Genomic DNA, 115343 nt, shown 5'->3' on the forward strand with positions numbered 1-115343 from the left:
CGTGCCCACCGGCGGCGATGAAGGCCTCGGCATTGAGCATGGCGATTTCCTCCAGGGTTTCCAGGCAATCCACCGCGAAGCCGGGACAGACCACGTCGACGTCGCGGACGCCATCGCGCGCGAGTTGCTGCAACGTCGGCAAGGTGTAGGGCTGCAACCAGCGGTCGCGCCCGAAGCGCGACTGGTATGTCAGCAGGATGTCGTCGCGGGCAATGCCCAATGCCTCCGCGATCGCCGCGGTGCCCGCTTCGCAATGGGCGGCATAGGGATCGCCGTTGCGCACCAGTCGCTCGGGAATGCCGTGGAACGAGAACAGCAGTTGTTCGCCGCGACCGTGCTGCTGCCAATGCGCGCGAATCGAGGCCGCGATCGCTTCCACCCACCGTGGATCACGGTGATAGTCGTGCACGCACTTGAACATGATCTGCGGATGCCGCGCGCGCAGTTTCGCCACCACGTCCTCCACCGATCCCGTGGTGGTGGTGGAATATTGCGGATACAGCGGCAGCACCGCGATCTCGTCCACGCCATCGGCAATCAAGCCTTCCAGCGTCTTCGCCAGCGCCGGCTCGCCGTAGCGCATCGCCATCGCCACGCGCCACTGCGGCATTGCCGATTGCACGCGTGCCGCCAAGCGTCGGGTAAATGCCGCCAGCGGCGATCCTTCCTCCGTCCAGATCGCGGCGTACTTGTGCGCGACCACCGGACTGCGACGTGGCAGGATCACCCAGTGCAACAACGGCCACCACAGCAGGCGCGGAAGTTGCACCACGCGCGGATCCATCAGGAATTCGGACAGATAGTCACGCACGGCCTCCGCCGTGGGCGCGGCCGGCGTGCCCAGATTGACCAGCACCAGGGCGCGCTTGGACGGTTTCGACATCTGCATAGCTTAATCGCCCCCGCATCGCAGATCGTGCCCGGGTTGCGGCTACGCGCAATCGCGGCCTAGGATCGCTGATCCCCAGCATGTTCCGGTTGCCCATGTCCCGATTTGCTCCTGGCCCCTTGCTCGCGCGTCTTGTCCTGCTGCTGGCGTTGTGCGTCGCCCTGCCCGCGCTCGCCGCCGACGATCCGACCGATGCCCAGCGCACGCAACAGGCGCTGAAGGTGCTGCGCGATATCCAGGCCATCCCGGAACAGGCGATCCCCGACCGCCTGTTCGATGAAGCGCGCGGCATCCTGGTGGTGCCCGATGCGCTGAAGGTCGGTTTCGTCTTCGGCGGTCGCCGCGGCCACGGCCTGTTCTCGATGCGCAATCCCGATGGCACCTGGTCGAACCCGGTGTTCGTGCGCCTGACCGGCGGCAGCGTCGGTTTCCAGATCGGCGTGCAGAAATCCGACATCGTGATGGTGTTCCGCACCGCGCGCGGCCTCAACGACATCACCACCGGCAAGCTCACGCTCGGCGCCGGTGCCAGCGTCGCCGCCGGTCCGATCGGGCGCGATGCCGCCACCGGTACCGATGCGCAATTCAAGGCCGATATCTGGTCGTGGTCGCGCGCACGCGGCCTGTTCGCCGGTGTCGCCTTCGACGGCGCGGTGATCGCCATCGACGACGAGGCCAACCAGCGCATGTACGGTCCCGGTGCGACACCGCGGATGATCTTCGAACAACGCACGCCGAAACGCGCGCCCAATGTGCTGGTCGATTTCCGCGACACGCTGGAGGAAGCCGGCGCCACTGCCCACAATCGCCGCCTGGTCCAGCGCGAGAAAGGCGCCGACATCGATCGCGCAGTGGAAGCCGCCGAACGTGGCGCAACCACGCCGGCCGCGACGACGACAGCTGCAACATCCGATACGACATCCAGCGCGCCTGAACAGGCGAGCGGTCAACCCGAGCCGGAGCCCGGCGTTACCACGGAAGCACTGCCCGCCCCCGCCGCGCCAGCGAAAAAGAAGTCCGGCAAGCCCTGAGGCGCTGCGGTATCCTCACATCTGGTATTGAACGAATGGAAATCTTGCCATGAGTACTTGGCACTGGATCATCGTCCTCATCGTCGTGCTGCTGGTGTTCGGCACCAAGCGCCTGACCAGTGGCGCCCGCGATGTCGGCAAGGCGATCAACGAGTTCAAGAAAGGCATGCACACCGATGACGACGAGAAGAAGCCGCAGCAGAGCCTGAGCGACGACTCGCAGCGCAACGATGGCGCCGCCGCGCAGCCGAGCAAGCAGGACGATCAAGCGCCGCGCTGATCGCCATCACGGAACCACGCCGCCATGTTCGAACTCGGCTTCGGCAAACTGCTGGTCATCGGCATCATCGCGCTGATCGTGCTCGGGCCGGAACGCTTGCCGAAAGCGGCGCGATTCGCCGGGCTGTGGGTCCGTCGCGTGCGCGCCTACTGGTTCAACATGCGCGCCGAACTGGAACGCGAACTCGCTGCCGAAGACCTGCGCAAGCACGTCGACAGCGCCAAGCAGGCGGTACATGATGTCGGCGCCGAACTGCGCGCACCCCTGCCAGTGATTACGGGGGAGACGACGCCGAAGCCCACGAATAGCGACAGTGGCACTATGACACCCGATCGTCCCCACGACGGCGGATAGTCCAGCACGATGAGCATGCTCGATGATCCGGAATCGCTGGTCGGGGGACTGATCCCGCACCTGCTCGAATTGCGCATGCGCATCCTGCGCGCGCTGATCGGCATTGGCGTACTGCTGGCGGTCGCGTTGCCGTTCGCCAACCAGCTCTATGGCTGGCTGGCGCAACCACTGCTGAAAACATTGCCCGCCGGCGGACAATTGATCGCCACCGGCGTCGCGTCACCGTTCGTCACCCCGGTCAAGCTGTCGCTGGTCCTCGCGGTGATGGCAGCGATGCCGTGGGTGCTTTACCAGGCCTGGGCGTTCGTCGCGCCCGGGCTGTACCAGCGCGAACGCAAGATCGCCATCCCGCTGCTGGTGTCGGCGGTGTTGCTGTTCTACATCGGCTGCGCCTTCGCGTATTTCGGCGTGCTGCCGGCGACGTTCAAGTTCCTTGCGCACACCACGCCACCGGGCGTGGCGCGCATGACCGACATCAATGCCTATCTCGATTTCGTGCTGGTGATCTTTTTCGCCTTCGGCCTCAGCTTCGAGCTGCCGGTGGCGCTGGTGATCGCGGTGCTGATGGGCGTGGTGACGCCGAAACAATTGCGCGAGTGGCGCGGCTATGCGGTCGTCGCGATCTTCATCGTCGCCGCCATCATCACCCCGCCCGACATCGTCTCGCAGTTGATGCTGGCGATCCCGATGTGCCTGCTCTATGAAGCCGGCATCCTCGCTGCAGGCCTGCTCAAACCGAATACCGCGCCGGCATGAGGCCGCCGCCACTGCGCAATCCGCACTGGCAACGGCGCTGCGCCGCCTTCCTGATCGATTTCACCGCCCTCACTCCGCTGTCGCTGCTGTTGACGGCCCCTTGGTGGCGCGCCGACCTGCGTGCAGCCGCTGCCACGATCGACACCCTGCGTTCGGCGATGAACGGCGCAATGGCGAACACGCCATCCATCGATGCCGACGCCAGCGCCCTCTATGCGCGCCTGCTCTCCGATCCCGTCTTGCACGCGGCAGTGACGACCCTCGCGTACCGCATCACCGATGCCGTGCTGGTGGTGACAGCGGCCTATGCCGTGCTTTCGGCAGCGTGGAATCTGCCGGGCGAACAATCGTCATGGCAGGGCTCGCCCGGCAAGCACCTGCTCGGCCTGCGCGTGGTCGATGCTTCGGGGTATCGCGCGACCTTCTGGCAACTGTTGTTGCGACAACTCGCGGCGGGGCTGTCGTGGCTCAGCCTCAACCTCGGCCATCTGCTCGCGCTGTTGCCGCCGTTCCGCAGCCTGCACGATCGCATCGCCGACACCGACGTGGTGACAAACCGTGACACCAGCCCGTTGCCACCGTGGGCACGCGCCCTGCTGGCGATCGCGACACTGGCCGTAATCCTGTTGCCGATCCTTGCGGCGGTGTGGCTGGCGCTGCGCCTGACCACGCCGTGACGGTTATTCGGCGGCTTTCCGCGTCAGGAACGGCTTGAAACCGCCCCAGAACATCCGCTTGCCATCGAACGGCATGTCTCCCGGCGCCATCGCCGCAAGCAGGGGGTCGGACATGATCTTTCCCATCGCCTTATCGCGCGCCTTGCGCGAGGCGAATGTCACGATGCCGACCACCACGGTTTCGCCGGGCGCGAGTTTCACCGCCTGCGGAAACGAGGTGACCTTGCCGGGCTCGACGTCATCGGCCACGTTTTCGGAATAGCTCAACGCACCATGCTTGATCCACACCGGCGCGCACTTGCGGCTGAATTTCTTGTATTCGTCCAGCTTGGCTTCGGGAACCGGAATCACGAACACATCGACATACATCGCTGCTCTCCTTTCATCAAGGCGCATCGCCATGCATCGCGATGCGCGGGGTGACGATCATTGCTTCGCGTTCATCTCGCAATTGACCATCCACGGGACGCCGAACTGGTCGACGCACATGCCGAAGCCTTCGGCCCAGAAGGTCTTCTCGAACGGCATGGTGACCTGGCCGTTTTTCGACAACGCCGCGAACAGCCGCTGGCCATCCGCCACATCCTTCGCACCGATGGACAGCGAACATCCCTGGATCGCCTTGCGCTGTTCCGCCGGCATGTCCGCGCCCATCAGGATGCTGCCGTCGGGAAATTGCAGGGTGGCATGCATGATGGCGTCGCCCATGCCCGGCGCCTGATCCGCCATCGGCGTCTCGCCCCAGGTCATCAGGAACAGCAGTTTCGCGCCGAGTTCCTGCTGGTAGAAATCGAACGCCTGCCTGCAGTCGCCCTTGAAACTGAGATATGGATTCATCGTCGTCTCCTGCCTGTCGGGAGGCCGATTGTGCGCCTCCCTGGTGACGAATGGCGGACGAAACGCCGCGACTCATTTCATCGAGTGCAGGCCGAACAGATTGCCTTCGGTGTCGTGGCACAACGCGATCGCGCCGTATTCACCGATGGAGAACTTGGGCTTGAAGATCTTGCCGCCGGCCGCCTCGACGCGCGCCGCTTCGATCGCGCAATCCTCCGAGCCGAAATACGCCAGGGTGCCGCCCATGCCGGAAGGCACGCCTTCCATCTTGACCAAGGCGCCACCGCTGCCGGGCGCTTCCATCTGCGCCGGGAAGAACAGCATTTCCATCTGCATGTCGGCGGGAACCGGGTGGTCCTCCAGCTTGATCGCCAGGACCGTTTCATAGAACTTGCGCGCACGCGCCATGTCCTGCACGTAGATTTCCGACCACACGAACGGGTTGTGTTGCATCACGGTCCTCCTCGGGGCTGTCACGGCGACAGCATCATGTTTATCGCAATCACATGACGTTATGACGGGATGTTATGATTGTCAACATGAAGCGTCGTTTCTGTCCCATCCCCCGCCCGCAGGGCTATCACCACGGCGATCTGCGCCGCGCGTTGCTTATGGCTGCACGTCAATTGGTGGATCAGGGCGGCACTTCCGCACTCACCTTGCGCGCTGCGGCGCAGCATGCCGGCGTGAGTCCGGCGGCGCCCTATCGCCACTTCGAGGATCGCGATGCGTTGCTCGCCGCAGTGCTGGCCGAGGGCTTCCGTGAACTCGCCAGCACCACCGAAGCCGCCCGTGTCGCCGCGACCACACCGATCGACAGCTACCTCGCCGTCGGCCGCGCCTATCTGCAATTCGCCGCTGGTCACCCGCAGCTCTACAGCCTGATGTTCGGCCCTGAGTGCAACAAGCTGCAGCATCCCGACCTGCTCGACGCCGGACAGGAAGCGTTCGCCGTGGTGTTGCGCACCGCGCGCGAATGCGTCGAAGCCGGGATGGCCGGAACCCATAGCGCCGATGATGTCGCGCTGGCCGGCTGGTCGGTGGTGCATGGTCTGGCATCACTGCAGGGCGATGGCGTACTCGGGCGCATCACCCAGCGGCCGTTGCCCGACGTCGCGCAGGCCTTGTTCACGATATTGGTGAATGGCGTCGCGCCACGGTAGTTAAATCGTGCCGTGGTTCTTGCCCTGCCATGGCCGATACCATTCGCGGATGCGCACCATGTCGGCGACGGGATCATCGCTGGTCCACAACAACGGGCCAATGCCGATCACCTTGTCGGGATAGTGGAAATACGCGAACAGCACCGGCACCTCGGCGGCGTGCGCGATCTTCCAGAATCCGCTCTTCCATTCCCGCACCTGCTTGCGCGTGCCTTCCGGCGCGACTCCCAGCCAGAACTGGTCGGCGCTGCGGATGCGTCCGGCGATCTGCTCAATGAATCCACCCGGCGCCCGGCGATCGATCGGGATGACGCCGAGGCGACGCAGGATCGGGCCCATCGGCCACCAGAACAATTCCTTCTTGCCGATGATGCGGATGTCGAGGCCGAGCGCCATCTTCGCCGCGAATCCCCACACGCCATCCCAGTTGGACGAATGCGGCGCGCCGATCAGCACCAGTTTCGGCACATCGGGAAATGCACCGACCATGCGCCAACCGCCGAGGTGCAACAACGTGCGGCCGAACCAGCGCGAGAACCGGCTGTTGCGCACCCATGGCGCGTGCGGCGGCAACGGCAGGAGTCGCCCGTCGGTTGCCGGCGTCGGCGGGTGTTGCACAGGCGCTTCATTCATTCGTTCGTTCAATCCCAATCCTTGCCGGTGCGACCGCGCTTGATTTCGCTGCGACCACGCTTCGATTCCAGGCGGCGTTCCTTCGATCCGCGGGTCGGACGCGTCGCCTTGCGCGGTTTCGGCACGTGCATGCCGTGCGCGATGAACACCATCAGGCGGTCGCGCGCATCCTGGCGATTGCGATCCTGGGTGCGAAAGCGTTGCGCCTGGATCACGATCACGCCGTCGCCGGTGACGCGGCGATCGCGGCGGGCCAGCAGGCGTTCGCGCACGGCCTCGTCCAGCGTCGGCGATTGCGCGATGTCGAAGCGCAGCTCGACCGCGGTGGCGACCTTGTTGATGTTTTGCCCGCCCGCACCCGACGCTCGCACGAAGCGCTCGACCAGTTCGGATTCGGGAATGGTGATGTCGTCCATGGTTCGAAGTCTAAATGGGAACCCCTGTCGCGCCGATGTTCACATAGCACAATGCCAGTTGAGCGCCCCGCCCCGCGATCTTGACGCGATCCACGCGCGCTTCCGAGCATACTGGGTTCGAGATGTCGCCTTGAAGCAAGGATCGCCACGCCATGAATCGCATCGCCCTCGCAGCCGCCTTGACCCTCGTCTGGTCCGGCGCCCATGCCGCCGGCACGGATCCCGTTGTGCAACATCCGGCGAACGCTGCGCCGGCATCCGGCCAGGACCTACCTTCCGCCGCAGACGCCACGAATGCCATGCACCAGGCCACCGCCGAGCTGCAGAAAGCGCAACCGCAGGTGCAGGAAGCGATGCGCCAGATGCCGAAGATGATGAAGCAGATGCAACCGGCGATGCAGGCGATGGCCAAGGAGATGCCGGCGATGATGCGCGCGATGGCGCCGATGATGCGCACCATGGCCGACACCATGCCGAAAATGATGGAGGCGATGCAGCCGGCGATGGAATCGATGGCACGCGAGATGGAACCGGCGATGCGTGATTTTGGCAAGGACTTCGGCCGCGAGATGCAACGCACGCCCGCGCCGACCAAGCCCTGATCATCGAGCCCTGATCAAACGGTCCAGTCGAACAAGGCCAGCGCCCGCGCGAATTCCGCATCGGGCGGCGCAGTGATTGCGAGTCGTTCGCCGCTGTATGGATGGGTGAATGACAAGCGTTCCGCGTGCAGCAGCATCCGATGGATGCCGAGCATGCGGAACTGGCGATTGTGGCGGCCGTCGCCATGGCTGGTATCGCCGATCAGGTGATGCGACAGGTGCTTGAGGTGGCGACGGATCTGGCGGAAACGGCCGGTCTCCGGGCTCGCGCGCAGCAATGCATAGCGTGAGGTCGGGAATCCCGCCGAGGGAACTTCGAGTTCGCCGGTCGCCAAGCGCCGAAAGCACGTGCGCGCCGGTTTCTTCACCGGCTTGCCGGGGCCGCCATCCAGCGGATGATCGACGATGAAGTCGTCGTCCGCCGGCCAGCCGCGACACACTGCGAGATAGTCCTTCTCGGCATCGCCCGCCATCCACGCCTTGCCCAGCGCCGATGCGGTGTCGCGATCGAAGGCCAGCAGCAGGCAACCACTGGTGGCGCGATCGAGGCGGTGGATGAGGAAGATGTCGCGGCCGAATTGTTCGCGCAGGCGGTCGGCGAGGAAATCGGTTTCGCCGCGCGCCAGTGCGCTGTCGTGCAGCATCAGGCCGACGGGCTTGTCGACGACGGCGAAGCGTTCATCGAGATGAAGTGGGGGGATCGGTGTCGACATGGCGATAGTGTCGTCGATCGCAGTTCCATCCGGCTATGATCACGCCACCAATCTGGGGAGGTTCCATGCTCACTGTTCGTACTCTTGCCTGGGCCTGTGCCCTGGCACTCGTTCCGTTCGCGTCCGTCGCGCACGCTGATGGCATCGCGTTGCCCAAGGGCGTCACCGCCGGCAGCTGCGTCGAAGGCATCTGTGAGTACCGGCTCGCCAACGGCCTGCAGGTGCTGCTGTTTCCCGATGCCAGCAAGCCGACCGTCACTGTCAACGTGACCTACCACGTCGGCTCCGCCAACGAGAACTACGGCGAAACCGGCATGGCCCATCTGCTGGAACACATGGTGTTCAAGGGCACGCCCGACCACAAGGACATTCCGGGCGGACTGCGCAAGCTCGGCGCGGCGTACAACGGCCAGACCAGTCTCGACCGCACCAACTATTTCGCAAGCTTCCCGGCCAACGATGCCTCGCTGGAATGGATGCTGGCCATGGAAGCAGATCGCATGGTCAATTCCTTCGTCGCGAAGAAGGACCTCGACAGCGAGATGACCGTGGTACGCAATGAAATGGAAAGCAGGGAGAACGATCCGGGCAGCGTCTTCATGCAACGCATGCAATCGGCGAGCTTCCAATGGCACAACTACGGCCATAGCACCATTGGAAACCGTTCGGACGTCGAGAACGTGCCGATCGCCAACCTGCAGGCGTTCTACCGCGCCTGGTACCAGCCGGACAATGCCACCCTGATCATGGCGGGCCGCTTCGATCCATCAAAAACACTGACGCTCATCAATGCCGACTTCGGCAAGATCAAGCGCCCGACGCGGACCCTGCCGACTTCCTACACCCTGGAACCCGTGCAGGACGGCGAGCGCGAAATCACCGTGCGCCGCAGCGGCGACGTTCGCCTGGTCGGCCTCAACTACCATATGCCGGCCGCGACCCATCCCGACACCGCGGCCTTGACCGTACTCGCCAACATTCTCGCCGACGTCCCCGGCGGCCGCCTGTACAAGTTGATGGTGAACACCAAGCTGGCGGCCTTCACTTCCACGGTCAACGCTGTCCAGCACGATCCATCGCGCTTCACCCTGCTTGCTGTAGTTCCCAAGGACGGTGACCCGGCCAAGACCGAAGCCGAGCTGCTGAAACAGGCGGAATCGATCGCGGCCGTGCCCGTCACCGCACAGGAACTGGCCGATGCCAAGCAGCGGTTCGCCAACTCGTACGAACTTGCGTTCAACAATCCCAACGCAATCGGATTGGCGCTGAGCGAATCGATCGCCGCCGGCGACTGGCGCCTGTGGTTCGTGCAACGTGACGCCATCGCCAGGGTCACGCTCGCCGACGTCAATCGCGTCGCTGCGAAATACCTGATCCAAAGTAATCGCACGCTGGCGCGCTTCATTCCCACCGACAACGCCGTGCGCGCCGATACCGGCGGCGCCCCTTCTGTCGCGTCGCTGGTCGATGGCTACAAGGGCCATGCCGCCGTCGCCGCCGGCGAAACATTCGACCCGACGCCGCAGAATATCGCCGCACGCACCGAAATCATCACCATCGGCGATGGCCTGAAGGTTTCGCTGCTGCCGAAGAAAACCCGCGGCGGTACCGTGGTCGTCAGCGCCAGTTTCCACTTCAATGACGTGAACGCGCTCAAGTCCGTGCCACGGGTCGTGCCCGACATGACCGGCGCCATGCTGATGCGCGGCAGCAAGACGATGACGCGCGAACAGATCGACAAGCGTTTCGAAGCGCTCAAGACATCCGCCGGCGTGGCCGGCAGCGGGCAAGGCGCCTCGATCGGCCTGCAGACCCGACGCGGCGAACTGGTCGATGCGCTGACGCTGGCGGCCGACATTCTCCACAACCCGGTGTTCCCCGAAAGCGAATTCGAGCAAATCCGATTGCAGTCCGAAACCAATCTCGAAGCTGCTCGCAAGGAGCCGGGCACCCTCACCGGACAAGCACTGGCGGCACATTTCGATCCGTGGCCAGTCGACCACCCGCTCCACCACCGTACGCTCGATGAATCGTTGGCCGACTTGAAGGCCGTCAAGCTCGACGATGTGCGCCGCTTCCATCAGCAGTACTACGGCACCAGCCAGGGTGAAATCGCGATCGTCGGCGATTTCGATCCGGCCACGATCAAGCCGTTGCTGCAGAAGTTGTTCGCCGACTGGAAGCCCCGTGTCACTTTCGAGCCTATCTCCACCCACTACAAGGATGTGGCCAGCGAGCATCGCAATTTCGAAACGCCGGACAAGTCGAACGCCGTGTTTGTCGCCCATGTCAACTTGCCATTGAACGACGACGATCCCGATCTTGCGGCACTGGAGGCGGCCAATCAGATCTTCGGTGGCGGCGGCGGACTGAAATCGCGACTCGCCGATCGCGTGCGCCAGAAGGACGGCCTGAGTTACACCATCGGCAGTGGGTTGAATGCCGACATGAGCCGCGATGGCAAGGATGACGCTGGCAGTTTCAGCATACAGGCGATCGCCGCACCGCAAAATATCGCGAAAGTGGAAGCAGATGTGCGCGAAGAACTGGATCGTTTGATTCGCGACGGCGTGACTGCCGAAGAACTGGCCGACACGGTATCTGGCTTGCTGACGCAACGCGAACAGGGCCGCGCCAGCGATGGCAGCGTCGCCGCCATGCTCAACAGCGACCAGCGCTACGACCGCAAGATGCTGCGTCGCGCGGAGTTCGACGCGAAGCTCAAGGCACTCACGGTCGCCGACGTCAACGCCGCCATCCGCAAACACTTCAAGCCGATGACGGCGATGAGCGTGTATGTCGCTGGCGATTTTGCCAACGCAGCGAAGAAGGCCGCGCCGGCACCGACATCATCGCCGTGATGCCGTGACCACGATGCGGGAGGCAGCGCTGTCTCCCGCATTGGATCGCGGGAAAAGTCAGCCGCGTCCGCGCGGCCACCCCGCCAGCAACGCCCACAATCCGCCCAACCCGGCGATCCACGCCGAGGCCGGAATGCCGAACAGGCGCGGCCCGCCCGATTCCAGTGCGTACAGCACCGCCGCGACGATCAGCAGGCCGGTACCGAGGATCGCCGAGACCATGCGCCGCTGCATGCCGTGCAGATCGTTGGAGAGACGGCGCAGGTCCTCCGACTGCATGTGCAGTTCATGGCGACCTTCCACCTGCTGTTTGAGCCAGGCATGCACCAGTTCGGGCATTTCCGGCGCGCGCGTGACCAGTTCCGGCAACTGTTTGGCGAAGGTCTTGAGCAGCCGCTTCGGGCTGTAGCGTTCGACCAGGATGCGTTCCAGTACCGGCTTGGCGACGGCCCAGATGTCGATGTCGGGATCGAGTTGGCGACCGATGCCCTCGATGTTCAGCAACGTCTTCTGCAGCAGGATCAGCTGCGGCTGCAACGTGAGTTCGTAACGCTGGGCGACGCGGAACAATTTCGCCAACACTTCCGCCAGCGAGATCTGCGACAGCGGGCGGGTGAAGTATGGCTCGCACACCGAACGCGCCGCGGCTTCCAGCTCGTCGATGCGCAGGTGCGCGGGCATCCAGCCGGCATCGACGTGGAGTTCGGCGATGCGACGGTAATCGCGATTGAAGATCGCCATGAAGTTCTCGGCGAGGTAGTACTGGTCCTCGCGCGAGAGCTGGCCCATGATGCCGAAATCAAGCGCGATGAAGCGTGGATTGACGCGGCGCGCGGGATCGACATCGACCCAGATATTGCCGGCGTGGGCATCGGCGTGGAAGAAGTTGTCGCGGAACACCTGTTCGTAGAACACGCGCACGCCCTTGGCAGCGAGCGCCTTGCGATCGATGCCGGCGGCGTCGAGCGCGGCGATGTCGTCGGAGGGAATGCCGGTGACGCGCTCCATCGTCATCGCGCGCGGACCGGTGTGGCTCCAGATCGGTTCCGGCACGTAGAGATCGTCGGAATCGAGCCAGTTGCGACGCAGCACCGACGCGTTCGCGGCTTCGCGTTGCAGGTCGAGTTCGGCGGTGAGCGTGTTCTCGATCTCGGCGACGATCTCGCGCGGACGAATCTTGTCGGCGCTGGGGTGCGTGCGCTCGACCACGCCCGCCAGCGATTTCAGCAAGGCGATGTCGTCGCGGATTTCCGCATCGATGTCCGGACGCAACACCTTCACCACCACATCGCGACCATCGTGCAGCGTCGCGGCGTGGACCTGCGCGATGCTCGCCGATGCCAGTGGCGTGATGTCGAAATCGGCGAACAGCACGTCGATCGGCTGGCCCAGTGTCTGCTCGATGATCGCGCGTGCCTGGTGGCCGTCGAATGGCTTGACGCGATCCTGCAGCAAGGTCAGTTCGTCGGCGATGTCCTGCGGGATCAGGTCGCGTCGCGTCGACAGGATCTGCCCGAACTTGACGAAGATCGGCCCGAGTTCCTGCAGGGCGAGACGCAGGCGTGCACCGCGTGGCAACACGGCGATTTCCGCCGATGCACGCGGCACGAACGGACGCGCAAGTTTCAGCCAGCGTTCGGCGGGGGTGTCGTCCAGCAACGAATCGAGGCGGTAGCGCAACAGCACGCGCCCGATCCGCCATGCCCGTCCGGCTCCGAAATTCATCCGGCACTCCGCAGCCGGGCGACACGAGCGGCGAGGCGATCACCGGCATCGCGCAGGCGATCGACATCATCGTGGAAGGCATCGAGTTCGGCCGCGCTGACCACATCGCGCGATTCCTCGGTGACGTATTCCGCCGCCGATTTCGCCACGTCCTGCGCAGCGATGCGCGCGCGCTTCAACGCGAAGGCCACGCCATTGGCGATCTGGGTGCCGAGCACATCACCGAACACCGCCGCGAACGGGCGCCCCCAATCGGGATCGAAACGTTCCGCCATCCGCTGCAGGCGACGCGCGACCTCGGCATCGCCCTCGATGCGCATCGAACCGACCGGCGGCCCGGCATCGCGCTGGGACGCGTTGCCCAGGAGACCCGGCAGGCGACCGAGCAATCCCGCCAGCGTGCTGCGCACCGAGAGATCGGCGCGATCGGCGTCCGGCACCGGGCCGACACGCAGGCGATCGCCCTCCACCTTCAGTTGCAATGCCAGCGGCGGCGATTCCAGCGTCAGCGCCACGGTGCGCCCGTCCAGTGCCGGCAACGCGGCGCGGGTGTCTTCATCGAGCAACAGGGCGCGGTTGAGCGCGGCCTCCAGCGCCTTGCCGGCTGGCACTTTCCAGTTGAATGGCAGATTGAAGGGCGCGTCGCTCATGCCTGCATTGTAGAGGCGGCGCGACAACATCGCCTCACGCACCGGCGCGCCAGTGCGCGGCGACGCGGGCCAGGCCTTCGTCCATGCCGACACGTGGCACGTAGCCGAAATCGCGGCGTGCCGGCTCCATGCTGTACCAATGCGGCGTCACCAGTTGTTCGGCGAGGAAGCGCGTCATCGGCGGTTCACCACTTCGATGCAGCACTGGCCACAGGGTTTCCATCGTCGCGCCGATGCCGTAGGCCAGCGCGAACGGAATGTGGCGATGCACTTGCGGCGCACCGGCGGCACGCAGCAGGTCGTTGACGATGCGCTCCATCGCGCGCGGCTCGCCATTGCTGATGAAGTAGGCCTTGCCGGCACCGGCCGCACCGATGTGCAGGTGATCGAAAGCATCGAAATGCGCCTGCGCGGCGTTGTCGACATAGGTGGTATCGACGAGATTCCTGCCGTCACCCACCAGCGCGAGACGACCGGCACGCGCACGTTCCACCAGGCGCGGCAGCAACTGGTTGTCGCCGACGCCCCAGATCAGGCGCGGACGCAAGGCGATGGTCGCCAGCGTCGCGTCGTTCGCCGCCAGCACTTCGCGTTCGGCGATCAGCTTGGTCGCCGCATACGGCGCTTTCAAGTGTTCGCCATAGGGCACGTCGTCCGCGGTGCCGCCTTCCACCGGGTGCGTCGCGCGATGGGTAACGCTCGGCGTCGAGGTGTAGACGAGGCGAGTGATGCCATGCGCGCGGCAGGCCGCGATCACGTTGCGCGTCCCCAAGACATTGGGACGGAAATAACTGTCGTAGCTGCCCCAGGCGCCGGCCTTGGCAGCGTTGTGGAAGATCGCATCGCAACCTTGCGCGGCGGCGAGCAACGCAGTGGGATCGGCGAGATCGCCCTGCATCTGCTCGACGCCAAGCACGTCGAGTTCGGGGTAGTGACCACGATTGAAACTGCGCACGCGATGGCCGCGCTCGACCAGTCCGCGACACAGTGCTTGCCCGAGGAAGCCGCCGCCGCCGGTTACCAGGATGTTCATTGCGATTTCGCTCCATCGGATGCCTGCGTCATCGCCCAACGCGCCAATGCCTCGCGACCGATCTTGGCGTTGTGACGGATATCGACAGGGAACGATCGCGGATAGTGCAGGAAGCCTGCGACCTTGGCGGCGTGCACGCTGCCATCAGCGAGATGCCGCAATTCTTCGGCAATGCGCGGCCACTGCTCCGCTGCGATGCCCTCTTTCAATTCCACGCACAGCAGCGGGCGTTGCTGCCCTGCTTCGCCAACGCCGACCAGCGCACTGCGCGCAACGTCAGGGTGGGTGTTGAACACCGGTTCGACCTGTTCGGTGCACAAGGTGGTGACGTCATCCACCACCACCCGCTGCGATTTTCGGCCACAGAACCACAGGCGGCCTTCGCGATCGAAATAGCCGAGATCGCCCATGCGATGGACGATGCGTTCGCTGCCATCGGGCAAACGTTCGCGGATCTTCGCCAGTTTCGTTTGCGCATCACGGTTGTAGTAACTGTCGGTGGCGCTCGGGCCGGCAACGGTGATCTCGCCGACGATGCCCTGCGCCACTTCGCGCGCATCACTCCAATCCGCGATCGCGACATCGCTGATCGCGATGATGCGCACCTCGTTCGGCGGCACCGGACGCCCGACGCAAGTGCCGCTGCCGGCTTCGGTGCGCGCGCGCAAGGTCAGCAGTTCGCGCCCCTCGATCACCGCCACCGGCAGGCATTCGGTCGCGCCATAGGGCGTCCAGAATTTCGCGTCTGCGGGCAGCAATTCCAGCAGTTTCGCCACCACGTCGGGTGGCACCGGCGCGCCGGCGCTGGTGGCGATGCGGATGCCCGGCAGCGCTTCGCCATGCTCGGCCAGCACCCGCATCAACGCCGGCGAACCGAACAACTGCGTCACCCCGAAGCGCTGCATCGCCGCGTGCAACTTGCGTGGATTGGCGCGCGCAGGACGCGTCGGGTCCATGTCGGGAATGATCGACGTCAGGCCAAGCGCGGGATCGAACAACGCGAATGGCGGGAACGTCGGCAGATCGACGCCGCCCGTTTCCATCCCGAAGGCATTGCGCAACAATTCGATCTGCGCACCGAAGTGCCGGCCGCGATACACCACGCCCTTGGGCACGCCGGTCGATCCGCTGGTGAACAGGATCGCCGCCATCGCCTCGGGATCGGTCGGCACGAATGTTTGCGGATGCGTCATGCCGTCGTGCTCGACCGCGGCCAACGTCGCATCGGCCAGCAGCGCGCGCGACCCGGTGGTGATGCGCACCCGTGCCGATCGCGCCCAGCCCAGCAGCTTGCGCGCCAGCATCGCCAGCGGAATACCGATGAACGCCTGCGCCTGCGCTTCGTCGAGGCATTGCCGCAACGCTTTCCTCGAAATCCCGGGATCGACCAGCACCGGCACCGCGCCGGAACGGAACAGCGCGAACATCAACAGGAAGAATTCCGGGGTCGGTCGCACCATCACCACCGTGCGCGAACCAGAGACAATCCCGCGCCGCGCCAGTCCCGACGCAATCGCACGACTGCGCGCATCGAGTTCGCCATAGGTCAGGGCGATGGAATAGTCGCCGCGCGGGCCGGGGCAACGCATTGCCACCGTGTCAGGGCGTTCGCGGGCCATGCGTTCGAGCGTGGTGGTCAGGGCAGCGGTCACGGCGATATTGTCGCCCACTCCCGCCGCACAATGAATTGCCGGGCGCCCTAAAGCGGATTCGCGTCCAGGAACGCGCGCACCATCGGCACCAGTTCCTCGTGTTTGTCTTCCAACACGTAGTGCCCGGCATCGTCGTATGCCTGCACTTCCGCATTCGGCAATGCGGCGCGGAAACCGGCGAGGAAATGGCGATCGAAGACGAAATCGCGCAAGCCCCAGGCGATGAACGCCGGACGATTCGCATACATCGGCAATTGTTCCGCGGCGGCCTGCAGCAACGGCCAGGCGCGATCATCTGCGCCCAGCGGAATGTCCTGCATGAAGCGCAACGTCGAGATCGCATTGGCCCAGCCGTCATACACGCCGGAATAGGCGCGTTTCACTTCGGGCGACAACTTGCGCACGGTGCCAAATGCCGCCGCGCCACGCGCAAACAGGTTGAAGCGACGAATCGCCCAGCCACCCAGCCGCGAATCGCGGCCCAGCGCCAATCGCTTCGGGAAACGCTTGGCCTGCGGCAACGGGAACGACGCGGTATTGGTGATGACGAGACGACGCACCCGCGACGGATCGCGCAATGCCCAACCGAAACCGATCATTCCACCCCAGTCGTGCACCGCCAGCGTCACCGGCCCGTCGATGCCGAGATGCTTCAGCAACGCGTCGAGATCATCGATGCGCGATTTCAGCGTGTAGTCGTAGTGCGGCGACGCAGCGGCAGCATCGTCCGGTCGATCGCTCAGGCCCATGCCGACATGGTCGGGCACGATGCAGCGGTACCTGTCCGACAGCCCGGACACGAGATGACGCCAGTAGAAACTCCACGACGGATTGCCGTGCAGCATCACGATCACTTCGCCGTCGCGCGGACCTTCATCGAGATACGACATCGCAATGCCGGGCCGCACGTCGAAGCGGCCGGGCGCGAATGGATAGTCGGGGAAGGATTGCGCGGTTGCCACGGACGGAACGCGGCTTACGCCTTCTTCACGAATTCCGACTTCAGGCGCATCGCGCCGAAGCCATCGATCTTGCAGTCGATGTTGTGGCCATCGGCACCATCGACCAGGCGAATGCCCTTGACGCGCGTGCCGACCTTGAGCGCGTTCGATGCGCCCTTGACCTTGAGATCCTTGATGACGGTGACGCTGTCGCCATCGGCCAGCCGGTTGCCGACCGCGTCGCGCACTTCAATCACATCGTCAGCCGCAGCGCTTTCGCCCGGCGTCCATTCGTGGCCGCATTCCGGGCACACCAGGTGCGCACCGTCGGCATAGCTGTACGCCGAGGCGCATTGCGGGCATGGCGGCACTGCGGAATCGCTCATCGCGAACTCACCACACCACTTCGGCCATGGTGCAGTTCAAGCCGGAACCGATGCCGAGCAGCGCGATGCGATCGCCCTTCTTCAAGCGACCCAGCTCCTTCAGCTTGCTCAACACGATCGGCACGCTGGCCGGACCGATGTTGCCGTGATCGTTGAAGATGGTCATGACCTTCTTCGGGTCGATGCCGAAAGCCTTGATGAAGGCCTGCGTGTGCGGACGGCTCACCTGGTGGATCACGAACTGGTCGAGCTCTTCCACCGCCCAGCCCAGCGCGATCTTGGCGGCGATGAAGGTCTTCTGCGCCAGCTTCATGCCTTCGATCAGCAGCATGCGGGTGTCGGTGACCATGCGGTCGAGATTGCCGCGGCACAGCGTGTTCCACTCGGTTGCGGAACGGGTCACGCCACCCTTGTAGCGCGGTGCATCCGGCGCCAGCGCGCTGCGCGCCATCACCATCGCCACCGCACCGCAGCCCAGCGTCAACGCGGCGAGTTCGTCGCGGAATTCCTGTTCGGTGATGCCCGGGGCGTTCATGCGCTCGATGGTCTTTTCGTAGACCAGGTTGGCGGTTTCGCCATCCACCACCAGTGCGTAGTCGATCTCGTCGCGCTCGATCATCCGTGCGGCAATGTCCATGCCGTTGATGAAGGCGAGGCAGGCGTTGGCGACGTCGAAGGTCTGGCAGTTCTCGGAGACGCCAAGATTGCCGCAGACGATGCTGGAGGTGGACGGTTCCAGATAGTCGCGGCTGACCGAGGTGTTGACCAGCAAGCCGATCTTGTCGGCCTCGATGCCGGCGTCCAGCAACGCCTTGCGTGCGGCCAGCGTGGCGGCATCCGAAGCCTGCATGTCGGCATCCCACAGGCGACGCGTATGCACGCCAGCGACGTCGTTGAGCACGTCGGTCTTGATGCCAAGCCGTTCCAGAACAGGCTGGAGACGAATGTTGATTTCGTCCGACGTCAGCGTGTGTGGCGCATCGATATGGGCGAGGCCGGCGATGGCGACGTTCTTGAACAACATGGGGCGCGCAACCTGAACAGGAGCAAGCCGCATAGAATAGCGCGTTTTTCGCCCTCCCCGGGCAAATGTCACCCTGCGCTTCAGCGCGTGCAACGCCAGACTTCGAAGCTTTGACTGCCGTCGGCGCTGGGCGCTTCCCGCGGGCTGACGGTGTTGGCGCCGATCTTGGCCGCCTCCTGGCGCGCCAGCGTTTCCAGTTCGTCCTTCACCCGCAGCTGGTTGCGCTTGACCATGGCGAAGCCGCTGGTGACCGAGACTTCCACCCGCCCTGCGGGGGCGCAGCCGGTCGGCGCCGCAGCGACCACCTGGACGCGTTCGGCTTCCGGGGTCATCGGGGCGAGGGAGCAGCCGGCCAGCACGAGGGCAGCGGCGATCGAGGTCAGTGCGAAACGATGCATGGCCCGAGTCTAGCCCACGGATGATGAGCACGCGCTGGCCGAATGTGTGGCCAGCGCGTGCCCTGAGTCTTACTTCTTGCCAACCGCCGCCTTGCCACCAGCATCGATCACCGTGACTTCGCCGAGGTTGAGCGCACGCACCGGCGCCTCGATCTTCGACAGATCACCCACCACCACCCACGTCAGCGCGTTGGGATCGATGGTCTTGATCGCTTCCGCGACCTGCGCCGGCGTCAGGTTGGCGATCTGCGCGTTGCGCACCTGGATCCAGTTGTCGGGACGGCCGTAACGCACGATCCCGGTCATGGTGCCGAGCACCGCACCCGCGGTTTCATACGCGCCGGGCTGGCCCCGCAGTTCGTTGTTCACCACCTTGGTGACCTCGTCCTGCGATGCCGGATGCTTGCCGGTGGCGTACTCGCTGATCTCGCGGCGCGCTTCCGCGATCGACTCGGCGGTTTTGTCGATCTGCACCGGCGCCATCGCCAGCCACGGCCGCTGGCCCTGCGCGTCCACCGTCATGCTGCGCGCACCGTACGACCAGTGCTTGGCCTCGCGCAGGTTCATGTTGAGGCGCGAGGAGAACACGCCACCAAGGATGTCGTTGGCCATCGACAACTTCACCGCGCCGGCATCGCGGGTCGATGGCACCAGTTCGGCGGCGATGATGTTGGCCTGCACCGCGCCCGGCTGGTCGATCAGGAACACCCGCGGCTTCGACGGCAACGCCACTGTCGGCAGGTTCACTGCCTTCGGCGCGACACCGTCGCCCTTCCAGTCGCCGAGATGGCGATTGAGCACCGGCAACAGCTTGGCCATCGTGGTGTCACCAACGACGACCAGCGTCGCGCCTTCCGGACGCACCCAGGCGCGGCGGTAGGCGTCGAGGTCATCGCGCGAAATCGTCGCCACCGAGGCTTCGGTGCCCGAGCCGGTCAACGGCATCGCATAGGGATGGCCTTCGCCGTACAGCAGCGGCGGCAGCACGCGCAGCGCCGATGTGGTCGGCTGCGCCTTTTCCTGGCGGATGCCGGCGATGCGCGTCGCCTTGACGCGATCGATATCGGACGGGTTGAACGTCGGCTTGCGCAGCATGTCGGCGAACAGATCGACCGAAGCATCGAGGTTGCTGGTCAGCGCCGACAGCGTGGCCGATGAACCGTCGAGGCCCGCACTCGAGCCCAACTGTGCACCCAGCGCTTCCGCCGCCGACTTGAACGTCAACGCATCGCGCGTGCCCGCGCCTTCGCGCAACATGCCCATCGCGAACGACGCCGCACCGAGCTTGCCGCCGCTGTCGCTGGAATAGCCGCCGTTGAACAGGTAGTTCATCTGCACCACGGGAATCTCGTGGCGTTCGGCGAGGATCACCGTGGTGCCGTTGTCGAGCGTGCCGCGCTGCATCGTCGGGAAGGTCAGCGTCGGGAAACTGTCGACCTTGGGCACGCCGGTCTTGCGGTCGACGTCGCTGGCGATGGTCTTGTACTTCGGATCGACCTTCGGCACCACGAACGGCGCCGGCTTCACCGTCGGATCTTCCGCCAGCGCCTTGCGCGCGCCCGGCTCGATCACGAAGACGTGGCTCGGCTTCTTCAGCCAGGCATTGGCGGCCTTGGCGACATCGGCCGCGCTCGCACCCTGCACATTGGCGATGCTGGTGCGGAAACAACCAGGATTGCCGGTGTAGATGGTGCACGATGCCAGCGCATCGGCCTTGCCGCCGAAACCGCCGATGCGCTCGATGCCGCGAATGAACCCGGCGGTGAAGGTGGTGCGTGCGCGCGACATTTCATCGGCGTTCGGGCCTTCACGCAAGAGCTTTTGCAATTCCTCGTCGATCACCGCTTCGACTTTCTTCGGATCGACGCCCTGCTTCACCATCGCGGTAACGATGAAATTGCCGCTGAGTTGTGACGCATCATTCGACACGCTCACCGAATCCACCAACTTGTCCTGGTAGACGAGGCGGCGATCGAGGCGCGAACTGGCGCTGCCACCCAGCACCTGTGCGAACAGATCGAGCATGTCGGAATCGCGCGTGCCCGTTTGCGCCACGTTCCACACCCGCATCATCCGCACCTGCGGCACCTTGTCCTGCAATACGGTGCGCCCACTTTCCTTCAGCGGCGCCGGATCGGGCTTCACCACCGCCATGGTCGGCGACGCCGGAATATCACCGAAATAGCGCGCGACCTTCTGCTTCGCGGTGGCGAGATCGATGTCGCCGGCCAGCACCAGCACCGCGTTGTTGGGGCCGTACCAGGTGCGGAACCAGGTCTTGACGTCATCGAGGCTGGCGGCGTCGAGATCGCTCATCGAACCGATCACGGTGTGGTGGTAGGGATGTCCCTTCGGGTACATCGTCTTCGTCATCACGTTCCACACCTGGCCATAGGGCTGGTTCTCGCCCTGGCGCTTTTCGTTCTGGACCACGCCGCGTTGTTCGTCGAGCACGCCTTGGTCGATCGCACCGAGCAGGTGGCCCATGCGATCGGATTCCATCCACAACGCCATGTCGAGCGCGGTGGTCGGCACGTTCTCGAAATAGTTGGTGCGATCGGTATTGGTGGTGCCGTTCTGGCCGGTCGCGCCAGCCTGTTCGAACGGCGGGAAGTAGTCGCCCGGATGGTTTTCCGAACCGTTGAACATCAGGTGTTCGAACAGATGCGCGAATCCGGTGCGTCCAGCCGGCTCGTTGAGGCTGCCGACGTGATACCAGATGTTGACCGCCACGATCGGCGCCTTGTGATCCTCGTGCACGATCACCCGCAAGCCGTTGGGCAAGGTGAACTGCTGATAGGGAATATCGACTGCGGGCGCGTTGTTCTTCGCGGCGAACGCGGTCGTGGGCGCAACACTGCAGGTAATTGCGGCGATGGCAAGTGCAAGTACGGCGTGGCGGTTCTTCAAACGCATCGGGTTCCTCCCCTTGGTGACAGAACCTGCAAGCCTAAGCGTTCATCGCAGCGAATACACTGCCCGAAGGTCATTCCCCGGCCAATCCTTGCTGAATCGCTGAAGACATTCCCGTGTTGCACGTCATCCTTCATCAACCCGAAATCCCGCCCAACACCGGCAACGTGATTCGCCTGTGCGCCAACACCGGCGCGCGATTGCATCTGGTGGAACCACTGGGGTTTTCCATCGACGATCGCCAACTCAGGCGTGCCGGACTCGACTACCACGAGTACGCCGAGATGCGCGTCCATGCTTCGCTGGAGGCGGCACTGGCGACGATCGGCCCGACCCGGGTGTTCGCCCTCACCACCCGCGGCCACCTGCGCCACGATCAGGTCGAATGGCAGGCCGGCGACACCCTGCTGTTCGGTTCCGAGACCGCCGGATTGCCGGACGCCGTTATGAAAACGATTTCAGACGAACGGCGCATTCGGCTACCGATGCGGCCGGAAAATCGCAGCTTGAACCTCTCGAATGCGGTGGCTGTCACGGTTTTCGAGGCGTGGCGACAGCTCGGCTTCGCCGGCGCAACATGACCAGGCACGCCAATTGGTGAACTGCTGGGTTTACATTCAGGCAAAGTCGATATTTCACCGTCATAATCCATCCCGCAGCACGGATGACTCCCCTCATCGTCTGCACGACGCGTCTCACCCCCTCCCCGGGACGCGTCCCCAAGGCCCGGGCAACCCCCGGGCCTTGCCTTTTTCAGGCCCGGGAAAACAGCGTGGCCGGGTATTCCGGCTTTTGATCGCGCGCCAGCAGGCGGCGCATGCCTTCGGCGGGCGAATAGTCGCCGTGCAGCACATCGCGGACGCCACGACTGATCGGCAGGTCGATGCCGTGGCGATCCGCCAGCCGCATCACTTCGTCGGCGGTCTGGATCGATTCCACCACCTGACCGATGGCCCTCACCGCTTCCTCGATCGATTGGCCGCGCCCGAGCGCCAGGCCCAGCCGGCGGTTGCGCGAGAGGTCGCCGGTGCAGGTCAGCACCAGATCGCCGAGCCCGGCGAGGCCCATCAGGGTTTCCGGTTGCGCGCCCATGGCCGCGGACAAGCGCAGCATTTCGTTGAGACCGCGGGTAATCAAGCCGGCGCGCGCGTTCAAGCCGAGCTCCATGCCATCGGCGACGCCGGTGGCGACCGCCAGCACGTTCTTCATCGCGCCACCCAATTCGGCGCCGACCATGTCTTCGCCGGTATAGGCGCGGAAATCGGGGCCGTGGAGGATGTCGGCAACACGCTGGCCGAAGGCCGGCGTATCGGAATGGACGGTCAGCGCGGTGGGCAGACCAAGCGCGACTTCCTTGGCGAACGATGGTCCGGTGACCACCGCCAGCGGTACGTCGTCACCGAGCAGATCGGCGGCGACTTCATGCAGGAAACGGCCAGAACCGGGCTCGAAGCCCTTGGTTGCCCATGCCAGCCCGGTGCCCGGGCGGCGATGCGGCGCGATCAGCGCCACCGTTTCCGCGAAGGCGTGCGATGGCACCACCACCAGCAACAGATCGGCGCTGGCGACTGCGGCGGCGAGCCCGGTCGTCGCACGCAGGGTGTCCGGCAAGGCGATGCCGGGCAGGTAACGCGGGTTTTCGTGGCGATGCTGGATCGCCTCGATTGCCACAGGGTCGCGGCCCCACAGCAAGGTGTCCTCGCCGTGGCGCGCGATCAATGCGGCGAGCGCGGTGCCCCAGGAGCCCGCGCCCAACACCACCACCGAAGTGGCTACTTCAGCCGTCATCGGCTCAGGAAGCCTTGATTAGGCGTTCCCGGCCGTCTCCGTGCCGGATTCCAGCGCGGTACCTTCGCCCTGGGTGGCACGCTGGCGCAGGCCTTCGGCATACAGCGCGTCGAAGTTGATCGGCTGCAGGTAGAACGGCGGGAAGCCGCCACCATTGATCAATTCGCTGATCGCCTGGCGCGCGTACGGATAGAGGATGCTAGGGCAATGCGAACCAAGCATGGCGTCGAGGCTGGCGGCGTCGAAACCGCTGAGGCCGAACACGCCGGCCTGCTGCACTTCGGCGAGGTAGGCGGTCTTGCCATTCAGCGTGCAGGTCAGGGTCACGCCCAGCACCACTTCATAGGCATTCTCGGCCACCTGGCCAACGCGCTGGTTGAGGTTCATCTGCAGGTCCGGCTGGCCCTGTTCGCTGAACACGACCGGAGCATTCGGAGCCTCGAACGAGACGTCGCGGGTGTAGATCTTTTCGACGCTGAAGGTCGCGCCCTGCTCTTCGGCAGCGGCCGGCGCGATGGCGCCGTTGGTGGTCTCATCGGACATGGAATGCTCCAGTAACTGTTTCGAATTGGGAATCGCCGATTATCGCACGAAGGTGCGACCCACCTTGGATGGGTGCGCCCTGCCCTGAAATCAACGGCCCTTGACCAACGGCAGGTCAGCGCCGAGCCAGCCGCCGATGCCGCCATCAAGCACATAAACCTTCTCGAATCCGGCCTTGGCCAACCGCGCAGCGGCGCCGCCGGCGGTTTGCCCGGTCTTGCACACCAGCACCACCGGCAGCGATTTCGCGCCGGACAGCTGCTTGTTCTCGGCATCGAACTGGCTCATTTGTACGTTGCGCGATCCGGCGATGTGGCCGGCCTGGAAATCGTTGATCGGGCGCAGGTCGATCACTAGCGCGTTGTCATGGTTGATCAGTCCGGTCAATTGCGCCGGCTTCAGCGTCTTCCAGCCCTGCATCAGGCGCATCACCTCGGTGACCACGAGTGCCACGGTAATGCCGGCCAGGGCCAGCGACATCATCAGGTTGCGGCCGGCGAATGCGATCAGGTCTTGCAGGGTCACGGGAAATCCGGGTTGCGCGAGCGGATGGCGATTATGCCGCAGCGGGATCGCGGGCAGGTTTATTGGCCGTTCCAGAAATCCGGCAACCCCGAGGTCACCCACCAGGTTTTGGCGGCGGCATCGTAGTGCCAGGTCTCGCGATACGTCACCGTGCGCGCGGCCATGGTGTTGCGATTGGCGATCCCGATCTCGATAGTCCGCATGGCCTCGTCGGGGTCACCACCGGTGCTGTCCAGCACCTGGTAGGACGTCACCTGCAGCTGCTTGTAGCGCTCCAGTTCGAGGTCGGTGAGCGGGTGCGCGGCGCGCCATGCCGGGTCCTGCTGCGCCCACGCGCCGCGGATATCGCCCCAACGCATCGTCGCGGAATAGGCGTACTGGGCCTTGTCCAGCGCGTTCGCCTTGGCGCGCGTGCCGGCACCGGCGCAGGCGGTGGCCAACAAGCCGAGCAACAACAGCAGGGTGCGGAGATGCTTCATCGTTCCGTCCGGCGAATGGATCGCGCCATCCTACTCCGGCCCGATTTCATCGGGCACGACCGCGACGTAGCGCGAATCCATGCTGGTGGCAACGCGACCATCACCACGACGCACGTCCGCCAGCACCTGGAAGGAGACGCGGCGACCCTGCGCGAGTTCGTTCAATACGACATCGGCGTCGATCGCCTCGGCGAACACGGCGCGGGCATCGAGGTCGTCGTACAGCGGGGCGCGATATTTCACCAGCGAATCGGCGACGTAGACCTCGGCCTTGATGCCGCGGCGTTCCAGCCATGCGGTGACCAGCCCCCAACCGGCCAGTGTCATCAGCGACACCAGGCTGCCGCCGAAGGCACAGCCCTTGTCGTTGATGTTGGCGGCAAGCGGCGCTTGCAGGCAGCAGCGCGTGTCATCGAGTTCGGCGAGACGCGGTTGCAACGCGGCGACCGGTGGCATGGCGTGCAGCAGCGTTTCGATGCGGGCGGGAAGATCGGTCTCGGGCATGGTGTGCGATTCTTGGTGGATGAGGACGCGGCGCGAACGCGAATGGTATGCGATCTCCCTGCGGCCACAGGGACAGCATCGGGCATTGCGTGATGCGGTGGCGCGCGCCGGCGGTCATTTGCTGGCGATGTCGCCATTGCGGATCGTGGCGATGGCGGATGCGCAGACGCGTTCGCGCTTGGTTGATGCGCTGGAATGTCCGATGTGCGTTTTCACCAGTCCGAACGCAGTGGTCTGCGCGGCGCGATTGCAGGCGTTGGCGACGACGCATGCGATTGCCGTGGGATCAGGCACGGCGACGTCGCTGCATCGGCGTGGGGTGATCAATGTTGCCGCGCCGAAGCGCATGGATAGTGAGGGCGTGCTTGATCTTCCGATGTTGCGCGATGTCTCCGGCCAGCGCATTGGCCTGGTGAGCGGCGCGGGCGGGCGCGGATTGATCGAGCGGACGTTGCACGAACGTGGCGCGGATGTGCTGCGTGCGGATGTTTATCGCCGTGATATGGCGGATTTTTCGCCGGCGGTGTTGCGAAAGTTCGACGCGATGCCTGCGGATGCGGTTCTGTTCGTGACCAGTGCGGAGGCGCTGGATGCGGCGCTTGGACAGCTGGATCCGTCGCGACGTTCGCGGATGATTTCACTACCGGTTGTGACCGCCAGCGAGCGCTTGCGCGATGTGTGTGCGCAGAAAGGATTCCGCGAAACCCGTGTTGCGGCATCGGCGCGGCCGCAGGATCTGGTCAGGGCCGCGCACCGTACGCCCATTCGTTGAACAGCGCGGACAGATCACGGCCACTGGCGAGTTCCATCGCCTGCTGCAGATCGCGGGTCTGCACTGACGCATTCATGTGCGCGCGGGTGTAGTCACGGATCGCCTGCCAAAATGCCTTCTCGCCCAATTCGCCGCGCAGGACGTGGAGGAAGTACGCGCCCTTCTGGTACACCACTGCGCGATCGTCGCCACTCGGCTTGTTCCAATCCGGGAAAACCAATGGCTTGTCGGCGCCCTTCGCGCGCAAGGCATCGATCCGTTCGCGCCAACCATTCACGGCTTCGACATAGGCGGCTTCGCCATCATGATGCTGCAGATACGCCGCCGTCATGAAGGTGGCCATGCCTTCGTTCAACCAGAACTCGTTCCAATCGCGGCACGTCACCGCATTGCCCCACCACTGGTGCGCGGTTTCGTGCGCGATCAGGCCGACCGTGCGTTTGCCGTTCGCGGCATCGTCGACATATGCGTCCGACAACAACGATAGGCCCGCCAGCTCCTGTCCAATGGTGTCGACAACGACGGCCTGCGAATAACGCCGATGCGGATAGGGAACGCCTGCCTTCTCGGCAAAGAACGACAACACGTCGGCGGTTGCAGCAAACACGGTGCGCGCGCGTTGCGCATGCGCGGCATCTGCGAGCAGATCGAGTGCAACACCGTTTTCCGGCAACGCCGCGCGCTCGAGATCTCCGGCCACGAAACCGTAGACGTAGCTCGGCATCGGCGTGGTCAAGCGCCAGCGCCGCACATCATGGTCACGATCGAGGTGGTGAATCAGCACCGCATCGCCGGTGCCCACGGCCCGCCAACTATTCGGCAGCACGACCGAGAGATCGAGTGTCGCGCGCTGCGATGGCGCATCCACCGCCACCATCCACTGACTGGTCGAGAAGATCGTGTAGATCTCCCCCGCTTCCGGGTGGAATTCCAGCCCGAACTTCGGCATGCCGTGATAGCGAATCTGCAATGACAGCCGCCGCTGCACCGGCTGTTCCACGCCGAGATCGACGATCAACCGCTTGTCTTCGCGCCGGAATTGCAGCGCGCGCCCACGCAGGCGAATCTCGTCGACCTGCAAGGCGCCGGCATCGAACGCGATCTCGCGGCCGTTCGCCAGCAAATCCAGATCGATCCGCTCCTCGCCACGCACGCTGCGTGTCGCCAGCTCCGGTTGGAGCAGCAGTTGATAGTGACGGACGTCAAACGGGACCGATGCCGTTCCGACTGCCAGCGCAAACGCCAGCATCTCAGCGCTCCAGTATCGCCACCACGCCCATGCCACCCGCCGTGCAGATGCTGATCAGGCAACGGCCACCGCCGCGTTGTTCCAGCTCCTTCGCGGCAGTGGCGACGATGCGTGCGCCAGTCGCCGCGAACGGATGACCCGCCGCCAATGACGAACCATTCGGATTGATCTTCGCTGGATCGATCGCGCCCAGCGCACCCGGCAGGCCGAGGCGATTGCGACAGTAGTCGTCGCTTTCCCACGCCTTCAGCGTGCACAACACCTGCGCCGCGAATGCCTCGTGGATCTCGTAGAAATCGAAATCCTGCAGCGTCAGGCCATTGCGCGCCAGCATCTGCGGCACCGCGATGGTCGGCGCCATCAGCAGGCCTTCGCCACCGACGAAATCGACCGCGGCAACCTGGGCATCACGCAGATACGCCAGCGGTTGCAGGCCATGCGCGTGCGCCCATTCTTCGCTGGAAAGCAGGCAAGCGGACGCGCCATCGGTCAGCGGCGTCGAATTGCCGGCGGTCAGCGTGCCCTTGCCGGAGGCCTTGTCGAACGCCGGCTTCAGCGTCGCCAGTTTCTCCACCGTGCTGTCGGGACGCAGGATGTTGTCGCGCTTGACGCCACGGAATTCGACGACGAGATCATCGAAGAAACCGCGGTCATAGGCCGCCGCCAATTTGTGATGCGATGCGGCCGCCAGCTCATCCTGCGCCGCGCGCGGGATCTGCCATTCCTTGGCCATGTCTTCGCAATGCTGGCCCATGCTCTTGCCGGTGCGTGGTTCGGCCACGCCGGGGAAATCCGGCTTCAACCAGCGAAAGGAAAAGCCCTTGAACGCGCGCAGCTTGCCCATCGTGGTCTTGGCGGCCGCCGCTTTCAGCAACGCGCTGCGCAACGGCTTGCTGTAGACGATCGGCACATCGGAAGTGGTGTCGCTGCCGCCACCAATGCCGGACTCGATCTGCCCGACGGCGATCTTGTTGGCGATGGTAATGATCGAATCCAGCGACGTGCCGCAGGCACGCTGCAGGGTGATCCCTGGCGTCAACGGCGACAGGCCGGACGACAGCACCGCCTCGCGACCCAGGTTCCAGTCCGACGAATGCTTGATCACCGCACCCATCGCGACTTCGCCCAGCACTTCGCCCTGAAGGTGGAATTTCTCGACCACCGCGCCGAGCGCGCGGATCGACAGGTCGAGGTTGCCAACGCCGACATAGGCGGTGTTCTGGCGGCAGAACGGGATGCGCGCGCCGCCGAGCACGGCGACCGGTTTGGCAAATGGCATGGAGGACTCCTGGTCGGCGCCGGGCGCCTGCGATACTGGTGCAGTCTAGCCGCCCGCCCCGCGCGAGCAAACCCCACCGTATGGAGACACCAAATATGGGTGCGATGAGCGCGTCCGAATCGCACCTTCCCGGCGTGATCGCGCTGGAGCTGTCGCCCGAAGGCGCGCCCCCACGCGCCGCGATCGACACTGCCAGCGCCGCGCGGTTGCTCGAACATCTCGCCAATGATCTCGCGCTACTGGCGCCGGGACTCGACAAGCTCGACCTCACCCTCGCCGGCGCCCATTTCGATGTCGCCGAAGCCCTGCGTCCAGGCTGGCCGTTGCATCGTCGCCTCGACGAGCTGCGCGCACGCGCGCCCGGTCAATCGACGCGCAGCGATGCGCGACTGATCGCCTTCGGTGCCGATGCCAACGGCGACATTCCGCCGCCATTGCAAAGCGATCCGGCGCTGGCCGGCGCTTCGTTGCGCGTACTGCCATTTCTTGTCAGTGGCGATGAAGCAGCCATCGCCGCCATCGGCGACGTCCTCGAAACCGAGTTGCTCGACCGCGGCATGGCCAGCGCGGCGACGGCGTTGCTGGCGCAGGAAGCGTTCGCGACGCGCATCGAACACATGCGCTATCTCACCGTGCACGATCTGCTGGCGATGACGTCGATGCAGTACGGCCACATGGGCCTTGACCCGTTGTGGCCGATTCTCGAAGCCGCATTGCTCGCACCCGGCGAGGACGTCATGCTCGATGCGCCACCGGAGCCGCTGCTGCGACTGCACGATGGCGAAGTTTCGATCACCCTGTTTTCGCCGCAGGAATGGGGGCGCCGATACGCTGCAGGCGAACAAGACCACGATCGCCTGCAGCGGCACATGAGCCAATTCGAAGCACGCCAGCGTCAATTCGCCGCCGTGCTGGAAGCACATGGAATTCCGGTCGTGTACGACTACCTGCCGGGCGCTGCGCTTGCTTCGTGATCACTTGGGCGGCGGTACCGGTGCCGGAGTTGGCGCCGATGTCGGTGCGGGAGCAGGCGCTGGTTCTGATGCAGGTGGAGGTGCAGGCGGCGTCATCGTGTCCGAACTTGGCGTTGGACTTGAGGTCGTGGAACTGTCCTTCGAACCCGTACTGGCGCAACCTCCCAACACTGCAACCAATGACAGGATTGCTGGAATCGCGATCGCTCGCATCATTCACCTCTCGAACTGTTGATGGTGACGACAGTTTGCATTCGCGCGTGAAACGTTTCATTTACACACGAGAAACGTTTCATTAAGCGCCATTCATCACGCAGTGCGATTGCGCGAAATGACAATGCATTCGCTTTCCGCGCATCTGTCTACTGCTTGATCACGCCGCAAGCAATGCGCTTCCCGGCGTTGCCTGCCGGCTGCGAGGTGTAATCGTCGGGATCGGCGTGCACCACCAGCGCGCGATTCATCACGTCGTTGGGCTGGCCGCTGCCGAGACTCACTCCGGCGAAATACGCATCCACCATGGCATTGCCGTTGGCATCGGCGTGCAGGTTCATCTGATCGCCAAGATGATGCGGTGAAGCGCCGACCTTGCCATGCGGTTGCGTGGTCGGATTGAAATGGCCGCCGGCACTGGTGGCATCGCTGGCGCTGCAATCGCCCTTCTCGTGGATATGGAAGCCGTGATCGCTATTCGGCGCGAGGCCGCTGATCGTTCCGCTGACATGAACGCCATCACCCATGGGGCGCAGTTGCAACGTGCCGCCGACCTGGCTGCCGGAACGCGCTTGCAACATCGCGTGCGCGGTGTTGGCGTCGGACTTCGACATGCCGCCGCTCGCACACGCGGTCAACGCAATGGCGATGAGGGAAACAACCGGAATTCGAATCATGACGATCTCCCGATGGTTGGAACTTGCAAGCATGCGCCTTCGTGCATGGCGCTGCATGCAGGGCCATTCATTTGGGCGAATGGCGCCTGCGCGACGATCCCAACTTGCGTGTCACCGTGTTGCGGCCGAGACCGAGCAGATCGGCGGCCTGTCCGCGATGACCTTCGGTGGCATCAAGCGCGGCCTGTAGCAATACCGCATCGAAACGCGCCCGGGCTTGTGCGTGGAGATCGTTCACGTCCTCGCTCGCGAGCTGCGTTTTCGCCCATGTCGCGAGCGCGTTCTCCCACCCGTCGGCGGAAACATGCGTGCGCGCCGCCGCCAATTGCAGGTCGTCGACGCCGATTCGCGCATCCGGCGCCATCGCCGCCAGCCGCCAGCACAGGTTTTCCAGTTCGCGAACATTGCCGGGCCAGTCGTGCGCCTGCAATTTCTGCAGCGCCGCGCGGGTGAACTGCTTGGTGGCGATCCCCAAGCGCTGCGCTGCGCGTTGCAGGAAACCTTCGGCCAGCCGCGGAATGTCGTCGCGACGTTCGCGCAACGGAGGGATCGCCAGGCGCACCACGTCGAGACGATGCAACAGGTCGGCGCGGAATTTTCCCTGCGTCACCAGTTGTTCCAGCGGCTGGTGGGTCGCGGCGATGATGCGCACATCAACGCGAATCAACTCGCGGCCACCGACGCGAAAGAATTCGCCTTCGGCGAGCACGCGCAGCAGGCGCGTCTGCAACGACGCTGGCATGTCGCCGATTTCATCGAGGAACAACGTGCCGCCATCGGCCTGTTCGAAGCGGCCGACATGGCGCCGCGCCGCGCCGGTGAAGGCGCCGACTTCATGACCGAACAATTCGGATTCCAGCAATTCGGCGGGAATCGCCGCGGTATTGAGCGCCACGAACGGACGCGCGGCACGCGGCGATTCCAGGTGGATGGCGCGCGCCACCAGTTCCTTGCCGGTGCCGGTTTCGCCGGTGATCAATACGCTCAGCGGCGCCTGCGCGACCCGGCCGATGTTGCGGAACAGCGCCTGCATCGCCGCGGTGTCGCCGATCAATAACGGTGCTTCCTGCGTCGCGATCGCGACTTCGACATCAACGTCAGCCGGCTTTTCCAGCACGCGCGCCGCCAGTGCAACGGCATCATCGAGATCGAACGGTTTCGACAGGAATTCGTAGGCGCCACCACGGAACGCACCCGCGGTCGAGGCGACATCGGTGTATGCCGACATCACCACCACCGGCAATTCCGGATGCGCGCGCTTGATGCGTTCCAGCAACTTCAGGCCATCGTCGCCCGGCATGCGCACGTCGGTGAACAGCAATGCGGGGGGAGGTGCCGCTGCGTTCAACGCTGCCCACGCCGATGCGGCATCGGCGAAATCGCGGACCGCGTGGCCGGCCTCGCGCAAGGCGGTGACCAGCACGAAACGCACCGATGCGTCGTCATCCACCACCCACAATTCAGGCTGCATCATCCGTCTCCTCCTGCACCGGCAGCATCAGGGTGAACACGGTGTGCCCCGGCCGCGAGCGATAACTCACGGTGCCGCGATGTTCGCGTGCAACCTGTTGCGCCAACGCGAGGCCAAGCCCACTGCCATCGGCGCGACCGCTGACCAGCGGCAGGAACACTTGTTCCGCAAGCTCCGGCGGCACGCCCGGGCCGTCATCGACGATATCGAAACGCAAGGCCAGCGCCACCTGTTCGGCACCGATGCGCGCGCCGTGTTCCGCGCGCGTACGCAGGGTGATGTTGTTGGCGCCGGCCTCGATCGCGTTGCGTACCAGGTTCCACGCCGCCTGGCTGAGGCGATCTTCGTCGCCGAGCAATTCGGGCAGGCTGGGATCGTAGTCGCGACCGATGCGTACCGCCCAACCGGCATCGCTTTCGGCCAGCCGCAACACGCGTTCGAGCACCGCGTGCACGTTCACCGCTGCGTGCGGTTGTTGCGGTCGCGGCGACATCAAGCGTTCCAGCAATGCGGTGAGGCGTTCGACTTCCGACTGGATGATCTGGCTGAGTTCCTGCGTGCCGGCATCGCCACGGCGGGCGATCAACTGCGCCGCGCCCTTGATCCCCGCCAGCGGATTGCGCAATTCGTGCGCGAGTCCTTTCAGTGCCGCCGCAACCGCCGCCGGCAGGGCATCGCCATCGCGCTGCGCGAATTCGTCGACCGGATGCACTTCCAGCAACCAGCCGCCAGCGAGCGGCGACAACCACAGGTCGGCGAAACGCGGCTCACCAACACCGGGCACCTGCATCGGCACACGGCGGAGGCGACGCGGTGCGCCCTCCTCCCCCTCCTCGTTCAATGCCGAGGACAACACATCACCACCCGCTTCCAGCGACACCAGCGGCAAGCCGAGCGGACGGCGCGCGCCCACCCCCAGCCAGCGCGCGAACGCGGGATTGCAACCGGCAATGCGCCCGCCGCCATCGGTCCAGGCCAGGGGCGTGGTCAGCAGGGTAGAGCTTGGCTCGGTTGTGGGCGCGGATTCGTTCATTGCACCGAGTGTGCATCATTTTGGTGCAAACGACGCGTCACCCCGCCCGAATTCGACCGCAAGACCCGCGACGCGCGACACTTGCTGCGGAAGCAGACTGCGCACCATGGACATGACCCCAGCGATGCACCGAGACGCCCTTGCCGCCGCCACGCTGCGCGATCCGCGCTGGCTCGACGTGCAAGCCCACAACGCCAGCGCCGACGGCCGCTTCTGGTTCGGTGTCGCCACCACCGGCGTATTCTGCCGCCCGGGTTGCGGTGCACGCACGCCGCGCCCGGAGAACGTGCGCTTCTTCACCAGCATCGACGCGGCAAAGTCGGCGGGATTCCGCGCCTGCAAGCGTTGCCGGCCGGAAGGATTATCGGACGCCCAAGCCAACCGCGTGCTGGTCGAAGCCGCCTGCCAGCGCATCGACGCCGCCGAACGCGAACCGACGCTGGCCGAACTCTCCGCCGACGCCGACATGAGCCCATTCCATTTCCAGCGCATGTTCAAGGCGGTGCTCGGCATCAGTCCGAAACAGTACGCGACAACGCGCCGTCAGCAGCGGGTTCGTGATGGATTGAACGGCGGCCGCGACGTCACCACCGCGCTGCACGATGCCGGCTTCGGTTCGGCCTCGCGCTTCCACGCCGAAGCGAAGTCGCAGCTGGGAATGACCGCGCAGCGTTATCGCGATGGCGGCGTCGGCGAACGCATCCGCTACGCGCTCGGCGACAGCTCGCTCGGCCGCGTCCTGATTGCCGAAACCGACCGCGGCCTGTGCACCATCCTGTTTGGTGATGACGACGATGAGCTGGTCGCCGATCTCCACGCGCGCTTCGCCCGCGCCGAATGCATTTCCGACGATGCCGCACTGGCCACGCATCTCGCCGATGTGATCGCGCTGGTGGACGATCCCGCGCACGCGGTCGATCTTCCGCTCGACATCCGTGGCACCGCGTTCCAGCAGAAAGTGTGGGCGGAATTGCGGCGTATTCCCGCCGGTGAAACCGTCAGTTATTCCGAACTGGCGACGCGCGTCGGCGTGCCCGATGCGGCACGCGCGATCGCCGGTGCCTGCGCCGCGAATCCGCTGGCGGTGGCGATTCCATGCCATCGCGTGGTGCGCGCCGATGGTGCGTTGTCGGGCTATCGCTGGGGCGTGCAGCGCAAGGAAATACTGTTGCAGCGCGAAGGCGCGCGATCGCCGCGCGACTGAATCAACCGCCCGACTTGCTCAACGCATAGAGGATGCGCAGGTCTTCCGGCTGGAACTCCGGCGCGAGGTCCTTGCCGTCGTCACGACCGCGGTAATGCATGCGGAACGCGCGCAATGCCGCGGCCTTGTCGCGGATGTCGTAGCCGACCAGGCGCATCGCGATCCAGCCATCGAAGCCGGCCGGTGGATCGACCAGTTCGCCTTGCGGCCACTGCCCGTAACCGGCATCGGCGAGGCGTTTCCACGGGAACTGCGGGCCGGGATCGGTCTTGCGGGTCGGCGCCAGGTCCTGATGGCCGATCACATGCGACTTCGGGATGTGCAGGCGCGTGGTGAGATCGCCCAGCAGCTTCAACAGCGAATCGATCTGCGCATCGGTGAACGGCTCGCTGCCGTTGTTGTCGATCTCGATGCCGATCGAGGCATCGTTGAGGTCGGTGACGCCAGCCCACTGGCCGGAGCCCGCCTGCCATGCACGCAGTTGATCGGGGACCAGCTGGTAGATGCGGCCGTCCTTGCCCAACAGGTAGTGCGCGCTGACCGGATGCGCGGCATGCGGATCGCTCAGCGTGTCGAGGCTTTCCTTGACCGATCCCTGCTCGGTGTAATGCACCACGATGTACTGAGCGTTGCGCTGGTTGTAGTTGGGTGATTTCACGAACGTCGCCAGCGGATTGCGCGCCGGCTGCGTCACGCAGGCGGTCAACGCGAGTGCAAGCGAGGCGATCAGGAGTGCCGGGGCTTTTGATATCTGGCGCATGACCGAATCATGCCACGGCCGCGTCGTCCAGTCGCAACTGCCAGTAGCCGACATCGATCCAGCGCCCGAATTTCCAGCCGACTTCGCGGAACGCGCCCACTGGCGTGAAGCCGAGCCCTTCGTGCAACGCGACGCTCACCGCGTTCGGCAACGACACGCCACCGATCACCGCGTGGATGCCGAGTGCGCGCAGGCGCTCGATCAACACCGCATACAAGCGCTTGCCCAATCCGCGACCACAGGCGGCATCGGCAAGATAGATTGAACTCTCGACCGTGCGTGCGTAGGCCGCGCGCGCCTTCCACCGGCCGGCGTAGGCATAGCCGATGACGACACCATCCTCTTGCGCCACCAGCCACGGCAGGCCGAGCGACTGGACCTGTGCGATGCGTCGCGCCATCTCCTCCGCCGCGACGTCTTCCAGCTCGAAGGTGACGATGGTGTCGCGCACGTGCGCGTTGTAGATCGCAGCGATGATCGTCGCATCGCCATCGACCGCGTCGCGGATGGCTGCTTCCGCGCCCATCACAGTTCGTATGCGGATTCGCCGTGGCTGCTGATGTCGAGTCCTTCGCGCTCGTGGTCGTGCGCCACGCGCAGGCCGGAGAGCTTCTTGATCGCCACCAGCAACAACAACGACACCCCGCCCGACCACGCGATGGTGATCACCACGCCCAGCGTCTGCACGCCCATTTGATGCGGCATCGAATACGTCGCCGCGCCAGTGCCGCCCAACCACGGCGCGGTGAACACGCCGGTCAGCAACGCGCCGACGATGCCGCAGACGCCGTGGATGCCGAACACGTCGAGCGAGTCGTCCGCACGCAGATGGCGCTTCAATGCATTCACACCCCAGAACCCGGCCACGCCACTGGCGGCGCCGATCAGCAAGGCGCCACCGATGCCGACGGTGCCGCATGCCGGCGTGATGCCGACCAGGCCTGACACTGCACCCGAAACCGCACCGAGCATCGAAGGCCGCCCGCGCAGCACTGCTTCGACCACGCTCCACGCCAACACTGCTGCAGCCGGCGCGATCATGGTGTTGATGAAGGCGAGCGCCGCGACGCCGTTGGCTTCCAGCGCCGAACCGGCATTGAAGCCGTACCAGCCGACCCACGCCAGCGCAGCGCCGGCATAGGTGAAGGGAAGATTGTGTGGAGACAGGCGTTCGCGTCCCAGTCCGATACGCGGGCCGGTCAGCCACGCCGCCACCAACCCGGCGACACCGGCGTTGATGTGCACCACCGTGCCACCGGCGAAGTCGAGCGCGCCCTTGCCGAGCAGATAACCGTTCGACGCCCACACCATGTGCGCGATCGGCAGATAGGCCAGGGTGAACCACAACGCGGTGAACACCAGCATCGCGCCGAAGCGCATGCGTTCGGCGACCGCGCCAACGACCAGCGCACAGCTGATCGCGGCGAACGCACCCTGGAACGCCACGAAGGTGAGTTCCGGAATCTGCACGCCCTTGGTGAAGGTGTCAGCGCCGGTATCGACGCCGATTCCGGCAAGCATGAGTTTGCCGAACCCGCCAATCACCGCATCGCCGCCGGCGAACGCCAGCGAGTAGCCGTAGATCACCCACAACACCAATGCGACGCAGGCCACCACCAGCACCTGCGTCAACACCGACAACACGTTCTTCGATCGCACCAGGCCGCCATAGAACAGCGCCAATCCCGGCGCGATCATCAGCATCACCAGCAACGTGCACAGCATCATCCACGCGCTGTCGGCCTTGGCGATCATCGGCGTCAGATCGTGTAGTACATCTGGTATTCGAGCGGATGCGTCGCCGCGCGGAAGCTGGTGACTTCCTTCATCTTCAACGCGATGTAGGCGTCGATGAAGTCATCCGTGAAGACGCCACCGGCCTTGAGGAACTCGCGATCGGTGTCGAGCGCTTCCAGTGCCTGATCGAGCGAATGGCAGACGGTCGGGATGTTCTTCTCTTCTTCCGGCGGCAGGTCGTAGAGATCCTTGTCGCTGGGCGAGCCCGGATCGATCTTGTTCTTGATGCCGTCGAGGCCGGCCATCATCAGCGCGGCGAAGGTCAGGTAGCCGGTGTTCATCGGATCGGGGAAGCGGATCTCGATGCGACGCGCCTTCGGATTCGCCACATACGGAATGCGGCACGAAGCCGAACGGTTCGACGCCGAATACGCCAGCATCACCGGCGCTTCGAAGCCCGGCACCAGGCGCTTGTACGAGTTGGTGGTCGAGTTGGCGAACGCATTGATCGCACGCGCGTGCTTGAAGATGCCGCCGATGTACCACAGCGCCATCTGCGACAGGCCGCCGTAACCGTCACCAGTGAACAGGTTCTGACCGCCCTTGGCCAGCGACTGATGCACGTGCATGCCGCTGCCGTTGTCGCCGACGATCGGCTTGGGCATGAAGGTCACGGTCTTGCCGTAACGATGCGCGACGTTCTTGAGGATGTACTTCATCGTCAACAGGTCGTCCGCTTTCTTGGTCAGCGTGTCGAAACGCGTACCGATTTCGCACTGGCCGGCGTTGGCGACTTCGTGGTGATGCACTTCCACTTCGATGCCGGCCTGCTGCAACGTCTTGCACATTTCGGCGCGGATGTCGTGCAACGAATCCAGCGGAGCCACCGGGAAGTAACCGCCCTTCACCATCGGGCGATAGCCGCTGTTGCCGCCTTCATAGGCGCGGCCGGAATTCCAGTGCGCTTCTTCCGAATCGACTTCGTAGAAGACGTGGCCCATGTCGTTGGCGAAACGCACCGAATCGAAGATGAAGAATTCCGGCTCGGGACCGAAGAACGCGGTATCGGCAATCCCGCTGGCCTTGAGATAGGCCTCGGCGCGCTTGGCGACGCCACGCGGATCGCGGCCATAGGCCTGCATGGTGGTGGGATCGAGGATGTCGCAGGTCAGGATCAGCGTCGGATCGGCGGTGAACGGATCGATCAGCGCGGTCGACGGATCGGGCAGCAACACCATGTCGGAGTTCTGGATGCCGCGCCAGCCGCTGATCGAGCTGCCGTCGAACATCTTGCCGTCTTCGAACAGCGTCGCATCGACCACGCTGGCCGGGAAGGTGACGTGGTGCTGCACGCCGCGCATGTCGGCGAAGCGCAGGTCGACCCACTCGACCTTGTGATCCTTGATGAGTTTTTCGACGTGTTCGAGCGACATGGCAGCTTCCGATGAAAGGATGGATAACCGATCTATCGCAAGTCGCGTGCCAACCCGAATTTGGTACCAACCGTTTGATTTTATTGGTGTCGGCCCGGGAAACCTGCTTAATTTGCACCAATTCAGATATTTAAATTCACCGTATTGGTGCAGTAAAGTAGTCATGTCGAGCAGTCGCATGTGCAACTGGCAAGTGCTGATCGCATCCCCCTTCCCGAGCTATCCTCCGCCATCCCCCAAAGTAATGAGTGCCTGCCGATGCTTGCAACGCTGTCTGCCATGCCCGATTCACTGCAGGCGATCCTGCTCGGCATCATCGAAGGCATCACCGAATTCCTGCCGGTCTCCAGTACCGGGCACCTGCTGATCGCCGAACACTGGCTGGGCGCGCGCAGCGAACTGTTCAATATCGCGATCCAGGCCGGCGCGATCCTCGCGGTGGTCTTCATCTATTGGCGCAAGCTGTGGGCACTGGCGCTGGCCTTCGTTGGCCGCCGCGACATGATCGATCCCGATACCGGCGCGCTCCTTCTGGTCGGTGATGCCCGCGCCTATGTCATGAAACTGCTCGGCGCGTTCGCGGTGACCGCGGTCGGCGGCCTGCTGGTGAAGAAGTTCGGTTGGGAATTGCCCAAGGAAACCCACCCGATCGCTTGGGCCTTCATCATCGGCGCGGTGTGGATGGTCGCGGCGGAATGGTTGTCGGCGAAACAGGCGCAGCGGATCGGCCAACGCACGCAGGTCTCCTGGTTGACTGCGATCCTGGTGGGCGTGGCGCAACTTGTCGCCGGCGTGTTCCCGGGCACTTCACGCTCAGCCGCAACGATTTTCATCGCGCTGATCACCGGTACCACCTCGCGCGTGGCGGCGACCGAATTCGCGTTCCTGGCCGGCATCCCGACCATGTTCGCGGCGACCGCCTATGACCTGCTGAAAGTGTTCAAGAGTGGCGAGGCCGTGCACGAGAATTGGTCGGCGCTGGGTATCGCCTTCGTGGTGTCGATGATCACCGCCTTCATCGCAGTGAAATGGCTGCTGCGCTATATCCAGAGCCATCGCTTCACGGCGTTCGCGATCTATCGCGTGGTATTGGGCGTGGCACTGTTGCTGTTGTTGCCTGCCACTGCCTGACCGCACGCAAGGAGACATGCCATGGGACTGTCCCGCATCGCACCTTCCCTGCTGGCATGCGTCTTGGTTGCTTGCGCCGGCACCGGGTCGTCCGACAAGTCGCAATCAACAATCGCGCCGGGCGCATCATCGCAAACCAGCACAGGCGCGCAAACCGGTGCTGCCATGCAATTGCCGCGTTATCACTGGAAACTGCAGGATGCGCGCGCAAGCAGTGGCGGACGCATCGATGCGTTGTTCGCGCGCGTCGACAAGCCGGTGACGCTGGATTTCCATGATGGGCAGGTCAACGTGCGCAATGCCTGCAACGGCATCGGCGGCAGTTACACGGTGGACGGCGGCGCGATCACGTTCGGTCCGATGATGGGGACGATGATGGCCTGCGCCGATTCCAAGCTGACGGTGCTGGACGGCGCCATCACCACGCGCTTCAGCGGCAAGGCAGCGTTCGTGCTCGGCACCGGTGATGCGCCCTCGCTCAAGCTCACGCTGGCGAACGGCGATGTGCTGACATTGGTCGGCGAGGAAACCGCAGAGACGAAATATGGCGGCCCCGGCAAACAGGTGTTCCTCGAAATCGCGCCGCAACGTGTCGCCTGCAATCATCCGTTGATCCCGAACCACCAGTGCCTCAACGTGCGCGAGCTCGTTTACGGCACCAATGGGGTGAAGTCATCGCGTGGGCAGTGGCATCCGCTGTACGAGGGCATCGAGGGTTACGATTTCCAGGCCGGAACGCGCAATGTGTTGCGCCTGAAGGAATTCCAGCGCAAGAACGTGCCGGCCGATGCTTCGTCGACGGTGTATGTGCTGGATATGGTGGTGGAGTCGGAAGTGGCGGCGAGCGGGAAGAAAGACTGATTCAGCGTGTCATGCCGTCATCCCGAGCGCAGTGAGGGATCGGCTTTCTCGCGCCCGGCGTGCGCCCGCTTGGGTGTCCCTATTGCCGCGGCCGTGAATACGTCCATGTAGGCTCAGCCGCCGCATCCATGCGGCGGAATGGTCGGCCATAGGGACACACCGCGCAGGGGTCTGCTGCCCACGCCAGCCAGCGCGTGCGAGCTTTACGCGTGCAGCCGATACGTCCCGTAAATCGCCGCTTCGTCCAGCACATGGCCGTGCATCGCGCGAAACACGTCCGCTGCAGTGAACTTCGCAGGAACATCCAGCTTCGCCACATCGAGCGCGAACAGCCGGAAGAAATAACGATGCATGCGCAGATCGTTCGGTGGCGGATACGGGCCGTCGTAGCCGTGATATTCGCCGCGCATGCCATTGGTGTCGCCCGCGAACCAGCCGGTGTAATCGTTCAGGCCATCGCGCGCGCCTGCGACTTCACGCGATCGCTTGCCACCCTTCGTCACGCCATCACTGACACTGCCGGCCGCGATGTCGCGCGTGCTGGCGGGAATGTCCACCTCGACCCAGTGGACGAAATCGCCACGCGGATGATCGACCGGGATTTCCACGCCCTCCTTGCCCGCCAGTGAGGCATCGGTCGGCGCGTCGACATCGATGTACAGCAACGCGAACGACTTCGTGCCTTCCGGTGCGTCGCTCCACGCCAGGTGCGGATTGCGGTTGCCGCCGAATCCCCTCGGCGCGCCCAGTGCGAATTCCGCGGGAATGGCACGGCGATGTTCGAAACTGCTGCTGCCGAGTTTCATCTTGCATCTCCTTCAGGGGTGGTGATGCGCTGGACGACCCAGCGTTCGGCATAGCCATGCATGGCCCAGTCCTCGATGAAGCCGCAATGGCCACCCGCCGCCGCCAATTCCAGCCGCACGTTTGGCTGTTGCGCGAGCATATCGAATCCGGCCCACGACACCACCGGATCGTCTTCCGCCATCAACACGTCCACGCGCACGCCGCAGTCGGCGAGCGCCGCGACGTCGACACGGTAGGCCTCGAAATAGGCGTCGATCGAACCGTAGCCGGTGTGCTGTTCCACCATCCATGCCGTCAGCGCGCGCAACGGCAGGCGCAGGATGGCGTCGGCGAAGCCGTGGCGCTGGGGGAACAGCTCGCGCTTGCGCCGCAGCGAATGACGCCATTCGCGTTCGAAGTGACGAATGTACGGCCACCATCCCGCCTCCATCGCGTCCATGGTGCGCGCGGGGTCGAGCGGTGGACACACCGCGAGCACCTGCGTGATCGGCAACCCGGCAGCGCGCGCATGCAGCGCGGTGCGCAACGCGAAATTTCCGCCAAGTGAGAAGCCCGCCACTACCAACTGCGGTGGCGACCAGCGCGCGACGGCATCAGTCGCGGCGTTCAACACATCCTCGATGCGCCCGGAATGGAACATCTCTTCGTTGAGGTGGTAGGTGTCGCCATGGTCGCGGAAATTCAGCCGCAGCACCGGCCAGCCGGCGTCGAGCAGGGCCGCCGCGCTCAGGCGCATGTAGTTGGATTCGGCGCTGCCTTCCCAGCCGTGCAACAGCAGCACCAGCGCATCGGATCGCGGCACCCGTGGACGACTGAGGACACCGTGCAGGCGCGCACCGCCACCGGCATCCAGCAGTACGCCCTGGTGGACGGCATCGCGACGCGCGAGTTCGCGACGGGCGAGACGGCCGCGTCGAATCCCGGTGCCAAGCACGCTCTGGAGATGGCGATTGCGCAGTCCAAACGCCGGCCGGAAGGGACTGGCGATCCGGCTCACGTTCCGTGCAGCGCGGCGGCGATGCGTTCGCGCGCGAGTTCGGCGATGCGACGACGACCTTCGGCTTCACCGGGCAGGATCGGCGCCAGATACACCACGTCGACGACACGCGCCGGCTCCCCCAGCAAACGCCAGAAGTTCTGCGCGAAATTCTCGCGCTTGCGGAAGGCGACGATGGTTTGCGCCTCCCCGCCATGGCCGTAGCGCAATGCCACCGGCTGCACCGCCACATTCGCCTCCACCGAGGCATAGAACAGGCGTGCGTGGAACGGTCCGAGTTCGCGACCGTCGCGGGTGCCGCCTTCCGGGAAGGCGCCGACGGAATGGCCTTCGCGCAGGCGTTCCACCATCTGCTGCAGCACGTCGCCCAGCGATTCCTGGCTGCCGCGCTGGTGGAAGATGGTCTGGCCGCGCTTCGCCATCCAGCCGACCAGCGGCCAACCGGCGATTTCGCGCTTGGCGACGAAGCCCATCATCCGCGTGCTGTGCAACACCACGATGTCGGTCCAGCCGACGTGGTTGGCGACGAACAGCACCGGATCCGGCAATTGGGTGCCACTGGCGCGCACGTCCAACCCGTAGATGCGCATCAGCCAGCGCGACCACCAGCGCACGACGCGATGGTCGATGCGGCGGCCGGCGATCTCCCATTCGCCCCACGGCGACACCATCAGCAGCATGGTGACCGGAAGATCGACCAATGCATGCCAGAGCAGCAGGGGGATGCGCCAGCTGTAACGCAGCGCGCGGCGGAACGGTGAATTCATTCGTACAAGATTAACGACCATGCCCGCCGTGTGCGAGGGCGCCTCCTCCAATCTTCATGATCCTGTACGAAAAAGCGGGCGCGATTGCTCGCGCCCGCCCGCTTCCCGACATTCCCTGTCGTGTCGCTCCCTCAGCGGAGCTTCGGCCGGACAAAGTCGCATCCTGCGACCCCTCCCGAGTCCGGCCGTCGCCCTCATGGACAACTCCCCGCTCTCTTCCAATAACGGATTCCGATGGCAAAACCCGACACCGGGCTTGCCGGCGCCCGTGCCGGGACGCAGAATCGAGGGCATGACGCAGTCCGAACCCCCAGCTGGCTTCCGGGAAGGGCTGCTCGCGGGGGGAGGCTCGGGATGGCCGGAGGTATACGCGGCAGCCTATGAGGATCTGAAGCGGGCGGCCCACCTGCAACTGCGCCGGTCTGCCCGCGCCTTCGACACCACCGCACTGGTCAACGAGACCTTCCTGAAGCTGTCCAGCTCCGGCTCGCTCAAGCCCGAGGACCGCCGCCAACTGCTGGCACTGTCGGCACGGGCAATGCGCAATGTCCTGGTGGACGAGGTTCGCCGCCTCCACGCCGGCAAACGCGATGGTGGCGAGCAGATCACCCTGGTCACGCAAATGGGCGGACCGGATCCGGCGTTCGACGTGCTGGAAGTCGACGAGCTGCTCGGCACCCTGGCCGATGCCGATCCGCGTGCCGCCGCCGTGGTCGAACTGCGCTGCTTCGGTGGTTACAACGAGGACGAGATCGCCGATTTGCTGGAAGTCACCAGCCGCACCGTGCAGCGTGACTGGCGCAAGGCCCGCGCGTTCCTGGTCGCGCAACTCGGACAGGGATGAGTCGCGCCGAATGAAGCAGGACGCGACCCGGCTGCAACGCGCCCTCACCTTGTTCGAAGCGGTGGTCGATCTGCCGGCCGGCGAACGCCTGCGCCAGCTCGATGACGCCTGCACCAACGATCCCGAACTGCGCACGGCGGTGGAATCGCTGCTGATCGCCGATCGCACCGCCGACAGCCTGCCCACCGAACCGGCGGCTTGGCTGGAAGAGGCGCGGTCATTGCCGGCGGACGCCAACGAAGACATCTCGGGATTGCGCTTCGGGCCGTGGCAGGCGACTGGCGTGCTCGGGCGCGGTGGCATGGGCGCGGTGTATCGCGTCGAACGTGCCGACGGCGCCTACCAGCAATCGGCGGCACTCAAGCGCATCCGCATGGGTCTGGATTCAAGCGAGGCGCAACTGCGTTTCCTGCGCGAACGCCAGATCCTGGCGACGCTGCGCCATCCCAACATCGCGCGCCTGATCGATGGCGGCGTGGCCGGCGAAACGCCGTACTTCGCTATGGAACTGGTGGAGGGCGAACGCATCGATCATTGGTGCGATGAACGTGCACTGTCGTTGCGCGAACGCGTGCGCCTGTTCCTGCAAGTGCTGGACGCGGTAAGCGAAGCGCATCGCAACCTGGTGGTGCATCGCGACCTCAAGCCGTCCAACGTGCTGGTCGATGCCGGCGGCCAGGCGCATCTGCTCGACTTCGGCATCGCGCAACTGCTGGAGGAGGATGCCGAAGCGACACAGACGCACCATCGTGCGTTCACGCCCGACTTCGCATCGCCGGAACAATTGCGCGGCGAGCCGGTGACGACGGCATCGGACATCTACCAGCTCGGGGTGATGCTGTACCAGCTGGCCTGCGGGCGCCATCCGTTCGGCATCGAGCCCGGCACGCCCTGGCATCGCAAATTGGCGATGCTGGAAAAATCGCCGATGCTGCCGTCGCGGGCAGTGGATGGAGACGGCGCGAACCAACGCGGGACGACGTCGAGCGTCTTGTCGCGGCAGATCCACGGTGATCTCGACGCCGTTCTGCTGCACGCCATCGCGCGGTCACCCACCGCGCGCTATCCCACCGTCGATGCCTTCCGCAACGATTTGAACGCCTGGCTGGATGGTCGCAGCGTGCAGGCGCGTCGCCCGAGTCGCCGCGAATGGATCTGGCGCATGATCCGTCGCAATCGCATCGCCTTCGCCGCCGCTGCCGCGGTCATCGCCGCGCTGGTGCTTGGCCTCGGCGTGGCACTGTGGGAAGCGCGCCAGGCGCACCTCAGCGAAGCCGTCGCCGTGCAACAACGCGCCTTGGCCGAACGCAACTCGCGTGAATCCGCCGCCATCCAGGAAACCTTCGAACGCATGCTGATGCACGCGATGGCGGTGGACGGCGGCCGCAAGACCAGCGTGCGCGAAATGACCGACGGCGCCATCCGCAGCATCGACACCAAATCGGGGCGCGGTGATGCCGCGCGCATTTCGTTGCTGCTCGACCTCATCCATATCTACATCGTGGCGGATCAGAAAGACGGTGCCCGCGAGATGCTGGACAAGGTGCGACCGCAGGCACTGGAGGCAGCGAAGAAGCAGCCGGTGTTCGCCTTCCGCGTCAAGGCGCTGGAAGCTGGCCTGCTAGACGACAGCGCCGCAGACAAGGTGCCGACCTATCGCGAAGCGTTTCGCATCGCCAGGCCCCTGATCGCCACAGCCGACGAATCCGAGTTCGAGAACGTCCGCAACGAGAGCGTCAATTACCTGCGCGCACTGGAAGCACAGGGGCAGTCCGCGGATCAATTCCAGCTGGCACGCGAGTACTACGACCTTACCCGCGAGCGCTACGGGACCGATAGCCCGCGTACATTGCAGATGGCGATTGCCTATGGGCGCACACTCGTCTCCAGCGGCAATCATCGTGACGCCGATCGCCTGCTGCAGGACCAGTTGAAACTGGCATCGAACCACTACGGTGCCGATGGCCAACTCGCCACCAGCATCCAGTCGATCATCGCCGCCAACGATACGTCCGTCGACGGACATTGGCCGCGGGCGGAAGCAGCGGAAAAGCAACTGCTGGACAAGTATCGCAACCCGCGCATCGATGTACTTGGCGAGCGCAAAGTCATCGCGCGGCTCTCTGTGGTGCGCCTGTTGCTGAAGCAGCGCCGCGACGACGAAGCGCGCGCCGAGCTGGCTCGCGTCGACGACGATCTCCCGCATGTTTACGGCGACGATCGCGTTCTCCTGTCGGGCAATACCTTGGTGCTCCAAGCGGAACAGGCGTGGAACGAGGGGAAGATCGCCGAATCGCAGGCGAAGGCCGATGCCGCGTTGGCGATCGCCTGGCCGCCGCTGTCGTACGACCTCGCGTCATCGCACGCCGATGCCTTGTTGCTGTCGGCGCGCGCCCGCGCCACGGGTCACCAGTGCGTGCCGGCGCTCACGCAAACCGTCGACGCGTTGAAGATCTACAACACGTTCCCGCAGCGACTGGACGACGGCATGCACTGGGCACGCGCTGCCGACATCGAGCGGATGTGCGGACAACCGGCTGCGGCCTTGACGCTGGCACGGCATGCCCACGACGACGTCAAGCGTCTGCCGGAACCCGACAGCTGGCGCACCGGCGTTGTCGAGCTCGCGCTGGCCCGGGCACTGGTGGCCGCAGGCCAGCCCGGCGGCGCACAGGCCTACCAGCGTGCGGAATCGGCCTTCGCCCGCATCGTTCCCGCCAACCACCCCAATCGCGTCGCGATCGCAAAGGAAAACAAGAGGGATGATGCCGCGTTCACCGGCGAGGCGCCGTGGTGACTGCGTTCTGATCACCAGCGACAATTCAGAACCGCCGCATTAAGCTGCGCATTCCTTTCGCTATCCGATGCCGATGCGCGCCCCTTTCGCAACCGCCCTGTTCGCCACCTTGCTGGCTGCCTGCGCCAGCACGCCCACCGATGTCGCGCCGCGCGCGGCAGTCGTCACGGTGGCGCCCGTGAAAGTAGGCATCGCGCTGGGCGGCGGGGCGGCCAAGGGCTTTGCCCACATCGGCGTGATCAAGATGCTGGAAGCCAACGGCATCATCCCGGTGGTGGTCGCCGGCACCAGCGCCGGCAGCGTGGTCGGCGCGCTGTACGCCAGCGGCATGGATGCATATGCGATGCAGGAAAAAGCCTTCGCACTCGACGAATCGCGCATCCGTGATGTCAGCCTTTTTTCCGGCGGCGTGGTGAAAGGCCAGAAATTGCAGGACTACGTGAACGATCTGGTGGGCGGACGCAGCATCGAAAAGTTGCGCAAGCCATTCGCCGCCGTGGCAACCAATCTTGCCAACGGCGAACGTACCGTGTTCGTGCGTGGCAATACCGGCCAGGCGGTGCGCGCGTCCAGTTCGATTCCGGGCGTGTTCGAGCCCGCCACCATCGGCAAGGCGCATTACGTCGATGGCGGCGTGGTCAGCCCGGTGCCGGTGGACGCGGCGCGCGAACTCGGTGCGGACTTCGTGATCGCGGTCGATATCAGCAGCAAGGCCGATGGCATCGCGTCATCCACCAGCATGCTCGGCAACGTCAACCAGAGCATCAAGATCATGGGCCAGAAACTCGGTGCGCAGGAACTCGCGCGTGCCGACATCGTGATCCGCCCCAAAGTGAACGATATCGGCGCGGCCGATTTCGAACAGAAGAACCGCGCCATCCTCGAAGGCGAGCGCGCCGCACAATCTGCGCTGCCGCAAATCAGGGCAAAGCTGGCCGCGTTGCAAAACGCGCGGCAGGCGAAGGCGCAACAAGCCGTCGATGCGCAACGCGAGGCTGAACGCAAAGTGCGTTGCGCGCAGCAGAAGGGCTGGATGGACAAGCTGCGGCGCGATCCGGATTGCCGCACGGATTGACGCCTTGCTTGTTACGCCGCCTTTACCCGTTTCGCCCGGGCCAGATGTACCAGCAACAATGAAATCGCCGCCGGGGTGACCCCGGGAATGCGCTGCGCTTGGCCGATGCTTTGCGGCTGCACGCGCTGGAGCTTTTGCAGCACTTCCGCCGACAGCCCGCGCACGGCGTCGTAATCGAATCCCTCGGGGATCGTCGCGTCCTCGTTGCGGCGCGCGCGCGCGATTTCCTCGCGCTGGCGATCGAGGTAGCCGGAATACTTGGCCTCGATCTCCACCTGTTCCGCGACTTTCGCATCGATGACGGCAGGCCCGAGTTCCGGTACCTGCATCAACTTGGCGTAATCGAGTTCAGGGCGACGCAACAGGTCGATGGCGCTGGTCTCGCGTGAGACTTCGACGCCGATATGGCGTGCGATCGCATCGCCCAGTGCATTGTTCGGTGCGGCCCAGATCGATTTCAGGCGTGCGCTTTCGCGATCGACCGCTTCGCGCTTGATGTTGAACGCAGCCCAGCGCGCGTCGTCGACCAATCCGAGTTCGCGACCGGCCGGCGTCAGTCGCGCATCGGCATTGTCCTCGCGCAATTGCAGGCGGTATTCCGCGCGCGAGGTGAACATGCGGTACGGCTCGCTGGTGCCTTGCGTGATCAGGTCATCGACCAGCACGCCGATGTAGGCTTCGTCGCGACGCGGTGACCACGCCTCCTGTTGCTGCACGAAGCGCGCCGCATTGACGCCGGCCAGCAAGCCTTGCGCCGCAGCTTCCTCGTATCCGGTGGTGCCGTTGATCTGTCCGGCGAAGAACAGCCCCGACACCGCTTTCGTTTCCAGCGACGACTTCAATCCGCGCGGATCGAAGAAATCGTATTCGATGGCGTAACCGGGCCGGGTGATGTGCGCACGTTCGAAGCCGGTGATGCTGCGCACGAGATCGAGCTGGACGTCGAACGGCAGCGAGGTGCTGATGCCGTTGGGATAGATCTCGGCGACGCCAAGGCCTTCCGGCTCGACGAAGATCTGGTGCGATGTCTTCTCGGCGAAGCGCACCACCTTGTCCTCGATCGATGGGCAGTAGCGCGGGCCGATGCCTTCGATCTGGCCGGAATACAACGGCGAGCGGTGCAACGCATCGCGGATGAGTTGGTGTGTGCGTTCGGTGGTGTGGGTGATCCAGCAACTCACCTGCACCGGATGATCGGCGGCACTGCCCATGAAGGAGAACACCGGGCGCGGATCGTCCCCGGGCTGCGCTTCCATCACCGAATAATCCAGCGTGCGGCCATCGATGCGCGGCGGCGTGCCGGTCTTCAGGCGATCGACCACGAACGCGCCTTCGCGCAACTTGTGCGCCAGCGCGGTGGCCGGCGGGTCGCCCATGCGGCCAGCGGCGTATTGCGTTTCACCGATGTGGATCTTGCCGGCGAGGAAGGTGCCGGCGGTCAGCACTACCGCGGGCGCGTCGAAACGGATACCGGTGTTGGTGATGGCACCGCGCACTGTCGCGTTCTCGATAACGAGATCGTCGACCGCGGCTTGGAACACGGTGAGGTTCGGCTGCGTCTCCACCGCATGGCGGATGAATTGGCGATACAGCGCGCGATCGGCCTGGCAACGCGTTGCGCGCACCGCCGGGCCCTTCGATGCATTGAGCGTGCGCCACTGGATGCCGGCAGCATCGGCGGCACGCGCCATCACGCCACCGAGTGCATCGATTTCCTTGACCAGATGGCCCTTGCCGATTCCGCCGATCGCGGGGTTGCAGCTCATCGCGCCGACGGTTTCGATGTTGTGGGTGAGCAGCAGCGTGCGTGCGCCGACGCGCGCCGACGCGAGCGCGGCTTCGGTGCCGGAATGTCCGCCGCCGATCACGATCACGTCGAAGTTGTGGAAGTCGCTGTTCATTTGTTTCAATCAAACGTTTCGTGTTTCAAGCGAATTGTGCGCCGATTGGCAAAACATCGCAGCTTCATCTCACGCCGCATGACCAATGCTGCCGGATGATGTTGCGCATCCGACGCAGCGTGTCACTTCCATTTCGTTGTTCATCCACGTCGCTGCGAACCGTGAACCAGGTGTCGTCATGGCGTGAAGGCACCTGCATCACATCTTTCACGCCTGCATCGGCAAATTTGAACACGATCACGAAGCGCTCACTGCGAATCGTGCAAAAACTTGAACCAGCCCGCAAAACCACAGTTCGACAATCACGCCTGCCGGCGGCTGGCATGTCGCCTGCTATGACTGTCTTTGCACCCGGGTCGGCAACGTGCGGAGCGCGGATCGGATTGGAACAGGGCCGATCGGTACGACCGGGGAAGCAAGAGGGGCTGGATGTCGGGGGACATCCAGCCCCTCACCTTTTCCGCATTGCGAATGAAGGTGCCGGCACCCGACCGAACCCGGAACAGGGGGGATCCGGAGCGGTTTGGCCGAATGCCGGCATAGCTGATAATCAGGGATGGCGCGGAGAGATTGCATCGAAGCCCCCGGCAGCGCAAGCCCCATCCGCGCGGTCAGTGTTTCGCTCCGGGGAACAGGTCGCGGAAGTTGCGCGGCGGGTTGTTGGGCCGCGGTTGCGTAGTCCCGGAGGCCGGGGGACGCGGGTGGTGGCGCGGCGGCACGATCACCGGGCCGGGCATTCCGTAGCCATACCAAGGCCCGCCGTAGCCGCGGCCGTAATACGGGCCGGGGTAACCATAGCCGTAGGCGCCATAACCATAAGGCCCCCACGGGCTGCCGTACGGAATCACGATCACCTGCCCCGAATACGATTCGGCTTCGGCGTCGCGGATGCGCGCATCGGGGTCATAGCTGCCGCCGGGTTGCAGGCTGGTGCGCGGCTGCTCGACCACGCAGCCGGCCAATGCCAGCATGGCGAGCGAACAGGCAGCGAGAGTGGAAGTTTTCATCGAATGTCCCCTGTCTTGCAGACCTGCAGGATGCGCGCCACGGCCTGACTGCACCATGGATGAGACGCCTGCCGATGGCGAAGATTCAGCTTGCCGGCCACGACGACGTGCAGCCCGCGCGATCAGGCTTTAGGCTGGCGCGATGCCCGATCCGTCCCTCCGTCTTCCCGCCATCGCCGACGTCCGCCACGCTGCCGCACGCATCGCCGGCCATGCCCATGTCACCCCGGTGCTGCGTTCCGCCACGCTCGACGCCCTCGCCGGCTGCGAACTGCTGTTCAAGTGCGAGAACCTGCAGCGCGCGGGCGCGTTCAAATTCCGCGGCGCCTGCAACGCGGTGTTTGCCCTGGAGGATGACGCCGCACGCGCCGGCGTGGTCACGCAGAGTTCCGGCAACCACGGCGCGGCGATCGCGTTGGCCTGCAAATTGCGCCGCATCCCGGCAACGGTGGTGGTGCCCGAAGGCGCACCGCAGGCCAAGCTTGATGCGATCGTCGCCTATGGCGCGCGACTGGTGCGCTGCGCCCCCGGCATGGCCGCGCGCGATGCCGCGGTGGCCGAAGTGCTGGCGCGCGACGGCGGCACGCTGATTCATCCGTTCGACAACGCCGAGGTGATCGCCGGACAGGGCACGGCAGCGCTCGAACTGTTCGGCCATGCCGGCACGCTCGACGTGCTGATGACGCCGGTCGGCGGTGGCGGCCTGCTGTCGGGATCGGCGCTGGTGGCGCGCGCGCAGGCGCAGCGCGTCGAGGTGCTGGGCGCGGAACCGCAAGGTGCGCGCGATGCCCACGACGCGCTGGAGATCGGCCATCCGATCACCGACCGCAACGCCGAGACCGTGTGCGATGGCTTGCGTGGCCATCTCGCGCAACGCACCTACGACATCCTCAAGCGCGACGTCGACGGCATCCTGCTCGCCGACGACGACGCCGTGCTGGCGGCGATGCGGCTGGTGTGGACGCGGATGAAACTGCTGGTCGAGCCATCGTCGGCGGTGCCGCTGGCCTGCGTGCTGGCGAATCCCGCGCGCTTCCGCAGGCGTCGCGTCGGTATCATCCTCAGCGGTGGCAATGTCGATCCGGCGATGGCCGGCCAATGGTTCTCCTCCCCCGATTCCGGCAATTCCCGCCCATGAGTTCGATCCCCCGCAAATTCCACTGGCGCGCATGGCACGTCCTGCTCGCGGCATCGCTGCTGGCGTTGCTGTTCCTCGGCATGCGCGGACTGTGGGATCCCGACGAGGGCCGCTACACCAATGTCGCGCTGACCATGCTCGACAGCGGCAACTGGCTGATCCCGCAACGCACCGACGGCATCGGCCACTGGACCAAGCCGCCACTCGTCTACTGGGCGATCGCGACCAGTATCGCCACCTTCGGCGCCAACACCTGGGCGGCGCGCCTGCCTTCGGCACTGGCCTATCTGTTGTGCGTGTGGCTGGTGCGACAGATTTCGGCGCGCCTGATCCCCGATCGCCGCAACGAAACGGCGCTGCTGTTCGCGACGATGTTCATGGCCGCCGGCGCATCGCAACTCATCACCACCGACTTCCTGCTCGCCGCCTGCGAAACACTGGCGGTGTGCGGTTTCGTGTGCGCGCGCTTCGGCGATCCCGCCACGTGGCAACGACGCGGATGGTGGCTGGCGATGTGGCTGGGTTTCGGCCTCGCGTTTCTCACCAAGGGTCCACCGGGATTGTTGCCGGCGCTGGCGCTGATCGCGTTCGCGTTGTGGGTACGCGAACCGGGACGCCCGCGCGACATTCCGGTACAGGTCGTCGGCGTGTTGCTGTTCGCCGTGGTGGCATTGCCGTGGTATCTGGTGGTGACGCAACGCACGCCGGGCTTGCTGCACTACTTCACCGGCAGCGAGGTGGTGGATCGCGTCGCCAGCGACGTGCACCGCCGCAATGGCGAGTGGTACGGCTGGTTGCTGGTGTACGGCCCAACGCTGTTGATCGGCGCGCTGCCGTGGACGTGGTATGTCCTGCGCTGGTTTGGATCGTTGCCGGCGTCGTTCAGGCGTTGGTGGCGCAATGCGGCAATCCGTCGCGCCGAAGCCGGCGATGTGCTGGTCGCGCTGTGGATCCTGTTGCCGCTGCTGGTGTTCTGCCTGTCACGCTCGCGCTTGCCGCTGTATGTGTTGCCGCTGTTCCCGGCGCTGGCGATCGCGGCGATGCGCATGCGTCGTGGCCCTGCACTGCCGAACTGGTGGTGGATGGTGGCGCTGGTGATCGCGATGAAGGTCGGCTCGCTGTTGATCCCGGCGACGCTCGACGTCCGCACGTTCGTCGGCGAGATCCACAAGCGCGCGGGCGACGCTCCGGTGAAGCGCGTGGTGTTCATCGACGATACCCAGCGCTATGCCTTGCATCTGTATCTGGGGCTGCCGGCGCGCATCGAGCGCGTCAGCATGGATGCCCCGCCGCAGGCGCGCTTCAATCCCGATTTCGATCGCACGGCCGCCGAGGAACTCGCTCGTTTCCGCGGCGATCCCGGCGTGTTGTGGGTGACGAAGCTGCGTCACTGGCCGCAGGTGCAGCAGTGGATGACGGATCACGGCGCGCACGCGATCCAGCTGGGCGATGCGTTCGCGGAATATCCGCAGGATATTGGCAAGGACGGCACGCCGAAGCCGGATGATGCACGGGTGATGTTTCGGGTTGAGTGAGCAGAAGCATCGCACGCGCTGGCTGGCGTGGGTGGCCCACCCAATGCGCGGGACGCCGTGAATCCGTCCATGGAGGCTCGACTCGGCATCCATGCCTCGTAATGCCCGCGCATTGGGCAGACCGCCCACTTGCCGCGCGCGTGTTGTGACTTCATCGCAGCGACGAAATGCTCCCCGCCCGGCAGCGCCTGCGCGGTGGGTCCCTATGGCCGACCATTCCGCGCCATGGATGGCGCGGCTGAGCCTACATGGACGTACTTGCGGCGTGTCGGCAATAGGGACACCCAAGCGGGTGCACGCCGGGCGCGAGAAAGCTGATCCCTCTCTATGTTCGGGATGACGATGGCAGCCAGCGCGTGCCTCGAACGCTGCAGGCGCCAAGCCGGGCGCGTGCGAGAGTCTCAACGCCGCCGAATCGGGATGCGGCTGAGTGGCACCGACGCCAGTTCCCCACCGGCATCGCGAATCGGCGTGCCCGGCTCTGGCCCCCACGCCTGCGCATAGACCGCCTCCCACGTCAGCGGAAAACGGCCTTCGCCATCTCGCGGGTATGCAGCATCGGCAGCAGCGAAACGCGCACGGCCGCTGAGACTGTGGCGCCGCGCGTGCAACGCATTGGTCGCGCCCATCGCCTTGAGCCCGCGCAACACACTGGTGAAATCCGGCAGCGTTTCCACCAGCAAATCGCGATCGAGCACCGGCTCGCGGAATCCCGCGGCGACCAGCGCATCGCCGAACCCGGCGATATCGATGAAAGGACTGACGTGCGGCACTTCGTCGGCCTGTTCGAACGCCGTGCGCAATTCGTACAACGTGTCCGGGCCGAACGTCGCGCACAACAGCAGCCCGCCCGGCTTCAGCACGCGGCGGAATCCAGCGAAGGCAGCCGGCAGATCATCGATCCACTGCAGCGCGAGATTGCAGAACAGCACATCGATGCTGGCATCGGCGAGCGGCAGCGCGCGCAGATCGGCGCAGACGCGATCGACCGGCTTGCGACGCAGCCACTGGCCACGCGTGTTGGGTAGCGCGGCCTGCAACATCGGCAACGCGGCATCGATGGCGATCACGCGCGCGTCGGGTATCTGCTTGCGGAACCACGCCGCCGCATGCGCCGGACCGCAACCGAGATCGACGATGACCTGCGGCTTGGCATCGCCATGACGGAGCGCGTAATGATCGAACGATTCCAGCAATCGCGATTCGATTTCACGCTGCAAGGCCGAAGCCTCTTCATATCCCTGCGCTGCACGCCCGAAAGCGTGGCGCACCTGGCGCGCGTCGAACAGATCGTTCACTGCGGCAATCGCCCAAGCGCTGCCGCGACCGCATCGGCGTGGGTGAGGAAGGGCGCGTGGCCGGCGTGATCCACCACGTCGATGCTGGCGTTCGGGGTGAGTTCGACCGACGCCTGCATCGCACGCGGATCAACCAGGCGATCGCGTCGCCCGCCGATCCACAAACTCGGCATCATCAGCGCCGGCAAGCCCGGCCGCAGATCACTGGTCTCCAGCAATTCCAGCCCATCCGCCAATACCGACGTCGCCGGCTCGCCGCGCGCGAACAGTTCATCGCGCAAATGACGCAGCTCTTCCTTGGCGTGTTCGGAACCGAAGGCTTCCAGCGCGAGGAAACGATCGAGCGTGCCGCGCCAATCGTTGCGCAATCCTTCGGCGAAATCGCGGAAGATCTCCGGCGACATGCCCCAGCGCCAGTCGTCCTTGCGCACGAAGCACGGCGTCGCGCACAACATCACCAGCGCGCGCACCGGAATTGCGTGTTGCGCGGCATGCAACGCGATCAAGCCGCCCAGCGACCAGCCGCACCACGTGGCGTCGACGGGCACCTGTTCGGCAATCGCCGCGGCGCACGTTTCGAGTCGCAACGGCACTTCGCTGTCGCGCGAGCCGCCATGCCCCGGCAGATCGACGACATGCAGGGTGTAATGATCACGCAGGCGCTCCACCAGCGGTGCGAACACGCCGCCGTGCATCGCCCAGCCGTGCAACAGCACCAGATCGGGGCCATGCCCGATGCGATCGATGAACAGGCTCATCGCACCGATACGCGCTCGCGCACACGCACCAGCGCCTTCACCAAGGCATCGACATCGTCCGCCGTGTGCAGCGCCGACAGCGTGACGCGCAGGCGCGAACCGTTGTCGGGCACCGTCGGCGGCCGGATCGCCGTCACCCAGAATCCTTCTTCTTCCAGCGCCGCCGACATCGCCAGCGCCGTGCGTTCGTCGCCACAAGGGACTGGCTGGATCGGTGTCGTGCTTTCCGGCAACTCGAAATCGAATTGCTGCATGCGTTCGCGGATTTGCGCGATCAGCGCGCGCAATTTCTCGCGGCGCCATTCATCGCGACGTGCCAGCTTCACCGCTTCCAGCGATGCCATCGCCAACGCCGGTGGCGGCGCAGTGGAATAGATGAATCCGCGCGCGCTTTGCACGAGGTGTTCGATCATGTCCGCTTCACCCACCACCACGGCGCCATGCCCGCCCAGCGCCTTGCCGAGCGTGACCAGTTGCAGCGGCACTTCGCCGGTGCCGAGCCTGGCCGCGGCGACGCAGCCACGTCCTTCTTCGCCGACCACGCCGACACCGTGGGCATCATCGACATACAAGGTCGCGTGCTGCACGCGTGCGATCAACGCCAGTTGCTTCAGCGGCGCGATATCGCCATCCATGCTGAAGACGCCATCGGTGGCGACCATCGCCGCACCATCGGCATTCGATCGCAACTGCCGCAACGCACCTTCGGGATCGCCATGCGGATAACGCCGCAGCATCGCGCCCGACAAGCGCGCGCCATCGATCAGGCTGGCATGGTCGAGGCGATCCTGCACCACGATGTCGCCTTCACCGAGGAAGGCTTGCAGTACCGCGAGGTTCGCCACGTAGCCGCTGTCGAACAGCAATGCGCGCGGATAGCCCAGCCACTCGGCGACCGCATGTTCCAGTGCCTCGTGGGCGGCATGGCGACCGCAGACCAGCGCCGAGCCGGTGCTGCCGAAGCCATGCCGGGCGGCGCCATCCTGCAACGCCGAACCCACCGAAAACTGCTGCGACAGGCCGAGATAATCGTTGCCGCAGAAATTGAGCAACCAGCGACCATCGACTTCGCTGCGTGCGCCATCGCGGCGGGTGACGGTGCGCAGCATGCGGACGCGATGTTGCGTCTCGCGCTGCGCGCGCTCGTCGGCGACGCGCTGCCGGAACGATGGCCGTGCCATGTCAGGCCGCGTGCTGGATGGTTATGCCGGCGTGCACGGTGTCGCTGCACGACGTCGTTTCCGCGCTTGCCAACTGCATTGGCCGCAAGCCGAGACGTTCGAACAACTTCATGTCGTGATCGACGTCGGGATTGCCGGTAGTCAGCAGTTTTTCGCCGTGGAAGATCGAATTGGCGCCAGCGAGGAAGCACAGCGCCTGCAATTCGTCGCCCATGGTTTCGCGACCGGCCGACAGGCGCACCATCGACTGCGGCATCAGCAGGCGGGCGACGGCGATCGTGCGCACGAACTCGAACGGATCGAGCTCGGCCACCGTGTTTTTCTCGGCCAATGGCGTGCCGGCGACCTGCACCAGGCGGTTGATCGGCACCGAATCCGGATGCGCCGGCAGATTCGCCAGCGTGCGCAGCAGGCCCGCGCGTTGTGCGCGCGATTCGCCCATGCCGACGATACCGCCGCAGCAGGTCTTCATCCCGGCATCGCGCACGTGGGTGAGCGTGTCGAGGCGATCCTGGTAATCGCGGGTAGTGATGATGTCGCCGTAGAAATCCGGCGCGGTATCGAGGTTGTGGTTGTAGTAGTCGAGACCGGCGCCCTTCAGCGCATCGGCCTGCGGCGCGCTCAACATGCCGAGGGTGGCGCAGGTTTCGAGGCCGAGCGCCTTTACCCCGCGGATCATCTCGGCGACTTTCGGGATATCGCGATCCTTGGGCGAACGCCAGGCCGCGCCCATGCAGAAGCGCGAGGCACCGGCCGCCTTGGCCGCGCGCGCGCGTTCCAGCACGTCGTCGGTGTCCATCAGCTTGGTCGCCTCGACGCCGGTGTGGTAGCGCTGCGCCTGCGGGCAATAGCTGCAATCCTCGGGGCAGCCGCCGGTCTTCACCGACAGCAGCGTGCTGATCTGGACCTCGGCGGGATCGAAATGGCGGGCGTGGGCGGTGGCCGCGCGCTGGACCAGTGCGGTGAACGGCAACGCGAACAGGGCCTCGACCTCGGACTGGCTCCAGTCGTGGCGCAGGGTGGGTGCGGGTCCGAGATCAGGCATGGGATTTCCGGAGAAGCATCGAGAAGACGAACAGTCTGGAAATCGGCGGCCGCGCTGTCAACCGCAAGGCGGTTTCGAAAGTTGACTGTCGCGTCATCGGGTACGTCCCGACAAGGATGCCGCGCCGCACCAAGCGGCTCCGGAATCGCGCGCTAGACTCTCATCGATATGCGTATTCTGATCGTGGAAGACAACCAGCCATTGGCGGAATGGCTGGCGCGCGGGCTGCGCCAAAGCCGCTACATCGTCGATTGCCTCCACGATGGCGCCCAGGCCGATCATGTCCTCAGCCTCGAAACCTACGATCTGGTGGTGCTCGACCTCGGCTTGCCGCGGCTGGGCGGGCAGGACGTGCTGCGGCGCTTGCGCGCGCGCGGCAACGACGTCCCCGTGATCATCCTGACCGCCAACAATTCGCTGGAAGGTCGAATCGGCGGACTCGACATCGGCGCCGACGATTACCTCGCCAAACCGTTCGAGATGGTCGAACTGGAAGCGCGCATGCGCGCCCTGCTCCGCCGCAGTACCGGGAAAAAGAATCCGACCCTCGCCTGCGGCACCCTGACCTACGACAGCAATACCCAGGCGTTTTCCATCGCCGGGCAAGACCTCGAGCTGACGCCGCGCGAGCACGCCGTGCTGGTGGCGCTGGTGATGCAGGCGGGGAAAACCGTCAGCAAGCGCACGCTGGCGACCACGCTGGCGACGCTGGATGGCGAGGTCTCGATCGACGCCATCGAAATCTACGTGCACCGCCTGCGCAGGAAGATCGAGGCCAGTGACGCCATGATCGCGACCCTGCGCGGCCTCGGCTATCTGTTGCGGCAACGCGATGCGGGCTAGGAGCCTGTACGCGCAGCTGATGCTGTGGCTGCTCGCTCCGCTCGCGGTGATCGTCGCACTGGACCTGTGGGCGACCTATGCCTCGGTGAAGGACACCGCACGGCTGATCCAGGAACGCACCCTGCTCAGTTCCGCGCGCACCATTGCCGAACAGGTCGGCTACGAGGACGACGAATTGGTCGCGCCGATCCCGCCGGCAGCGCTGGAAATGCTCGATGCCGGCTACGGCGACCACGTCTGGTACCGGGTCGCGCTCGACGACGGCGAGACGATCGCGGGCAGCAGCGACTTGCCGCTTCCGGCACGCGCGATCACGGCGGAACAGTCGCGCAACTACAACGTCGTGATGTCGAATGAACAAACGTATGCCGTCGCGTTCGCGCAACCGCTGCTCGGCGCCGGGCCACCGCGCACCGTGATGGTGGTGGTGGCGCAGACCCTGCACGAGCGCGACGCCTTGATCGCGCGGCTATGGCCGCACGCGATCCGCAACCAAGTGTTGATGCTGCTGCTCGGGGCGCTGTTGATCTGGATCGGGCTGCAACGCGGCATCGCCCCGATCAAGGCTTTGGGCAAGGCGATCCACGACCACGATCATTCCGCGCTGGATCCGGTCGAACCCGGCGATATCCCCGCCGAACTGCATCCGCTGATCACCACGCTCAACGAATACATCGCCCGCCTGCGCCTGCACCTGGAAGCGCACAGCCGCTTCATCTCCGATGCCTCGCACCAGTTGCGCACGCCGCTGGCGGTGATGAACACGCAGGTGAGTTACGGCCTGCGCGCCGCGAATCCCGCCGCCAAGGACGAAACGCTGGCCGCCCTGCGCGATTCCCTGCGCAGCAACATCCGCCTGGTCAACCAGTTGCTCTCGTACACCGAGGCCGAAGGCAGCACCCGGCTGCTCAGCGACACACCCTGCGATCTCGCCCAGATCGCGCGCCACGTCGTCGAGGATCTCGCCCTGCTCGCGCAGTCGAAGGAGATCGACTTCGGGCTGGAAAGCAACGGCCAGCCGCATCTGACCGGCATCGCCGAACATGCGGCGCAGGTCCTGATCGCAAACCTGGTCGACAATGCGTTGCGCTACACCCAGGTCGGCGGCCGCGTCACCGTCAGCCTGGGCCAGGACGACAACTACCAGTGGTTGGACGTCGATGACAACGGCCCGGGGATTCCGCCCGAGCAACGCGAGCGGGTGTTCGAGCGTTTCGTGCGCCTCGACGACAAGGAAATCGACGGCTGCGGGCTGGGGCTGGCCATCGTCCGCGAAATCGCCGGCGCCTGCGGCGCGCGCATCGCGTTGAGTGAAGGTGCCAACGCACGCGGCTTGCGCGTGCGCGTGCGTTTCGATCGCTTCGCCTGACCCGCGATCAGTGCGTCGCCTCGGTGAACTGCGGCGGACGCCACTTCAGCAAGGCGTTCTCGATCCGCGTCAGGATGAATTCGGCGAGCAGCGCCATCACCGCGAGCACGATCATCGCGGCGAACACGCCGGCGGAATTGAACGCGCCCTGCGCCGTCGAGATCAGCAGGCCGACGCCCTGGCGCGAGCCGAGGAATTCGCCGACCACCGCGCCGACCAGCGCGAAACCGAAGCTGACGTGGAGACTGGCAAGGATCCAGCTCATCGCCGATGGAATCACCACCTTGCGGGTGATCTGGCGCTTCGATGCACCAAGGATATGCGCGTTGGCGATCAGGTTGCGGTCGGCCTCGCGCACGCCCTGGAAGGCGTTGGCGAACACCACGAAGAACACCATCACCACCGCCAGCGCGACCTTGGACGCCATGCCCAAGCCCAGCGCGATGATGAAGATCGAACCGAGCACCACGCGCGGGATCGAGTTGGCGACCTTGATGTAGACACTGAAAACGTCGGCGAGCATGCGGTTGCGACCGAGCGCGATGCCGCAGATCACCCCGAGCACGGCGCCGATCACGAAGCCGATGATGGTTTCTTCCATCGTCACCAGTACCTGCTCCCACAACGGGCCCTGCGAGGTGCCTTCGGTGACCCACGTCCAGATCTGCTTGGCGATCTCCGACGGACTCGAGAAGAAGAACGGATCGATCAGCGGCTTCGCTTCCGCGCCGGTCTTGATCATCGTGCCCAACTCCCAGCCGCCGAGCACGACGACCAGCACCAGGATCCGCAGCGCGTACACGGTGTACCAGCGGCGCTTGATCTTCTGCTTCGCGATCGCTTCGAGGCGCTGGATTTCGGCTTCGGTGTTGGAGGAAGTCATTGCGGGTTCCGGGATGCTGGATGGTGAAATGGCGGTCATCGGTTCAGATCTGCACTTCGCTGGCAAGATCGCGCCAGATCCGCCGCGACAGGTCGAGGAATTCCGGCGTGTAGCGCACCTCCTCGACTACGCGCGGGCGCGGCAGGTCGATGGTGTAGGTGCTCTTGACCGTGCCCGGGCCCTTGGTCAGCACGAAGACGCGATCGGCGAGCACGATCGCCTCGTCGATGTCGTGCGTCACGAAGACCACGGCTGCGCCATTGCTCGACCACAGGTCGAGCAACTCGTTCTGCATCAACGCGCGGGTCTGCACGTCGAGCGCGGAGAACGGTTCGTCCATCAGGATGATGCTGGGATTGTTGATGAAGGTCTGGGCCAGCGCGACACGCTTGCGCATGCCGCCGCTCAACTGGTGCGGATAGTGCGATTCGAAGCCGCTGAGGCCGACGCGGCGCACCCATTCGCGCGCGCTGTCGTAGGCCACGGCCTTGTCGATGCCACGGAACAGCGGACCGGCGGCGACATTGTCGAGCACGTTCTGCCAGGGAAACACGGCGTCGGACTGGAACACGAAGCCGATGCGTGGATCGATGCCGTGGACGGGCGTGCCATCGATGCGGACTTCACCGGCGGTGGGCGGCGCGAGGCCGGTGATCATGCCCAGCGTCGTCGACTTGCCGCAACCGGTCGGTCCGACGATGGCGCAGAACTCGCCGGGCTGCACCTGCATGTTGAAGTCGCGCAAGGCAGGAATGATCCTGCCTTCCGGGCTGACGAAGCGCCGGGTGACGTTGTCGAGTTCGATTGCAGGGACGTTGCTGGTATTCATCAGCGCGCGGCTTTCACGAACCGGGTCGTGTAGGTCTTCGAGAGATCGATGTTCTTGCTGCGGATCGCAGTGTTGAACCCGCGCAGGACCTGCAGCACGGTTTCCGGGCCGCCCGCCGGCATCACGCCGTCCGGGGTGAACATCGACTTTTCCGCCGCCAGCGCCTTGATGTAGGCCGCCTTGTCGCCGGCGTAGTAATCCGCCGGCAACTTCGCGGCGACTTCGGCGGCGCTGTGGGTATTGATGAACTTCATCGTCTTGACGAAGGCATTCGCCAGTTTCTGCACTTCCGCCGGATGTGCGTTCACCCACGACGTCGACATGTAGAGCGACGCCGCCGGATACAGGCCGCCCAGTTCCTTCTTGGTCGATTCCGGCGTGCGCAGATCGACCAGCACGCGTGCCACGTTGGTCAGCTGCAGGCGCGAGATGGTCGGCTCGGTTGTCATGCCGGCATCGATGCGGCCCTGCATCATCGCCGCGATGAAGGTGGTGCCGGCACCGACCGGCAGCACCGAGAACTGCGAGGACTTCACGCCGTTCTTCGCCGCCAGATACTGGGTGAGGAAGTTGGTGGACGAACCCAGTCCGGTGACACCGATCGTGCGGCCCTTGAAGTCGGCGGGCGAACGCATCGCCCCGGCCAGCTTGGTGGACACGAGGATCACTTCGCCCGGCGCCTGGCTGAACTGCACCACCGACATCGCCGCCTTGCCCTTGGCCTGCAGATCGATGGTGTGGTCATAGAAACCGACCACGCCCTGCACTGCGCCAGCGAGCATCTGGTTTTCGGCATTGACGCCGGCCTGTTCGCTTTGCAGTTCGACGTTCAGCCCCTGCTCCCTGAAATAGCCCAGGTTCTCGGTCAGCTTGGCGGGAAGGTAGATCTGCTTTTCGATACCGCCAACCATGATCGTGATCTTGTCGGCGGCGTGGGCGCACAGCGGCAGCGCTGCGGCCAGCAGGGTCATGCTCAGGCGCTTGGCAAAAGTGTTCATCAGTTTTCTCCGGAATGGGTGTCGGGCTGCGGCTTCGGGATCAGAAGCGCAGGCGCATGCCGCCGCCGACTTCGACCGTGCCATGGTAGCCACTGGTCAGCGGATCGTTGTAGCCGCCGCGCGTCTTCATGTAGTCGCTGAAGACATAGAAGTCGACGCGCTTGTCCACCTTGTAGATCACCGTGGCGGCATAGGCATCGCGGTTGCCGGCGCCGGTCCGGATCACACCCGAGGTGTCCTTGAACGCGGCCAGCGTGTAACCCGAACTGGTGTATCCGGCGTTCTTGGCCTTTGCGCCTTCCCAGCTCAGGTAGTAGTTGAACTTGCTGGTTTCGGGCTGATACGACGCCGACAGCGTGTAGTTGTCGTCCTTGCGCTTGCCTGCTGCATTGGCCGCGCCCTGTTCGGCCTCGTAATGGTAGTAGCCGGCGTTGATGCGGAAGCCGGCGCCGAAGCGGACATTGCCACCAACGGTCCAGGTCGAATGAGTCAGCATCGCGATCTTCGACTGGTTGTATTCGCCAGCCACGGTCCAGTTCGAGCCGTTGTAGGCCAGCGCCAGGGCCTCGGCCGCGCCGTACGAGAACTTGGACGGCCCGGTCAGCTTGTTGTCGTCGACGTTGTAGCCACCGATCTCGTAAGCCGCGCCACCGACCAGGTTGCCGAACGTGCGCTTCCACACGATGGCGCCGTTGTAGCGGGTGCCGTTGGCACCGCCAAGGTAGTAGATGCCGTTCTTCGAGACATTGGTGTTCGACCAGCCGCCTTCGGTCAACTCGACCTGCGGCTTGGCGAACGGGATTCCGTAGACTTCGGCGAAATCGCGGCCAAGGGTGTTCTGGCGGCCCAGGGTGACGCGGCCGAGGGTCTTGCTTTCCACGCCGATCCACGCATCGCGATTGAACAGCACGTTGTCGGTGTCCAGCGAACCGTCGCGCAGCAGGTATTCGCTTTCCAGCTTGTAGATGGCGTTCATCGTGCCGTCGTCGAAGCCCAGCTTGTGCTTGCCCTGGATGCCCCAGCGGCTGCCGCTGAGATAGCCGGTCGTCATGTCGCGCAAGGTATTGCCTTGCGTGTTGGCATTGGTGCGCGAACGCAGGGTCATGTCGAGGAGGCCGTACAACTTGACCTCATCCTTGTCGTTCTGGACGCTGAGGCCTTCGCCCAACTTGAGCTTGGGTTCCTTTTTCTTCTCCGCGGCGTCGTTCTCGGTGACGGCGCGCTGCACGTCGACGGTGGCATTGAGCTTGCTTTCCAGCGCTTCCAGACGCTCCTGCTGCTCGGCGGCGACTTGTTTCTGCGCTTCCAGCGCGGCCTTGAGATCGGCGATCTGCTGGCTTTCCTGTTGCGCTTGCGGCTGCGCTTGCGCGGGCTGCGACGACTTCTGCGGATGATGCTTCCTGGTTTTTGCGAACGCGGGGCTGGTCACCATGGCGCCCGCAACGAGGGCGGTCAGGATGGCCAGGCGCAGGGGCGATGCTTTCATGTTGCTCTCCGAAGGCGGCGTGCTGCCGCGCGTTGATTCGGAGCGAGACTAGGAGAGGAAAACCTACGGACCGCTTTCTGCGCAGCGACTTTCGATTGTGCATTGCCGCAATACCGGGGCGTCTTGTTGCACTGCTTCTGCGCATTCATTCCCGCCGCGATACGCGGACAACACCGACAGCGCGTGTGGGAATTTCCCGAGTGCGCGAACACGCATCGTTCGCCACGCTGATGCCATGTCGAGCACGACCCATCAACATGCCATTCCGGAAATCGCCTGGCCGTTGCGGCGCGGCGGTTGGCGCAGCGCGGTCGACGCCGCGATCGATGCCTTGTATCCGCGCCGTTGCCTGGTCTGCGATGGCGCTGGCCAACCGGGACTCGACCTGTGTCCGCTGTGCGAGGCCGAACTGCCGTGGTTGCCACCGGCGTGCCCGCGCTGCGCATTGCCGTCGATGTTCGGTCTTCCCTGCGAACGCTGCAGCGGCCGCAGCTCGCCGATCCAGCGCACGCGTGCCGCCTTCGTCTACAACGCACCGATCGATCGCCTGCTGCCGCGATTGAAGTTCCATGACGACCTGTGCGCGGGACGCTTGGCCTCATCGCTGATGTTGCGCGTGCTGCAAAACGCCGATCGCCCGGACGCCGTCATCGCCATTCCGTTGCATCGCAAACGCCTGCGCAAGCGTGGCTACAACCAGGCGCTGGAACTCGCCAAACCGATCGCGCAGGCGCTTGACCTGCCGCTGCGTGGTGATCTGTTGCATCGACGCGAATACACCGAGGCGCAGTCGAGCCTCGACAAGGAGGCACGCGCCCTCAACATGCAGGATGTATTCGTCGGCTTGCATGGGAAACGCGAAGTGCCACGGCACGTGACCTTGGTCGACGACGTGATGACCACCGGCGCCACGCTGGAAGCCGCCGCCATTGCGCTCAAGGCGGTCGGCGTGCAGCGCGTCGATGCCTGGGTCTGCGCGCGGGTGCCTTAAAGCGCGAAATCCGTTGCGATGCCCGCGAAGATCGCCAATCCCACCCAGTTGTTGTGGCGGAACGCGCGCAAGCAGCCGTCGCGATCGCGATCCTTTGCCATGCGGAATTCCCACACCACCAACAGCGCCGCCACCGCCAGCCCACCCCAGTAGTACATGCCGCGATGGGCGTCGTGGCCAACCAGCGCCAGTGTCGCGAACATGCAGGCATACAACACGCCCTGCGCGACCAGATCGGCATCGCCGAACAGGATCGCGGTGGATTTCGCACCCATGCGGATGTCGTCGTCGCGATCGACCATCGCATACCAGGTGTCGTAGGCGGTCGACCACAGGATGTTGGCGATGTAGAGCAGCCACGCCAGTTTCGGCACGCCGCCGGTGATCGCCGCGAACGCCATCGGGATACCCCAGCCGAAGGCCATGCCGAGATACACCTGCGGGAAATACGTGTAGCGCTTCAGATAGGGATAACTCGCGGCCAGCACCACGCCGACCACGCTCATCATGATGGTCAGCGTGTTCTGCGTGAGCACCAGCGCGAACGCCACCAGCATCAATCCTGCGAACAGGATCAGCGCCTCGCGTCCGCTCACTTCGCCGGTCGCCAACGGTCGCTCGCGGGTGCGCTCGACCGATCCATCCAGCCAACGGTCGGCATAGTCGTTGATCACGCAACCGGCCGCGCGCGTCAGCCATACGCCCAGCGTGAAGACCACGAGTGTTTTCCACGCCGGCATCCCGTTCGCGGCGAACCACAGGCCCCACCACGTCGGCCACAGCAGCAGCAGCCAGCCGACCGGCTTGTCGGCACGCATCAACCGCAGGTACAGGCGCAGCTTGCGCCGCCACTGCGGTTCGGTCGGTTGTTGCCAGGCTTCGGGGATCTGCACGGATGACATGCGCATAGCCTAGCAGCGCGCGATCACATCAGTGTCGCCACCATGCGGCCGGAATCGCCGCCGCCTGCTGGCCTTCACGACCCACCTGCAAGCGCAGTTCGCGATCGCCACCGCCCTGGAAATAGCGCAATTCGAAGGTGTGCAACCCGCGCGCGAGGCCGATGTCGCCACTGGTGGTGCCGGGCGATTGCGGCCCGTCGCGATCGACCACCAGCGCGTCATCGATGTAGACGCGCGCCCCGTCATCCGACGCCAGCACGAAGTGGTAGATGCCGTCATCAGGAACATCGGCATAACCGCGATAGCGCAGGCCGAACTGTTCGGCGCGCGCGTCGGCGGGAATCGCGATGGCGTCGGCAACATCGCTGCGTTTCGGTGTCGCTGCCAGCAATGCGTCGGTGCGCGCAACGCCGACTTCGTAGTAATCGCGTTGCAACCCGGGTGCGAGCGCCGCAGCAGGAGCCGGACGCGCCGCATGCAGGGTGGTGAAACTGAAGCGCGCACGCTGCGTCGGGCCGAGGCGGCCATCCGGCAGCAGCAGACGCGCGGCAACCTGCACAGGCGTGTCACCCAGCGTCAGTTGCAGTGGCGTTTCATAGCGTGGCGATGCCGCATCCGGTGCACTGCCATCCAGGGTGTAGACGATGCGGGCGTCCGGCAACAGCGAACCCAGCGGCAACATCAGATGCGGATCGAGCGAGGCACGATCGCCATCCAGCCCCTGCACTTCCGGAATGCGATAACTCACGTGCAGGCGATCGAGCTCGGCGAGCTGCGCCGGCAACCGCTGCACGAAGCCGTTCCAGTCGCGCGCGCCCTTCGGCGACCACAGCACTTCCGCCAGCGCCAGACTGCGCGGGAACAACATGTACTGCTGCGTCTGCGGTGTCTTCAGGTATTCGGTCCACAGATTGCCCTGGCCGCCGATGATGTGTGCCGCCTGCTCTGCGCTCAGGCCATCGGGCACCGGCTCGAAATCGTAGACCTTGTGCAGCGGCAGATTGCCGCCGATGCAGCGCGGTTCGTCAGGCGAGCGCGACTGGCAATAATCGAGATAGACATAACTGGTCGGTGACATCACCACGTCATGGCCAAGACGTGCGGCCTCAATGCCACCCTGCATGCCGCGCCACGACATCACCGTCGCCGTCTGCGACGCACCGCCTTCGAGGATTTCGTCCCAACCAATGATCCTGCGGCCATGCGCACGCACGAATGCTTCGATGCGACGCAGGAACCAGCCTTGCAGCGCGTGCTCATCCTTCAAGCCCTCACGCTTGATGATGTCCTGCGCCAGCGCGCTCTGTTTCCAGCGCGTGATCGGTGCCTCGTCGCCACCGACATGGATGACCGCCGACGGGAACACTTCCATCACTTCCGTGAGTACGCCTTCGACGAACTGGAAGGTCTGTTCACTCGGGCAGAGGATGTCGTCGGCCACGCCCCAGGTGGTCATCACTTCGAACGGACCCGGCGTGCACGCGAGTTCCGGGTAGGCCGCCAGCGCCGCCACCATGTGGCCGGGCATGTCGATTTCCGGGATCACCTCGATGTATCGTGCGCGCGCATAGGCGACGATCTCGCGTGCCTGCGCCTGCGTGTAATAGCCGCCGTAGGGAATGCCATCGCGTACCTTCGCGCCCTGGTTGGCATTGCCGACCAGTGTCTCCTTGCGCATCGACGAAATCGTCGCCAGCTTCGGATAGCGCTTGATCTCCAGGCGCCAGCCCTGGTCATCGCTGATGTGCCAATGGAAGGTGTTGAATTTGTAGCGCGCCATCACGTCGAGTTGCTGCTTGATCGCTGCCAGCGGCTGCATGTGGCGCGCGGAATCGAGCATCAGCCCGCGATAGCGGAAGCGCGGCTGGTCGGCGATGTGCAGCGCGGGGATGCCCGCGCGCGCATCACTGTCCGGCGTGGCGATCTGGCGCAGCGTCTGCAAGCCGTAGAACAATCCGGCATCGTTCGCGGCACGGATCACGATGCCGCGCTTCGTCACCTGCAAGGTATAGGACTCGGGATCGCTGCCGGCAGCGGGCGCGAGCACGAGGCGCAGATCGGCCGGCGCATGTGTGGTCGCGCGGCCCACAGGACGATGCCAGGCCTCGCGCAGCACGTCGCTCGCGAGCGCAGTGATGGCGCGACGATCGCCGAGCCTTCCTTCCACCGAGACATGCAGCGTCTTGCCGGGATGGAAGTTGCCGGCGTCCATCGTCAACGAAGCCGGCATCGGAATCAGGGCTGGCACATCGGCTGCGGCAGCGTGCGCGGTCGTCGCGGCAAGCCCGACAGCAAGCAACATGGAAAACGGAATACGAAGATCAAGCTTCATGGCGACAAGTCCCTGCACGGCAAAAAAAAGGGGTCGGGACACCATGGTGCCCGACCCCGGACCGGATCACGAGGATCAGAAGTGGTAAACGATTTCCGCAGACAGTTCGCGGCCCACCGGATCATCGACGCAGTAGGCGAAGTCGCCACACCACTTGTCCTGATAGATCTTGTTGAGCAGGTTGGCCCCGTAGAAGTTGATCTTGAGATTATCGTTGAACTGATACCCCAGGCTGCCGTTGAAGTAGCGACGCGCCGGACGATGTTCCTTGTGGGTGGCGGTCCACTGGCCATAGGTCGGGCTGGCAGGCGAGGACAAGTCCTGGCAATACGTGCCCGAGCTCGGGATGTAGCCATCGGCAAACGGCATGCAACCACCATAGCGATTGTCGCGGCCGCCCGCCTTCTGGTACATCGCCAGCGTCGCGTTCCAGCGTTGGTAGTTCCAGTTGACGTTGCCCGTGAACTTGTAGGTCGTCTGGTATGCGCGTGAATTCTCCAGCTGATCGGTCGGGAACTGGCGCGTCTCGTAGGTGATCTGGTTGGTCAGCGCCGCGCCGAGTCGGAAGGTGCCGATCCGCGTCTTGGGCAACGCGTAGTTCAGGTGGATGTCGAGCCCGCGGACATGGGTATCGGCACGATTGATCGGCTGGACATTGATCTGGGTGATGTTGCCGGCGAGGCTGCCGCCAGGCACGACCGGCGCACGGATGATGCGCTTGGCCACGTCTGCGCAATAGGTGGCGCTGGGCGGCGAGGCACGGGTGCTGCCATCCGGCGTCCAGTGGTACTTGCAGTACGCATCATCCAGCAACAACTGGTCTTCGCTGATGTCGTCGATCAGGTTCTTGATCTTGATATCCCAGAGATCGACGCTGACCGAAAAGTTCTTGAACGCGTCCCAGACGAAACCGTAGGACAGCGACGTGCCGGTTTCATAGCGCAGGTCGGGCGAGCCCGAGCGCGAGATCACGATGTTGCTCGCCTTGTAGGTGTCGAATATGCATTGGCGATTCGGCCAGCCATCCAGATAGCACCAGTTGAGATCGGTCATGCTCTTGAGCCCGGTGCTCGGCTGCCGATAGATGAAGTTCATGTCCGGCGCGCGGAAGCTGGTGCCATAAGTGCCGCGGAACAGCAGCGTGCTGGTGGGACGGAACTCCAGGCCCATCTGGTAGGTCAGCTTGCCGGCATTCTGCGTCGCCTGGTACTTGTCGTAACGGGTCGCCAGATCGGCGGTCAACATCTTCAGCAACGGGACCTTGAACTCAAGCGCTGCGCCGTAATGACTGCGGGTGCCACCACCCTGCTGGATATTGCCGAACGGGGTGTACCAGCCATCCGGATCGTTGCTCAGCGTCTTCGGATCAGGCGTCAGGTGGTAGCCCTGCTTGCCGTATTCGAGCGTGCTGGCAAAACCGATCGGACCCGCCCAACCCTTGAACAGATCGCCACTCATCGTGACCTGTGCCTGGTTGAGGAAGGAAATCGCCTTGTTGTCGCCACGCTTGCTGAACGGCGCGGTATCGGATGCCGGCACCGGATTCCACAACTTGTTGTAGTCGGGCTGGTAGATGGGATTGCCGTTGGCGGCGGTACCCAGCTGCGGCCCCATATAGTAGTCCTGCATCAGGCCCTGGTTGAGGGTCGGAAAGCTTTCGTGGTCCGAATACACGGCACGACCGACCGACGCTTCCCAGTCGTAGCGGTCGGCAATGCGGCCCCGCAGGCCGGCACTGAGATCGATCGACGTTTCGCGGGAAATGGTCAGGACGTTCTTTTCGCCGCCCAGTTCACCCGGCGACTGGTACTTCAGGAAGCTGCGATCGCCACCGGCGCCGTTGTTGGCACGCGGATCCCAATAGACGGGGCTGCCGAAGCCATCGAGGAAGGTGTTGAACTGACCCGAAGTCTTCCACACGCCGACCGAGGCCCAAGCCTCCAGCTTGTCGTTGACCTCATAGGTGCCGTACAGATAGCCGGAATCATTCTTGCTGCCGGTCTTCAGCGACCAGTTCTGGAACACGCGCTGCGCGCAGTACTGGCCGCCGTTGGATGCGGTTCCCGTGTTGCGATCGTAGGCGAGGCGACTGGCGAGGTAGTAGAGACTGCCGTACTGGTCGCAGGCCCCCGCCGGTGGCGCGATATAGGTGCGTCCGGTCGGATTTGCCGGCGCATCGCGGTCGCGCAGGTACAAGCCAGCGGACGGCGTCAACGCACCGACGCCGAAATGACGCTGGCCCGGACCCCAGTCCTGATATGGCACGTCGTCTTCGGAGTCCATGAAGGGACGATCCTTGGCCAGCAGCTGGCCGCGATAGAAATGCTGCAGGTCGTAGGTCAGGTTCCATTTCTTGCCGCTGAGTCCGCCGGATGCCTCGAGGTCGAGGTTCCTGAAACCGCCCCGCGTGGCTTCGCCCCATTTGGCGCGCAGCGTCTGGCCCTGGGCGCTCTTCTTGAGGATGACATTGACCACGCCACCCATCGCATCCGAGCCATAGATCGCCGAAGCGCTACCCGTCAGCACTTCGATGCGATCGACGATGCCGGTCGGGATGTTGTTGAAATTGGCAACGTTGCCCTTGCCGCCGTAGGGCAACGGATAGTCGGCGACGCGGCGGCCGTTGATCAGCAACAGGCTGCGCCCGGGGCCGAGGTTGCGCAGGTTGAGCGGCTTGACGTTGACCGCGGACTGGCCCCAGTCGTAATCGTTCTGCACGTTGCCGACCGCTTCGGTCAGGCTGCGCACCGCTTCATACACGGTCGAAAAGCCTTCTTTCTTCAGCTGTTCGCCGGTCAACACGGTCACCGGCGCCGGGCCTTCCGCCTGCGAACGCTTGATGCGCGACCCCGTCACCACGACGGCATCGAGCTGGTTCTTGTCTTTTTCGCTTTTGTCTTTCTGCGCCTGGTCCGCTGGCGTGGCCTGCCCGTCCGGCTGCGTCTGCTGCGCATGGGCGTCAACGAGCGGGTACATCGCCAGCAGCAATGCGCCACTCAGCGCCGTGCACCGAAACACCTTGGAACGAGTCATGACCATTTCTCCGATTGCTGGATGTATTGCGGCATTGGGCTGTAGCGGACATCGGACCGACTGCGCTCCCTCCGTTGGAAGGTCGCGAGCACTTCGGTTTAATGGTCCAGCCATTTGGAACGTTCCAATTGATGCCGTAGAACATGTCGCAGCGCAACTTCTGAGTGTCTGGCAGATTTCTGAATGCGGCGTTCATTTCCATTCCGGAGTCGATGCACACCTGATCGCTTTCTGAAAATCACAGCAACTAATTGTTTTTTAATGATTTGTTCGCACGTGTGCAACATTCGAAAGATCTGCTACTTCATTCTTTTGTTTGTTGCGCTGCAGCATTTATCCGCCGCGATCTCCCTGCCTCGGCCCGCGCTGGGCGCCTTCCTGCAGGTTGATGCGCACCACAGGCCTAGGCTTCCTGCATCCACGCCGTCGCGCTAGGATTGGTCCAACCAATCGCGACAGCTCTCCCATGGCATGTATTTCCCGGCTCCATTGGCATCCCCTGTTCGCCGCACTGTTGGCGATCGCCACGCTCGCGCCACTCACCGCTGCTGCGGAGAATCCCGCACCAGCACCGCCAGTGGAAACGGCCGCGCACAAGGCCGAACGTATGCAGTGGTTCGCCGATGCCAAGCTCGGCATCTTCATCCACTGGGGCATCTACGCCGTCAATGGCATCGACGAGTCGTGGTCGTTCTTCAACGGCAAGATTTCCCATGCCGATTACATGAAGCAACTCGCAGGCTTCAGCGCCAGCAACTACAACGCGCAAGCCTGGGCCGATGCGATCAAGCGCAGCGGCGCGCGCTATGCGGTGCTGACCACGCGCCATCACGATGGCGTGGCGTTGTGGGATTCGAAGCAGGGCATCAACGTGGTGCGCGAGTCGCCGGCCAAACGCGACCTGGTGGGGCCGTTCGTCAAAGCCTTGCGCAAGGATGATCTCAAGGTCGGGCTGTACTACTCGCTGCCGGATTGGTCGTACAGCGATTACGACGTGTTCACCCGCAAGGAGAAGCGCTACGACAGCAAGCAGGATCCGGCGCGCTGGCAACGTTATCTCGATTACTACCAGGGACAGATCGCCGACCTGCAGCATCGCTACAATCCCGACCTGGTGTGGTTCGACGGTGATTGGGAACATTCCGCCAGCGAATGGCAGTCGCCGAAGCTGCGTGCCGACATGCGTGCGCGCAACCCGCACATCATCATCAATTCGCGCCTCAACGAATACGGCGATTACGCCACGCCGGAACTTGGCCTGCCGGTGTTGAAGCCCGCGCAACCGTATTGGGAACTGTGCCTGACGATGAACAAGTCGTGGGGCTACCAGCCACGCGACAACGACTACAAGACGCCGAACCAGGTGCTGCAGATCTTCGTGCAGACGATCGCGATGGGCGGCAACCTGCTGCTCGACATCGGACCGAAACCCGATGGCAGCATCGATCCACGCCAGACCGACATCCTCGCCGCACTCGGGCGCTGGACCGGCAAGCACGCCGAAGCGATCTACGGCAGCCACGCCGGCATCGGCCTCGATCATTACGCAGGCGCGAGCACGCTGTCGAAGGATCGCAAGACGATCTACCTGTTCCTGACCGGACAACCCAACGGCGACGTGCTGGTGAAGGGACTGGTGAACAAGGTGGTGCGCGCCCGCGTGATTGGCGGTGGCCAGGCGGTCGCGACGAAAGTGGTCGGCAAGTACGACTGGTCGAAACAACCGGGCCTGCTGTTCCTGACGGTTCCGCGCGCCGCGATCGATCGCGACATCACCGTGATCGCGCTGGAACTCGACGCGCCGGTGAAGTTGTACGAGGAAGAATCCAAACCCATCGAGAGCAACGGATGAAGACCATGCGCAGATTGTTGTTCGCCGCGTTGGCGCTGGCATGCACGGCACCCGTGGTGCATGCCGAAGACACTGGCCCCTACGTCGCCGAAACCGACCCTGCGGTGCTGCGCAAGCTTGAGCGCTGGGAAGACTGGAAGTTCGGTTTCATGATGCACTGGGGCGCGTACAGCCAGTGGGGGGTGGTCGAATCGTGGTCGCTCTGTTCGGAAGACGTCGACTGGTGCGGCCCGCCGAAGCACAACAAGTTCACCGAAAAGTACGCCAACGATTACGTCGGCTACGTCAAGGCATATGAAAAGCTGCCGACCACCTTCAATCCGGTGAAGTTCGATCCTGACCGCTGGGCGGGTATCGCGAAAGATGCCGGGATGAAGTACGTGGTGTTCACCACCAAGCACCACGATGGCTTCTCGATGTTCGACACCAGGCAAACCAATTACCGCATCACCGCCGCCAACGTGCCTTTCCATTCCAATCCGCGCGCCAACGTGGCGAAGGAAGTGTTCAGCGCGTTCCGCAAGCAGGGCTTCGGCATCGGCGCCTATTTCTCCAAGGCCGACTGGCACAGCCAGGATTACTGGTGGCCGCGCTTCGCCACACCCAACCGTTATACCAATTACGACACGCGCAAATACCCGCAACGCTGGCAGGACTTCGTCAAGTTCACCCATGCCCAGATCGGCGAACTGACCAATGGCGACTATGGACCGATCGACATCCTGTGGCTGGATGCCGGCTGGGTGCGCCCGGCGCGTGCCGACGATAACAAGGACATCACCGACATCGGCGCCTTCCGGCCCGGCCCCGAGGACATCGACATGCCCGGCTTGGCGAAGATCGCACGCCACAATCAGCCGGGATTGATCATCGTCGATCGCGCGGTCGGCGGCCGTTACGAGAATTACCGCACGCCCGAGCAGCAGGTGCCGGACAAGCCGCTGTCGTATCCGTGGGAAACCTGCATGACGCTGGGTGATTCGTGGTCGTTCGCGCCGCACGATCATTACAAGAGTGCGCACAAGGTCGTGCATCTGCTCGCCGATGTCGTCGCCAAGGGCGGCAACTTCCTGCTCAACGTCGGTCCCGATGGCAATGGCGAATTGCCGCCGGAAGCAGTGGAGCGTTTGCATCAGGTCGGCCAGTGGATGCGCGTCAATGGCGAAGCGATCTACGCCAGCCGCGCGATCGCGCCGTACAGCAGCGGCAAGTTCCGCTACACGCGCCTGCGCGACGGCACGGTGTATGCGATCTATCTACCGGATGACAACGAACAACAGTTGCCGGCACAGTTGAAGATCCCCGGGCCGGCGCCGGCACGCGGCGCCCAGGTCCGGTTGCTCGGCAGCGATGCCGCATTGGCATGGACACGCGAGGGCGACGCCACGATCGTCACCATCGCGGACGCGGTGCGATCGACATCCAAAGGCGCGTATGCGTGGGTATTCCGCCTGCCCGGTGCCGCAGCGAAATCGGACGGCAAACGATGACACGCATTCCAGCCTTCCTCGCTACAGTCGCGATCTCCGTGGTGGCATCGACTGCATTCGCTGGCGATGTGCCGGCACGCTTCAGCGATGGCCACGACGATCCGCGCACCGCCTATCCCGCACTCAGTCACGATGGCAAAGGCAAAGGCGATAGCGCCTGCACCGTCGATGTGCTGCAACACGGCTTCGCCAGCTTCGATCCCGCCCGCGCCACGCTGGATGCGTCGCGTCAGTGTCCCGGGCCGTGGTCGAAAGTGGTGCTGGTGCTCGACGGCAAGGTCAAGGGCCGCCAATACGATCGCATCGGCGATATCGAGGTCGGCGGCGTCACCGTGCTGCGTACCAGCACCCCGGAACCGTCGCAGCAAGGCATCGGCTGGCGCGTCGAAAAGGACGTGAGCGCCTATGCGCCGCTGTTCGCGGCATCGCAGCCGGTGGAGATGCATCTCGGCAACGTCATCAATGCCACCTATACCGGTGTCTTCGAGGTGCGCGTCGCCTTGAAGTTCTATCCGGTCACGGCGGATCAACGTGCAATCGCCAGCGCCGACGCGGTGGTGCCCCTCGACCATCTGCACGAGGATGGCCGCGATACTGTTGGCGATTTCGTGTTGCCCGGCAACGCCGAACGCCTGGTCGCCGAGGTCTACGCCACCGGATCCGGCGGTGGCTGCGAGGAATTCTGGTATTACGCGACGCCGGCGAAGAAGGACTATTTCTGTCGCGCCGAACAGGGGCCGTATCGCGAAGTGCAGGTGTTGCTCGATGGCAAGCTGGCCGGCATCGCCGCGCCCTATCCGCACATCTACACCGGCGGCTGGAGCAATCCCTATCTCTGGTACGCGATCCCGGCGCCACGCGCATTCGACATCCATCCGATCCGCTACGAGCTGACGCCCTTCATCGGCCTCGTCAACGACGGCAAACCGCACACGCTGCGCCTGCAAGTGGCCGGCCTCAGCGAAGGTCGCGAAGGCTGGAAGCTGCTGCCGAACCTGCATGTCTGGCGCGACGCCGGCAGCGCACGCGTGCGTGGCGAACTGATGGCAGTGGATCCCGGCAAGGTCACGCTCGACAACACCATGGGCGATGACAGCGGCGGGAACGTGCAGACCTTGCAATCGCGTTGGCAGCATCGGTTCGCCGCACGTGGTCGCGTGTTTACTTCGCATGGGGTGATCGAAACCACGGCGGAACGTGAGATCGATGGCCGCGTGGGGCATCGCTGGACGAAAATCGAGGACGGCGACGATCGCCTCGATGCCGATTGGCGCGATCGCGACACCATCGTCCGCACCCGTGGCGGCAACAAAAATATCGACACCAATGACCAGCGTTTCGGTCTTGTCGGCAGCGTCGGCACGCGCGATGTCGGCGACCAACCGCGCCTGACTTCAACGATCGTCATCCACGACGATACCGATCGCACATCGACGCAGGGATCGAAAAAGCGTTGGCAACGCAGCCGCGATCTTTTCGAGGGCAGCGCCAGCTATTTCACCAAGCTCAAGCGCGACCAGCGTGAAGCCACCGCCAGTTCACGCCAGATCTATCGCGTGGAGGGCAACGACGGCCAGTGCTTCCAACGCGAACTTGCCAGCCGCAACGGACGATTCGTCGCGGACAAAAGCGCAAACTGCAAGGAAACACGATGACGGACCAACCATGAGCCACTCGGGAATCTCGCGGCGCGGTTTCCTCGGCACCTTGGGTGCGGGCGGACTCGCTGCCGCATTGCCACTTGGCGCGAAAAACATCGCAACGCCGGGAATGCGGCCGCGCCCAAGCCTCTCGCAACTGGCATGGCAGCGCGAGGAACTGACGATGTTCGTGCACTTCGGCATGAATACCTTCAGCGACCGCGAATGGGGCGACGGCCGCGAATCGCCATCCGCATTCGCGCTTTCGAAGCTGGACGCACGGCAATGGGCGCGCGCGGCGAAGCAAGCCGGTTTCGGCAGCATGATCCTCACCGCGAAGCACCACGACGGCTTCTGCCTGTGGCCGACGGCGACCACGCGCCATTCGGTGGCGGCAAGCCCGTGGCGCGATGGCCACGGCGACGTGGTCCGCGAGTTCACCGATGCCTGTCGCGCCGAAGGCTTGCGCGCGGGTCTGTATCTGTCGCCGTGGGACCGCAATCATCCGACGTATGGGCAAGGTGACGCCTACAACGATATCTACATCGCTCAACTCACGGAGTTGCTGACGCACTACGGGCGGCTGTTCGAACTGTGGTTCGACGGCGCCAATGGCGAAGGCCCGGATGGCCGACACCAGCACTACGATTGGGCGCGCATCCACGCCACCGTACGCAAGCTGCAACCGGATGCGGTGATGTTTTCCGATGCTGGTCCCGATCTGCGCTGGGTCGGCAACGAACACGGCAGCGCCGGCGCAACCAACTGGAGCACGGTCGATCCCGCGCGCGTATCCGCGCCGGGCGCGAACGATCCCTGGACCACCGAGGCGCTGCAACAGGGAGATCCCGATGGCAGCGTGTGGCGACCAGCCGAAACCGATGTCTCAATCCGCCCCGGCTGGTTCTGGCATGCGAACGAATCAAGCAAGGTCCGTTCGCCCGACAACCTTTTGGAACTGTATTTCAGCTCGGTCGGACGCAACAGCAAACTGTTGTTGAACGTACCACCGAACCGCGACGGCTTGATCGATGCCGCTGATCTCGCCGTGCTGTCCGCTTTCCGCGCGCGTCGTGACGAACTGTTTGCGCACGACCTGTTGCGAGATGCCCGCACAGTGCATCGCAACGATTCCCTCGAATTCGAACTTGCCAAACCTGCGACCTTCGATGTCATCCGCCTGCAGGAAGACATCGCGCACGGACAACACGTCGCCGGCTATCGCCTGCAGGCACACGATGGTTCCGACTGGCACACCATCCACTGGGGCAACACCATCGGATATACGCGACTGGCACGGATCGCCCCGACCACTGCACAGCGCCTGCGCCTGCTGATCGATTTCGCCTACGGCAGTCCGCGCATCGCCCGCGTTGCGTTGTTCCGCGATCCGCGGACCTCAGGCATGCGCAAGCGCAGCGACGATCACGGCGACGCCTGAGCGCCGCTCACTCGACGATTTCGAACTCACCCGTCTGGCGAATATCGTCGGACGCCGATCCGATCATCACCCGGAACATCCCCGGCTCGACCACGCGTTGCATTTGGCGATTCAACAGCGCGAGATCGGCGGGCTTGAGGGTGAAATGCAGGGTCCGCGTTTCTCCCGGCGCCAACTGGACGCGCTCGAAGCCACGCAGGTTCTTCTCATAGGTGGTCACCGAGCTGACCAGATCACGGGTGTAGAGCTGCACCACTTCGTCGCCGGCACGGTTGCCGCTGTTGCGCACATCCACCGACACCTCGACATTGCTGCCGTTGCGCTGCTTGGTCGGCGTGATGCGCAGGTTGTCGTAGGCGAAGCTTGTGTAACTCAGGCCGTGGCCGAAGTTGTAGAGCGCGCCATTGACCCGCGAGCGCTCGCCTTCCCATTGCGCGTTCGGCTTGGTTGGGAAATTGAAGGGAATCTGGCCCGCCGTCTTCGGGAATGTCACCGTCAGCTTGCCGCCGGGGTTGTAATCGCCAAACAATGCGTCGGCCACCGCGGTGCCACCCTGGTTGCCCGGGAACCACGCTTCGAGGATCGCCGGCACATGCGCAGCGGCCCAGTTCACCGCGATTGGCCGCCCATTGATCAACACCAGCACCACCGGCGTGCCGGTCGCGGCCACCGCTTCCAGCAACGCTTCCTGGCGCCCGGGCAGATCGAGGCTGGTGCGGCTGCGACTTTCGCCCACCGTGCGTCGACCATCGCCGAGCACCACCACCGCGACATCCGCGCCCTTCGCCGCGCGCACAGCCTCGTCGATGCCGGCCTGTTCTTCCGCGCTCAACGGTTCCGGCAGGATCTCGATCTGCGGCCAGTTCTTGCCGGCGATCTCCACGCCTTTCGCATAACGCGCCTGCACGCCGGGCCCGAGCTTGGCGGCAATGCCTTCGCGCACGCTGATGGCATGGCCGCCGGAGGGTCCGTACTGGCGATGCGCGTAACTGGCATCGTCGGCATTGGGGCCGATCACCGCGATGCTCCGGATCGCCTTGCGCAACGGCAACGCGCCGTTCGTGTTCTTCAGCAGCACCAGGCTTTCGCGCGCCGCCCGCAACGCCAGGGCACGATCTTCCGTGGTATCGACCTTGCCGCGCGCCGCGTTGGCGTCGCCGATATAGGGGTGGTCGAACAGGCCCACCGTGAATTTCACCCGCAACACGTCGCGTACGCGCGCATCGATCACCGACATCGGCAACGCGCCTTCGCGCACCAGCGCGTGCAGCGGCGTCAGGTAGACCTCGGGCGGGGTGAACGTCGTGCGGACATTCAACCCGGCATCCACGGCCTGGCGCACGGCTTCCTTGTAGTCGCCGGCCACCGCGTGCTTGCTGTGCAGGTATTCCACCGCGTCGCTGTCGGACACCACGTAACCGTGGAAACCGAAGTCCTTGCGCAGGCGATCGGTGAGCCAGTATTTGCTGCCGGTGATCGGCACGCCGTCGTAGTCGTTGTAGGAGCTCATCACCCCGAGCAGTCCGGCTTCACGGATCGCCGCGGCGAACGACGGCAACAACACATCCTCGACTTCGCGCGGCGCCACTTGCGGATCGGTGCGGGCCTCGCCTTCGCGCGCGCCCTTGTTGGCGCTGTACACCGCGAAATGTTTGGCGGTCGACGCGATTAGATGATCGCGCTGCATGCCCTTCACCATCGCCACGCCCATCCGTGAGGCGAGGAAGGGATCCTCGCCGTACGATTCCTCGGTGCGGCCCCAGCGCTGGTCACGGACCACGTCGAGCACCGGCGCATAGACATTGGTGTAGCCGAGCGCACGCCCCTCGACCGCCATCACCCCGCCGATGCGTTCCGCCAGCGCCGGGTCCCAGGTGTTGCCGACGCCGAGTTCGGAAGGAAAATTGGTCGCGAACGCCGAGGCCACGCCACGCAATCCTTCGTTGGTGAAATCGGCGGGAACGCCCAGCCGCGTCTGCTCGATGAAGAAGCGTTGCACCTGGTCCATCGCCCAGGCGTGCTTGTCGAAATCGAGCGCGTACTGCGACTTCGAACCATCGCCGTGCTCGCTGCCGTCACCGAAAGCGTTGAGGTGCTCGTCGATGTTGGCGATGCCGTCCTTCCACGGTTGCTGTTTCCAGAGCGCGGTCGGCAGTTCGTCGTCGAGCACGCGACCGTAACCGTACAACGTCACCATCTGCGCGGTCTTCTCGTCCGGCGTCATCCGCGAGAGGAGATCGTCGATGCGGGCGTCGATCGGCGCGGACGGATCCTCGTATACATCCTTGCGGCCATTCTTGTTGAGGTCGATCCAGCCTTGGTGGTAGATGCCGGGCATTGGCGCAAAGGCGACCGGGCCGGGCGTCTGCGCCGAAGCGCTCGCCACGCAGGCCAGGGCGAGGCCGACCAGACCCGATGCGCGCGGGAACTTGGATGTCATCTGCGATCTCCAGTCCGGGACTGCCGCCCGGCGATGGCGGTCACGATAGCATCGGTCCAGCCAATCGGCCCGCCGAACGCCATTTTCATCCGATTCGGGCTACTATCCGGCAATTGGTTGGACCATTAAGGACGCGAGATGCGACTCAAGGGCAAACGGGCACTGGTCACTGCGGCCGGACAAGGCATCGGTCGGGCGACGGCGCTGGCGTTCGTACGCGAGGGCGCGCAGGTGATCGCCGCCGACATCAATGAAGAGGCACTGGCGGCGCTGGCCGCAGAAGCAGGACCGGCGCTGACGCCGCTGCATCTCGACGTCACCAACCTTGCAGCCATCGCCGAACTCGGACGACACCACGACACTGCCGGCAGCGCGCTCGACGTGCTGTACAACGGCGCCGGGTTCGTCCACAGCGGCAGCATCCTCGACGCCACCGAGCAGGAATGGAACTTCGCCTGGAAGCTCAATGTCGATGCGATGTTCCACCTGATCCGTGCATTGCTGCCGGGCATGCTCGCGCGCGGCAGCGGTGCGATCATCAACGTCGCGTCGGTGGCATCCAGCATCAAGGGCGTGCCCAATCGTTTCATCTACGGCACCACCAAAGCCGCGGTGATCGGCTTGACCAAAGCCGTGGCGGCGGATTTCGTCGGTCGCGGCATCCGCTGCAACGCGATCTGCCCGGGCACGGTGGAATCGCCGTCGCTACAGCAACGCATCGCCGAACAGGCGCAGACGCAGGGCAATACCAACGATGCGGTGCACGCCGCGTTCGTCGCCCGCCAGCCAATGGGACGCCTCGGCACGCCGGAGGAAATCGCCGCGCTGGCGGTCCATCTCGCCAGCGACGAATCGGCCTTCACCACCGGCACCACCCACGTGATCGACGGCGGCTGGATCAACTGAGGACACCGCGATGAAACTCCTGCGCCACGGCCAGAAAGGCCGGGAAAAACCCGCCCTGCTCGATCGCGATGGTCGCATTCGTGATCTTTCCGCCCACATCGACGACATCGCCGGCGATGTGTTGACGCCTGAGGGACTGCAACGATTGCGCGCGCTCGATGCCGATGCATTGCCTGCGGTCGAAGGCACGCCACGCATCGGCGCCTGTGTCGGCGCCATCGGCAAGTTCGTGTGCATCGGCCTGAACTACGCCGACCATGCCGCCGAAACCGGCGCGCAGCCGCCGAAGGAACCGGTGATCTTCAACAAGTGGACCAGCGCGGTGTGCGGTCCGAATGATGATGTCGAGATCCCGCGCGGTTCGCACAAGACCGATTGGGAAGTGGAGCTCGGCGTGGTGATCGGGCGCGGTGGCCGCTACATCGACGAAGCCGATGCGATGTCGCACGTTGCCGGTTACTGCGTGATCAACGATGTCTCCGAGCGCGAATTCCAACTGGAAGGCACCGGCACCTGGGACAAGGGCAAGGGCTGCGATACCTTCGGACCGATCGGTCCGTGGCTGGTCACCGCCGATGAAGTTCTCGATCCGCACGCGCTCGGCCTGTGGCTGGAGGTCGATGGCCATCGCTACCAAAACGGCAACACGCGCACGATGATCTTCCGCGTCCCGCTCCTGATCAGTTACCTCAGCCGCTTCATGAGCCTGCAACCGGGCGACGTGATTTCCACCGGCACGCCGCCGGGTGTCGGCCTTGGGCAGAAACCGCAACCGATTTACCTGCGCACCGGACAAACGATGCGACTCGGCATCGACGGACTCGGTGAGCAACAGCAAAAGGTGGTGCAGGCATGAGCGCATCCGTGCGCATCACCGGCATGCGGGTGGAAGACCTGCGCTTCCCGACCTCGCAGCAACTCGACGGATCGGATGCGATGAATCCCGATCCCGACTATTCCGCCGCCTACGTGGTGCTGGAAACCTCGCGCGACGGACTGGAAGGCCACGGCCTGACCTTCACCATCGGTCGCGGCAACGAGATCTGTTGCGCGGCGATCGAAGCGATGCGGCATCTGGTGGTCGGGCTCGAACTCGACTGGATCAGCGAAGACATGGGGCGTTTCTGGCGTCACGTCACCGGCGACAGCCAGTTGCGCTGGATCGGTCCCGACAAAGGCGCGATGCATCTCGCCACCGGCGCGGTGGTCAACGCGGTGTGGGATCTGTGGGCCAAGGCGGAAGGCAAGCCGTTGTGGCGACTGGTCGCGGAGATGACGCCGGAACAACTGGTGCGCTGCATCGACTTCCGCTATCTCACCGATGCGATCACGCCGGACGAAGCGCTGGCATTGCTGCGGGAACGCGAGGGCGGCAAGGCCGAACGCATCGCCACGCTCGAACGCGAAGGCTATCCCTGCTACACCACCTCGGCGGGCTGGCTCGGCTATTCCGACGAGAAATTGCGGCGGTTGTGCCAGCAAGCGATCGACGCCGGTTTCGATCACGTCAAGCTCAAGGTCGGGCGCGATCTCGACGACGACATCCGCCGCGTGCGCATCGCCCGCGAAGTGATCGGCCCGGATCGCAAATTGATGATCGACGCCAACCAGATCTGGGAAGTCGGCCAGGCCATCGACTGGGTCAACGCGCTGGCGTTCGCCTCGCCATGGTTCATCGAGGAACCGACCAGTCCCGATGACATCGCCGGCCACCGCACGATTCGCGAGGGCGTGGCGCCCGTACAGGTGGCGACCGGCGAGATGTGCCAGAACCGCATCCTCTTCAAGCAGTTCATCGCCGGCGGTGCGATCGACGTGGTGCAGATCGATGCCTGCCGCGTCGGCGGCGTCAACGAAGTGCTGGCGATCCTGCTGCTGGCGGCCAAGTACGGCCTGCCGGTGTGTCCGCATGCCGGTGGCGTCGGCCTGTGCGAATACGTGCAGCATCTGGCGATGATCGATTACGTCTGCATCGCCGGCAGCCGCGAGGGCCGCGTGGTGGAATACGTCGATCACCTGCACGAACATTTCGTCGATCCCTGCGTCATCCGCGACGCCGCCTACATGCCGCCGACCGCACCGGGGTTTTCGATCACGATGAAAACGGAGACACTGCGCGCGTATCGTCATCCCTCGACGACGGCCCGCTGACCGCATGATCTTTCGCCCGTCCCTCGCGTTCGCTGCCTGCCTGCTGTTGGCCACGTCCGCGACGGCGGTACCAGCGGTGCAGCATCAGGAGCATGAAACGGAAGCCACCCGCATCGCGCGCTGGCAGCAACTTGGCTACGGCATGTTCGTGCACTGGGGCCTGTATTCGGAACTGGGCGGCGTGTGGCAGGGCAAACCGGTCAGCAAGGGCTATTCGGAACAGATCCAGGGTTGGGCGAACATTCCCAGCGACGATTACCTGAAGGTCGCCGCGCGTTTCGCCGCGCCGAAGTTCGACGCCGATGCCATCTGCAAACTGGCGAAGGACGGTGGCGCGCGTTACATCGTGGTGACCAGCAAACACCATGACGGTTTCGCGATGTTCGACACCAAGTCGACCGACTACAACATCGTCAAGCAGACGCCGTTTGGCAAGGATCCGCTCAAGTTGCTGTCGACCGCCTGCCGCAGGATCGGCGTTGGTTTCGGCGTGTATTTCTCTCTGGTCGACTGGCACGCCGGCCACGCGCCCGAGGTGCAACACAACAGCAACCCGATCCCGCCGGCGATGGAACCGTTGATCGAACAACAGCTCACCGAGCTGATGTCGAACTACGGCCCGATCCGCGAAGTATGGTTCGACATGTCGGCACCGACAGCGGAACAGAGCCGTCGTTTCGCCGCGATCGTGCGCAAGCTGCAACCGCAGGCGGCGATCAACGGCCGCATCTGGAACAACCGTGGCGATTTCGTCACCCTCGGCGACAACGAATTGCCACCAGCGACGATGCAGCCACCGTTCGAAGTGCCGGCATCGATCTACCACGCCACCTGGGGCTACCGCAGCTGGCAGCAGCGCGACGACTTGCAGGGCAAGATCCGCGAACTGGCGACGGGACTGGTGCAGACGCGCGCGGCCGGTGGCAATTACCTGCTCAACATCGGGCCGATGGGCGATGGCAGCGTGGTGCCGTTCGAAGCCGACGTGTTGCACGGCATTGGCGCATGGCTGCAGCGCTATCCCGGCCTGCTCGATGCACGTCCCAGTGGTTTGCCGCGGCAGCCGTGGGGTGCGACCTTGTTGCGCGGAAACACGCTGTACCTCGCCGTCCATGAGTGGCACGCCGGAGCGTTGCGCATTTCCGGCCTGGCCAACGATCCCATCGCCGTTCGCGTAGATGGTGGCGATGCTGCGCTGCACTGGCATCGCGACGGCAACGATGTGGTGATCGAACTGCCCGCGGCCACGCCCGACGTCTTGTTGCCGGTGCTGCGCGTCACCTTGTCCACACCGTTGCGCGCGATCCCGGCCAACATCGCGACGGCGAATGGCGATGGCGTCTACCGTCTCGGCAAGAACGACTGGCGCACCAGCACCAGCTATACCTTCGGCAGCGGCTATCTGACGCAAGCCGAGTCGCGGGTGTCGTTGGCTGCCAACATTGCATCGCCGCGCCCGCAACGGGTGGCACTACGCTTCATCGCTGCGCATGCGCGCAACGATCGCATCTACCACATCACCATCGCCGGACGTGCGCTGGACATCGCAGGCAGCGAACTCGCCACGCGCGCGCTGGATCCATTCGTGCTGCCGGCATCGCCGGCGACCAACATCGACATCCGCCTCGCCCATTCCGCGTATCCGGCCGAGGACCTCGGCCTGTCGTTCGATGCGCTCGAATTGCGGCCGGTTGCGGGCACGCCACGATGACGCGCATCGACGCCCACCAGCATTTCTGGCGCTATGACACGCAGGCCTATCCGTGGATCGATGCCGGGATGGCCGCCTTGCGCGGCGATCGCCTGCCCGTTGAACTGAAGCCGCTGCTCGACGCCGATGGCATCGATGGCTGCATCGCGGTGCAGGCGCGCGCCGATGAAACCGAAAACGCCTTCCTGCTTGATCTCGCCACCGCCCATCCGTGGATCGTCGCGGTGGTCGGATGGCTTGATCTGTTCGCGGAGAACGTCGAATCGCGACTCGAGCACTGGCGGCAACATGCGAAATTTCGCGGCGTGCGCCATCTGCTGCAGGACGATGCCGATGTCGCCGCCACCATCGCCGATGCGCGTTTCGCTCGCGGCGTGGTTGCAGTGCAGCGCAACGGACTGGTCTACGACGTGCTGGTGCGCGGACCACGACAACTGACGCCGGCAGTCGCACTGTGTGCACGCCACGATCGTCATTGGCTGGTGCTCGATCATCTCGGAAAACCCGATATCGATGGCGCGCCATCGCCGGTGTGGCGGCGCGCCATGCTCGAACTCGGGACCATGCCGCATGTGTATTGCAAGGTGTCTGGGCTGGTGACCGAAGTCGCGGGGATTCATATCGATCGCGATGCGATCCATCGCCACCTCGATGCCGCGCTGGAATGTTTCGGCGCCGAACGCCTGATGTTCGGTTCGGACTGGCCGGTGTGCCTGCTGCGCGCCGGCTACGCGGACGTCGCAGCGCTGGTCGCCGATTGGTCGCGGCAGTTGTCGCCCGATGAGCAAGCGCGATTGTGGGGCGGCAGCGCATTGCACTGCTATGGTGTGCAGGGCTGGCCCGGGAGCGCGCATGGACCTTGAATTGAGCGGCAAGGTGGTGATCGTGACCGGCGGTGGCGCCGGCATCGGTGGCGCCATCACCCTCGCACTGGCACGCGAAGGCGCGATCCCGGTGGCGTTCGGACGCAGCGCCCCCGCGGACGATTTCGTCGCGCAAGTGCGCGCGCTGCAACCGGCGTTCCGCTTCCAGCAACTCGAACTCGCCGACGCCGATGCCTGCGCACGCGCCGTGACCGCAACGCTGGACGAATTCGGAACGCTGCACGGACTGGTCAACAACGCCGGCGTCAACGATGGCGTTGGCCTCGACGCCGGGCGCGATGCCTTCGTGCAATCGCTGGAACGCAACCTCATCCACTACTACGTGATGGCGCATCTGTGCGTGGACGCGCTGAAAGCCGCGCGTGGCGCCATCGTCAACGTTTCGTCGAAGACCGCGCTCACCGGACAAGGTGGCACCAGCGGCTATTGCGCATCGAAGGGCGCGCAACTCGCGCTCACCCGCGAATGGGCGGCGTCGCTGGCCGACGACGACGTGCGCGTCAATGCGATCGTGCCCGCCGAAGTAATGACGCCGCTTTATCGCAACTGGCTGTCCACGTTCGCCGATCCCGACGCCAAGCTCGCCGACATCACCCGTCGCGTGCCGCTCGGCAAGCGCATGACCGATGCCGCGGAAATCGCCGACATGGCGCTGTTCCTGCTGTCCGCGCGCGCCTCGCACATCACCGGCCAGTGGCTGTTCGTCGATGGCGGCTACACCCATCTCGACCGCGCACTCACCTGAGGAACGACGATGCGGCATTGCCTCGCGCTCGACCTGCACGACGATCCCGCGCTGATCGCGGAATACGAACGCCATCATCGCGAAGTCTGGCCCGAAGTGCTGCAGCACTTGCGCACGCAGGGCGTCACCGAACTGGAACTCTTCCGCATCGGCACCCGCCTGGTGATGGTGATGGAGACCGACGACACGCGTTTCGACGCCGACGCCATGGCGCGCGCCGAACGCGACGATCCACGCCTGCGCGCCTGGGAGGACCTGATGTGGACTTTCCAGAAGGCCACGCCATGGACGCCGCCTGGCGTGAAGTGGACGCCGATGACTTCGATCTTCCGCCTCTCCGACGCTGTATCCGACTGATCCCCCACGGAGCCCACGCCATGCAGACCGCAATGCCGAATGGCCCCACTCCGGCGACTTCCACGGCTGCGACCAACGCGCGCCTCGCCTTCGTGCTGGTGACCAGCCTGTTCTTCCTGTGGGGCCTGTCCTACGGCCTGCTCGATGTGCTGAACAAGCACTTCCAGGAATCGCTGCACGTCAGTCGCGCGCGTTCCGGCCTGCTGCAGATGGCCTATTTCGGCGCGTATTTCCTGATGGCATTGCCGGCGGCGTGGCTGATGCAGCGACGCGGCTACAAGTTCGGCATCCTGTTCGGATTGGGATTGTTCGCGGCGGGCGCGCTGTTGTTCATCCCGGCGACTTCGCTGCTCGATTTCAACTTCTTCCTCTTCGCGCTGTTCGTGATCGCCTGCGGCGCGGCGTGTCTTGAAACCGCCGCCAATCCCTACGTCACCGTGCTCGGTGATCCCGGCGATGGCGCGCGTCGCCTCAACTTCGCGCAATCGTTCAACGGCCTCGCCTCCTTCATCGGCCCGCTGATCGGTGGCGCACTGTTCTTCAAGGGCACGCAGGGCGCACCGCAGGCTGGTTTCTCCGGCGTGCAGGGCACCTATGTGGCGATCGCGCTGGTGGTGGTCGCACTCGGCATATTGATCGCACGCACGCCGATGCCTGATGTGCGCGAAGGCGACGATGCCATCGCCACCACTGCCTCGTCATCGTTGTGGTCGAACCGCCACTTCACCGGCGCGGTGATCGCGCAGTTCTTCTACGTGGCGGCGCAAGTCGGCGTCAACGCCTATTTCATCAACTACGTCACCGAACAGGTCGGCGTGACGTCGCAGGCCGGCGCGTTCCTGTTGTCGATGCCGATGCTGAGTTTCGTGATCGGTCGCTTCGCCGGAACCGCGGTGATGGGCAGGCTCGGCGCGGTACGCATGCTGGTGTGGTACGCCATCATCAATATCGTGCTCGCGCTGGTTGTCAGCGCCGGACTGGGCTGGCTGTCAGTCGCGGCACTGGTGGCGATTTCGTTTTTCATGTCGATCATGTTCCCGACCATCTTCGCGCTCGGCGTCGAGGGACTCGGCGCGCAGACCAAGCGCGGCGCGTCGTTCATCGTGATGGCGATCGTCGGCGGCGCACTCGCCCCGCCGTTCATGGGCTGGGTGGCCGACAAGCACGGCACCCACATCGCCTATCTGGTTCCCGCCGTGTGTTTCGCGGTGGTGGCCTGGTACGGATTGTCCGTGCGCCGGCGCGCTTGAGGAGAACACCGTGGCCGCGCCGATCACCTGCAACGAAGACCTGCGCCAGTTGGCGAAACGCCGCGCACCGCGCGCGATCTTCGACTACGTCGATCGCGGCAGTTATGACGAAACTACGATCCGTGGCAACCGCGCCGCCTTCGACGCCCTGCGCTTGCGCCAGCGGGTGATGATCGACGTCGATGCGCGTTCGACCGCATCGACCATGATCGGCCAGCCGGTGACGATGCCGGTCGGGATCGCGCCGACCGGCCTCACCGGCATCATGCATCCCGACGGCGAGATCCTCGCGGCGAAAGCGGCGCAGGCTTTTGGCGTACCGTTCACCCTCAGCACGGTGTCGATCTGCTCGATCGAGGACGTGCGCGCGGCCACGCAGCGGCCGTTCTGGTTCCAGTTGTACGTGATGCGCGATCGCGATTTCGCCGCGTCATTGATCGAACGCGCGAAAGCCGCGCAATGTTCGGCGCTGATGCTCACCGCCGACTTGCAGATCCAGGGCCAGCGCCATCGCGACATCAAGAACGGGCTGGCGGTTCCACCCAAACTCACGTTGTCCAACGCACTCGACGTGATGACGAAGCCACGCTGGGCGTTCGGCATGCTCGCCACCCGTCATCGCAACTTCGGCAACCTCGCCGGCTTCATTCCCGGCGGTGGCAAGGACCTGACGACGTTGTCGCAGTGGATCGGCAGCCAGTTCGATCCGACCCTGAGCTGGAAGGATGTCGAGTGGGTACGTTCGTTGTGGCCGGGCAAGCTGATCGTCAAGGGCATCCTCGATCCCGACGACGCGCGCGCGGCGGTGGATGCCGGCGCCGACGCGGTGGTGGTCTCGAACCATGGCGGACGCCAGCTCGACGGCGCGCCGGCCTCGATTGATGCATTGCCGCAGATCCTCGACGCCATCGGCGGACGCAGCGAAGTCTGGCTCGACAGTGGCGTGTGCAGCGGCCAGGACGTGCTGAAGGCGATCGCGCTCGGTGCGCATGCGACCCTGATCGGCAAGGCCTTCCTTTACGGACTCGGCGCAATGGGCGAACGCGGCGTCACCACCGCGCTGGAACTCATCCGCAAGGAACTGGACGTGAGCATGGCGTTGACTGGAACCCGAGACATCCGCGATGTCGGTGCGCACACCTTGTGGAATCGCGACTGACGCGATTCGCGCCGATCAGCGCCGCTTGCCGCCGGAAAACACCTTGAGCACGGAATCGAGATGGCGCGCCATCGCCTTGCGCGCGGCGTCGGGATTGCGTTCGCGGATCGCCGTCACCACCGCGCCATGCTCCTTTTCGGAATGGCTGGGCATGTCGTTGCTGGTGTAGAGCTCCTGCACGCGCTGGAACATCGCGCCGTACTTGTGACCAAGCAGATGGCGGATGAACAGTGCGTAGGCGGGATTGCCGCTGGCATCAGCGATGCGGATGTGCAACAGGCGATCGCCCGGATGCGTATTCGATCCCTGGCTGTTGTCGGCGATATTGCGCTGGTACGCCTCTTCGATCCCGACGATCTGCGCCTCGGTGGCGTTGCTCGCCGCCAGCGCCGCGGTTTCCGGTTCCACCAGGCGTCGCGCCTGCAGCAACGAAAACGGCGGGAGTTCCGAATTGAAATCGGCAACGATGCCAAGTTCGGGATCGAGGATCCACGGGTTCTGGTGCATCGCGCGATCGAGCACCGAGCCGTCATCACCACGCAACGCGTCCGCCGCATCCGTCTGATCCGGCCCGACCACCACCACGCCATCGCCCACGCGCACCTTGACCATGCCGATCACTTCAAGCGCGATCAGCGCTTCGCGCAGCGACGTGCGGCTGACGCCGAACTGCTGTGACAACTCGCGTTCTGGCGGCAGGTAGGCACCGGGCGGATACTCGCCACGATCGATCATTCCCCGCAACTGATCGGCGATCTGCTGGTAGAGGCGGCGGTTCTGGATGTTCTTGACGGGCATCGTTTCGAGTATAGGTCAGCGTGGTGAAAGACACCGGAACATCGCCGCGCCGATACAACCCCGGCTTGCGCCACCATCCGGGCATGGCCGGCTGCCATCAGGCGTCTTGAGCCGAATGGCAGCCGGAACCTACCTAGCCGGCATTACTTGAACTTGAAGTTGTACTCCAGCGAGACTTCACGACCAACGTAGGTCGCACCCTGGATGGCCGGGATGAATTCGAACCCGCCGGCGTAATACGGGATTCCGCCGACCTTGTCGAAGATGTTCGACACGAACAGCGTGAGTTTGTTGCTGTCGTTGAAGCGATATCCCACCGATCCGCTGGCGGTGATCCAGGCCGGGATGTGCTTGCGATAGACCACGCAATCGGCATCACCCAGGGACGGCTGCACGCCATTGGCAAGCCGCTCGCATCCACCCCAATTGTTGGCACGCACGCCGCCCACCCGGTTCACGTAGAGCAGCGTGTCCCAGTGCCCCTTGGCCCATTCCAGCGACGCCGTCGTCTTGCTGAAAGGGTGATCGGTCCGCGTGTTGACGTAGGGATCGGTCGCCAGCGTCTGTGACTTGTACGTCAGGTTGTCCGTCCAGTCGAAGGCGAAGGTGAAAGTGCCCCAACGCGTGCTGCGGTGGTTGTACTTCACGCTTGCATCGACGCCACTGACGTAGAGCTTGGACTGGTTGATGGGGCCGGTATAGACGTCGCTGACGGCGCCATTGGCCCCGCGCGCGACATCGGCGATCGCCTGCTGGCAATACGCCGACCCGGGAGCGTGCGCGGTGTATGTCCCGCCACCGACGACCTTGCCGGTGCGGCAACCGGCCTCGTCGGTGAGGAGCGTATCGCTGCCGACATTGTCGATCGAGTTGTCGATGCCCATGTACCAATAGTCGGCCGATACGGACAGGCCCTTGGCCCACGGCAGATCCCAGACGACCCCATAGGTCCACGACTTTCCGGTCTCGGGCAACAGATGGGGGCCACCCGCCGCATGCAGGGTGTAATAGGTACTGTGCTGCGTCGCCGCGCACACCGGATCGTTGTTGACGATGCACTGGTAGGGATCGGAGTAGATGCCGACCGTGTAGGAGTTGCCGTTCTTGTAGATGTACTGCATGTCCGGCGCATGGAAATTGGTGCCGTAGGTGCCGCGCAACAACAGGCCGTCATACGGACGCCATTCGAATGACGTGCCCCAGGTCCGCGCGAATTTCGTCGCGCTGGCATCGTCGTAATGATCGATGCGACCCGACAGCCCCCAGTTCAATGTCCGCAGCAACGGAATCCGGAATTCGGCGCCGGCCGAGTAGCGCGTGCGCGTACCGCCGCCGGTGTTGTAGTCCTGGAAGGGATCGCCGAACGTGGTGGTATTGCCGCGCGCGTCGGGAATCAGCTTGTAGCCCTGGCGATTGGCCTCGAGCACGCCTGCGAATCCGACCGGTCCTGCCCAGGTGTGGAACAGGTCGCCATTGATGTTGAACTCGGCCTGGTTCATCCACGAATACGACGCATTGACGCCCTGCACGCCGAAGCTGGCGTACTGGAACGGCGTGATCGGATTCCAGAAACGGTTGCTGTTGAGCGCGTAGATCGCGTTGCCGGTCGCCTGATCGGTACCAAGCTGTGGCCCGAAGAAGAAATCGAACATGCCCTGCTCGTTCAAGCCGGTGTAGTGCTCCTTGACGATGTACTTGGAATGCCCGAGGTTCAGGTCCCAGTTGAAGCGATCGTTGAACACGCTGCCCTTCAGGCCGAAGTGGATATCCCAGTTCTTCTCGCGGTCGTAGGTGTTGCCATAATTCCCCAGCTCCGCCGGCGTGAGCTGGCGGAAATAGTTGTTGATCACCTTGCCGGTGGTCTGGTCGAGGAACCCGTTGGGCAGTCCGCCCATCGGATACAGGAACGGCAATTCGGTATTGGAAATGCCGACCGTGCTCCAGTAACCGACGGTGGCATAGGCGGTCAGTTTCTTGTTGATGTCGTAATTGGCAGAGACATAGAAATTCTTGTCGGTGCGGCTGGGCGACAGCACCCAGTTTTCGAAGACCGCGCGCTGCGCGCAATACGTGCCGTTATTCGTGACTTGGCTCGGATCCGGCGTGTGGCCATTGAGCGCCATCGTCCTGGCGTCGTAGGGATAGAAATGGCTGCCGAACGCTCCACAGGATCCTGCCGGCGGCGTGATGTTGACACCGTTGTTGTCCTGCAATTGCAGTCCGGGATACGACGGATAGCCGAATGCCCGCGCGTTGTAATCCCACGCGCCGTAACCCGCATCGGAATCGGACTGCGTGTATGGGCGGTCGCGTCCGAACAACCCGCTGCGATGACTCAGCTGGACGTTGTAGACCACGCTCCAGTTGTCGCGCGCACGGCCCCCGGTGTAATTCAGATCAGAAAGCTGGCGACCACCGCGCGTCGAACTGCCGGCGCGGATCTTGAAGTCATCGCCTTCGAAATGGTCCTTGAGGATGATGTTGAGAACGCCGGCGACCGCATCCGAACCATAGATCGAGGACGCGCCCGAGGCGAGGACCTCGATCCGGTCGATCATGCCGGTGGGGATGTTGTTGAGGTTCTGGAAATTGGTCTTGCCTGCCGCCGGCTGCGGATAATCGTCAACGCGATGGCCGTTGACCAGCAGCAACGAACGACCCGAACCCATGTTGCGCAAGTTGAGCTGGCGCGCGTTCACCGACGTACTGCCCCAGGTGGGCGGGGACTCGGCGACCCCGGTCTGGGTCAACGAATTGGCCAGCTCATACACACTGGTGAAACCCTGCTTCTTGATCTCTTCGCCGGAGATGACCGTGACGGGCGCGGCGCCCTCGGCCTGCGAACGCGGAATGCGCGACCCGGTGATCGTGACCGATCCCAGCGTGGCATCGTCTTTCTTGCTCTCGCCTGTCGGCGACGCCTGCTCCTGGGCCTGTACGGCGGTGGATGACAGCGCCAGTGCGGCCAGGAGTGCATAGGTCAACTTGCTGTATTTCGGCATCACGATGTCGCCTTTTCGCTGAATTTCGGTTCGGATGGGTATTGGACCAATGGACCAACCATTTCCAATGTCCGGGACCATATTCCAACGCCGCCGCATCAGTTTGTGATAGTCATCACATAAGTATTTGAATCGATACAAAATTAAGAAATCGTAATTTCCGGTCGAATGCACCCTACTGCCAGGAGTCGGTGATCCCCTTGCCGGACGTGGTGCCCCAATCACCGGATCCGGTCTGTGCTTCTGGCTGCTGTCCGCGACAGTGATGCACGCCGATCGACGTACATCACGCGGAGCGATCGGTGCGCCACGGCAACAATGTGCCCGCACGCTTGGCGATATCCGTGTTGAGCCATGTCTGGCACCTTTGGGATGCGTCGCACATGCATCGCGTGCGCCAAAGCAAGCCGTTACACTATGCGATCCGCTTCGCGCGGATCGTATCGGCGCCCGTAGCTCAGCCGGATAGAGTAGTGGCTTCCGAAGCCATTGGTCGGGGGTTCGAATCCCTCCGGGCGCGCCAAATCACTTCGAACAGTTTCGGTCGGGATTCCCGGCCCTCGTGCACAGCACTCGGGCGTTCGTTGCCGCGCACGCCAGTGGCGTGCAAGCGCGGCCTCTCACCCCTCCGGGCGCGCCAAATCACTTCGAACAGTTTCGGTCGGGATTCCCGGCCCTCGCGCATAGCGCTTGAGTGGCCGGGGCCGTGACCCAGCGCTCGACCCCACGGGTATCCCGGAACGACACCGTGATCGTGGTGATTTTGAGGTTGGGTGTGGCGCGAATTCGGCGAGCCCGTCGTCGGTGATCGTGCCTTGGACGTGCGTGCCACGCCGCAATGCCGCGATCTTCGCAACTGTGGCCCGACGCCGCAGCGCAGCGAACATGCTCAGTGCCGCCAGCACAGCCGCAATCACGCTGCCATGGCCAGATATCCGTCAAAGCAGACAATTCCCGACGCGATCATCGCAAGCGCCCAAATGGGATTGGTCTGCTCGGTGACGTTGCTCAGGATTCCGGCAATGACCGCTGCACCGGTCATTCCCGCGGCGAGGACGATCAGCTGTTTGGTGATCGACGCCGAATTGGCTTGGCGAGCCGCCAGGCGTTGGGCGGATGTTGGCAGTGGCTGGATACTCACGGCTGGATTCTAGCCCGCGATGCATCGTTGGCAGCATGTGGAAACAGGTGGTGATTGACGACAGCGCCATCGGGCCTTATGACACGATGACGCCGCCGATCGCCGCAGGAACCACACCAATGCGCGTCTTTCCGATCATCCACATCAGTCGATCCTGGAACGAACACACCTCCCGGACTGCAGAGTCCAGGCCGGCGCGCAGTGCCGCGGTGCTTCTCACCTGGACAATGGATCCACCTGCGATCGACGCCGGCGTGCCGGTGCCGATCATCGATGTCGTCGCGCACGTTGCCACGACATCGGGCACGGTCGCGTTCCGGTTGTTCTTTGCGGAAGACTTGCCGGCCGGCATAAAACGCGTCCCGATGGTGCGACCGCCACTGCCGGAGAGGATCTACCAGCGACTGACGCACACGTGGCCAGCCAACATCGCGATCGCCATGGATGCGCCTGGTGTCGCCGAGCTGTTTGCGCAGGATTGGCAACTGCAGGGACAAACCGCACTCGTGCTGCGCGATAGTGCGCTGACAGATGACACGCTCGAGCATCTGCGGCGCTTGCGCGATTGGCGCGGCGTCGACTTCCCTGCAGATGCGTGCCTGCTGATTGCACCGGCGGTTGATGGCGACGGCATTCTCTTCGCCGCCGCCAGCGCGCAGGAACTCGCGGGTGTCGTTTCCGCGCTCCGGCAAGCGTTCGAAGAGGCAGGCCTGACCGTCACCGACGATGCGGTGGCGGACAGCGCCTCACCTCACTGAGTCACCGGACACGCCGAGGGCGGCGCATCCTGCGGGTGCGTGCCCCAGCCATTGCGATCTGGCGTCGGCGTCAACGCGAACTGCAGCGTGCCGCCCTTGCGCAGCGCATCGACATTCATCCACACATTGCTGACCGGCTTGCCGTCGAATTTCACAGCCGCGACGGATTCCTGCGCGCCGGGTTTCGCGGTCGGTGCTTCGACGCGTAATGTGCGGCCATCGCCAAGATCGATGGTGATGCGCGGATAGCGCGGCGCGTGCAACAACACTTCGCCGGTGCCCTGCATCAACGGCGAGAAGCCGAGCGTGGTGAACAGGTACCACGCTGACATGGTGCCGAGGTCGTCGTTGCCGGTCACGCCGTTGGGCGCATTGGTGAACAGCGTCTGCGCCGCGCGCAACACGCCATCGGTCTTCCACGGTTGCCCGATCAGGCTGTAAAGACTCGGAACGTGCATGGTCGGTTCGTTGTTGGGATTGAAGCGGTATTGGCCGTAATAGGCATACGCACCGTTCACCCATGCCTTGCGTGCAGCTTGCGGATCGCCGCCGATTTCATCCCAGGCGAAGAAGGCGTCGAGGCGCTTGCCCATCTGCTCGCGTCCGCCCATCGCCTGCGCCAGTGCGGCCACATCCTGCGGCACCAGCCACTGGTATTGCCACGACGTGCCTTCATGGAAACCGTAGTGCGAACGCGGACTGTAATGGCCGTTCGGTGGGATGAACCAGTCGCCACCTTCCATCTTCGGGTGCGGAAAACCGACGAAGGACGATTCCGGTTCGGTCAGAGTCGCATCCCACAGGTTGCGCCAGTTGCCGGCACGCGTGCGCAAGGTGTTGGCGTCGTCTGGGTGGCCGAGTGATTGCGCCATCTGCGCCAGTGCGCAATCGGACAGTGCGTATTCCATCGTCGCCGAGCCGGCGTTCTGCGGATCGACGTCCATGCCCTTGGCCGGGAAGGTGCGATCGAACAGGATGAAGCCATGCGCGATGTAGTTGGCGTTGCCGGCGCGCCCTTCGCTGCGCGACGTCAGCGGCGGCACTTCCCACGCGTTCTTGCGCAACGCCGTCCACGCCGCGCCTTCCATGCCCTTCAGTGCGCCATAGCGCCACAGATCGACCAGGAACGGCGTTACCGGATCGCCGGTCATGGTGTTGGTATCGAAATTGGCGTAGCCCCAGCGCGGCAGCCAGCCGTTCTGCGCATCGATCGCCAGCAGCGTGCGACCGATGTCGCGTGCGCGTTGCGGGCGCAGCAGCGCCAGCAGCTGGTTCTGCGCACGATAGGTGTCCCACAGCGAGAAATATTCGTAATAGGTCCAGCCGTCGGCGCGATGGATCCGATCGTCGTAACCGCGATAGCGACCGTCGGCGTCGCTGCCGGTCATCGGCTGCAGGAAGGCATGGTAGAGCGCGGTGTAGAACACGCTGCGATCATCGGTTGATGCGCCATCGATGCGGATGCTCGACAGTTCCTTGTCCCACGTCTGCTGCGCCTGCATGCGCATGGCATCGAAGGTGATCGGCTTGCCATCACGCAGGCCTTCGGCCCGCAGATTGTTGCGCGCGCCTTCGATGTCGACATGCGAGATCGCGGTGGTGGCGGTCACGCTGCGACCATCCTTCAATCCGAAACTCACCCACGCGCCGTTGAACGGTTCGTATTCGCTTTCCATGCTGAAGCGCGCGCCGGCAGTGCCGCCCGCCTGCCCCCACACGCCGAACGCGGTGAACGGGCGATCGAATTCGATGCGGAACCAGGTGCTGTACTGGTGGCCGCCGCAGAAACTCAGCGTGGTGATCTTGCCTTCCACCGCGCGATCGCCAACCACGCGGACCTGGCTGCCGATCACGCGATGCTTGGCGTTCGCCTGCGCGACATTGACCAGCACATGGCCAGTATCGGCACCGGGCGCCCACGTATAGCGTTCCGATGAAGCGCGCGGCAGCGCTGTCGTTTCGATGTCGATGCCGCCGTAATCCGTGAGGCGTGCCTTGAAGTAGCCGGCCTGGTGACCGCCGGCATCGATCGTGTAGCGCGCGCCATAGTGTTTCTGGTCGAAGGACTTCGCGTCCTTGGTGTCGAACGCGCCACCGGGCGCGATCGTTCCCGTCACCGGCAACACCGACACCTGTCCGCCCTGCTCCCAGCAGCCGGCACCGGAAATGAAGGAATGGCCGATGCCGAGGATCTTGTCGTCACCGTAGCGCCAGCCGGCGTAGTGCGAACCGATCGGGCTGGCCTGGATCATCCCGAACGGCGCCGCCGCCCCGGGGAAGGTGTTGCCTTCATCCTGGGTGCCGATTAGCGTATTGACGCTCGCGGCCAGCGGCGTGCGCGTCTGCGCCGAAGCAATCATCACCGTGGAGGTCAACGCCAGACCGGCGATGAACGTTGCGAACGAATGACGCAGCGAGGAAGGACGAAAGATGGGGCGCATGGAAGCCTCGTGGGCAGGACTGAACACTTCTCGTCCGGAATGATATGCTCGATTTGAATCGATTTAAAACAGCGCCAGCATGAAATTCATCGCCCCCCGGATCGCCATCGCTCGTGCTGCGCCGCCGCATGGGGTGATCGCATGAGTGCGCGACAACGCGTCACGGTCGAGGACATCGCCCGCGCCTGCGGGCTCTCGCGTGCGACCGTCTCGCTGGTGTTGCGCAGCAGCCCGCTGGTGCACCCCGCTACCCGCCAGCGCGTTGAAGCGGAGATGAAGCGCCAGGGCTACGTTTACAACCGCGCGGCCGCCAACCTGCGCCGACGCGTCTCCAACAGCGTCGCGCTGGTGATCAATGATCTCTCCAACCCGTTCTTCGCCGAATTCGCCACCGGCGTCGACGAAGCGCTGGGCGGCAAGGACTACGTGACCCTGCTCGGTTGCAGCAACGAATCGCCGCAACGCCAGCTGCAAGTACTCAATTCGCTGATGGAACACCATCCCGCCGCGATCATCCTGTCGCCCGCGGAAAACACCGACGCACGCGACATCGACCGCGTGGTCGGCGGCACTCCGCTACTGGTGTTCAACCGCATGCTCGACCACGACAGCGATGGTGCCGATCACGACTTCCTCGGCCTCGACAACCGCGGCGGCGCCATGCAGGCAACCGCACACCTGATCGAACGTGGCCATCGCGACATCGCGTTCTTCGGCGGCCATGCCAATTCCAGCTCGTGCCAGGAGCGTCGCCAGGGCTACCACGATGCGCTGAAGAAGGCCGGGTTGCGTGCGCGCAACGAGTGGTTGATCGAATCCGCGCCGACCCGCGTCGATGCCTGTGCGCGCAGCGAAACATTGTTTGCCGGCAAGACCAAGCCAACCGCGGCCGTCTGCTACAACGACGCCGTCGCCCTCGGGCTGATGCTCGGCCTCGCCCACCACGGCCTGCGCCCGGGCATCGATTTCGCGGTGACCGGCTTCGACGACATTCCGGAAGCGGCGATGAGCATGCCCGAACTCACCACCCTCAGCACCGATCCACGCGCACGCGGTCGCCAGGCAGCACAGCTGGTGTTGCAGCGCGTCGAACAAGCCACGCCGGTGTCGCCAGCCAATATCGTGCCGGTGCGCCTGGTGGAACGCGCCAGCAGTTCCGCGCCGGCCTGATCTCCTGCCGTTCCGCTCTTCTTCCATCGACCTTGCAACCAGGACCCGTCCCGTGAGCACCATCGTCTGTTTCGGCGAAGCACTGATCGATTTTCTCGCCGCACCAATTGAAGGCGACGGCCAGGGCCGCGTATTCCGCCAGTTCGCTGGCGGCGCGCCAGCCAATGCCGCAGTCGCGATCGCACGGCTGGGTGGCACCTGCGAATTCGTCGGCATGCTTGGCAAGGACATGTTCGGCGATTTCCTGCTCGACAGCCTGCGCGCTGCCGGCGTCGGCACGCATTACGTGCGCACGACCGATCAAGCGAAAACCGCGCTGGCCTTCGTATCCCTCGATGTACGCGGCGAACGCAGTTTCAGCTTCCATCGCCCGCCTGCGGCGGACCTGTTGTTCGCGCAAGACGACTTCGACGATGACTGCTTCCGCGACCTCGGCATCTTCCACGTCTGCAGCAACAGCCTGACCGACGCGAACATCGCCGAGACCACGATCACGGGGATGAAGCGCGCCCATGCTGCCGGTGCGCTCACCAGTTTCGACGTCAACCTGCGGCCCTCCCTGTGGCCCGCTGGCAAGCCGTTGATTGATCGCATATGGCAGGCACTGGCACTGGCCGACATGGTCAAGCTGGCGCGCGAAGAACTGGAATTCCTGCAGCAGGGCAGCGCGACGGCCGACGCCACGATCGCACGTTTGTTGCACGATGCGCGCCTCGTCCTCGTCACCGATGGCGCCGCGCCGATTCGTTGGCATACGCGCAATGGCAGCGGCACGTTGCCGACGCAACAAGTGGTCGCGGTCGACACCACCGCCGCCGGCGATGCCTTCATCGGCGGATTGCTGTGCGGATTGCAGCGCGATGGCGTCAACGCCACGCGCTTCGATGGTTTCCTCGCTGATACCGCTGCACTCGAACACGCATTGCGTTATGCGGCGGCCTGCGGCGCCTTCGCAGTGACACGCCACGGTGCGTTCGCGGCATTGCCGACGCACGAAGAAGCGCTGGCGGTGCTCGCCACGATGCGACTTCCCTGAATGCGATAAAGGTGTTGCATGGCAGCATGCGTCGCGAGCGAGTGCATGTTATTAATTCGCCGTCGTGAATTTAGATCGATCCAATTTCAGCAGGGAGAAAACTGAAATGAACCTGTCGCCACGCACGCAGCACCGGAACTCGCTATCCCTCGCCATTGCCGCCGTCCTCACCGCTGCCATGGCAGCGCCGGCCATCGTCTTCGCCCAACAGGCGACAGCGCCCGCTGACAGTGCCGCGACCAGCGCGCAGGCAGACCAGAAGAAGGCCGACGAACTCGGCAAGGTCACGGTCACCGGCTACCGCTATTCGATCCAGAAGAGCCTCGACCAGAAGCGCGATGCCAACGCGATCGTCGAAGTGATCACTGCCGAAGACGTCGGCAAGTTTCCCGACAAGAACGTCGCCGATGCGCTGCAGCGCGTGCCGGGCGTCATCATTTCCCGCGATGGCGGCGAAGGCAAGAATGTCAGCGTGCGCGGCTTGGCCTCGGGCCTGACCCTGACCGAATTGAATGGCAACTATGTCGCCACGGCTGAATCGAACGGCGATCCGACGCGTTCGTTCAACTACACGTTGATGCCGTCGAACATGCTGTCCAGCGCGGAGTTGTTCAAGACCCCGGAAGCACGCCTCGACGAAGGCGGCATTGGCGGCACGGTGATCCTGCACACGCGCCGTCCGTTGAACGTCAAGTCCAACAGCGGCTTCGTCAACGTCGAAGGCGCGATGGCCGACAACCGCTCGCATGACAAGATCGATCCGTCGGTATCCGCGCAGTATTCCTGGCACGACAAGTCCGACCGCTTCGGCATCCTGATCGGCTATACCCACCAGAAACGCAGTGCGCGCACCATGGGTACCAGCACGGAAGACTACAACTGGTACGGTCGGGACGAAGGCGGCGAAGCGGTCGATGTCAATGGCAGGCCCACCCCCGGGGCGCCCCACGACTACTGGGGTGGCACGGGCTTCCATGACCAGAACGGTGGCTACTACACCCACTTCGCGATGCCGACTTCGGTCGACATGAGCATCACGAACGAACAGCGCGAGCGCAAAGGCGGCCAGCTGACCGCGCAGTTCAAGCCGACCAACGAGCTGACCGTGACGGCCAACTACTTCCGCTTCGATCTGTCGCAGAACTCGCAGACCAACACCCTGAAGATTCCGGAGTGGAGCTTGTCGCGCTTCAGCGGCGACGGCAACTGGCTCACCGGCCGCATGCTCGATGGCATGACTTTCGACCCCAGCCACACCATCGTCACCGGCGCCACCTACAGCGCACATGCCGGCATGACCTACCCCTGCAATGAAACGCAAGCCGCTGCGCTCGGATACCAGCCGGGTGGCTGGGGTTCGGATAGCTGCGCGCTTCCGACGCCGCAGATCACCGGCAGCTACAACATCCAGAAGGCGCGGTCGCAGACATTCGACCTCTCTGTCGAATGGCACCACGGTCCGTTTGATGCCGAGATCAAGGGCGGCCACACCTGGGCTGAAGGCGGCCCGTCGCTGCAGTTCACCTTGCCAATCAAGCCGCGCAAGCTGATCAGCGGCGCTGGCACGGCCACTGAAACCTGGGCGCTCGCAAACCACCTCAGCGCCTGGAGCCTGAGTGGTACGCCGTCGATGACGTTCTCGCCCGATTTGATGCAGAACCTGCAGAACGGCATCCTGGAACCCGATCTTGGCTCGACCGGATCGTCCTGGACCAAGAACAGCAACCACCAGAACTACGCGCAAGCCGATTTCACCTGGCACAGCCAGAGCAGCTGGTTGCAGTCGCTGCAGTTCGGCGCCAAGTATCGTGACGGCGGCGTGCACCGCAATACCGGCAACAACTACTGGGCGTGCCCGGGCACCGACCCCAACGATTATGCCAATCGCTTCGGGCAATCCAACAACCCCTGCCCGGCCCTTGCCAACCAGTTTCCGTCATACCTCCTGTACTCGCCGAGCAACACCAACAGCGGTGCCTTCAACACCAACCTGTTCCCGGCGATCAACTATCCGACCTACATCCAGTATCTGAATTCGACCTACGGGCAGATGCGGACCCGCAACGAACCGAACTTCGTTTACAACGTGAATGAAAAGATTTCCTCGGTTTACGCACAGGCCAACTTTTCGACGGAACGCCTGCGCGGTAACGTCGGTGTCCGCTTGGTACGCACCCAACAACAAGCCGACTCGACGGATCAGATCGATTACTACAATGCCTACTTCTGGCGCGTCAATGGCGCCTTGCAGCCTTGCAGTAGCGCACCGGCTGCCGGTGCGCCCACCGGCTCCGGTTGCCAAGGTGGTTTCACAACGTTGCCGGACGATGTCAACAACCCCGCCAGCGGACACACCCAGTCCTGGGCGGTCAGCTCGCTCAACCGCAGGTACAACGACGTCCTGCCGAGCTTCAACATTGCTTACGACATCACCAAGAACCTGGTGCTGCGTGGCGCGGCCTCCAAGGTGATCTCGCGTCCGGGTTACGGCGACATCGCCTCGCCGGGTGGCCTGAACTATTGCAGCGCGCAGTACGTCACCGACCACCAGATCATCGGTGGCGGGTGCCAACAGGGGTGGACCGGCTCCGGCAGCAACAAGAACCTGGAAGCGTACAAGGCCACCCAGTTCGATCTCGGACTTGAGTGGTACTTCCATCCGGGTTCGATCGTGGGTGCCGACCTGTTCCGCAAGAACGTCAGCAACTTCACGGTGCCGGTCGTCCAGGACGTGGCGATGTCCGTTGCTGGCCAAACCGTCACGGTGCAGAACTATTCGACCACCGCCGGCGGCCGCAACGGCGTCTCGGAAGGCATCGAGCTTTATGCTCAGCACACACTGGATTTCGGACTTGGCTTCCAGGTCAACTACACCTACAACAGGACCAACGAAGCAGCCATCACCCTCCAGGACGGCACTTCCCTCGGCAAGTCACCGCTGGTCGGCAGCGCCAAGAACCAGGCCAACTTCACCGTGTTCTACGAAACACGCAAGCTGATGCTGCGTGCGTCGTATAACCGTCGCGGCGAAGTCGTCGACGGTCTGGTCAACAAGATGAACGTCTATGAAGAACCGTATCAGCAGGTCGATCTGAATGCTGCTTACAACTTCACCGATGCGTTCAGTCTCAGCGCTTCGGTACTGAATCTGACCAGGGAAACAGCGCGCACGCACCTGGGCAACGACACCAAGGATCGTTTCTATTCCAATAGTTATTCTGGTCGCACCGCGTACCTTGGCCTGACCTACAAGTTCTGACTTTTCAGGAAACGGCGATGACGGCCAGCGACCAGCGGATCAGGAACGTCGTCGTCGTCGGGGGTGGCAGTGCCGGCTGGACGGCCGCCGCCGCGTTGGTCACGTATCTGGACACGTCGGTATCGGTGCACCTGGTGGAATCCGAAGAGATCGGCATCATCGGCGTGGGCGAATCCACCGTGCCCTTCATGAAGACATTCAATGGCCTCGTGCTGGGCATCGATGAAATCGACTTCATCCGCGAGACCCAAGCCACGTTCAAACTCGGCATCCAGTTCAACGATTGGGGCCGCATCGGCGACAGCTACGTCCATGGCTTCGGCACGATCGGCCGTTCGCTGGGGCCTCTGCCGTTTCATCAATACTGGCTGAAACTGTTCCTCGCCGGACGTGCGCCGGACATCGGCGCCTATTCGCTACCGACCAGCGCGGCTCCGTTGGACAAGTTCATGATCAGCCCGCCCGACGCGCCATCGGGCTCGCCGCTGGCGGATATCGCCTATGGCTACCAGTTCGACGCCGGTTTGTATGCGCGCTACCTGCGCAATCTCGCGGAACGCCGTGGCGTGCATCGCTCCGAAGGCAAGATCGTCGATGTCGTCCAACGCGGCGAGGACGGCTTCATCGAAGCGATCGTCATGGAAAATGGCGAGCGGGTCGAAGGCGAGTTGTTCATCGACTGCTCGGGCTTTCGCGGCCTGCTGATCGAGCAGACGTTGAAAGCCGGCTACGAGGATTGGAGCGAATGGCTGCCCTGCGATCGTGCAATGGTCGCGCCCAGCGCAAGCGCCGGCCCGCTGACGCCGTACACACGCGTGAGTGCGCGTCCGGCAGGCTGGCAATGGCGGATCCCGACCCAGCAACGCATTGGCAACGGTTACGTCTATTCCAGCAATCACATCAGTGACGATGAAGCTGCTGCGACCTTGCTGGCTACCCTCGACGGCCCCGCGCTGGCCGATCCGCGTCCGCTGCGTTTCACGCCTGGCAGGCGCAAGGAGTTCTGGCGCAGGAACGTTGTCGCCGTCGGCCTTGCCGGCGGTTTCATGGAGCCGCTGGAATCGACCGCGATTTATCTGGCGCAATCGGGTGTCCAGCGCCTGCTCGCCCTGTTTCCCGACCGCGATTGCGATCCGTTGCTGTCCGGCCGCTTCAATCGCGAATCCGCCTTCGAGCACGAACGCGTCCGCGATTTCCTTGCGCTCCACTACAACGCGACCGAACGCAACGACACGCCGTTCTGGGACCATTGCCGGACGATGGCGATTCCGGATTCCTTGCGCGAGACCATTGCCCAGTTCCGCATCGATGGTCGCTATTTCCGCAATGGCGAGGATTTCTTCGCGCTGCCGAGCTGGGTGCAGGTGATGCTGGGACAGCGCATCATTCCCGGTGGTTACCATCCGATCGTCGACAAGTTGCCAGAAGAGCGGTTGGAGCAATTCGTCGATCGTGCGCGCCAGGAAGTCGCGCGAGCGGTAAACGCGATGCCATCCCACCAAGCCTTCATCAATCACTACTGCAAGACGATACCGGCATGATGCTTCGCAAGTTCCCGCGCTTCGCTCCATCGTCGCAATGGCTGGGCATGGCGCTGGCGTTATCGCTGTCGTTATCCGCGCAGGCCAAGGGCGCCTCTGACGGCGTATCGGTGCAGCATCTCGATGGCGCATGGACGTTCCGCCTGCAACCGGCCGACACGCAAGCCGCCGCGCATCGGCCCTCCACCGCATGGCATCGCGCGACGGTGCCGGGCACGGTGCACACCGATCTCTTCGCCAGCCATCTCATTCCCGATCCCTACGCCGGCGCAGCCGAAGCCGGACTGCAATGGATCGGCCTGGCCGGCTGGGAATATCGCCGCAGCTTCGATGTCGATGCCGTGACATTGCATGCAACGCACAACGAACTGGTGTTCGCAGGGCTCGACACGCTTGCCGACGTCTGGCTCAACGACGAACGCATTCTGTCCGCTGACAACAGTTTCCGCACCTGGCGCGTACCGGTCCATGGCCGATTGAAGACGCACGGCAATGTGCTGCGCGTGGTCTTCCATTCGCCGATCGCCACCCTGCTGCCGAAGGTACAGGCGATGCCGCACAAGATCGCCGGCAACTACACCTCGCCCTATGGTGACGAGCCGAAGGACGCGATGACCGCGAATTTCGTGCGCAAGCCCGGTTACCACTACGGCTGGGACTGGGGCCCGCGCTACGTCACCGCCGGAATCTGGCAACCGGTGTCGCTGCAAAGCTGGAGTGGCGCGCGCATTGATGACCTCCAACTTCGGCAAGACAAGGTCGATGGCGAACGCGCCGAACTGACCGCGCGCGTGCGCATCGATCCCGCTGCGTCCGCGCACTACGCGATCCGCCTGTGGCAGACCGCGCCGAATGGCAACCGCACGCAGGTCGGGCAACGCGAGGTGGACGCGGCATCAGCCACCACGATCGACATTCCGCTGCAGGTGGAACATCCGCAGCGTTGGTACCCCAACGGTTATGGCGCGCAGCCGCTGTATCGCTACGAAGCCGAAGTGCTGGCCAACGGCCGCGTGCTCGATCGCGCCAGTCGTCGTACCGGCTTGCGCAGTGTCGAACTGCGCCGCGAGAAGGACGCGCACGGTCGAAGTTTCGAATTCGTGGTCAACGGCATTCCGGTGTTCGCCAAGGGCGCGAACTCCATTCCCTTCGACATGTTCGCCCCGCGACCGAGCGACGCGCAGATCCGTCGCATCCTGCAGTCCGCGCGCGACGCCAACATGAACATGTTGCGCAGCTGGGGTGGCGGGTATTACGAACGCGACGCCTTCTTCGACGCCGCCGACGAACTCGGGTTGATGGTGTGGCAGGATTTCATGTTCGGTGGCGGCATGCAGCCGGCCTACGATCCCGCCTTCCGCGCCAATGTGGTGGCGGAGGCACGTGACCAGTTGCAGCGCTTGCGCAACCATCCCAGCATCGTGTTGTGGTGTGGCAACAACGAAGAGGAAGCGGCGTGGAAATCCTGGGGTCATCGCAAGGAATTGACGGCGGCCGATCCCGCGTTCGCGAAACAGGTGTGGGACGGTTGGCTGCAACTTTTCGACCATGACCTGCGCGACGTGGTGAAACAGGAAGGTGGCGGCATCGCCTATTGGCCGAGCAGTCCCAGCGACGATCTCGCGGAAAAGGAAAACGTCGTCACCTCCGGTGACATGCATTACTGGGAAGTGTGGGGTGGCCCCGCCTATCCATACGAAAAATATCTGGAGATCACCCCGCGCTTCATGTCCGAATACGGACTGCAAGCGTGGCCAAGCCTGCGCACCATCCGCAGCTACGCTGGCAAACAACCGTTGGCGATCGACAGCCCGGTGATCACCGCGCACCAGAAATTCATGGCCGGCAAGGGCAACACGCGACTGATGCACTACATCACCATGGAATACGGCACGCCGCGCGATTTCGCCGACTTCGTTTATCTGAGCCAGGTGATGCAATCCGATGGCATCGCACTGGCGGCGTTGCATCATCGCGCCAGCCGCCCGATCACCATGGGCTCGCTGTACTGGCAACTCAACGACGTCTGGCCGGGTGCGTCGTGGTCGAGCATCGACTGGTACGGTCGCTGGAAGCCGCTGCAGTTCAACGCGCGACGCTTCTATGCGCCGGTGGCGGTGGCCGCGTTGCGACAGGACGGCCGCACCACGGTGACGCTGCTGTCGGATCGCACCGAAGCGCGCCATGGCAGCTTGCGATTGCGCGTGTTCGACATGGATGGAAAGCCGTTGCGCGATGAAACCTCCGCGGTGACGCTGCCGCCATTGAGCGCATCGGTGGCGATGACGCTGGACGATGCGCAACTGCTGCGTGGCCTCGATCCCAAGCGCACGTTCGCCGCATTCGATCTCATCGTCGCTGGCGAACCGGCTTCGCGCGGCGTGGTGTATTTCGCCCACGCCAAAGACGTCGCCTGGCCCGATCCCGGCCTGCATCACGAATGGTCGCGCGACGGCAAGACCTTGCGCCTGACCGCAACGCGCGTCGCCCGCGCCGTTTGGCTGGACTTCGGTAATCTCGACGCCACGCCATCCGACAATGCACTGACGCTACTGCCCGGAGAAACGGCGTCGCTGCACATCGATGGCCACGCGTCGCCGCAACAACTCCGCACGGCGTTGCGCATCCGCAGCTTCGCCGACGCACTGTCATCCCCCACTTCCACTCCTTCCACGCTGTGATGCCATGAATACTCCGATTCCGCCGCAACCCGACTTTCGTTCACAGGATGCCTTGCGCGAGCACATCCGCCAGACGATGGCCTTCTACCATCCGCACTGCATCGATCCCGCCGGTGGTTTCTTCCACTATTACAAGGATGACGGCACGATCTACGACCGCAGTCATCGTCATCTGGTCAGCAGCACGCGCTTCGTCTTCAACTACGCGATGGCCGCCAACGAGTTTCGCGAAGACGCAGCGCTGCGCCAGCAATACCTCGACGCCATGCACCATGGCCTACGCTATCTGCGCGAAGTGCATTTCGATCCCGTCAGCGGCGGTTACGCCTGGACGATCCGTGACGGCAAACCGGAAGACACCAGCCAGCAATGCTACGGCGCCGCCTTCGTGCTGCTCGCCTACAGTTGCGCATTGAAGGCCGGCGCGGAGGAAGCGCGCGGCTGGATGGATGAAGTCTGGCAGCTGCTGGAACGTCGTTACTGGGAAGCCGGTCCGGGCCTTTATCGCGACGAAGCAACCCGCGACTGGACCTTCTCCGACTACCGCGGACAGAACGCCAACATGCACATGTGCGAGGCGATGCTCGCCGCGTATGAAGCCAGTGGCGAACAGCGCTATCTCGATCGCGCGTTGTTGCTCGCCGACCACATGACGCGGCGCCAGGCCGACATGGCCGACGGGCTGGTGTGGGAGCACTACGACAAGGACTGGAACGTCGACTGGGATTTCCATCGCGACGATCCCAAGCATCTGTTCAAGCCCTGGGGCTACCAACCCGGTCACCAGACCGAGTGGGCGAAGTTGTTGATGAGCCTGCACACGCACCTGTCGAAAAACGGAACCGCGCCGGACTGGCTGGTGCCGAAGGCGCGCTTCCTGTTCGATGAAGCCATGCGCAAATCCTGGGACGACGAGTTCGGCGGGATGGTCTACGGGTTCGCGCCGGACAAACTGCGAGCACCCGGCGTCGAAGGCCGCTTGCTCGCCGATGGCGAAACCTTCGTCTGCGACGAGGACAAATACTTCTGGGTGCAGGCGGAATCAATCGCCACCGCGGCGCGTCTTGCCGCTGTCACTGGCGATGCCACGTACTGGCAGTGCTACGACAAGTTGTGGCAGTACGCGTGGCAGCACATGATCGATCATCGCTACGGCGCCTGGTATCGCATCCTCGATCGCGAAAACCGCAAGTACGACGACGACAAGAGTCCTGCCGGCAAGACCGACTATCACACCATGGGCGCCTGCCACGACGTGCTGTCGGTGTTGCGCGCACATCGATAAGGACAACGACCTCATGGCGATGTGTGCACGTTCGATTCTTGCGGCTGCCGTAGTAGCCATGCTCGCCACGCAGGCCAGCGGACAGACGCGCAACGCGACACGATTCGCCAGCTCGTTCGAGTCGGGCGATCCACGGCCGCAGCTGAAGACCGGCAGCGACAGCGTTTCGCTCGCCATCGGCGACGGCCCGACTGCGCCCTATGCTGCCAAGGCGCGTACCGGATACAGCGGACTGCATGCCTTGCGCTATCAGGGCCAAGGTGCTGGCGGTCGCACGCGTCTGTTCGATGTCGATATCGCCATCGATGCGGATACCGTGCTGTCGTGGCTGGTACTGCCGGAAATCGTCGATGGCAACACCGTGGCGTCGACCGGAATCGGCATCGATCTGGTGTTCGATGATGGTCGCCGCCTCTCCCAGATGCGTGCGCTCGACCAGCACGGCGCGGGCATCGACGCCAAATCGCAGGCGGCATCGAAGACGCTGTATCCACAGCAGTGGGCGCACAAGCAGGTGCGCGTGGGCGATATTGCTGCCTTGCGCGGCCATCGCATCCGCGCGATCGAACTGGAACTGCGTCCGGTCGATGGCGCAGCGGCGCAAGGCTGGATCGACGACATCGCCATCACCTTGCAACCACGCATTGCGGCGACGCATCCCTCCGACGTCGTGCTGACCACGCGCGGCACGCAATCGAACGGCACCTTCTCGCGCGGCAACAACTTCCCCGCGACAGCGCTACCACACGGTTTCAATTTCTGGACACCGGCGACCGATGCCGGCACCCTGGGCTGGCTGTATCGCTGGAACGAAAGCAACGACGCCGACAACCGTCCGCGCCTGCAGGCGCTGTCACTGAGCCATGAACCCAGTCCCTGGATGGGCGATCGCCAGACCTTCCAGGTGCTGCCGTCGCTGGCGTCGGGTGTGCCCGAAGCCGACCGCAAGAAGCGCGCGCTGTCGTTCTCGCATGACAACGAGGTCGCACGGCCGTATCTCTATGGCGTGCGCTTCGACAACGGCATCGCGGCGGAGATCGTGCCGGGCGATCACGCAGCGATCTTCCGTTTCCGTTTCCCGGCAACGGGTGGAACCACTTTGTTGTTCGACAATGTCGATGCCCGCGGCGGATTGACACTGGATGCCGCGACACAAACGCTGAGCGGCTACACCGACACCCGTAGCGGCTTGTCGAATGGCGCCGGACGCATGTTCGTCTACGCGCGCTTCGACCAACCGTGGAACAACAGTGGCAACATCGCGACTGGCCGTCCCACCGGCTACATCAACTTCAAGACGGGCGCAGGTCACGAAGTGCGGATGCGCATTGCGACCTCGTTGATCTCCGTTGAACAGGCGAAGCACAATCTCGAACTGGAAATCGGTGATGCCTCGTTCGATAGCGTCCGTGATCGCGCGCAAGCGGCGTGGGACAGCATCCTCGGTCGGGTGAAGATCGCCGGCGCCAGCGACGACCAGCGCATCACTGCCTATTCCAATCTCTATCGACTGTTCCTCTACCCCAACAGCGCGCACGAAAACACCGGAACATCCGCACATCCGCGCTGGATGCACGCCGACCAGAGCACATGGTCGAAGGACAATGCCGGCGGCGATCCGACGCAGACATCGACGCACGTGTTCCCCGGCAAGCTCTACGTCAACAACGGCTTGTGGGATACCTACCGCACCGCGTGGCCGGCCTACGCGTTATTCGCGCCGAAGCAGGCGGGCGAACTGGTGGAGGGATTCCTGCAACAGTATCGTGACGGCGGCTGGGTCGCGCGCTGGTCGTCGCCCGGTTATGCCGACCTGATGGTCGGCACCAGTTCCGATGTCGCCTTCGCCGATGCGTGGCTGAAGGGCGTGCGCGGTTTCGATCCGCGCGAGGCCTATGCCGCAGCACTGCGCAACGCGACGACGATCGCACCGACAGCGAATGTCGGGCGCAAGGGCATGGCGTCGTCACCGTATCGTGGTTACATCGATACCCGCACTGGTGAAGGCCTGTCGTGGAGCCTCGAGGGCGGCCCGAATGATTTCGGCATCGCGCAGTTGGCGGACGCGTTGGCGAAGACGTCACGCGACCCGCAGGCAGCACGCAGGTATCGCGATGAAGCAGCCTATTTCCGTGCTCGCGCACTCGACTACACGCATTTGTTCGATCCCGCGACCGGCTTCTTCCGCGGCCGCGGTGCCGACGGCAGTCGGCAACAGCCGGCAACGGCGTTCGACCCGCGCGTCTGGGGCGGCGATTACACCGAGGGGAATGCGTGGACCTATGCCTTCCCCGCGGTATACGACGGCAACGGGCTTGCCGCGTTGTATGGCGGTCGCGCGGCGCTGGGCAAGAAACTCGATGCGCTGTTCGAGACGCCGGAAACCGCGAAGCCGGAATTCTCCGGTTCCTACGGCGAAGTGATCCACGAGATGACGGAAGCCCGCGACGTGCGCATGGGCATGTACGCGCACAGCAACCAGCCATCGCACCATCTGGCATGGATGTATGCCTATGCCGGCCAGCCGTGGAAGACCCAGGCGCTGACACGCGAAATCCTGCGCCGGCTCTATCTCGGCAGCGAGATCGGCCAGGGCTATCCCGGCGACGAGGACAACGGCGAGATGTCGGCGTGGTATGTCTTTGCGATGCTCGGCCTGTATCCGTTGCGGATGGGCGCGCCGGAATACGTGATCAGTTCGCCGGCATTCGATCGTGTCGATGTGACGATGGACAATGGTCGCGTCTTGCACGTGATCGCGCATGGCAATGGGCCACGCAATGTGTACGTGCAGTCGCTGAAGGTCAACGGCAGGCCGTGGACGAAGACATGGTTGCCGCATGCTGCGATCGCCAATGGCGGCACGCTGGAATTCACCATGGGACCGCAGCCATCGCGCTGGGGCAGTGGGGAACAGGATCTTCCGCATTCGTTGACGGCGGATGGGCAAACGCCGCGCGCGTTGTGCGATGTCGCGTTGCAATCGACTTCTGCAACACTTGCGAATGGCGCTTCGGCGAAAGCGCTGGTCGATGGCGATGCGATGACCGGCACGGCGATCGACGATTCGTCGCGCGAACTGACCTTGCGCTTCGACACACCACAACGCCTCGATTTCTACACCCTGACCGCCGGCGAACATGCCCAGGCGATCACGCTGGGCTGGACGCTGCAAGGTCGCAACGCTGGTGGCGCCTGGCACGATCTCGACCGTCGCACGCAAGAACGCTTCGAATGGTCACGGCAGTTGCGCCCGTTCCGCATCGCGCATCCGCGGGCATGGCGCGAACTTCGACTGCGCTTCGATGCCGGCACGCGCTTCAATTTCGCCGAGTTGGGATTGATGCGCGCGGGTGATTGCGGCAAGTGATATCCGCGCGCTGGTAGCCCCTACTTCTCCTTGCGCCAGTTCACCGATGCGCGGTTCTCCACCGTGCTCGATTCGATCTGGATATCGAAGCCCTTGCGCAGCAGGTACTTCAGCATCAACACCTGCCCGGTGCCGAGCAGCGACACACCGTAACTGACATACATCTTCGGCGACAGATACTTGCCGACACCGAGAACGCTGCCGCCCAGCGCGCGCGACTGCATCACGCCGGCATCGTCGAGGCCGATCTTTGAGCCCAATTGCGACGCCAGCAGGCCTTCGCCCGCGCTCAGCGCCGCCGACATCGCGCTCACCTCGCTTGCGGCGTTGCTATCGAGTCCGGACAGCGAATGGCCCGTCACCAGCAGCGCCAACGCATCGTCCTGGCTGGTCATCGGATCGCTCCACACTTCCGCCTGCGGATGCGCCGCGCGTCCGGTGACGGAGATGCCGGCGGTGACATCACCAAGATCGCGTTCGGCGCGCACGTCCAGCAGCGGATTGCCGATCGAGTCGGCCGACCACACCAGGCGTCCGCGGGTGATGGCGAGATTTTGTCCATAGGCGCGATAGCGGCCGCCCACGTCCAGCGTGCCGGTGGCGAGCGTGTCGCGTCCGGGGCGCGCCCGCACGCGCAGGCTGCCACCCAGTTGTCCCTTCAATCCGAAGCCGTTGATATTGACGTTGTCGCCCAGCACCAATTTCAGGTCGAGATCGAGCGGCAGGCCGGAACTCGTGTGCTCGGGATCGACCGGATCGAGAATCACCACATCGCTCGATCGCGTCGCGCCGCCACTCAAGCGTTCCAGATCGATCGTCGCCGACGGCACGCCGACGGTGCCGGTCACCGTCAACGGCTGGCCGCCGCGAAACTTCACCAGCACATCGGGATCGGCGACCGCCTTGAGATTGCGCGTATCCGAGACGAGCACGTTGCGACCCTTGATCGCGAGCTGCAACGGCGTGTCCTGGCCGAGCCAGCCGAGCGTGCCATCGACATTGAGCGTGCCTTCGCCGGAACGCAGGCTGCCGCTGATGTGCGCGTTGCCATCGGCCTGCGCTTCCATCTTCACCGTGCCGTTGTCCACCACGAGGCCCAGCGCGGGCAGATCGGTGCGGAATTCGCTGAGCACCGCATTGCCACCGATGCGCGGCGCGGCGCGCGATCCCGCCAGCAGGATGTGGCCGGCGAGATGGCCTTGCGGTTCGACGATGTCGGGCGAGAACAATTCGATCAGGGTGAGATCGCGGGTATCGACATCAAGGCTGCCGTTGAGCGGCGCGTGTTGGTCCCAGCCAGTGGAAATATCAGCGGCGATCTTGCCGTTGCCGTTGTAGCCCGCGCTCAATTTTCCTTGCAGATGATTGGGATCGAAGGTCGCGTCGAGGACCAGGGCCTGCCACGCGAACGCGGTGGTATGACGCTGCACCGGTACGCGCACACCACCCTGCGGCGAGGTCAGGTGGACGTTGCCGCGCCAACTGCCACCAACAGGCTGCACGCCGCCGGTCAACGCGATTTCACCCTGCAGGTCCCACGGCTTGCCGTCCTTGCGTGGCGGCAGGTACGGCAACGCCAGTGCCAGCGGCAAACCCTGTCCCGTCACCTGCACGCCGCGATGCGGCCATTCCGCATTCGCGCACAGGCTGCCGCCCGCCGTGGATGCGAAACAACTTTGCGACAACGTCCAGCTGTTGCCGCGTTGCGCGAACTGCGCCGGCGTTTGCAGCTGCCACGCCGCGCCCTTCACCGGGGCCAGATGCAAGGAAGACAGCGTGCCGCGCCAGTCATTGCCCTGCTTCAGTGCATTGCCCGTCAGCGAAATATTGCCCATGCCGCCGCTGGCATTCGCGGTGAGCGCAAGATGTTCCATCGCACCGGTCGCATGTGCATCGAGGCGATCGATCGCCACGCCCGCTTCGATGCCCGTCCCGGCAACCTGCAGGTCGCCGCTGCCGTTGCGCCACGGCAAGCGTCCGCGCGCACTCAAGGTGGCGGCGCGATAGCTGCCATAACGCAATCCATTGCCGGACAGATTGGCATCGATGTCGGGGCCAGTGCGCGGCCCGCTGATCTTCAGCGTGCCTGCCAATGTGCCGGCGGCATTCGGCAGCAGGTCATCGAGGCGCAACGGATTCAATCGCGCATCGACGGCGAAGGCGCGATCGACGCGACCCTTGGCATCGATGCGACTGCCGCCCAGCGTGAGTGCGACGTCGCCGCCGAATTCCATCACGTCCTTGGCGGTGGCGGCGGTGCGCAGTTCCACCTTCGCGCGTCCGCCAATGTCGCGACCGCGCAACTTGCCGCCGAGTTGCTGCGCATCCAGCACGATGTCGATGCGGCCATCCTGGCGACTGTTGCCGGTGGTGGCGAAGCGCCCGTTCAGCGCGCCCTTCCACTCGGGCAGGAAATAGCCGGGATCGAAGCCGGCCAGCGTCGCATCGGCCTTCCAGTTCAGCGCCGGCGCCCAGGCGAAACGGCCGCGCGCATCCAGTCGTCCCTGCGGCATCGTCGCGCGCAGTCCGTTGAAGGTGACACCTTCGCCATCACCGATGCCGTCGAAGGCGAGTTGCGCGGTGTCCTTGCCGCGGACCACCACGCCGGTGCCGAGCGCATTCCACTTGCTGGTGATGCCGGAGAACTTGAAGTCCGCGCTGGCGCCGATGGCATCGCTGCCCTGCCCCCAGCGCAGGCCGCGCGCGACCACCGCGAAATCGAAACGGCCGTTGCCGTGCTGGCTGAAATCGCCGCGACCGTTGGCGTTGATGCGCCCGCCGAAGACATCGATCACCACGGGCTTCAGTTCCAGCACCTGGTTGGCGATGCTGACGCGTGATGGCTGGATTACCGCGTGCAAGTCACCGCGATCCACCCGTCCCTGCACCTGGGCATCGCCGTCCTTGCCATTGGCGACGAGATCGAGCGACAGCGGCGTCGACGGTTCCGCCGTGCCCATCAGCAAGCCGGGATCGAGATCCTGGGTGTTGGCACGCAATGCCCACAGCGGATCGCGCTCGCCATCCTTCAACGTGAGATGCGCATACAGCGGCGCCGGCACATGGCCCGACAGCGCGACATCCATGCGCGTGAGGTCGCCAATCGCCGCCAGTCCCAGCGTTGGGCGCGTGCGTCCCAGCGGTGCCGGCATCGATGCCGACGCGATGAGGTTCATGCGGTATTTGTCGGCGGGCGCGTAATCGCCTTGCACGTTGAAATCGCCACGATCGGTCAACGCGACGAGGTGATCGGCATGCAGGCGCCCTTCCTCCACTTCCAGCGCGCCGCGCACGCTGCGCACGTCGACCAGCGGCACGCCAACGCGCGTCACTGCAAGGCCGTCGATGGCGATGGCATCGAAGCGGATCGGCAACGGCGTGCCGATCTGCGGCAACGACTGCGGCCAGCGCGGCAACTCGAAGGGTTTTCCGCTTTTCGGCAGATCGAGCGT

Annotated in this window: 95 protein-coding genes, 1 tRNA gene and 1 pseudogene (2 of these 97 only partly in view); 44 read left to right on the forward strand and 53 right to left on the reverse strand. The window is 64.3% G+C overall.

Annotated elements, in window-relative coordinates; genetic code table 11:
* On the reverse strand, positions 1–883 hold the 5' portion of the coding sequence (gene hemH, locus Lysil_RS01400; RefSeq protein WP_103074913.1) for a ferrochelatase. Its footprint begins 80 nt before the window's first position; 883 of the gene's 963 nt are visible here — the first part of the coding sequence; its start codon is at positions 881–883; its stop codon lies off the left edge, out of view.
* 101 nt (positions 884–984) lie between these two features.
* Between hemH and Lysil_RS01405 the strand changes: the two genes are divergently transcribed.
* From Lysil_RS01405 to Lysil_RS01425, 5 genes are read left to right on the forward strand one after another with little or no spacing between them, the layout of a single operon-like run.
* Positions 985–1920, forward strand: coding sequence for a lipid-binding SYLF domain-containing protein (locus tag Lysil_RS01405; protein ID WP_103073796.1), 936 nt, complete (start codon positions 985–987; stop codon positions 1918–1920).
* Positions 1921–1969: 49 nt separating this feature from the next.
* A complete protein-coding gene (tatA, locus tag Lysil_RS01410) occupies positions 1970–2200 on the forward strand; it encodes a twin-arginine translocase TatA/TatE family subunit (protein WP_103073797.1) in 231 nt (76 codons plus the stop codon).
* Between the two features lie 24 nt (positions 2201–2224).
* Positions 2225–2554 carry a Sec-independent protein translocase protein TatB gene (tatB, locus tag Lysil_RS01415; protein WP_103073798.1) on the forward strand — a complete coding sequence of 110 codons (330 nt, stop codon included), beginning with the start codon at positions 2225–2227 and terminating at the stop codon, positions 2552–2554.
* A 9-nt stretch (positions 2555–2563) separates the two neighbouring features.
* Positions 2564–3310 carry a twin-arginine translocase subunit TatC gene (gene tatC, locus Lysil_RS01420; RefSeq protein ID WP_103073799.1) on the forward strand — a complete coding sequence of 249 codons (747 nt, stop codon included), beginning with the start codon at positions 2564–2566 and terminating at the stop codon, positions 3308–3310.
* The gene (locus tag Lysil_RS01425) at positions 3307–3987 is read left to right on the forward strand and encodes an RDD family protein (RefSeq protein WP_103073800.1); all 681 of its coding nucleotides are present in this window, start codon (positions 3307–3309) and stop codon (positions 3985–3987) included. Before tatC ends, Lysil_RS01425 begins: the two co-directional genes overlap by 4 nt.
* A 3-nt stretch (positions 3988–3990) precedes the next feature.
* Here the strand turns inward: Lysil_RS01425 and Lysil_RS01430 are convergent, their stop codons facing one another.
* From Lysil_RS01430 to Lysil_RS01440, 3 genes are all read right to left on the reverse strand, one after another.
* The gene (locus tag Lysil_RS01430; protein WP_240600008.1) at positions 3991–4389 is read right to left on the reverse strand and encodes a DUF1428 domain-containing protein; all 399 of its coding nucleotides are present in this window, start codon (positions 4387–4389) and stop codon (positions 3991–3993) included.
* A gap of 24 nt (positions 4390–4413) precedes the next feature.
* Entirely contained in the window at positions 4414–4824 is a 411-nt protein-coding gene (locus tag Lysil_RS01435; protein WP_103073802.1) for a VOC family protein, read from the reverse strand.
* 72 nt (positions 4825–4896) lie between these two features.
* On the reverse strand, positions 4897–5277 hold the full coding sequence (locus tag Lysil_RS01440; protein ID WP_103073803.1) for a VOC family protein: 381 nt from the start codon (positions 5275–5277) through the stop codon (positions 4897–4899).
* A gap of 86 nt (positions 5278–5363) precedes the next feature.
* On the opposite strand from Lysil_RS01440, the gene Lysil_RS01445 reads away from it, so the two are divergent.
* The gene (locus tag Lysil_RS01445; RefSeq protein WP_165782336.1) at positions 5364–5987 is read left to right on the forward strand and encodes a TetR/AcrR family transcriptional regulator; all 624 of its coding nucleotides are present in this window, start codon (positions 5364–5366) and stop codon (positions 5985–5987) included.
* Here the strand turns inward: Lysil_RS01445 and Lysil_RS01450 are convergent, their stop codons facing one another.
* Positions 5988–6620 carry a lysophospholipid acyltransferase family protein gene (locus Lysil_RS01450; protein ID WP_103073805.1) on the reverse strand — a complete coding sequence of 211 codons (633 nt, stop codon included), beginning with the start codon at positions 6618–6620 and terminating at the stop codon, positions 5988–5990.
* Between the two features lie 8 nt (positions 6621–6628).
* The gene (gene arfB, locus Lysil_RS01455; RefSeq protein WP_103073806.1) at positions 6629–7036 is read right to left on the reverse strand and encodes an alternative ribosome rescue aminoacyl-tRNA hydrolase ArfB; all 408 of its coding nucleotides are present in this window, start codon (positions 7034–7036) and stop codon (positions 6629–6631) included.
* A 152-nt stretch (positions 7037–7188) separates the two neighbouring features.
* On the opposite strand from arfB, the gene Lysil_RS01460 reads away from it, so the two are divergent.
* Complete coding sequence (locus Lysil_RS01460; RefSeq protein ID WP_103073807.1) at positions 7189–7638, forward strand: hypothetical protein; 450 nt, start codon at positions 7189–7191, stop codon at positions 7636–7638.
* A gap of 14 nt (positions 7639–7652) precedes the next feature.
* On the opposite strand, the pseudogene Lysil_RS01465 reads toward Lysil_RS01460, so the two are convergent.
* A pseudogene (locus Lysil_RS01465) lies at positions 7653–8315 on the reverse strand (pseudouridine synthase); the annotation flags it as partial.
* A 101-nt stretch (positions 8316–8416) separates the two neighbouring features.
* On the opposite strand from Lysil_RS01465, the gene Lysil_RS01470 reads away from it, so the two are divergent.
* The gene (locus Lysil_RS01470; RefSeq protein ID WP_103073809.1) at positions 8417–11212 is read left to right on the forward strand and encodes a M16 family metallopeptidase; all 2796 of its coding nucleotides are present in this window, start codon (positions 8417–8419) and stop codon (positions 11210–11212) included.
* A 57-nt stretch (positions 11213–11269) separates the two neighbouring features.
* Here the strand turns inward: Lysil_RS01470 and ubiB are convergent, their stop codons facing one another.
* From ubiB to Lysil_RS01515, 9 genes are all read right to left on the reverse strand, one after another.
* Entirely contained in the window at positions 11270–12937 is a 1668-nt protein-coding gene (ubiB, locus tag Lysil_RS01475; protein ID WP_103073810.1) for a ubiquinone biosynthesis regulatory protein kinase UbiB, read from the reverse strand.
* Positions 12934–13587, reverse strand: coding sequence for a ubiquinone biosynthesis accessory factor UbiJ (locus Lysil_RS01480; RefSeq protein ID WP_103074914.1), 654 nt, complete (start codon positions 13585–13587; stop codon positions 12934–12936). Before Lysil_RS01480 ends, ubiB begins: the two co-directional genes overlap by 4 nt.
* 34 nt (positions 13588–13621) lie before the next feature.
* Positions 13622–14620 (reverse strand): 2-alkyl-3-oxoalkanoate reductase, encoded by a 999-nt coding sequence (gene oleD / locus Lysil_RS01485; RefSeq protein WP_103073811.1) that lies wholly within the window; start codon positions 14618–14620, stop codon positions 13622–13624.
* Complete coding sequence (gene oleC, locus Lysil_RS01490; protein WP_425477141.1) at positions 14617–16278, reverse strand: olefin beta-lactone synthetase; 1662 nt, start codon at positions 16276–16278, stop codon at positions 14617–14619. Before oleC ends, oleD begins: the two co-directional genes overlap by 4 nt.
* 41 nt (positions 16279–16319) lie before the next feature.
* The gene (locus Lysil_RS01495) at positions 16320–17162 is read right to left on the reverse strand and encodes an alpha/beta fold hydrolase (RefSeq protein ID WP_103074916.1); all 843 of its coding nucleotides are present in this window, start codon (positions 17160–17162) and stop codon (positions 16320–16322) included.
* Between the two features lie 86 nt (positions 17163–17248).
* A complete protein-coding gene (locus tag Lysil_RS01500; protein ID WP_103073812.1) occupies positions 17249–17599 on the reverse strand; it encodes a zinc ribbon domain-containing protein YjdM in 351 nt (116 codons plus the stop codon).
* Positions 17600–17606: 7 nt separating this feature from the next.
* Entirely contained in the window at positions 17607–18623 is a 1017-nt protein-coding gene (locus Lysil_RS01505) for a 3-oxoacyl-ACP synthase III (protein WP_103073813.1), read from the reverse strand.
* Between the two features lie 80 nt (positions 18624–18703).
* Positions 18704–19021, reverse strand: coding sequence for a DUF4156 domain-containing protein (locus tag Lysil_RS01510; protein ID WP_103073814.1), 318 nt, complete (start codon positions 19019–19021; stop codon positions 18704–18706).
* Between the two features lie 69 nt (positions 19022–19090).
* On the reverse strand, positions 19091–21937 hold the full coding sequence (locus Lysil_RS01515; RefSeq protein WP_103073815.1) for a M16 family metallopeptidase: 2847 nt from the start codon (positions 21935–21937) through the stop codon (positions 19091–19093).
* 107 nt (positions 21938–22044) lie between these two features.
* On the opposite strand from Lysil_RS01515, the gene trmL reads away from it, so the two are divergent.
* Positions 22045–22515: a tRNA (uridine(34)/cytosine(34)/5-carboxymethylaminomethyluridine(34)-2'-O)-methyltransferase TrmL gene (trmL, locus tag Lysil_RS01520; RefSeq protein ID WP_103073816.1), complete on the forward strand. Its 471-nt coding sequence runs from the start codon at positions 22045–22047 to the stop codon at positions 22513–22515.
* A 172-nt stretch (positions 22516–22687) separates the two neighbouring features.
* Here trmL and Lysil_RS01525 read toward each other — a convergent pair whose 3' ends face one another.
* From Lysil_RS01525 to Lysil_RS01545, 5 genes are all read right to left on the reverse strand, one after another.
* A complete protein-coding gene (locus Lysil_RS01525; RefSeq protein WP_103073817.1) occupies positions 22688–23722 on the reverse strand; it encodes an NAD(P)H-dependent glycerol-3-phosphate dehydrogenase in 1035 nt (344 codons plus the stop codon).
* Positions 23723–23740: 18 nt separating this feature from the next.
* The gene (gene secB / locus Lysil_RS01530) at positions 23741–24265 is read right to left on the reverse strand and encodes a protein-export chaperone SecB (RefSeq protein ID WP_103073818.1); all 525 of its coding nucleotides are present in this window, start codon (positions 24263–24265) and stop codon (positions 23741–23743) included.
* Between the two features lie 90 nt (positions 24266–24355).
* Positions 24356–24790 (reverse strand): rhodanese-like domain-containing protein, encoded by a 435-nt coding sequence (locus Lysil_RS01535; protein ID WP_103073819.1) that lies wholly within the window; start codon positions 24788–24790, stop codon positions 24356–24358.
* A 59-nt stretch (positions 24791–24849) separates the two neighbouring features.
* Positions 24850–25269 carry a hypothetical protein gene (locus Lysil_RS01540; RefSeq protein WP_103073820.1) on the reverse strand — a complete coding sequence of 140 codons (420 nt, stop codon included), beginning with the start codon at positions 25267–25269 and terminating at the stop codon, positions 24850–24852.
* A gap of 30 nt (positions 25270–25299) precedes the next feature.
* A complete protein-coding gene (locus Lysil_RS01545) occupies positions 25300–25773 on the reverse strand; it encodes a YiiD C-terminal domain-containing protein (RefSeq protein WP_103073821.1) in 474 nt (157 codons plus the stop codon).
* Between the two features lie 19 nt (positions 25774–25792).
* Between Lysil_RS01545 and Lysil_RS01550 the strand changes: the two genes are divergently transcribed.
* Positions 25793–26545, forward strand: a complete 753-nt coding sequence (locus Lysil_RS01550) for a uroporphyrinogen-III synthase (protein WP_165782337.1) — start codon at positions 25793–25795, stop codon at positions 26543–26545.
* On the opposite strand, the gene Lysil_RS01555 is transcribed toward Lysil_RS01550, so the two are convergent.
* Together Lysil_RS01555 and Lysil_RS01560 are read right to left on the reverse strand one after the other, a co-directional pair.
* The gene (locus tag Lysil_RS01555) at positions 26514–27794 is read right to left on the reverse strand and encodes a M1 family metallopeptidase (protein WP_103073822.1); all 1281 of its coding nucleotides are present in this window, start codon (positions 27792–27794) and stop codon (positions 26514–26516) included. The two genes, Lysil_RS01550 and Lysil_RS01555, sit on opposite strands and share 32 nt — an antisense overlap.
* 1 nt (position 27795) lies before the next feature.
* Positions 27796–29073, reverse strand: coding sequence for an acetyl-CoA C-acetyltransferase (locus tag Lysil_RS01560; RefSeq protein WP_103073823.1), 1278 nt, complete (start codon positions 29071–29073; stop codon positions 27796–27798).
* Between the two features lie 104 nt (positions 29074–29177).
* On the opposite strand from Lysil_RS01560, the gene Lysil_RS01565 reads away from it, so the two are divergent.
* Positions 29178–30047, forward strand: a complete 870-nt coding sequence (locus Lysil_RS01565; protein ID WP_103074918.1) for a hypothetical protein — start codon at positions 29178–29180, stop codon at positions 30045–30047.
* Between the two features lie 362 nt (positions 30048–30409).
* Here Lysil_RS01565 and Lysil_RS01575 read toward each other — a convergent pair whose 3' ends face one another.
* From Lysil_RS01575 to Lysil_RS01585, 3 genes are all read right to left on the reverse strand, one after another.
* Positions 30410–30937 carry a superoxide dismutase family protein gene (locus Lysil_RS01575; RefSeq protein WP_425477105.1) on the reverse strand — a complete coding sequence of 176 codons (528 nt, stop codon included), beginning with the start codon at positions 30935–30937 and terminating at the stop codon, positions 30410–30412.
* 67 nt (positions 30938–31004) lie between these two features.
* The gene (gene ntrC, locus Lysil_RS01580; RefSeq protein WP_103073826.1) at positions 31005–32411 is read right to left on the reverse strand and encodes a nitrogen regulation protein NR(I); all 1407 of its coding nucleotides are present in this window, start codon (positions 32409–32411) and stop codon (positions 31005–31007) included.
* Complete coding sequence (locus Lysil_RS01585) at positions 32398–33441, reverse strand: two-component system sensor histidine kinase NtrB (RefSeq protein WP_103073827.1); 1044 nt, start codon at positions 33439–33441, stop codon at positions 32398–32400. The genes ntrC and Lysil_RS01585 overlap by 14 nt, the downstream gene beginning before the upstream one ends.
* A 106-nt stretch (positions 33442–33547) precedes the next feature.
* Between Lysil_RS01585 and ada the strand changes: the two genes are divergently transcribed.
* Positions 33548–34645 carry a bifunctional DNA-binding transcriptional regulator/O6-methylguanine-DNA methyltransferase Ada gene (gene ada / locus Lysil_RS01590; RefSeq protein ID WP_240600011.1) on the forward strand — a complete coding sequence of 366 codons (1098 nt, stop codon included), beginning with the start codon at positions 33548–33550 and terminating at the stop codon, positions 34643–34645.
* Between the two features lies 1 nt (position 34646).
* Here the strand turns inward: ada and Lysil_RS01595 are convergent, their stop codons facing one another.
* The 4 genes from Lysil_RS01595 to glnA are packed head-to-tail and all read right to left on the reverse strand — an operon-like array spanning position 34647 to position 38575.
* The gene (locus Lysil_RS01595; protein WP_103073829.1) at positions 34647–35405 is read right to left on the reverse strand and encodes an N-acetylmuramoyl-L-alanine amidase; all 759 of its coding nucleotides are present in this window, start codon (positions 35403–35405) and stop codon (positions 34647–34649) included.
* Positions 35406–35412: 7 nt separating this feature from the next.
* Positions 35413–35931: an arsinothricin resistance N-acetyltransferase ArsN1 family B gene (locus tag Lysil_RS01600; RefSeq protein ID WP_103073830.1), complete on the reverse strand. Its 519-nt coding sequence runs from the start codon at positions 35929–35931 to the stop codon at positions 35413–35415.
* Positions 35931–37190 carry an ammonium transporter gene (locus tag Lysil_RS01605; RefSeq protein ID WP_425477142.1) on the reverse strand — a complete coding sequence of 420 codons (1260 nt, stop codon included), beginning with the start codon at positions 37188–37190 and terminating at the stop codon, positions 35931–35933. Before Lysil_RS01605 ends, Lysil_RS01600 begins: the two co-directional genes overlap by 1 nt.
* Positions 37166–38575, reverse strand: coding sequence for a type I glutamate--ammonia ligase (gene glnA, locus Lysil_RS01610; RefSeq protein ID WP_103073832.1), 1410 nt, complete (start codon positions 38573–38575; stop codon positions 37166–37168). The genes Lysil_RS01605 and glnA overlap by 25 nt, the downstream gene beginning before the upstream one ends.
* Positions 38576–38854: 279 nt before the next feature.
* Between glnA and Lysil_RS01615 the strand changes: the two genes are divergently transcribed.
* On the forward strand, positions 38855–39706 hold the full coding sequence (locus tag Lysil_RS01615; RefSeq protein ID WP_103074919.1) for an undecaprenyl-diphosphate phosphatase: 852 nt from the start codon (positions 38855–38857) through the stop codon (positions 39704–39706).
* A 21-nt stretch (positions 39707–39727) separates the two neighbouring features.
* Positions 39728–40567 carry an META and DUF4377 domain-containing protein gene (locus tag Lysil_RS01620; RefSeq protein ID WP_103073833.1) on the forward strand — a complete coding sequence of 280 codons (840 nt, stop codon included), beginning with the start codon at positions 39728–39730 and terminating at the stop codon, positions 40565–40567.
* Between the two features lie 203 nt (positions 40568–40770).
* Here the strand turns inward: Lysil_RS01620 and Lysil_RS01625 are convergent, their stop codons facing one another.
* From Lysil_RS01625 to Lysil_RS01635, 3 genes are read right to left on the reverse strand one after another with little or no spacing between them, the layout of a single operon-like run.
* Positions 40771–41373: a YbhB/YbcL family Raf kinase inhibitor-like protein gene (locus Lysil_RS01625; RefSeq protein WP_103073834.1), complete on the reverse strand. Its 603-nt coding sequence runs from the start codon at positions 41371–41373 to the stop codon at positions 40771–40773.
* Complete coding sequence (locus tag Lysil_RS01630) at positions 41370–42371, reverse strand: YheT family hydrolase (protein WP_425477106.1); 1002 nt, start codon at positions 42369–42371, stop codon at positions 41370–41372. The genes Lysil_RS01625 and Lysil_RS01630 overlap by 4 nt, the downstream gene beginning before the upstream one ends.
* Positions 42368–43138 (reverse strand): lysophospholipid acyltransferase family protein, encoded by a 771-nt coding sequence (locus tag Lysil_RS01635; RefSeq protein ID WP_103073835.1) that lies wholly within the window; start codon positions 43136–43138, stop codon positions 42368–42370. The genes Lysil_RS01630 and Lysil_RS01635 overlap by 4 nt, the downstream gene beginning before the upstream one ends.
* A gap of 292 nt (positions 43139–43430) precedes the next feature.
* Between Lysil_RS01635 and Lysil_RS01640 the strand changes: the two genes are divergently transcribed.
* The 3 genes from Lysil_RS01640 (at position 43431) to Lysil_RS01650 (ending at position 47854) form a co-directional block, all read left to right on the forward strand.
* Positions 43431–43982, forward strand: coding sequence for an ECF-type sigma factor (locus Lysil_RS01640; protein ID WP_165782338.1), 552 nt, complete (start codon positions 43431–43433; stop codon positions 43980–43982).
* A 10-nt stretch (positions 43983–43992) separates the two neighbouring features.
* Complete coding sequence (locus Lysil_RS01645) at positions 43993–46779, forward strand: serine/threonine-protein kinase (protein WP_103073837.1); 2787 nt, start codon at positions 43993–43995, stop codon at positions 46777–46779.
* Between the two features lie 67 nt (positions 46780–46846).
* Complete coding sequence (locus Lysil_RS01650; protein WP_103073838.1) at positions 46847–47854, forward strand: patatin-like phospholipase family protein; 1008 nt, start codon at positions 46847–46849, stop codon at positions 47852–47854.
* An 11-nt stretch (positions 47855–47865) separates the two neighbouring features.
* Here the strand turns inward: Lysil_RS01650 and mnmG are convergent, their stop codons facing one another.
* From mnmG to Lysil_RS01660, 3 genes are all read right to left on the reverse strand, one after another.
* Positions 47866–49755 (reverse strand): tRNA uridine-5-carboxymethylaminomethyl(34) synthesis enzyme MnmG, encoded by a 1890-nt coding sequence (gene mnmG / locus Lysil_RS01655; protein WP_103073839.1) that lies wholly within the window; start codon positions 49753–49755, stop codon positions 47866–47868.
* A 64-nt stretch (positions 49756–49819) separates the two neighbouring features.
* The gene (locus Lysil_RS13330) at positions 49820–49996 is read right to left on the reverse strand and encodes a hypothetical protein (protein WP_165782340.1); all 177 of its coding nucleotides are present in this window, start codon (positions 49994–49996) and stop codon (positions 49820–49822) included.
* Positions 49997–50366: 370 nt separating this feature from the next.
* On the reverse strand, positions 50367–50762 hold the full coding sequence (locus Lysil_RS01660) for a hypothetical protein (protein ID WP_129588330.1): 396 nt from the start codon (positions 50760–50762) through the stop codon (positions 50367–50369).
* Positions 50763–50904: 142 nt separating this feature from the next.
* On the opposite strand from Lysil_RS01660, the gene Lysil_RS01665 reads away from it, so the two are divergent.
* Together Lysil_RS01665 and Lysil_RS01670 are read left to right on the forward strand one after the other, a co-directional pair.
* Positions 50905–51900 (forward strand): pyridoxal-phosphate dependent enzyme, encoded by a 996-nt coding sequence (locus Lysil_RS01665; RefSeq protein WP_103073841.1) that lies wholly within the window; start codon positions 50905–50907, stop codon positions 51898–51900.
* Positions 51897–53435 carry a glycosyltransferase family 39 protein gene (locus Lysil_RS01670; RefSeq protein ID WP_165782341.1) on the forward strand — a complete coding sequence of 513 codons (1539 nt, stop codon included), beginning with the start codon at positions 51897–51899 and terminating at the stop codon, positions 53433–53435. The genes Lysil_RS01665 and Lysil_RS01670 overlap by 4 nt, the downstream gene beginning before the upstream one ends.
* A gap of 401 nt (positions 53436–53836) precedes the next feature.
* Here Lysil_RS01670 and bioC read toward each other — a convergent pair whose 3' ends face one another.
* Genes bioC through bioB form a run of 4 tightly spaced genes read right to left on the reverse strand, consistent with a single transcriptional unit; the run spans position 53837 to position 57717 of the window.
* Positions 53837–54733 (reverse strand): malonyl-ACP O-methyltransferase BioC, encoded by an 897-nt coding sequence (bioC, locus tag Lysil_RS01675; protein ID WP_103073843.1) that lies wholly within the window; start codon positions 54731–54733, stop codon positions 53837–53839.
* On the reverse strand, positions 54730–55485 hold the full coding sequence (bioH, locus tag Lysil_RS01680; RefSeq protein WP_103074921.1) for a pimeloyl-ACP methyl ester esterase BioH: 756 nt from the start codon (positions 55483–55485) through the stop codon (positions 54730–54732). Before bioH ends, bioC begins: the two co-directional genes overlap by 4 nt.
* 2 nt (positions 55486–55487) lie before the next feature.
* Positions 55488–56672 carry an 8-amino-7-oxononanoate synthase gene (gene bioF, locus Lysil_RS01685; RefSeq protein ID WP_103073844.1) on the reverse strand — a complete coding sequence of 395 codons (1185 nt, stop codon included), beginning with the start codon at positions 56670–56672 and terminating at the stop codon, positions 55488–55490.
* Position 56673: 1 nt separating this feature from the next.
* Entirely contained in the window at positions 56674–57717 is a 1044-nt protein-coding gene (gene bioB, locus Lysil_RS01690; RefSeq protein WP_103073845.1) for a biotin synthase BioB, read from the reverse strand.
* A 168-nt stretch (positions 57718–57885) separates the two neighbouring features.
* On the opposite strand from bioB, the gene Lysil_RS01695 reads away from it, so the two are divergent.
* Together Lysil_RS01695 and Lysil_RS01700 are read left to right on the forward strand one after the other, a co-directional pair.
* Positions 57886–58560 (forward strand): response regulator, encoded by a 675-nt coding sequence (locus Lysil_RS01695; protein WP_103073846.1) that lies wholly within the window; start codon positions 57886–57888, stop codon positions 58558–58560.
* Complete coding sequence (locus tag Lysil_RS01700) at positions 58550–59929, forward strand: sensor histidine kinase (protein ID WP_103073847.1); 1380 nt, start codon at positions 58550–58552, stop codon at positions 59927–59929. The genes Lysil_RS01695 and Lysil_RS01700 overlap by 11 nt, the downstream gene beginning before the upstream one ends.
* 7 nt (positions 59930–59936) lie before the next feature.
* Here Lysil_RS01700 and Lysil_RS01705 read toward each other — a convergent pair whose 3' ends face one another.
* The 4 genes from Lysil_RS01705 to Lysil_RS01720 are packed head-to-tail and all read right to left on the reverse strand — an operon-like array spanning position 59937 to position 64125.
* Positions 59937–60812, reverse strand: a complete 876-nt coding sequence (locus Lysil_RS01705; RefSeq protein ID WP_205756840.1) for an ABC transporter permease — start codon at positions 60810–60812, stop codon at positions 59937–59939.
* A gap of 43 nt (positions 60813–60855) precedes the next feature.
* The gene (locus tag Lysil_RS01710; protein WP_103073849.1) at positions 60856–61641 is read right to left on the reverse strand and encodes an ABC transporter ATP-binding protein; all 786 of its coding nucleotides are present in this window, start codon (positions 61639–61641) and stop codon (positions 60856–60858) included.
* Positions 61641–62639, reverse strand: coding sequence for an ABC transporter substrate-binding protein (locus Lysil_RS01715; protein WP_103073850.1), 999 nt, complete (start codon positions 62637–62639; stop codon positions 61641–61643). Before Lysil_RS01715 ends, Lysil_RS01710 begins: the two co-directional genes overlap by 1 nt.
* 40 nt (positions 62640–62679) lie before the next feature.
* On the reverse strand, positions 62680–64125 hold the full coding sequence (locus Lysil_RS01720) for a porin (protein WP_103073851.1): 1446 nt from the start codon (positions 64123–64125) through the stop codon (positions 62680–62682).
* A gap of 235 nt (positions 64126–64360) precedes the next feature.
* Between Lysil_RS01720 and Lysil_RS01725 the strand changes: the two genes are divergently transcribed.
* Positions 64361–65116 (forward strand): ComF family protein, encoded by a 756-nt coding sequence (locus Lysil_RS01725; protein ID WP_103073852.1) that lies wholly within the window; start codon positions 64361–64363, stop codon positions 65114–65116.
* Here the strand turns inward: Lysil_RS01725 and ubiA are convergent.
* The 3 genes from ubiA to Lysil_RS01740 all read right to left on the reverse strand — a co-directional run bounded on the left by ubiA (position 65113) and on the right by Lysil_RS01740 (position 71383).
* Positions 65113–66018, reverse strand: a complete 906-nt coding sequence (gene ubiA / locus Lysil_RS01730) for a 4-hydroxybenzoate octaprenyltransferase (protein WP_103074922.1) — start codon at positions 66016–66018, stop codon at positions 65113–65115. The genes Lysil_RS01725 and ubiA overlap by 4 nt on opposite strands.
* A 28-nt stretch (positions 66019–66046) precedes the next feature.
* Positions 66047–68350 (reverse strand): family 20 glycosylhydrolase, encoded by a 2304-nt coding sequence (locus Lysil_RS01735; RefSeq protein ID WP_165782343.1) that lies wholly within the window; start codon positions 68348–68350, stop codon positions 66047–66049.
* Positions 68351–68425: 75 nt separating this feature from the next.
* Positions 68426–71383: a TonB-dependent receptor plug domain-containing protein gene (locus Lysil_RS01740; RefSeq protein ID WP_165782344.1), complete on the reverse strand. Its 2958-nt coding sequence runs from the start codon at positions 71381–71383 to the stop codon at positions 68426–68428.
* 466 nt (positions 71384–71849) lie between these two features.
* On the opposite strand from Lysil_RS01740, the gene Lysil_RS01745 reads away from it, so the two are divergent.
* From Lysil_RS01745 to Lysil_RS01760, 4 genes are read left to right on the forward strand one after another with little or no spacing between them, the layout of a single operon-like run.
* Positions 71850–73235, forward strand: coding sequence for an alpha-L-fucosidase (locus Lysil_RS01745; RefSeq protein WP_103073855.1), 1386 nt, complete (start codon positions 71850–71852; stop codon positions 73233–73235).
* 5 nt (positions 73236–73240) lie between these two features.
* The gene (locus tag Lysil_RS01750; protein ID WP_240600022.1) at positions 73241–74725 is read left to right on the forward strand and encodes an alpha-L-fucosidase; all 1485 of its coding nucleotides are present in this window, start codon (positions 73241–73243) and stop codon (positions 74723–74725) included.
* Positions 74722–76380 (forward strand): peptide-N4-asparagine amidase, encoded by a 1659-nt coding sequence (locus tag Lysil_RS01755; protein WP_165782345.1) that lies wholly within the window; start codon positions 74722–74724, stop codon positions 76378–76380. The genes Lysil_RS01750 and Lysil_RS01755 overlap by 4 nt, the downstream gene beginning before the upstream one ends.
* Before the next feature lie 10 nt (positions 76381–76390).
* Positions 76391–77806: an alpha-L-fucosidase gene (locus Lysil_RS01760; RefSeq protein ID WP_103073858.1), complete on the forward strand. Its 1416-nt coding sequence runs from the start codon at positions 76391–76393 to the stop codon at positions 77804–77806.
* Between the two features lie 7 nt (positions 77807–77813).
* Here Lysil_RS01760 and Lysil_RS01765 read toward each other — a convergent pair whose 3' ends face one another.
* A complete protein-coding gene (locus tag Lysil_RS01765; protein ID WP_103073859.1) occupies positions 77814–80246 on the reverse strand; it encodes a glycoside hydrolase family 3 N-terminal domain-containing protein in 2433 nt (810 codons plus the stop codon).
* A 138-nt stretch (positions 80247–80384) separates the two neighbouring features.
* Here Lysil_RS01765 and Lysil_RS01770 point away from each other — a divergent pair, with 138 nt between their 5' ends.
* The 9 genes from Lysil_RS01770 to Lysil_RS01810 are packed head-to-tail and all read left to right on the forward strand — an operon-like array spanning position 80385 to position 89409.
* On the forward strand, positions 80385–81152 hold the full coding sequence (locus tag Lysil_RS01770) for an SDR family oxidoreductase (protein WP_103073860.1): 768 nt from the start codon (positions 80385–80387) through the stop codon (positions 81150–81152).
* A 10-nt stretch (positions 81153–81162) separates the two neighbouring features.
* Positions 81163–82008: a fumarylacetoacetate hydrolase family protein gene (locus Lysil_RS01775; protein ID WP_103073861.1), complete on the forward strand. Its 846-nt coding sequence runs from the start codon at positions 81163–81165 to the stop codon at positions 82006–82008.
* The gene (locus Lysil_RS01780) at positions 82005–83303 is read left to right on the forward strand and encodes an L-fuconate dehydratase (RefSeq protein ID WP_240600024.1); all 1299 of its coding nucleotides are present in this window, start codon (positions 82005–82007) and stop codon (positions 83301–83303) included. The genes Lysil_RS01775 and Lysil_RS01780 overlap by 4 nt, the downstream gene beginning before the upstream one ends.
* A 4-nt stretch (positions 83304–83307) precedes the next feature.
* On the forward strand, positions 83308–85014 hold the full coding sequence (locus Lysil_RS01785; protein WP_103073862.1) for an alpha-L-fucosidase: 1707 nt from the start codon (positions 83308–83310) through the stop codon (positions 85012–85014).
* A complete protein-coding gene (locus tag Lysil_RS01790; RefSeq protein WP_103073863.1) occupies positions 85011–85877 on the forward strand; it encodes an L-fucono-1,5-lactonase in 867 nt (288 codons plus the stop codon). Before Lysil_RS01785 ends, Lysil_RS01790 begins: the two co-directional genes overlap by 4 nt.
* Positions 85867–86643 carry an SDR family oxidoreductase gene (locus tag Lysil_RS01795; protein ID WP_103073864.1) on the forward strand — a complete coding sequence of 259 codons (777 nt, stop codon included), beginning with the start codon at positions 85867–85869 and terminating at the stop codon, positions 86641–86643. Before Lysil_RS01790 ends, Lysil_RS01795 begins: the two co-directional genes overlap by 11 nt.
* Before the next feature lie 9 nt (positions 86644–86652).
* Positions 86653–87000, forward strand: coding sequence for an L-rhamnose mutarotase (locus Lysil_RS01800; RefSeq protein WP_103073865.1), 348 nt, complete (start codon positions 86653–86655; stop codon positions 86998–87000).
* A 20-nt stretch (positions 87001–87020) separates the two neighbouring features.
* Complete coding sequence (gene fucP / locus Lysil_RS01805) at positions 87021–88250, forward strand: L-fucose:H+ symporter permease (RefSeq protein ID WP_165782346.1); 1230 nt, start codon at positions 87021–87023, stop codon at positions 88248–88250.
* A 10-nt stretch (positions 88251–88260) separates the two neighbouring features.
* On the forward strand, positions 88261–89409 hold the full coding sequence (locus tag Lysil_RS01810) for an alpha-hydroxy acid oxidase (protein WP_240600026.1): 1149 nt from the start codon (positions 88261–88263) through the stop codon (positions 89407–89409).
* A 15-nt stretch (positions 89410–89424) separates the two neighbouring features.
* Here the strand turns inward: Lysil_RS01810 and Lysil_RS01815 are convergent, their stop codons facing one another.
* Both Lysil_RS01815 and Lysil_RS01820 read right to left on the reverse strand, forming a co-directional pair.
* Complete coding sequence (locus tag Lysil_RS01815; protein ID WP_103073866.1) at positions 89425–90207, reverse strand: FadR/GntR family transcriptional regulator; 783 nt, start codon at positions 90205–90207, stop codon at positions 89425–89427.
* A 143-nt stretch (positions 90208–90350) separates the two neighbouring features.
* Positions 90351–93209: a TonB-dependent receptor plug domain-containing protein gene (locus Lysil_RS01820; RefSeq protein ID WP_165782347.1), complete on the reverse strand. Its 2859-nt coding sequence runs from the start codon at positions 93207–93209 to the stop codon at positions 90351–90353.
* Positions 93210–93655: 446 nt separating this feature from the next.
* Here Lysil_RS01820 and Lysil_RS01825 point away from each other — a divergent pair.
* Positions 93656–93732 (forward strand) — tRNA-Arg (locus tag Lysil_RS01825).
* 390 nt (positions 93733–94122) lie between these two features.
* Here Lysil_RS01825 and Lysil_RS01830 read toward each other — a convergent pair.
* Positions 94123–94350: a hypothetical protein gene (locus Lysil_RS01830; protein WP_103073868.1), complete on the reverse strand. Its 228-nt coding sequence runs from the start codon at positions 94348–94350 to the stop codon at positions 94123–94125.
* 35 nt (positions 94351–94385) lie between these two features.
* Between Lysil_RS01830 and Lysil_RS01835 the strand changes: the two genes are divergently transcribed.
* On the forward strand, positions 94386–95108 hold the full coding sequence (locus tag Lysil_RS01835) for a hypothetical protein (RefSeq protein ID WP_103073869.1): 723 nt from the start codon (positions 94386–94388) through the stop codon (positions 95106–95108).
* Here Lysil_RS01835 and Lysil_RS01840 read toward each other — a convergent pair.
* Entirely contained in the window at positions 95102–97549 is a 2448-nt protein-coding gene (locus tag Lysil_RS01840; RefSeq protein ID WP_103073870.1) for a GH92 family glycosyl hydrolase, read from the reverse strand. The two genes, Lysil_RS01835 and Lysil_RS01840, sit on opposite strands and share 7 nt — an antisense overlap.
* 141 nt (positions 97550–97690) lie before the next feature.
* Between Lysil_RS01840 and Lysil_RS01845 the strand changes: the two genes are divergently transcribed.
* From Lysil_RS01845 to Lysil_RS01875, 7 genes are all read left to right on the forward strand, one after another.
* Positions 97691–98719 (forward strand): LacI family DNA-binding transcriptional regulator, encoded by a 1029-nt coding sequence (locus tag Lysil_RS01845; protein WP_103073871.1) that lies wholly within the window; start codon positions 97691–97693, stop codon positions 98717–98719.
* Between the two features lie 52 nt (positions 98720–98771).
* Complete coding sequence (locus Lysil_RS01850; RefSeq protein WP_103073872.1) at positions 98772–99755, forward strand: carbohydrate kinase family protein; 984 nt, start codon at positions 98772–98774, stop codon at positions 99753–99755.
* Positions 99756–99861: 106 nt separating this feature from the next.
* Positions 99862–103014: a TonB-dependent receptor gene (locus Lysil_RS01855; RefSeq protein WP_103073873.1), complete on the forward strand. Its 3153-nt coding sequence runs from the start codon at positions 99862–99864 to the stop codon at positions 103012–103014.
* 17 nt (positions 103015–103031) lie between these two features.
* Positions 103032–104555: a tryptophan halogenase family protein gene (locus Lysil_RS01860; protein WP_103073874.1), complete on the forward strand. Its 1524-nt coding sequence runs from the start codon at positions 103032–103034 to the stop codon at positions 104553–104555.
* Positions 104552–107236: a beta-mannosidase gene (locus Lysil_RS01865; protein ID WP_103073875.1), complete on the forward strand. Its 2685-nt coding sequence runs from the start codon at positions 104552–104554 to the stop codon at positions 107234–107236. The genes Lysil_RS01860 and Lysil_RS01865 overlap by 4 nt, the downstream gene beginning before the upstream one ends.
* 4 nt (positions 107237–107240) lie before the next feature.
* Positions 107241–108521, forward strand: a complete 1281-nt coding sequence (locus tag Lysil_RS01870) for an AGE family epimerase/isomerase (RefSeq protein WP_103073876.1) — start codon at positions 107241–107243, stop codon at positions 108519–108521.
* A 13-nt stretch (positions 108522–108534) separates the two neighbouring features.
* Positions 108535–111891, forward strand: coding sequence for a GH92 family glycosyl hydrolase (locus tag Lysil_RS01875; protein ID WP_425477107.1), 3357 nt, complete (start codon positions 108535–108537; stop codon positions 111889–111891).
* A 20-nt stretch (positions 111892–111911) separates the two neighbouring features.
* On the opposite strand, the gene Lysil_RS01880 is transcribed toward Lysil_RS01875, so the two are convergent.
* Positions 111912–115343: the 3' portion of a translocation/assembly module TamB domain-containing protein gene (locus Lysil_RS01880; protein ID WP_240600031.1), read on the reverse strand. It continues 486 nt past the right edge of the window; the window shows 3432 of its 3918 coding nt (coding positions 487–3918); its start codon lies off the right edge, out of view; its stop codon occupies positions 111912–111914.

The organism is Solilutibacter silvestris (assembly GCF_002895945.1).
Lineage (GTDB): Bacteria > Pseudomonadota > Gammaproteobacteria > Xanthomonadales > Xanthomonadaceae > Solilutibacter > Solilutibacter silvestris.

What these genes read in the sequence shown, in the direction of transcription:
- Lysil_RS01405 (WP_103073796.1), top strand. Translation starts at nt 985, where the DNA reads ATGTCCCGATTTGCTCCTGGCCCCTTGCTCGCGCGTCTTGTCCTGCTG.
- tatA (WP_103073797.1), top strand. Translation starts at nt 1,970, where the DNA reads ATGAGTACTTGGCACTGGATCATCGTCCTCATCGTCGTGCTGCTGGTG.
- tatB (WP_103073798.1), top strand. Translation starts at nt 2,225, where the DNA reads ATGTTCGAACTCGGCTTCGGCAAACTGCTGGTCATCGGCATCATCGCG.
- tatC (WP_103073799.1), top strand. Translation starts at nt 2,564, where the DNA reads ATGAGCATGCTCGATGATCCGGAATCGCTGGTCGGGGGACTGATCCCG.
- Lysil_RS01425 (WP_103073800.1), top strand. Translation starts at nt 3,307, where the DNA reads ATGAGGCCGCCGCCACTGCGCAATCCGCACTGGCAACGGCGCTGCGCC.
- Lysil_RS01430 (WP_240600008.1), bottom strand. Translation starts at nt 4,389, where the DNA reads ATGGCGATGCGCCTTGATGAAAGGAGAGCAGCGATGTATGTCGATGTG.
- Lysil_RS01435 (WP_103073802.1), bottom strand. Translation starts at nt 4,824, where the DNA reads ATGAATCCATATCTCAGTTTCAAGGGCGACTGCAGGCAGGCGTTCGAT.
- Lysil_RS01440 (WP_103073803.1), bottom strand. Translation starts at nt 5,277, where the DNA reads ATGCAACACAACCCGTTCGTGTGGTCGGAAATCTACGTGCAGGACATG.
- Lysil_RS01445 (WP_165782336.1), top strand. Translation starts at nt 5,364, where the DNA reads ATGAAGCGTCGTTTCTGTCCCATCCCCCGCCCGCAGGGCTATCACCAC.
- Lysil_RS01450 (WP_103073805.1), bottom strand. Translation starts at nt 6,620, where the DNA reads ATGAATGAAGCGCCTGTGCAACACCCGCCGACGCCGGCAACCGACGGG.
- arfB (WP_103073806.1), bottom strand. Translation starts at nt 7,036, where the DNA reads ATGGACGACATCACCATTCCCGAATCCGAACTGGTCGAGCGCTTCGTG.
- Lysil_RS01460 (WP_103073807.1), top strand. Translation starts at nt 7,189, where the DNA reads ATGAATCGCATCGCCCTCGCAGCCGCCTTGACCCTCGTCTGGTCCGGC.
- Lysil_RS01470 (WP_103073809.1), top strand. Translation starts at nt 8,417, where the DNA reads ATGCTCACTGTTCGTACTCTTGCCTGGGCCTGTGCCCTGGCACTCGTT.
- ubiB (WP_103073810.1), bottom strand. Translation starts at nt 12,937, where the DNA reads ATGAATTTCGGAGCCGGACGGGCATGGCGGATCGGGCGCGTGCTGTTG.
- Lysil_RS01480 (WP_103074914.1), bottom strand. Translation starts at nt 13,587, where the DNA reads ATGAGCGACGCGCCCTTCAATCTGCCATTCAACTGGAAAGTGCCAGCC.
- oleD (WP_103073811.1), bottom strand. Translation starts at nt 14,620, where the DNA reads ATGAACATCCTGGTAACCGGCGGCGGCGGCTTCCTCGGGCAAGCACTG.
- Lysil_RS01495 (WP_103074916.1), bottom strand. Translation starts at nt 17,162, where the DNA reads ATGTCGTATCTCGATGAAGGTCCGCGCGACGGCGAAGTGATCGTGATG.
- Lysil_RS01500 (WP_103073812.1), bottom strand. Translation starts at nt 17,599, where the DNA reads ATGAGCGATTCCGCAGTGCCGCCATGCCCGCAATGCGCCTCGGCGTAC.
- Lysil_RS01505 (WP_103073813.1), bottom strand. Translation starts at nt 18,623, where the DNA reads ATGTTGTTCAAGAACGTCGCCATCGCCGGCCTCGCCCATATCGATGCG.
- Lysil_RS01510 (WP_103073814.1), bottom strand. Translation starts at nt 19,021, where the DNA reads ATGCATCGTTTCGCACTGACCTCGATCGCCGCTGCCCTCGTGCTGGCC.
- Lysil_RS01515 (WP_103073815.1), bottom strand. Translation starts at nt 21,937, where the DNA reads ATGCGTTTGAAGAACCGCCACGCCGTACTTGCACTTGCCATCGCCGCA.
- Lysil_RS01525 (WP_103073817.1), bottom strand. Translation starts at nt 23,722, where the DNA reads ATGACGGCTGAAGTAGCCACTTCGGTGGTGGTGTTGGGCGCGGGCTCC.
- secB (WP_103073818.1), bottom strand. Translation starts at nt 24,265, where the DNA reads ATGTCCGATGAGACCACCAACGGCGCCATCGCGCCGGCCGCTGCCGAA.
- Lysil_RS01540 (WP_103073820.1), bottom strand. Translation starts at nt 25,269, where the DNA reads ATGAAGCATCTCCGCACCCTGCTGTTGTTGCTCGGCTTGTTGGCCACC.
- Lysil_RS01545 (WP_103073821.1), bottom strand. Translation starts at nt 25,773, where the DNA reads ATGCCCGAGACCGATCTTCCCGCCCGCATCGAAACGCTGCTGCACGCC.
- Lysil_RS01550 (WP_165782337.1), top strand. Translation starts at nt 25,793, where the DNA reads ATGAGGACGCGGCGCGAACGCGAATGGTATGCGATCTCCCTGCGGCCA.
- Lysil_RS01555 (WP_103073822.1), bottom strand. Translation starts at nt 27,794, where the DNA reads ATGCTGGCGTTTGCGCTGGCAGTCGGAACGGCATCGGTCCCGTTTGAC.
- Lysil_RS01560 (WP_103073823.1), bottom strand. Translation starts at nt 29,073, where the DNA reads ATGCCATTTGCCAAACCGGTCGCCGTGCTCGGCGGCGCGCGCATCCCG.
- Lysil_RS01565 (WP_103074918.1), top strand. Translation starts at nt 29,178, where the DNA reads ATGAGCGCGTCCGAATCGCACCTTCCCGGCGTGATCGCGCTGGAGCTG.
- Lysil_RS01575 (WP_425477105.1), bottom strand. Translation starts at nt 30,937, where the DNA reads ATGATTCGAATTCCGGTTGTTTCCCTCATCGCCATTGCGTTGACCGCG.
- ntrC (WP_103073826.1), bottom strand. Translation starts at nt 32,411, where the DNA reads ATGATGCAGCCTGAATTGTGGGTGGTGGATGACGACGCATCGGTGCGT.
- Lysil_RS01585 (WP_103073827.1), bottom strand. Translation starts at nt 33,441, where the DNA reads ATGAACGAATCCGCGCCCACAACCGAGCCAAGCTCTACCCTGCTGACC.
- ada (WP_240600011.1), top strand. Translation starts at nt 33,548, where the DNA reads ATGGACATGACCCCAGCGATGCACCGAGACGCCCTTGCCGCCGCCACG.
- Lysil_RS01595 (WP_103073829.1), bottom strand. Translation starts at nt 35,405, where the DNA reads ATGCGCCAGATATCAAAAGCCCCGGCACTCCTGATCGCCTCGCTTGCA.
- Lysil_RS01600 (WP_103073830.1), bottom strand. Translation starts at nt 35,931, where the DNA reads ATGGGCGCGGAAGCAGCCATCCGCGACGCGGTCGATGGCGATGCGACG.
- glnA (WP_103073832.1), bottom strand. Translation starts at nt 38,575, where the DNA reads ATGTCGCTCGAACACGTCGAAAAACTCATCAAGGATCACAAGGTCGAG.
- Lysil_RS01615 (WP_103074919.1), top strand. Translation starts at nt 38,855, where the DNA reads ATGCCCGATTCACTGCAGGCGATCCTGCTCGGCATCATCGAAGGCATC.
- Lysil_RS01620 (WP_103073833.1), top strand. Translation starts at nt 39,728, where the DNA reads ATGGGACTGTCCCGCATCGCACCTTCCCTGCTGGCATGCGTCTTGGTT.
- Lysil_RS01625 (WP_103073834.1), bottom strand. Translation starts at nt 41,373, where the DNA reads ATGAAACTCGGCAGCAGCAGTTTCGAACATCGCCGTGCCATTCCCGCG.
- Lysil_RS01635 (WP_103073835.1), bottom strand. Translation starts at nt 43,138, where the DNA reads ATGAATTCACCGTTCCGCCGCGCGCTGCGTTACAGCTGGCGCATCCCC.
- Lysil_RS01640 (WP_165782338.1), top strand. Translation starts at nt 43,431, where the DNA reads ATGACGCAGTCCGAACCCCCAGCTGGCTTCCGGGAAGGGCTGCTCGCG.
- Lysil_RS01645 (WP_103073837.1), top strand. Translation starts at nt 43,993, where the DNA reads ATGAAGCAGGACGCGACCCGGCTGCAACGCGCCCTCACCTTGTTCGAA.
- Lysil_RS01650 (WP_103073838.1), top strand. Translation starts at nt 46,847, where the DNA reads ATGCCGATGCGCGCCCCTTTCGCAACCGCCCTGTTCGCCACCTTGCTG.
- mnmG (WP_103073839.1), bottom strand. Translation starts at nt 49,755, where the DNA reads ATGAACAGCGACTTCCACAACTTCGACGTGATCGTGATCGGCGGCGGA.
- Lysil_RS01660 (WP_129588330.1), bottom strand. Translation starts at nt 50,762, where the DNA reads ATGAAAACTTCCACTCTCGCTGCCTGTTCGCTCGCCATGCTGGCATTG.
- Lysil_RS01665 (WP_103073841.1), top strand. Translation starts at nt 50,905, where the DNA reads ATGCCCGATCCGTCCCTCCGTCTTCCCGCCATCGCCGACGTCCGCCAC.
- Lysil_RS01670 (WP_165782341.1), top strand. Translation starts at nt 51,897, where the DNA reads ATGAGTTCGATCCCCCGCAAATTCCACTGGCGCGCATGGCACGTCCTG.
- bioF (WP_103073844.1), bottom strand. Translation starts at nt 56,672, where the DNA reads ATGGCACGGCCATCGTTCCGGCAGCGCGTCGCCGACGAGCGCGCGCAG.
- bioB (WP_103073845.1), bottom strand. Translation starts at nt 57,717, where the DNA reads ATGCCTGATCTCGGACCCGCACCCACCCTGCGCCACGACTGGAGCCAG.
- Lysil_RS01695 (WP_103073846.1), top strand. Translation starts at nt 57,886, where the DNA reads ATGCGTATTCTGATCGTGGAAGACAACCAGCCATTGGCGGAATGGCTG.
- Lysil_RS01700 (WP_103073847.1), top strand. Translation starts at nt 58,550, where the DNA reads ATGCGGGCTAGGAGCCTGTACGCGCAGCTGATGCTGTGGCTGCTCGCT.
- Lysil_RS01705 (WP_205756840.1), bottom strand. Translation starts at nt 60,812, where the DNA reads ATGACTTCCTCCAACACCGAAGCCGAAATCCAGCGCCTCGAAGCGATC.
- Lysil_RS01710 (WP_103073849.1), bottom strand. Translation starts at nt 61,641, where the DNA reads ATGAATACCAGCAACGTCCCTGCAATCGAACTCGACAACGTCACCCGG.
- Lysil_RS01715 (WP_103073850.1), bottom strand. Translation starts at nt 62,639, where the DNA reads ATGAACACTTTTGCCAAGCGCCTGAGCATGACCCTGCTGGCCGCAGCG.
- Lysil_RS01720 (WP_103073851.1), bottom strand. Translation starts at nt 64,125, where the DNA reads ATGAAAGCATCGCCCCTGCGCCTGGCCATCCTGACCGCCCTCGTTGCG.
- Lysil_RS01725 (WP_103073852.1), top strand. Translation starts at nt 64,361, where the DNA reads ATGTCGAGCACGACCCATCAACATGCCATTCCGGAAATCGCCTGGCCG.
- ubiA (WP_103074922.1), bottom strand. Translation starts at nt 66,018, where the DNA reads ATGTCATCCGTGCAGATCCCCGAAGCCTGGCAACAACCGACCGAACCG.
- Lysil_RS01735 (WP_165782343.1), bottom strand. Translation starts at nt 68,350, where the DNA reads ATGAAGCTTGATCTTCGTATTCCGTTTTCCATGTTGCTTGCTGTCGGG.
- Lysil_RS01740 (WP_165782344.1), bottom strand. Translation starts at nt 71,383, where the DNA reads ATGACTCGTTCCAAGGTGTTTCGGTGCACGGCGCTGAGTGGCGCATTG.
- Lysil_RS01745 (WP_103073855.1), top strand. Translation starts at nt 71,850, where the DNA reads ATGGCATGTATTTCCCGGCTCCATTGGCATCCCCTGTTCGCCGCACTG.
- Lysil_RS01750 (WP_240600022.1), top strand. Translation starts at nt 73,241, where the DNA reads ATGCGCAGATTGTTGTTCGCCGCGTTGGCGCTGGCATGCACGGCACCC.
- Lysil_RS01755 (WP_165782345.1), top strand. Translation starts at nt 74,722, where the DNA reads ATGACACGCATTCCAGCCTTCCTCGCTACAGTCGCGATCTCCGTGGTG.
- Lysil_RS01760 (WP_103073858.1), top strand. Translation starts at nt 76,391, where the DNA reads ATGAGCCACTCGGGAATCTCGCGGCGCGGTTTCCTCGGCACCTTGGGT.
- Lysil_RS01765 (WP_103073859.1), bottom strand. Translation starts at nt 80,246, where the DNA reads ATGACATCCAAGTTCCCGCGCGCATCGGGTCTGGTCGGCCTCGCCCTG.
- Lysil_RS01770 (WP_103073860.1), top strand. Translation starts at nt 80,385, where the DNA reads ATGCGACTCAAGGGCAAACGGGCACTGGTCACTGCGGCCGGACAAGGC.
- Lysil_RS01775 (WP_103073861.1), top strand. Translation starts at nt 81,163, where the DNA reads ATGAAACTCCTGCGCCACGGCCAGAAAGGCCGGGAAAAACCCGCCCTG.
- Lysil_RS01780 (WP_240600024.1), top strand. Translation starts at nt 82,005, where the DNA reads ATGAGCGCATCCGTGCGCATCACCGGCATGCGGGTGGAAGACCTGCGC.
- Lysil_RS01785 (WP_103073862.1), top strand. Translation starts at nt 83,308, where the DNA reads ATGATCTTTCGCCCGTCCCTCGCGTTCGCTGCCTGCCTGCTGTTGGCC.
- Lysil_RS01790 (WP_103073863.1), top strand. Translation starts at nt 85,011, where the DNA reads ATGACGCGCATCGACGCCCACCAGCATTTCTGGCGCTATGACACGCAG.
- Lysil_RS01795 (WP_103073864.1), top strand. Translation starts at nt 85,867, where the DNA reads ATGGACCTTGAATTGAGCGGCAAGGTGGTGATCGTGACCGGCGGTGGC.
- Lysil_RS01800 (WP_103073865.1), top strand. Translation starts at nt 86,653, where the DNA reads ATGCGGCATTGCCTCGCGCTCGACCTGCACGACGATCCCGCGCTGATC.
- fucP (WP_165782346.1), top strand. Translation starts at nt 87,021, where the DNA reads ATGCAGACCGCAATGCCGAATGGCCCCACTCCGGCGACTTCCACGGCT.
- Lysil_RS01815 (WP_103073866.1), bottom strand. Translation starts at nt 90,207, where the DNA reads ATGCCCGTCAAGAACATCCAGAACCGCCGCCTCTACCAGCAGATCGCC.
- Lysil_RS01820 (WP_165782347.1), bottom strand. Translation starts at nt 93,209, where the DNA reads ATGCCGAAATACAGCAAGTTGACCTATGCACTCCTGGCCGCACTGGCG.
- Lysil_RS01835 (WP_103073869.1), top strand. Translation starts at nt 94,386, where the DNA reads ATGTGGAAACAGGTGGTGATTGACGACAGCGCCATCGGGCCTTATGAC.
- Lysil_RS01840 (WP_103073870.1), bottom strand. Translation starts at nt 97,549, where the DNA reads ATGCGCCCCATCTTTCGTCCTTCCTCGCTGCGTCATTCGTTCGCAACG.
- Lysil_RS01845 (WP_103073871.1), top strand. Translation starts at nt 97,691, where the DNA reads ATGAGTGCGCGACAACGCGTCACGGTCGAGGACATCGCCCGCGCCTGC.
- Lysil_RS01855 (WP_103073873.1), top strand. Translation starts at nt 99,862, where the DNA reads ATGAACCTGTCGCCACGCACGCAGCACCGGAACTCGCTATCCCTCGCC.
- Lysil_RS01860 (WP_103073874.1), top strand. Translation starts at nt 103,032, where the DNA reads ATGACGGCCAGCGACCAGCGGATCAGGAACGTCGTCGTCGTCGGGGGT.
- Lysil_RS01865 (WP_103073875.1), top strand. Translation starts at nt 104,552, where the DNA reads ATGATGCTTCGCAAGTTCCCGCGCTTCGCTCCATCGTCGCAATGGCTG.
- Lysil_RS01870 (WP_103073876.1), top strand. Translation starts at nt 107,241, where the DNA reads ATGAATACTCCGATTCCGCCGCAACCCGACTTTCGTTCACAGGATGCC.
- Lysil_RS01875 (WP_425477107.1), top strand. Translation starts at nt 108,535, where the DNA reads ATGGCGATGTGTGCACGTTCGATTCTTGCGGCTGCCGTAGTAGCCATG.